Annotated in this window: 100 protein-coding genes, 1 tRNA gene and 1 pseudogene (1 of these 102 running past the window's edge); 34 read left to right on the plus strand and 68 right to left on the minus strand. The window is 71.2% G+C overall.

The window, feature by feature from the left end; all coding sequences use genetic code 11:
• Positions 1-144: the final stretch of a DNA alkylation repair protein gene (locus ACIBI4_RS17970; protein ID WP_399204883.1), read on the plus strand. It extends 549 nt beyond the left edge of the window; 144 of the gene's 693 nt are visible here — the last part of the coding sequence; its start codon lies beyond the left edge, outside the window; its stop codon occupies positions 142-144.
• A 61-nt stretch (positions 145-205) separates the two neighbouring features.
• On the opposite strand, the gene ACIBI4_RS17975 is transcribed toward ACIBI4_RS17970, so the two are convergent.
• Positions 206-1516: a PH domain-containing protein gene (locus tag ACIBI4_RS17975; protein WP_399204884.1), complete on the minus strand. Its 1311-nt coding sequence runs from the start codon at positions 1514-1516 to the stop codon at positions 206-208.
• Positions 1513-2025 carry a PH domain-containing protein gene (locus ACIBI4_RS17980; protein WP_399204885.1) on the minus strand — a complete coding sequence of 171 codons (513 nt, stop codon included), beginning with the start codon at positions 2023-2025 and terminating at the stop codon, positions 1513-1515. The genes ACIBI4_RS17975 and ACIBI4_RS17980 overlap by 4 nt, the downstream gene beginning before the upstream one ends.
• A 53-nt stretch (positions 2026-2078) precedes the next feature.
• Between ACIBI4_RS17980 and ACIBI4_RS17985 the strand changes: the two genes are divergently transcribed.
• Positions 2079-3230, plus strand: coding sequence for an NADH-quinone oxidoreductase subunit D (locus tag ACIBI4_RS17985; RefSeq protein ID WP_399204886.1), 1152 nt, complete (start codon positions 2079-2081; stop codon positions 3228-3230).
• Here the strand turns inward: ACIBI4_RS17985 and ACIBI4_RS17990 are convergent.
• The 9 genes from ACIBI4_RS17990 to ACIBI4_RS18030 form a co-directional block, all read right to left on the minus strand.
• Complete coding sequence (locus tag ACIBI4_RS17990; protein ID WP_399204887.1) at positions 3195-4205, minus strand: SAM-dependent methyltransferase; 1011 nt, start codon at positions 4203-4205, stop codon at positions 3195-3197. The two genes, ACIBI4_RS17985 and ACIBI4_RS17990, sit on opposite strands and share 36 nt — an antisense overlap.
• A 77-nt stretch (positions 4206-4282) precedes the next feature.
• Positions 4283-5341 (minus strand): hypothetical protein, encoded by a 1059-nt coding sequence (locus ACIBI4_RS17995; protein ID WP_399204888.1) that lies wholly within the window; start codon positions 5339-5341, stop codon positions 4283-4285.
• Between the two features lie 109 nt (positions 5342-5450).
• Positions 5451-6599 (minus strand): hypothetical protein, encoded by a 1149-nt coding sequence (locus ACIBI4_RS18000; RefSeq protein WP_399204889.1) that lies wholly within the window; start codon positions 6597-6599, stop codon positions 5451-5453.
• Between the two features lie 53 nt (positions 6600-6652).
• Entirely contained in the window at positions 6653-7273 is a 621-nt protein-coding gene (locus ACIBI4_RS18005; RefSeq protein WP_399204890.1) for a class I SAM-dependent methyltransferase, read from the minus strand.
• A gap of 235 nt (positions 7274-7508) precedes the next feature.
• Positions 7509-7994, minus strand: a complete 486-nt coding sequence (locus ACIBI4_RS18010) for a DUF3180 domain-containing protein (RefSeq protein ID WP_399205283.1) — start codon at positions 7992-7994, stop codon at positions 7509-7511.
• 89 nt (positions 7995-8083) lie between these two features.
• Positions 8084-8683 carry a 2-amino-4-hydroxy-6-hydroxymethyldihydropteridine diphosphokinase gene (folK, locus tag ACIBI4_RS18015; RefSeq protein ID WP_399204891.1) on the minus strand — a complete coding sequence of 200 codons (600 nt, stop codon included), beginning with the start codon at positions 8681-8683 and terminating at the stop codon, positions 8084-8086.
• Positions 8680-9039 carry a dihydroneopterin aldolase gene (gene folB / locus ACIBI4_RS18020; RefSeq protein ID WP_399204892.1) on the minus strand — a complete coding sequence of 120 codons (360 nt, stop codon included), beginning with the start codon at positions 9037-9039 and terminating at the stop codon, positions 8680-8682. Before folB ends, folK begins: the two co-directional genes overlap by 4 nt.
• A gap of 245 nt (positions 9040-9284) precedes the next feature.
• Complete coding sequence (locus tag ACIBI4_RS18025) at positions 9285-9785, minus strand: pyridoxamine 5'-phosphate oxidase family protein (RefSeq protein WP_399204893.1); 501 nt, start codon at positions 9783-9785, stop codon at positions 9285-9287.
• A 47-nt stretch (positions 9786-9832) separates the two neighbouring features.
• Positions 9833-11314: an MFS transporter gene (locus tag ACIBI4_RS18030; protein ID WP_399204894.1), complete on the minus strand. Its 1482-nt coding sequence runs from the start codon at positions 11312-11314 to the stop codon at positions 9833-9835.
• A 180-nt stretch (positions 11315-11494) separates the two neighbouring features.
• On the opposite strand from ACIBI4_RS18030, the gene ACIBI4_RS18035 reads away from it, so the two are divergent.
• Complete coding sequence (locus ACIBI4_RS18035) at positions 11495-12418, plus strand: LysR family transcriptional regulator (RefSeq protein ID WP_399204895.1); 924 nt, start codon at positions 11495-11497, stop codon at positions 12416-12418.
• Positions 12419-12449: 31 nt separating this feature from the next.
• On the opposite strand, the gene ACIBI4_RS18040 is transcribed toward ACIBI4_RS18035, so the two are convergent.
• Positions 12450-12902 carry a nuclear transport factor 2 family protein gene (locus ACIBI4_RS18040; RefSeq protein WP_399204896.1) on the minus strand — a complete coding sequence of 151 codons (453 nt, stop codon included), beginning with the start codon at positions 12900-12902 and terminating at the stop codon, positions 12450-12452.
• Positions 12903-12947: 45 nt separating this feature from the next.
• Positions 12948-13820: a dihydropteroate synthase gene (gene folP, locus ACIBI4_RS18045; protein WP_399204897.1), complete on the minus strand. Its 873-nt coding sequence runs from the start codon at positions 13818-13820 to the stop codon at positions 12948-12950.
• A 271-nt stretch (positions 13821-14091) separates the two neighbouring features.
• Here folP and ACIBI4_RS18050 point away from each other — a divergent pair, with 271 nt between their 5' ends.
• On the plus strand, positions 14092-15210 hold the full coding sequence (locus ACIBI4_RS18050; RefSeq protein WP_399204898.1) for an alpha/beta hydrolase: 1119 nt from the start codon (positions 14092-14094) through the stop codon (positions 15208-15210).
• A 7-nt stretch (positions 15211-15217) separates the two neighbouring features.
• Here the strand turns inward: ACIBI4_RS18050 and folE are convergent, their stop codons facing one another.
• The 6 genes from folE to dacB form a co-directional block, all read right to left on the minus strand.
• Positions 15218-15823 (minus strand): GTP cyclohydrolase I FolE, encoded by a 606-nt coding sequence (gene folE, locus ACIBI4_RS18055; protein WP_399204899.1) that lies wholly within the window; start codon positions 15821-15823, stop codon positions 15218-15220.
• A gap of 152 nt (positions 15824-15975) precedes the next feature.
• Positions 15976-18039 carry an ATP-dependent zinc metalloprotease FtsH gene (gene ftsH / locus ACIBI4_RS18060; RefSeq protein ID WP_399205284.1) on the minus strand — a complete coding sequence of 688 codons (2064 nt, stop codon included), beginning with the start codon at positions 18037-18039 and terminating at the stop codon, positions 15976-15978.
• 207 nt (positions 18040-18246) lie between these two features.
• Positions 18247-18807, minus strand: coding sequence for a hypoxanthine phosphoribosyltransferase (gene hpt, locus ACIBI4_RS18065; protein ID WP_199549649.1), 561 nt, complete (start codon positions 18805-18807; stop codon positions 18247-18249).
• Between the two features lie 69 nt (positions 18808-18876).
• Positions 18877-19893, minus strand: coding sequence for a tRNA lysidine(34) synthetase TilS (gene tilS, locus ACIBI4_RS18070; RefSeq protein WP_399204900.1), 1017 nt, complete (start codon positions 19891-19893; stop codon positions 18877-18879).
• Positions 19894-20056: 163 nt separating this feature from the next.
• Entirely contained in the window at positions 20057-21184 is a 1128-nt protein-coding gene (locus ACIBI4_RS18075) for a zinc-dependent metalloprotease (protein ID WP_399204901.1), read from the minus strand.
• A gap of 100 nt (positions 21185-21284) precedes the next feature.
• Positions 21285-22790 (minus strand): D-alanyl-D-alanine carboxypeptidase/D-alanyl-D-alanine-endopeptidase, encoded by a 1506-nt coding sequence (gene dacB / locus ACIBI4_RS18080; RefSeq protein WP_399205285.1) that lies wholly within the window; start codon positions 22788-22790, stop codon positions 21285-21287.
• Between the two features lie 94 nt (positions 22791-22884).
• On the opposite strand from dacB, the gene ACIBI4_RS18085 reads away from it, so the two are divergent.
• The 3 genes from ACIBI4_RS18085 to ACIBI4_RS18095 all read left to right on the plus strand — a co-directional run bounded on the left by ACIBI4_RS18085 (position 22885) and on the right by ACIBI4_RS18095 (position 26263).
• A complete protein-coding gene (locus ACIBI4_RS18085) occupies positions 22885-23373 on the plus strand; it encodes an inorganic diphosphatase (protein ID WP_399204902.1) in 489 nt (162 codons plus the stop codon).
• Between the two features lie 269 nt (positions 23374-23642).
• Positions 23643-24563 carry a calcium-binding protein gene (locus ACIBI4_RS18090; RefSeq protein ID WP_399204903.1) on the plus strand — a complete coding sequence of 307 codons (921 nt, stop codon included), beginning with the start codon at positions 23643-23645 and terminating at the stop codon, positions 24561-24563.
• Between the two features lie 71 nt (positions 24564-24634).
• Complete coding sequence (locus tag ACIBI4_RS18095; protein WP_399204904.1) at positions 24635-26263, plus strand: threonine/serine exporter ThrE family protein; 1629 nt, start codon at positions 24635-24637, stop codon at positions 26261-26263.
• A 27-nt stretch (positions 26264-26290) separates the two neighbouring features.
• On the opposite strand, the gene ACIBI4_RS18100 is transcribed toward ACIBI4_RS18095, so the two are convergent.
• Positions 26291-26983, minus strand: coding sequence for a DedA family protein (locus ACIBI4_RS18100; RefSeq protein WP_399205286.1), 693 nt, complete (start codon positions 26981-26983; stop codon positions 26291-26293).
• Positions 26984-27174: 191 nt separating this feature from the next.
• Between ACIBI4_RS18100 and ACIBI4_RS18105 the strand changes: the two genes are divergently transcribed.
• Positions 27175-27543 carry a YbjQ family protein gene (locus ACIBI4_RS18105; protein ID WP_399204905.1) on the plus strand — a complete coding sequence of 123 codons (369 nt, stop codon included), beginning with the start codon at positions 27175-27177 and terminating at the stop codon, positions 27541-27543.
• A 25-nt stretch (positions 27544-27568) separates the two neighbouring features.
• Here the strand turns inward: ACIBI4_RS18105 and ACIBI4_RS18110 are convergent, their stop codons facing one another.
• The 3 genes from ACIBI4_RS18110 to ACIBI4_RS18120 are packed head-to-tail and all read right to left on the minus strand — an operon-like array spanning position 27569 to position 30653.
• Positions 27569-28390 carry a carbohydrate ABC transporter permease gene (locus ACIBI4_RS18110; RefSeq protein WP_399204906.1) on the minus strand — a complete coding sequence of 274 codons (822 nt, stop codon included), beginning with the start codon at positions 28388-28390 and terminating at the stop codon, positions 27569-27571.
• Positions 28387-29307, minus strand: coding sequence for a carbohydrate ABC transporter permease (locus ACIBI4_RS18115; RefSeq protein ID WP_399204907.1), 921 nt, complete (start codon positions 29305-29307; stop codon positions 28387-28389). The genes ACIBI4_RS18110 and ACIBI4_RS18115 overlap by 4 nt, the downstream gene beginning before the upstream one ends.
• Entirely contained in the window at positions 29304-30653 is a 1350-nt protein-coding gene (locus ACIBI4_RS18120) for an extracellular solute-binding protein (RefSeq protein ID WP_399204908.1), read from the minus strand. Before ACIBI4_RS18120 ends, ACIBI4_RS18115 begins: the two co-directional genes overlap by 4 nt.
• Positions 30654-30767: 114 nt before the next feature.
• Between ACIBI4_RS18120 and ACIBI4_RS18125 the strand changes: the two genes are divergently transcribed.
• The gene (locus ACIBI4_RS18125) at positions 30768-31973 is read left to right on the plus strand and encodes a mandelate racemase/muconate lactonizing enzyme family protein (protein ID WP_399204909.1); all 1206 of its coding nucleotides are present in this window, start codon (positions 30768-30770) and stop codon (positions 31971-31973) included.
• Here the strand turns inward: ACIBI4_RS18125 and ACIBI4_RS18130 are convergent.
• The 4 genes from ACIBI4_RS18130 to ACIBI4_RS18145 all read right to left on the minus strand — a co-directional run bounded on the left by ACIBI4_RS18130 (position 31934) and on the right by ACIBI4_RS18145 (position 36612).
• Positions 31934-34111 carry a hypothetical protein gene (locus ACIBI4_RS18130; RefSeq protein WP_399204910.1) on the minus strand — a complete coding sequence of 726 codons (2178 nt, stop codon included), beginning with the start codon at positions 34109-34111 and terminating at the stop codon, positions 31934-31936. The genes ACIBI4_RS18125 and ACIBI4_RS18130 overlap by 40 nt on opposite strands.
• Positions 34104-34904, minus strand: coding sequence for an SDR family NAD(P)-dependent oxidoreductase (locus tag ACIBI4_RS18135; RefSeq protein ID WP_399204911.1), 801 nt, complete (start codon positions 34902-34904; stop codon positions 34104-34106). Before ACIBI4_RS18135 ends, ACIBI4_RS18130 begins: the two co-directional genes overlap by 8 nt.
• A gap of 71 nt (positions 34905-34975) precedes the next feature.
• Entirely contained in the window at positions 34976-35755 is a 780-nt protein-coding gene (locus ACIBI4_RS18140) for a FadR/GntR family transcriptional regulator (RefSeq protein WP_399204912.1), read from the minus strand.
• Positions 35756-35853: 98 nt separating this feature from the next.
• Complete coding sequence (locus tag ACIBI4_RS18145; protein ID WP_399204913.1) at positions 35854-36612, minus strand: MerR family transcriptional regulator; 759 nt, start codon at positions 36610-36612, stop codon at positions 35854-35856.
• A gap of 212 nt (positions 36613-36824) precedes the next feature.
• Here ACIBI4_RS18145 and ACIBI4_RS18150 point away from each other — a divergent pair, with 212 nt between their 5' ends.
• The gene (locus ACIBI4_RS18150) at positions 36825-38252 is read left to right on the plus strand and encodes a glutamate decarboxylase (protein ID WP_399204914.1); all 1428 of its coding nucleotides are present in this window, start codon (positions 36825-36827) and stop codon (positions 38250-38252) included.
• Positions 38253-38345: 93 nt separating this feature from the next.
• Here the strand turns inward: ACIBI4_RS18150 and ACIBI4_RS18155 are convergent, their stop codons facing one another.
• A complete protein-coding gene (locus ACIBI4_RS18155; protein ID WP_399204915.1) occupies positions 38346-39299 on the minus strand; it encodes an SGNH/GDSL hydrolase family protein in 954 nt (317 codons plus the stop codon).
• 118 nt (positions 39300-39417) lie between these two features.
• A complete protein-coding gene (locus ACIBI4_RS18160; RefSeq protein WP_399204916.1) occupies positions 39418-40647 on the minus strand; it encodes an exo-alpha-sialidase in 1230 nt (409 codons plus the stop codon).
• A gap of 343 nt (positions 40648-40990) precedes the next feature.
• Here ACIBI4_RS18160 and ACIBI4_RS18165 point away from each other — a divergent pair, with 343 nt between their 5' ends.
• From ACIBI4_RS18165 to ACIBI4_RS18175, 3 genes are all read left to right on the plus strand, one after another.
• Positions 40991-41578 (plus strand): sigma-70 family RNA polymerase sigma factor, encoded by a 588-nt coding sequence (locus tag ACIBI4_RS18165; RefSeq protein WP_399204917.1) that lies wholly within the window; start codon positions 40991-40993, stop codon positions 41576-41578.
• Positions 41575-42318, plus strand: a complete 744-nt coding sequence (locus tag ACIBI4_RS18170) for an anti-sigma factor domain-containing protein (protein WP_399204918.1) — start codon at positions 41575-41577, stop codon at positions 42316-42318. Before ACIBI4_RS18165 ends, ACIBI4_RS18170 begins: the two co-directional genes overlap by 4 nt.
• A gap of 294 nt (positions 42319-42612) precedes the next feature.
• Entirely contained in the window at positions 42613-44169 is a 1557-nt protein-coding gene (locus tag ACIBI4_RS18175; RefSeq protein ID WP_399205287.1) for a molybdopterin-dependent oxidoreductase, read from the plus strand.
• Positions 44170-44287: 118 nt separating this feature from the next.
• Here the strand turns inward: ACIBI4_RS18175 and ACIBI4_RS18180 are convergent, their stop codons facing one another.
• The 3 genes from ACIBI4_RS18180 to ACIBI4_RS18190 all read right to left on the minus strand — a co-directional run bounded on the left by ACIBI4_RS18180 (position 44288) and on the right by ACIBI4_RS18190 (position 46856).
• Positions 44288-45037 (minus strand): ABC transporter permease, encoded by a 750-nt coding sequence (locus tag ACIBI4_RS18180; protein WP_399205288.1) that lies wholly within the window; start codon positions 45035-45037, stop codon positions 44288-44290.
• Positions 45038-45114: 77 nt separating this feature from the next.
• Positions 45115-46098 carry an ATP-binding cassette domain-containing protein gene (locus ACIBI4_RS18185; RefSeq protein WP_399204919.1) on the minus strand — a complete coding sequence of 328 codons (984 nt, stop codon included), beginning with the start codon at positions 46096-46098 and terminating at the stop codon, positions 45115-45117.
• 107 nt (positions 46099-46205) lie between these two features.
• Positions 46206-46856: a PadR family transcriptional regulator gene (locus ACIBI4_RS18190; protein WP_399204920.1), complete on the minus strand. Its 651-nt coding sequence runs from the start codon at positions 46854-46856 to the stop codon at positions 46206-46208.
• Between the two features lie 49 nt (positions 46857-46905).
• On the opposite strand from ACIBI4_RS18190, the gene ACIBI4_RS18195 reads away from it, so the two are divergent.
• Positions 46906-47607: a bleomycin resistance protein gene (locus tag ACIBI4_RS18195; protein ID WP_399205289.1), complete on the plus strand. Its 702-nt coding sequence runs from the start codon at positions 46906-46908 to the stop codon at positions 47605-47607.
• Here ACIBI4_RS18195 and ACIBI4_RS18200 read toward each other — a convergent pair.
• From ACIBI4_RS18200 to ACIBI4_RS18210, 3 genes are all read right to left on the minus strand, one after another.
• The gene (locus ACIBI4_RS18200) at positions 47604-48149 is read right to left on the minus strand and encodes a DinB family protein (RefSeq protein ID WP_399204921.1); all 546 of its coding nucleotides are present in this window, start codon (positions 48147-48149) and stop codon (positions 47604-47606) included. The two genes, ACIBI4_RS18195 and ACIBI4_RS18200, sit on opposite strands and share 4 nt — an antisense overlap.
• Before the next feature lie 101 nt (positions 48150-48250).
• Positions 48251-49708: an aldehyde dehydrogenase family protein gene (locus ACIBI4_RS18205; RefSeq protein ID WP_399204922.1), complete on the minus strand. Its 1458-nt coding sequence runs from the start codon at positions 49706-49708 to the stop codon at positions 48251-48253.
• Positions 49709-49778: 70 nt separating this feature from the next.
• Positions 49779-50642, minus strand: a complete 864-nt coding sequence (locus ACIBI4_RS18210; protein ID WP_399204923.1) for a helix-turn-helix domain-containing protein — start codon at positions 50640-50642, stop codon at positions 49779-49781.
• Between the two features lie 275 nt (positions 50643-50917).
• Between ACIBI4_RS18210 and ACIBI4_RS18215 the strand changes: the two genes are divergently transcribed.
• The gene (locus ACIBI4_RS18215) at positions 50918-51409 is read left to right on the plus strand and encodes an ATP-binding protein (protein WP_399204924.1); all 492 of its coding nucleotides are present in this window, start codon (positions 50918-50920) and stop codon (positions 51407-51409) included.
• A gap of 57 nt (positions 51410-51466) precedes the next feature.
• Here the strand turns inward: ACIBI4_RS18215 and ACIBI4_RS18220 are convergent, their stop codons facing one another.
• From ACIBI4_RS18220 to ACIBI4_RS18235, 4 genes are all read right to left on the minus strand, one after another.
• The gene (locus ACIBI4_RS18220; RefSeq protein ID WP_399205290.1) at positions 51467-51688 is read right to left on the minus strand and encodes a DUF397 domain-containing protein; all 222 of its coding nucleotides are present in this window, start codon (positions 51686-51688) and stop codon (positions 51467-51469) included.
• Between the two features lie 181 nt (positions 51689-51869).
• Positions 51870-54014, minus strand: coding sequence for an FUSC family protein (locus ACIBI4_RS18225; protein ID WP_399204925.1), 2145 nt, complete (start codon positions 54012-54014; stop codon positions 51870-51872).
• A gap of 62 nt (positions 54015-54076) precedes the next feature.
• Positions 54077-55249 carry a DUF2786 domain-containing protein gene (locus ACIBI4_RS18230; RefSeq protein ID WP_399204926.1) on the minus strand — a complete coding sequence of 391 codons (1173 nt, stop codon included), beginning with the start codon at positions 55247-55249 and terminating at the stop codon, positions 54077-54079.
• The gene (locus ACIBI4_RS18235; RefSeq protein ID WP_399204927.1) at positions 55246-55719 is read right to left on the minus strand and encodes a winged helix-turn-helix transcriptional regulator; all 474 of its coding nucleotides are present in this window, start codon (positions 55717-55719) and stop codon (positions 55246-55248) included. Before ACIBI4_RS18235 ends, ACIBI4_RS18230 begins: the two co-directional genes overlap by 4 nt.
• 47 nt (positions 55720-55766) lie before the next feature.
• Here ACIBI4_RS18235 and ACIBI4_RS18240 point away from each other — a divergent pair, with 47 nt between their 5' ends.
• Positions 55767-56597: an NAD(P)H-binding protein gene (locus ACIBI4_RS18240; RefSeq protein WP_399204928.1), complete on the plus strand. Its 831-nt coding sequence runs from the start codon at positions 55767-55769 to the stop codon at positions 56595-56597.
• A gap of 25 nt (positions 56598-56622) precedes the next feature.
• Here the strand turns inward: ACIBI4_RS18240 and ACIBI4_RS18245 are convergent, their stop codons facing one another.
• The gene (locus ACIBI4_RS18245; RefSeq protein ID WP_399204929.1) at positions 56623-57462 is read right to left on the minus strand and encodes a nitrilase-related carbon-nitrogen hydrolase; all 840 of its coding nucleotides are present in this window, start codon (positions 57460-57462) and stop codon (positions 56623-56625) included.
• Positions 57463-57626: 164 nt separating this feature from the next.
• Between ACIBI4_RS18245 and ACIBI4_RS18250 the strand changes: the two genes are divergently transcribed.
• The gene (locus tag ACIBI4_RS18250) at positions 57627-59318 is read left to right on the plus strand and encodes a bifunctional 3'-5' exonuclease/DNA polymerase (RefSeq protein ID WP_399204930.1); all 1692 of its coding nucleotides are present in this window, start codon (positions 57627-57629) and stop codon (positions 59316-59318) included.
• Positions 59319-59339: 21 nt separating this feature from the next.
• On the opposite strand, the gene ACIBI4_RS18255 is transcribed toward ACIBI4_RS18250, so the two are convergent.
• Positions 59340-60695: a hypothetical protein gene (locus ACIBI4_RS18255; protein ID WP_399204931.1), complete on the minus strand. Its 1356-nt coding sequence runs from the start codon at positions 60693-60695 to the stop codon at positions 59340-59342.
• 112 nt (positions 60696-60807) lie between these two features.
• Positions 60808-61323 (minus strand): annotated as a pseudogene (locus ACIBI4_RS18260) (SigE family RNA polymerase sigma factor); the annotation flags it as partial.
• A gap of 115 nt (positions 61324-61438) precedes the next feature.
• Here ACIBI4_RS18260 and ACIBI4_RS18265 point away from each other — a divergent pair.
• The 4 genes from ACIBI4_RS18265 (at position 61439) to ACIBI4_RS18280 (ending at position 64360) form a co-directional block, all read left to right on the plus strand.
• Entirely contained in the window at positions 61439-62257 is an 819-nt protein-coding gene (locus ACIBI4_RS18265) for a hypothetical protein (RefSeq protein ID WP_399204932.1), read from the plus strand.
• On the plus strand, positions 62202-63437 hold the full coding sequence (locus ACIBI4_RS18270; protein ID WP_399204933.1) for a hypothetical protein: 1236 nt from the start codon (positions 62202-62204) through the stop codon (positions 63435-63437). The genes ACIBI4_RS18265 and ACIBI4_RS18270 overlap by 56 nt, the downstream gene beginning before the upstream one ends.
• Before the next feature lie 162 nt (positions 63438-63599).
• A tRNA-Thr gene (locus ACIBI4_RS18275) sits at positions 63600-63673 on the plus strand.
• A 168-nt stretch (positions 63674-63841) separates the two neighbouring features.
• Entirely contained in the window at positions 63842-64360 is a 519-nt protein-coding gene (locus tag ACIBI4_RS18280) for a pyridoxamine 5'-phosphate oxidase family protein (protein WP_399204934.1), read from the plus strand.
• Positions 64361-64448: 88 nt separating this feature from the next.
• Here ACIBI4_RS18280 and ACIBI4_RS18285 read toward each other — a convergent pair whose 3' ends face one another.
• Positions 64449-65180 (minus strand): SgcJ/EcaC family oxidoreductase, encoded by a 732-nt coding sequence (locus ACIBI4_RS18285; protein WP_399204935.1) that lies wholly within the window; start codon positions 65178-65180, stop codon positions 64449-64451.
• A gap of 92 nt (positions 65181-65272) precedes the next feature.
• Here ACIBI4_RS18285 and ACIBI4_RS18290 point away from each other — a divergent pair, with 92 nt between their 5' ends.
• Entirely contained in the window at positions 65273-65722 is a 450-nt protein-coding gene (locus ACIBI4_RS18290) for a MarR family winged helix-turn-helix transcriptional regulator (RefSeq protein WP_399204936.1), read from the plus strand.
• 15 nt (positions 65723-65737) lie between these two features.
• Here ACIBI4_RS18290 and ACIBI4_RS18295 read toward each other — a convergent pair whose 3' ends face one another.
• Positions 65738-67789 carry an ABC1 kinase family protein gene (locus ACIBI4_RS18295; protein ID WP_399204937.1) on the minus strand — a complete coding sequence of 684 codons (2052 nt, stop codon included), beginning with the start codon at positions 67787-67789 and terminating at the stop codon, positions 65738-65740.
• A gap of 171 nt (positions 67790-67960) precedes the next feature.
• A complete protein-coding gene (locus tag ACIBI4_RS18300) occupies positions 67961-68830 on the minus strand; it encodes an MHYT domain-containing protein (protein ID WP_399204938.1) in 870 nt (289 codons plus the stop codon).
• Between the two features lie 123 nt (positions 68831-68953).
• Between ACIBI4_RS18300 and ACIBI4_RS18305 the strand changes: the two genes are divergently transcribed.
• Together ACIBI4_RS18305 and ACIBI4_RS18310 are read left to right on the plus strand one after the other, a co-directional pair.
• Positions 68954-69394: a VOC family protein gene (locus ACIBI4_RS18305; RefSeq protein ID WP_399204939.1), complete on the plus strand. Its 441-nt coding sequence runs from the start codon at positions 68954-68956 to the stop codon at positions 69392-69394.
• 68 nt (positions 69395-69462) lie between these two features.
• Positions 69463-69858: a DUF3224 domain-containing protein gene (locus ACIBI4_RS18310; RefSeq protein ID WP_399204940.1), complete on the plus strand. Its 396-nt coding sequence runs from the start codon at positions 69463-69465 to the stop codon at positions 69856-69858.
• 82 nt (positions 69859-69940) lie between these two features.
• Here the strand turns inward: ACIBI4_RS18310 and ACIBI4_RS18315 are convergent, their stop codons facing one another.
• Positions 69941-71572, minus strand: coding sequence for a hypothetical protein (locus tag ACIBI4_RS18315; protein ID WP_399204941.1), 1632 nt, complete (start codon positions 71570-71572; stop codon positions 69941-69943).
• Between the two features lie 125 nt (positions 71573-71697).
• Between ACIBI4_RS18315 and ACIBI4_RS18320 the strand changes: the two genes are divergently transcribed.
• Positions 71698-72258: a DUF6817 domain-containing protein gene (locus ACIBI4_RS18320; RefSeq protein WP_399204942.1), complete on the plus strand. Its 561-nt coding sequence runs from the start codon at positions 71698-71700 to the stop codon at positions 72256-72258.
• Positions 72259-72317: 59 nt separating this feature from the next.
• Here ACIBI4_RS18320 and ACIBI4_RS18325 read toward each other — a convergent pair whose 3' ends face one another.
• From ACIBI4_RS18325 to ACIBI4_RS18360, 8 genes are all read right to left on the minus strand, one after another.
• Entirely contained in the window at positions 72318-73796 is a 1479-nt protein-coding gene (locus ACIBI4_RS18325) for an MFS transporter (RefSeq protein WP_399204943.1), read from the minus strand.
• A 117-nt stretch (positions 73797-73913) separates the two neighbouring features.
• Complete coding sequence (locus ACIBI4_RS18330; protein WP_399204944.1) at positions 73914-74534, minus strand: LysE family transporter; 621 nt, start codon at positions 74532-74534, stop codon at positions 73914-73916.
• Between the two features lie 188 nt (positions 74535-74722).
• A complete protein-coding gene (locus ACIBI4_RS18335; protein WP_399204945.1) occupies positions 74723-76261 on the minus strand; it encodes an alpha/beta hydrolase in 1539 nt (512 codons plus the stop codon).
• Between the two features lie 116 nt (positions 76262-76377).
• Positions 76378-77583 carry a DNA polymerase III subunit delta' gene (locus ACIBI4_RS18340; protein WP_399204946.1) on the minus strand — a complete coding sequence of 402 codons (1206 nt, stop codon included), beginning with the start codon at positions 77581-77583 and terminating at the stop codon, positions 76378-76380.
• Positions 77584-77679: 96 nt separating this feature from the next.
• Entirely contained in the window at positions 77680-80649 is a 2970-nt protein-coding gene (gene tmk / locus ACIBI4_RS18345) for a dTMP kinase (RefSeq protein ID WP_399204947.1), read from the minus strand.
• 146 nt (positions 80650-80795) lie between these two features.
• The gene (gene topA, locus ACIBI4_RS18350; protein WP_399204948.1) at positions 80796-83660 is read right to left on the minus strand and encodes a type I DNA topoisomerase; all 2865 of its coding nucleotides are present in this window, start codon (positions 83658-83660) and stop codon (positions 80796-80798) included.
• A 388-nt stretch (positions 83661-84048) separates the two neighbouring features.
• On the minus strand, positions 84049-84255 hold the full coding sequence (locus ACIBI4_RS18355) for a hypothetical protein (protein ID WP_399204949.1): 207 nt from the start codon (positions 84253-84255) through the stop codon (positions 84049-84051).
• 156 nt (positions 84256-84411) lie between these two features.
• Positions 84412-85863, minus strand: coding sequence for an MFS transporter (locus ACIBI4_RS18360; RefSeq protein WP_399204950.1), 1452 nt, complete (start codon positions 85861-85863; stop codon positions 84412-84414).
• Between the two features lie 176 nt (positions 85864-86039).
• On the opposite strand from ACIBI4_RS18360, the gene ACIBI4_RS18365 reads away from it, so the two are divergent.
• Positions 86040-86516: a MarR family winged helix-turn-helix transcriptional regulator gene (locus ACIBI4_RS18365; protein ID WP_399205291.1), complete on the plus strand. Its 477-nt coding sequence runs from the start codon at positions 86040-86042 to the stop codon at positions 86514-86516.
• A 54-nt stretch (positions 86517-86570) separates the two neighbouring features.
• Here ACIBI4_RS18365 and ACIBI4_RS18370 read toward each other — a convergent pair whose 3' ends face one another.
• The 5 genes from ACIBI4_RS18370 to bldG form a co-directional block, all read right to left on the minus strand.
• Positions 86571-88082 (minus strand): methyltransferase, encoded by a 1512-nt coding sequence (locus ACIBI4_RS18370; protein ID WP_399204951.1) that lies wholly within the window; start codon positions 88080-88082, stop codon positions 86571-86573.
• A 114-nt stretch (positions 88083-88196) separates the two neighbouring features.
• The gene (locus tag ACIBI4_RS18375) at positions 88197-88772 is read right to left on the minus strand and encodes a small secreted protein (protein WP_399204952.1); all 576 of its coding nucleotides are present in this window, start codon (positions 88770-88772) and stop codon (positions 88197-88199) included.
• Between the two features lie 197 nt (positions 88773-88969).
• The gene (locus ACIBI4_RS18380; protein WP_399204953.1) at positions 88970-91372 is read right to left on the minus strand and encodes a sodium-translocating pyrophosphatase; all 2403 of its coding nucleotides are present in this window, start codon (positions 91370-91372) and stop codon (positions 88970-88972) included.
• 282 nt (positions 91373-91654) lie between these two features.
• Positions 91655-92089 carry an ATP-binding protein gene (locus ACIBI4_RS18385; RefSeq protein WP_399204954.1) on the minus strand — a complete coding sequence of 145 codons (435 nt, stop codon included), beginning with the start codon at positions 92087-92089 and terminating at the stop codon, positions 91655-91657.
• Positions 92090-92209: 120 nt separating this feature from the next.
• Entirely contained in the window at positions 92210-92551 is a 342-nt protein-coding gene (gene bldG, locus ACIBI4_RS18390) for an anti-sigma factor antagonist BldG (RefSeq protein ID WP_003975386.1), read from the minus strand.
• Positions 92552-92630: 79 nt separating this feature from the next.
• Here bldG and ACIBI4_RS18395 point away from each other — a divergent pair, with 79 nt between their 5' ends.
• Positions 92631-95222, plus strand: coding sequence for a DEAD/DEAH box helicase (locus ACIBI4_RS18395; RefSeq protein ID WP_399204955.1), 2592 nt, complete (start codon positions 92631-92633; stop codon positions 95220-95222).
• A 29-nt stretch (positions 95223-95251) separates the two neighbouring features.
• On the opposite strand, the gene ACIBI4_RS18400 is transcribed toward ACIBI4_RS18395, so the two are convergent.
• The 7 genes from ACIBI4_RS18400 to ssd form a co-directional block, all read right to left on the minus strand.
• Entirely contained in the window at positions 95252-95869 is a 618-nt protein-coding gene (locus tag ACIBI4_RS18400; RefSeq protein ID WP_399204956.1) for an Rv3654c family TadE-like protein, read from the minus strand.
• Positions 95866-96231, minus strand: coding sequence for a TadE family type IV pilus minor pilin (locus tag ACIBI4_RS18405; RefSeq protein WP_399204957.1), 366 nt, complete (start codon positions 96229-96231; stop codon positions 95866-95868). The genes ACIBI4_RS18400 and ACIBI4_RS18405 overlap by 4 nt, the downstream gene beginning before the upstream one ends.
• The gene (locus ACIBI4_RS18410; protein ID WP_399204958.1) at positions 96218-96355 is read right to left on the minus strand and encodes a DUF4244 domain-containing protein; all 138 of its coding nucleotides are present in this window, start codon (positions 96353-96355) and stop codon (positions 96218-96220) included. Before ACIBI4_RS18410 ends, ACIBI4_RS18405 begins: the two co-directional genes overlap by 14 nt.
• A gap of 351 nt (positions 96356-96706) precedes the next feature.
• Complete coding sequence (locus ACIBI4_RS18415; protein WP_399204959.1) at positions 96707-97507, minus strand: type II secretion system F family protein; 801 nt, start codon at positions 97505-97507, stop codon at positions 96707-96709.
• Positions 97504-98391: a type II secretion system F family protein gene (locus tag ACIBI4_RS18420; protein ID WP_399205292.1), complete on the minus strand. Its 888-nt coding sequence runs from the start codon at positions 98389-98391 to the stop codon at positions 97504-97506. The genes ACIBI4_RS18415 and ACIBI4_RS18420 overlap by 4 nt, the downstream gene beginning before the upstream one ends.
• 14 nt (positions 98392-98405) lie before the next feature.
• A complete protein-coding gene (locus ACIBI4_RS18425; protein WP_399204960.1) occupies positions 98406-99551 on the minus strand; it encodes a TadA family conjugal transfer-associated ATPase in 1146 nt (381 codons plus the stop codon).
• Positions 99548-100630, minus strand: a complete 1083-nt coding sequence (gene ssd, locus ACIBI4_RS18430; protein WP_399204961.1) for a septum site-determining protein Ssd — start codon at positions 100628-100630, stop codon at positions 99548-99550. Before ssd ends, ACIBI4_RS18425 begins: the two co-directional genes overlap by 4 nt.
• A 500-nt stretch (positions 100631-101130) precedes the next feature.
• Between ssd and ACIBI4_RS18435 the strand changes: the two genes are divergently transcribed.
• The gene (locus ACIBI4_RS18435) at positions 101131-101976 is read left to right on the plus strand and encodes an HAD family hydrolase (RefSeq protein WP_399204962.1); all 846 of its coding nucleotides are present in this window, start codon (positions 101131-101133) and stop codon (positions 101974-101976) included.
• A 439-nt stretch (positions 101977-102415) separates the two neighbouring features.
• Here the strand turns inward: ACIBI4_RS18435 and ACIBI4_RS18440 are convergent, their stop codons facing one another.
• Positions 102416-103228 (minus strand): oxidoreductase, encoded by an 813-nt coding sequence (locus ACIBI4_RS18440; RefSeq protein ID WP_399204963.1) that lies wholly within the window; start codon positions 103226-103228, stop codon positions 102416-102418.
• Positions 103229-103329: 101 nt separating this feature from the next.
• On the opposite strand from ACIBI4_RS18440, the gene ACIBI4_RS18445 reads away from it, so the two are divergent.
• Positions 103330-104313: an ATP-binding protein gene (locus tag ACIBI4_RS18445; RefSeq protein WP_399204964.1), complete on the plus strand. Its 984-nt coding sequence runs from the start codon at positions 103330-103332 to the stop codon at positions 104311-104313.
• On the opposite strand, the gene ACIBI4_RS18450 is transcribed toward ACIBI4_RS18445, so the two are convergent.
• The gene (locus tag ACIBI4_RS18450) at positions 104302-105615 is read right to left on the minus strand and encodes a hypothetical protein (protein ID WP_399204965.1); all 1314 of its coding nucleotides are present in this window, start codon (positions 105613-105615) and stop codon (positions 104302-104304) included. The two genes, ACIBI4_RS18445 and ACIBI4_RS18450, sit on opposite strands and share 12 nt — an antisense overlap.
• A 300-nt stretch (positions 105616-105915) precedes the next feature.
• On the opposite strand from ACIBI4_RS18450, the gene ACIBI4_RS18455 reads away from it, so the two are divergent.
• From ACIBI4_RS18455 to ACIBI4_RS18475, 5 genes are all read left to right on the plus strand, one after another.
• Positions 105916-108210, plus strand: coding sequence for a bifunctional SulP family inorganic anion transporter/carbonic anhydrase (locus ACIBI4_RS18455; protein WP_399204966.1), 2295 nt, complete (start codon positions 105916-105918; stop codon positions 108208-108210).
• Between the two features lie 187 nt (positions 108211-108397).
• Positions 108398-110365: an acetate--CoA ligase gene (acs, locus tag ACIBI4_RS18460; RefSeq protein WP_399204967.1), complete on the plus strand. Its 1968-nt coding sequence runs from the start codon at positions 108398-108400 to the stop codon at positions 110363-110365.
• A gap of 211 nt (positions 110366-110576) precedes the next feature.
• A complete protein-coding gene (nhaA, locus tag ACIBI4_RS18465; protein ID WP_399204968.1) occupies positions 110577-111974 on the plus strand; it encodes a Na+/H+ antiporter NhaA in 1398 nt (465 codons plus the stop codon).
• Between the two features lie 59 nt (positions 111975-112033).
• A complete protein-coding gene (locus ACIBI4_RS18470) occupies positions 112034-112546 on the plus strand; it encodes a phage holin family protein (protein ID WP_399204969.1) in 513 nt (170 codons plus the stop codon).
• Complete coding sequence (locus ACIBI4_RS18475) at positions 112543-113469, plus strand: alpha/beta fold hydrolase (protein WP_399204970.1); 927 nt, start codon at positions 112543-112545, stop codon at positions 113467-113469. The genes ACIBI4_RS18470 and ACIBI4_RS18475 overlap by 4 nt, the downstream gene beginning before the upstream one ends.
• Position 113470 lies beyond the last annotated feature (1 nt).

Consider the following 113470-nt stretch of genomic DNA (forward strand, 5'->3'; position numbering starts at 1 on the left):
GAGCACCCCGGCCGGCGCGCCCGCGCGCTCGCGATCGGGGAGCGGCTCAAGGTCCTGGAGGACTATCCGACCTCGCCCGGCTGCACGTCCCCGTACGCGCCGGCGTGGATCAACGAGATGGTGCGCCGGCAGACGGCGTCGTAAGCCCCGTACACCGGCCACCGGCCACCGGCCACCGGCCACCGACAGGGCTCACACCCGCAGCTCACGCCCGCTGCTCCCCCGCCATCCACCGGTCGGGCACCGCCGTCCTGCGTCCCGTGCGGGACCGTTCGGCCTGGGATTCGAGGAGTTCGGCGGCCTCCGCGGACGGGCGCAGACGGGCGGCGACCGAGGTGTTCGCGCCGGTCTCCACATGGACGTCCGCCACACCGCGGCGCCGCATCCACGGCCCCTGGATCAGCCGGACGCTCTGCACCTTCGCGTGCGGGACCAGCGACAGCTTCCGCCGCAGCAGGCCGTGGCGGGCCGCGAACACCGTCTCGCTGACCGCGAGCCCGTATCCCCGCCACCACAGCGGTACGCACCACCGGGCCGAGGCGGGCGGCCGCGACAGGGCCGCGGGCACCACGACGCCCGGCAGGATCTGCTCGATCACCTCGGCGGCCACCTCACGCGGAGCGACCGGGACGAGGACGTCATTGGACGATCCGGCGACGTCCAGCTCGATCCGCACCCAGCCGCGACGCCGCCACATAAGCGGCTCGACGATGTGCACGGTCTGCACCCGGCCGGGCGGCACGGTCTCGTGCGCCTTGTCGAGCAGGCCGTGGTCGAGCCGCAGCCCGTCCGGGGACGCGCCCACCGTCCAGTCGTACTCCTTCACGAACCGCCCCACACTGCTCGCCCCCGCCGCGCCGAGCAGCGGCAGGGCCGTGCCGATGACCAGCGGGATCGACTGCGTGAGGAACCACAGCAGGACCGGAACCGTGATCCCGACGATCCCCCACGCCCACATCCCGCCGGAGAGCACCAGGGACATGGCGAGCATCTGCGGTGGTACGTGGAGCAGCACCGCGGCCGGTGCCTCGCCGACCGTGCGCGCGTGCTCGGGGGCGAAACCGGCCGCGCGGGCGAGGAGTTCGGCGCGCAGGGCGCGGGCGTCGGGCTCGCTGAGGTAGGCCAGCTCGTCCTTGCGGTCGGCGCCGATGACGTCCATCTTCAGCTTCGCGACGCCCAGGAAACGGGCGAGCAGCGGCTGGTTGAGGTCGACGGCCTGCAGCCGGTCGAGGCGGATGTGGGCGGTGCGGCGGAAGATCAGTCCGGTGCGGATGCGCAGCTCGGTGTCGGTGACCGAGAAGTGGGTGAACCACCAGCTCAGGAAGCCGTAGAGCGAGGCGATGAGCACCACCGCGGCGCCGACGAGAAGGATCGTCTCCGCGGCCAGTTCGGACACCCTGCGATACGCGCCGTCCGGATCGTGGAATGCCCACCCGGCACCGACCGCGACCGGCGCCCAGGCGCGGCGCAGGGGGGTGACGGGGTGGAGGCGCCGCTCGCCCGCCCCGGGGCTCACAGCCCCGCCGATCGTGCCTCGCCCAGCTCGGTCAGCCGGTCGCGCAGGCGCTCCGCCTCCGCCGGGTCGAGCCCGGGGATCGTGGCGTCCGTCGCGGCCGCCGCCGTGTGCAGCTGCAGCGAGGCGAGACCGAACTTGCGCTGCAGCGGACCCGACTCGACCTCCACGAGCTGCATCCGGCCGTACGGGACCACCGTCTCCTCGCGCCACATCACGCCGCGCTGGATCAGCAGGTCGTCGGCGCGCTCCGCGTACCGCCACGAGCGCCAGTTCCGCCCGAGCATCGGCCAGCCCCACACCAGGAAGAACCCGGGGATCAGCGCGAACAGGGCCCACCCGGGACCGGCGAACAGTCCGAGCAGCACCCCCGTCGCCACCGTGATCGGCCCGAGCCACAGCACGAGCAGCAGCCGCCGCAGCCTGAGCATCGCCGACGGCAGCCCCTGCCACTCCGGCTCCTGCCGTGCGGGCTGGCCCGCTGCCCTCGCCTCATCGGCCGAGCTCGTCATCCCCGCATCCCCTGCCTTCACAGGTACCACCCTACGTACGACAGACTGTCCGCATGAGTCCCAAGACGGAGACCATGATCGGTATTGGCGGCGCCGCCGAGAGCACCGACATGGTGCTCAACATCGGCCCCCAGCACCCGTCCACGCACGGCGTCCTGCGCCTGAAGCTGGTGCTCGACGGCGAACGGATCGTGCAGGCCGAGCCGGTGATCGGCTATATGCACCGCGGCGCCGAGAAGCTCTTCGAGGCGCGCGACTACCGGCAGATCGTGATGCTGGCCAACCGGCACGACTGGCTCTCCGCGTTCTCCAACGAGCTGGGCGTGGTCCTCGCGGTCGAGCGGATGCTCGGCATGGAGGTGCCCGAGCGCGCGGTGTGGACCCGCACGCTGCTCGCCGAGCTGAACCGTGTCCTCAACCACCTGATGTTCCTTGGTTCGTACCCGCTCGAACTGGGCGGAATCACCCCGGTCTTCCACGCCTTCCGGGAGCGCGAGGAACTGCAGGCGGTCATGGAGGAGGTCTCCGGCGGCCGGATGCACTACATGTTCAACCGGGTCGGCGGCCTCAAGGAGGACCTGCCCCTGGGGTGGACGCAGCGGGCCCGCGCGGCGGTTGCCTCGGTCCGCTCGCGGATGGACGTCTACGACAACCTGGTACTCGGCAACGAGATCTTCCGCGCCCGTACGCGCGGGGTCGGTGCGCTCACGCCCGCGGCCGTGCACGCGTACGGGGTCAGCGGCCCGATCGCGCGCGCCTCGGGTGTCGACTTCGACCTGCGCCGCGACGAGCCGTATCTCGCCTACGGCGAACTGCAGTCGACGCTCAAGGTGGTGACGCGCGAGGACGGCGACTGTCTGGCGCGCTTCGAGGTGCTCCTCGAGCAGACCCACAACGCGCTGGACCTCGCGGACGCGTGCCTGGACCGCATGGCCGGCCTGGCCCCCGGGCCGATCAACCAGCGGCTGCCGAAGGTGCTCAAGGCGCCGGAGGGCCACACGTACGCCTGGACGGAGAATCCGCTCGGGATCAACGGCTACTACCTGGTCTCCAAGGGCGAGAAGACCCCGTACCGGCTCAAGCTCCGCTCGGCCTCGTACAACAACATCCAGGCCCTGATCGAGCTGCTGCCCGGGACGCTGGTCGCGGACATGGTGGCGATCCTCGGGTCACTGTTCTTCGTCGTCGGCGACATCGACAAGTAGGGCCGCGGCTTCGGGGCCCACGGGCTGCAGGAGCCAGCCGAAGTCGCCGAGGCCACCGCGTGCGGTGAGCTCGGCGGCCTCGCCGGCGGCGGCGAGCGCGCGGACGTATCCGGCCGGATCGGTGGCGGCCTGCGCGAGCGGCGGCCGGCCCGCGGTCAGGCCCAGGGCCCGCAGGGCCTCCCGCTGCGTCAGGAGTACGGAGCCGGGGCCCGCGCAGGCGTCGAGCGCGACGTGTGCGGTGATGTCGCAGGAGCCGTCGGGAACGGGACGGCACTCGCGTCCGTCCCGGAAGCCGGTGAGGGTGCCGAACGGGGGGCGCGCCCCCTTGTCGTGCGCGTAGTCGACGGCGACGGCGAGCCCGCTGCGCACGGCGCGCACCGCCTCCGCCCAGGCCTCGTCCCGCGGACGGCCGATCTCGGCACGCGTGCCGGGCTCGTCCGCGAGCGGCCACCAGCGGGCGAGCCAGTCGTGGTCCGGCCCGTCCGTCAGCGGCTCGCCCAAGGTCTCGGTCCCGTCGTCCTCCAGGACCCGCACGAGCCGGACGACGCCGTCCTCATCGACCTCGACGACATCGAGCGCCACGTTGTCGAGCCATTCGTTGGCGAAGAGAAGTCCGTCGACCCCGTCGGGAACGGAGTGGGTCCACTCGACCCGCCCGTCCACGAACCCCTCGGGCCTCGCCGCCCGCTCCACGGCGTACGCCTTCGTCCGCGCGGCCACCTCGGGCGCCAGCGCATCGAGCACCCCCACGGTCAACTCCCCGCGCCCCGCCCCGACATCGACGAAGTCGAGGGTGGCAGGGTGGCCGAGGGCGCGGTCGACGCGGGTGAGGAGGGCCGCGACGGCGCGGGCGTAGAGGGGGGAGGCATGCACGGAGGTCCGGAAGTGGGCGGCGGGCCCGCCGTCGGCCTGCAGATAGAACCCGTTGGGGCCGTAGAGGGCCCGCTCGGTGGCATCACGCCAGGTGGTACTCACAACTAGCCCCTGCGGCGTTTGAGCAGATCCGGACGGAGTCCGGATGCAGGGATCCCGCATCCGGACGGACCCGAACCCTACGAGATCGCCGACCTCAGCTGAGCCACATCGATCTGCTCGGTCTCGTCGTGAGCCGTGAGGTCGATGACCTCACCCACCGCACGCTCGGCCCCGGCCCGCGGCTTGAACTCACCCTCGGCAGAAGCCTTGTGCACCGCGAGCGCCTCCGCCCCGACGACATCCGCGAGATCCTCGTTCTGGACCGCCTCGATCACCTCGGGCCGCCCCTCCGCCTTCGTGCCGAAGAAGTCGAACCCTCCGACGAGCGGCCGCCGCATGGGCGTGTACGGCACGACGGCCACGGCCGCGGCGGGCACCACGGCGGCGGCAGGCCGGACGACCGGGTGCAGACCGGTGGCGGCGGCATCGGCAGCGGCGACCGGGCGCTCATGGGCCACGGCCGCCTCGGCCTGCCCCTCGACGCCACCCGCGTCCGAAGCCGCATCGCCCGAGGCCGCATCGCCCGAAGAGCCTGGAGCCGAGCCGGTACCCGGGCCCGAGCCACGCGGCCCCGGCACCCGCCCCAACTTGTCCAGCGCCGCGTTGGCCCGCAGATACAGGGACACCGACCCGCGCGGACCGCCGTCCACCTCCGCCGGCGGCAGCGCCTTCGCGGGAGCGGCCGCCTCGATGGCCAGCTGACGCCGTCCTTCGAGGGCGCTGGCCCGCTCGGTCTCCGCCGTCGCGTACCGCCGCAGCAGCGCCGCGTGCTCGCCGCGCAGTGCCGCCAGCTCGCCGCGCTTGGACCGGAGCCTGGCCTCCAGCTTGCCGCGCAGCTCGCGCGATTCGTCGAGGTCCGTCTCCAGCTCGGCCAGCCGCTCCTCGTGCTTCCACTCGTCGCTCGCACGCGCCCGCGTCAGCTCGGCGACCCGCTTGCCGGCGAACCGGTCCCAGCGGCGCATCACGACGGCACCCGCCACGGCGGAGGCCGCCGCGGCGCCGGCGAGGAGACGCAGTACGAGGGTGTCGGGAACCAGCCAGGCGCTTGCCGCGGCGACGACGGACACGGAGGCGACCGTCGACGGGGGAAGCAGTCGGTGCAGTGGGGGGGAATGGCGGTGGCGTCCACGTGGCATGGCCAGAAATTTACCGCGCGTGTCCATCACTCGGACCCCCGCCCGCCAATCTGTTCCCTTCCGGTTACTCAACCGCGCGTACGGCAGTCCTCGCGCCGTAAATGCCGTCTCACCGCCTCAGTCGCCTGAACATCGAGGTCCCGGCAACCAGCAAGGTGAGCGAGGCGACCACCGCGGCCAGCACGATCCGCAGAACCGGGGCAAGGGTGTTGTTCTCCTCGTGCACGAAGTCGTACCAGGCCAGGACCGACTGCAGCAGCGCCACCACGGTGAACACGAAGAGCATTTGATTGCGGCGCTCGTCCCGCCGGGACTGGGCCATGGTGCGGTGGAACTCGAGCATGTCGCGCAATGACTGCGTCTGCACTTCCAGGGCGGCCTGCTCCTTGTTCATCGCCCATCGCTCCATCGCCGCTTCGAACACCACCCCGGCGGCATTGACCACGTACCGGCTCTCCTCCAGCCGCACGAGGTCACGCAATGCGAGGTCCTTGCTGAGCGCCAGCGCCGTCGTGAACTGCTCATCGATCTCCGAGAGATGCTCCCAGCGGCTCTCGCGGACATTGAGCAGCCTTTCGGAGACCAAGCGGTTCGCCTCGTCCATCGCGATCCACTCCTGCTGGGCTGCCATCAGCCCGCCGAGGACCTCACCAAGTCGGTGCTCGGGCAGGCCCTTCAGCACGGTGAAGCCGTCTCCGAAGCGGAGTATCGCCGTGTCGTGGATCCGGCGCTCCACCCCGTAGCAGCGGGTCGCGGCCGGCTCCTGCCCTTCCGGCGGATCCACGAGTATCCGGTGCCACCACAGCAGCCGGCCGATCTCCATGACCGGTCCGCCCGCCGCGCCCACCGCGCTGTTCGGGCCGCTCAGCATGGCGGCGGTGATCCGCTCGTTCCAGGATCTGACCAAGGGTGCCGCTGCCACCACCAGGGCCCTCTCCCGCGCATGCATGGTGTCGCGGTCGGGCACATCGACTTCCTGCATGAAGAATCCGGTGCCGGACGGGTCGAAGCGGACCCGGGCCCGGCCCGCGCCCGGCACCTCCACCGTCCCGGAAACCCGACGGCCGCCGAACCGCGATCCACCGGTGGACATGTGGTGATCGAACAGCATCTCGGAGTCCGGTCCACCGGTTCCGGGCTGGAACTCCGGGACAGCCTGCGCAACGGCATCTGCCAGGCGCTCGCCCACCGTCCCCTGGAACGTCCTGCTGTTCATCCTGAAACCCAGCAAGAACGGCGCCATCAGCACCACACGCATGTCGAGACTCCCCGCCCCGCCGGAATCCCGACGGACCGGCAGACTCCCCTACATCATTCGGTACGGGTGAGCAGCGTCCACTGGCCGAAGCCCGACAGCCCCGTACGCCCCGTCCAGCCAGAACCAAGCCGGTCGCCCATCTCCCCTGGCGACACATACAGCGGTGTCCCTTCGCGGAAGGATGTGCACCACAGCACCTGGCCACCGGGGACGATCACCCGTTCGATCTCCTCAGGATTAAACACACCATTGAGTGCCACCATCAAGGGAACAGAGCGATCGGCAAAGGGAAGTGACCTGACGTCAGCTGCGATCCAGACCACGCCATCCTGCGGCGCACCGGTGTCGCGCCCCCTGAGCATGGCGAGGTTGACGTCGCAGGCAACCACCTTGGTGAAGCGCGCCCGCACCTCGGAGGTGGCCTCCCCGGTGCCGCAGCACACCTCCACCGCCCAGGGTGCGTCCTTCACCTCGCGCAGCCCGTCCGCGACGGACTGCGCGTAGCCCGGCTGCAGTTGGGTCCAGTCGCGCCATTCGGGCGCCTGCTCGGCATAGATCGTACGAAGCCTCGACCAGCCCTCCTCCCCGCCCAACTGACCGTCGAGCACCTGACGTTGAGCGTGACGGCTCGGGTGGGTTTCGGCCTTGAGATCCGGCGGACCGTTATGCGTCATATTGCGGACTGTAGAGGCACGGGGAGCGTCTGAGAAGAAGCGCATTCCGTCGCGGCGGGCGCTCGAGGCGGACGGAAGGGGGCGTGAGGGGAGCGCATCCCTCCGCACCATCCTGCACACATGACCTCAACTACCGTTGCTCTCAACGGAGTTGAATCACCGGCCCATCAAGTCCGGGATTCCGCCCACGACTTTGCGTCACCCTGCGATCGGGACCGACTTCGCCGGAGTCTCCCTACGCCGGCGCGCCCTCCGTGTCGTCGTCCTCCGGCAACTTGCACACGCGCTCCAGGAACAGGGCCGCCGCGATCACCGCGATGCCCGCGACCACCGCGAGGGCCGCATAGATGGCCTGGTCGCGGCGGGCGGGGACGTCGAGGTGGGCGAGCAGGAAGATGCCGACGCCGCCGTAGACGCCGCTGACCAGGGCCGAGACCAGGGCGCTTGCCTGGCCGAAAACCACCGCGCGGGCCGCCATCATCGGCTCGACGCCCTTCGCGCCGGGGACACGGTCGCGCTGGGCGCGCAGCCGGGAGCGCAGGGAGAAGGCGGTGGCCGCGAGGGCCGCGGCGATGATGCCGAGGACGATGGGGGCGGCCAGCGGGACGCTGGGCAGCGTGCCGAGCGAGTCCCGCGCCACGAGCAGCTTGGACACGGCCCAGGACAGGAGTCCGGCGACCACGAAGAGGCTCGCCAGGGTCCTGATGCGCAGCTGCTTCACGAGTGCGTTCGCCTCCACCGACGGGGGCCTGCCCCGCCTTCGTACGGTCCGGTCGGGCCCCGGTTCCGGGGCCCGTTCGACCTTAACGATTACTCGGGCAGCCGCAGTTCCAGATCCACGCGCGGCGCCACGCCCTCTCGGGTCACGGCGGCGAGCAGCTGGGCCACCGGGCCGCGGCCGGGGACGACGGCCTCCGGGTCGACGTCGTGCCAGGGCGCGAGGACGAAGGCGCGCTCGTGGGCGCGCGGGTGCGGGAGCGTGAGGACCGGGTCGTCGGAGACGACGTCCTGGTACGCGACGATGTCGACGTCGATGGTGCGTGCGCCCCAGCGCTCGTCGCGTACGCGGTGGAAGGCCTCCTCGACGGCGTGCGCGCGCTCCAGGAGCGAGGACGGTGGCAGCGTTGTCCTGATGACGACGACCGCGTTGAAGTAGCTCGGCTGGGAGCCGGGCGCCACGCCCCAGGGCTCGGTCTCGTAGACCGGCGAGACGGCCTTCACGCGCAGACCGGGGGTGTCCTCCAGGGCGTCGACCGCGCCCTGCAGCGTCTCCAGGCGGTTGCCGAGGTTGGAGCCGAGGGCGACGACGGCGAATTTGGGGTTCTGCAGGGTGCTGTCGGCGGCGTCCACCTGTTCCACGACGGAGGCGGGAACGGGCTGGACCGTGGGGTCGCTCTGCACGTTGTTCATACTCGGCTCCGGGTGATCGTGATGGTGACGTCGTCGAACGGGACGGTGATCGGGGCGCCCGGCTTGTGCACGACCACCTCGACCTCCTGGACCGCTTCGTGCTTCAGGCAGGTCTCGGCGATGCGCTCGGCGAGCGTCTCGATGAGATCGACGGGCTCGCCCTCGACGACGGCCACGACCTCCTCGGCGACGACGCCGTAGTGCACCGTCTTCGCCAGATCGTCGTCAGCGGCGGCCGAGCGGGTGTCCAGGCTCATCACCAGGTCCACCACGAAGGTCTGGCCGTCCTCGCGCTCATGCGCGAAAACGCCGTGGTGACCACGGGCCCTGAGGCCGCGCAGCGCGACACGGTCCACGCGAATCACTCCTGCTCATCTCGGTTTCATCGGGCTGCAGCCGAGTGCGGTCGGCACACCAGTCCCCTTCGAATCTACCTTCGGGTGCCCGCGGGCCTCGCCCGCGGGGGCTATGGACAGGTGGGCCGGCTCCTGCTAACAGCAGCTGACTGCGGCCTGTACCCACTGGAGCGGGCGCCAACCCTTTTCGGGGTGGCGCCCACTCGTGCGGCGGATACGGGTCCGGTTTGCCCCGGGATGGCGTGTCAGGCGGCTGCGGGCTGCCGCTCCGGCTGCCAGATCGTGCTCCGCAGATCGGAGCCGCGGACGAGCTGGATCCGCCACGGGTCGATCCGGATCACGTGGTACTCGGGGTCCTCGGGCCCGCCCCGCCAGTAATGAACCGGGTCGTACCCCACTCCCGGCGGCCCGCCCTTCTTGTAGAGCTCCCAGGCGTGGAGTTTGTCGGCCGGGTCCTCGGCCCAGGTGGAGAGGGCGTCGACGTGGACGGTGTTCTGCCGGGGGTTCCAGTAGCTGTACGTGGTGTGCGGGCTGTGCGCGAGGTGCGCGGCCTTGACCGGCGTCCTGTACACGGCCAGCCAGCCGACGGGCCGGCCGTCGACGACCTCCCAGACGGGGAACAGGACCCGGGCGCGCGGACGGTTCTTCCGGTCGACCGTGATCATCGTGGCGTATTTGATGTCGCGGATGTAGGCGAAGAACGTGTCCTGGAGGTCGGCGAAGCTGTCGGCTTTGACAGTGGGCATCGGAAGGGCTCCTTGGTGAGTCGGGAGGGGAGACGGCCGGTCAGGGGTCAGCGGGCGGTGGGGAGTCCCGCCGTACGGTCGTCCGCCGCCGCGGCCCCGTCCGCCGCCTCGCCCGTACCGATCACCCGGCTGCCGGACGAGCGCCGGGACCGGATCCCCCAGGCGGCGACCGCGGTCGCGAGCAGGGCCGCGGCGAGGGGCACCCACAGGGCCGCCCGGTACCCGTCGAGCAGCGCGCCCGGTGAACTCGACGCGGTGGCGGCCACGTTCACGGCCGCGGCGGACGAGAGGCCGAGGGCCGCGCCGAACTGGAACGAGGTGTAGAGCAGCCCGCCGGCCAGACCCTGCTCCGCCTCCTCGACGCCTTCGGTGGCGACGATGGTGAGCGGCCCGTAGGTCAGCGCGAACGCGATGCCGAGCAGCAGCAGGCTCGGGAGCATGGTCAGGTACGTCCAGTCGGCGCCGACCGGCAGGAACAGGGCGTACGACGTGGAGGTGACGAGCAGGCCGGTGAGGATCAGCCGGGCGTTGCCGAAGCGGGTGACGAGGCGGGGCACGAGGGTCGGCGCGAGGATCGCGTCGATGCCGATGACGACCATCGCGAAGCTCGTCTCCAAGGTGGACCAGCCGCGCAGTTCCTGGAGGTAGAGGACGACGAGGAACTGGAAGCCGAAGAAGCCCGCGGCGAAGAGCAGCCCGGCGGCGTTGGCCCGTACGAGAGCGGCGTTGCGGAAGATGCCGAGGCGGACCAGGGGGGTTGTGGCGCGGCGTTCGGCTACGAGGAACGCGGCGAGGGCGGCGAGGCCCGCGCCGAGCGTGCCCGCGGTCCAGACGGCCGAGGTGTGGCTCGCGCGCTCGACGCCGAGCACCAGGAGCAGGATGGCCGCGGTGATGGAGAGGCCGCCGAGCAGGTCGAGGCTCTGTCCGGTGCGGTCGGGGCGCGGGGACTTGGGGACGTACACGAGCGCGGCGGCCAGGATCAGGGCCGAGAGCACCACGGGCGCGAAGAACACCCAGCGCCAGTCGGCCGAGGCGAGCAGTCCGCCGACGACCAGACCGATGGAGAAACCGCCCGCTCCGGTGCCGGAGTAGACGAGCAGCGCCTTGTTGCGCTGCGGGCCCTCGGCGAAGCCGGTGGTGATGATGGAGAGGCCGGCCGGGGTCATGAAGGCCGCGGCGACGCCGGTGACGAAGCGGGCCGTGATCAGCGTCCAGCCCTCGGTGGCGAAGCCGCCGAGCCCGGAGAAGAGCAGGAACACGGTCAGCCAGAACACGAACATCTGACGGCGTCCGAAGAGATCGGCCGCGCGTCCGCCGACCAGCATGAAGCCGCCGTAGCCGAGGACGTACGCGCTCATGACCCACTGCAGGGAGCCGGTGGACAGACCGAGGTCGGCGCGGATGGCGGGCAGGGCCACGTTGAGCATGGCCACGTCGATGCCCTCGAGGAAGATCGCGCCGCACAGCACGAGGAGCACACCCCACTCGCGGGCACTGAACGAGGCGGCAGCTGTCTTCTGCGCACTCATGGCAGGTCAACTCCTCACGGAGAAACGGTGGTTGAGAACGCAACCACTCTCCGTCGGGGCGCGGGGCGGGAACAACGGCGAAGAACTCGACGTTCGTTCAACCACGCTTACCGATCCGCGACCGATCCGCGGCCGACCCGCGAAAGGCCCCGGTCCGGCCCGGTTCACCTGGGGGAATCGATGGAACGCGACGAGATCGAGTGCTTCCTGCTGCTCGCCGATGAGCTGCACTTCGGCCGCACGGCCGACCGTATGCGCCTCTCACGGGCGCGGGTCAGCCAGCTGGTCCAGCGCCTGGAGCGGCGGGTCGGCGCGCCGCTGTTCGTACGGACCTCACGCCGCGTCGCCCTCACCTCACTGGGGCGTCAGCTGCGGGCCGACCTGGAACCGCACCACCGCGCCATGGACGCCGCGCTCGCCCGCGCCGTCGCCACCGCGCGCGGGATCGACGCGGTCCTGCACGTCGGGTTCTCCACGCCGCTGACCGGCGAGATCGTCCTCAAGGCGACGGAGACGCTGCGGGTCAGCCACCCGGGGCTCGCGGTGGAGATCTGCGAGGTGCCGCTGACGGATCCGTACGGGCAGCTGCGCCGCGGCGAGTTCGACGTCCAGCTGCAGGAACTTCCCGTACGCGAGGACGATCTCGGCGGCGGCCCCGCGCTGCTCGCCGAGGAGCGGGTGCTCGCGGTCGCCTCCTCGCACCCGCTCGCGGTACGGGACGCGGTCTCCATGGAGGACCTCGCGGACGTGGCGCTGCTCACGATCGACGGCGACGTGCCGGACCACTGGTCCGAGCAGCAGGCGCCGCCGCACACGCCCGGCGGGCGGCCGATCGCCCGCGGGCCCGGGGTGACCAACATGCAGGAGGCGCTGATGCTGGTCGCGGGCGGCCGGGGCGCGCTGCTCACGGCCGCGCACACGCGCACGTACTACGCGCGGCCGGGGATCGCGTACATCCCGTTCGTCGACGCGGATCCCGTCGGATACGGCCTGGTGTGGCGGGCCGGGAACCACACGGGGGCCCTGGAGGCCTTCGGCGCGGCGGCCCGTGCGGCCGCGCGGGAGGTGACGCAGGGGGATCCGCGGACGGCGCTGCCCGTCTGAGACCTTCCGTCCGGGTGCCGCGGCCTCGCGCTCAGCCCTCGCCCTCCTCCTCGTCCCGCTCCGCAAGGACCGGGGACGCGTGGTGCGACCACACGCGCCAGCCGTCGTCCGTGCGGTGGAAGAGGTTGGAGGCGACAACCAACTGGCCGACCAGCGGGCCGAGTTCACCGGCCTCCTCGGAGGGGGCGCCGCTGAGGATGTTCTCCGTGCAGGTGACCAGGGCCGTGTCCCCGTTCACCGCGATCTTGACGTCGGTCAGGAAGAACTGGATGTACTCCGTGTTCGCCATGATCAGGGCATACGAGCGGAGCACCTCGCCGCGGCCCGTGAGGACCGGCCAGCCGGGGTGGACGCAGCTGACGCCGTCGCCCTCGTCGCCGCCGAGCCACAGGTCGGACAGCGCTTCGAAGTCGCCGCGCTCCATCGCTTCGTAGAAGGCGGTGTTGGCCTGCTCGACGGCTTCGAGGTCCACGGGTGACGTCACTTGTCTCCTTCGGGAGTCGGATACGGGGCGCTACGGCGCCCTCGGCTACGGCTGCGGTGCGGCGCCCTCGACCGCGCGCGCCACCCGCACCGCGTCCGCCGTGGCCCGCACCTCGTGGACGCGGACCGCCCAGGCGCCCTCATGGGCGGCGATGGCCGAGACGGCCGCGGTCGCGGCGTCGCGTTCCCGGGCGGGCGGCGGGGCGGCCTCGGGGCCCGCGGCCAGGATGCGGCCGAGGAAACGTTTGCGGGAGGCGGCGACCAGGACCGGGTGCCCCAGGGCGCGCAGCTCGCGCATCCCGGCGACCAGGGCCAGGTCGTGCTCGGCGTTCTTCGCGAAGCCGAGGCCCGGGTCGACGACGATGCGGTCCTCGGCGATCCCGCCGGAGATCACCGCGTCAAGGCGGATACGGAGTTCGGCGACGACCTCGCCGACCACGTCCTCGTACACCGCGAGGCTGTTCATGTCCTCGCTGAAGCCGCGCCAGTGCATGACGACGAACGGCGCACCGGCCTCGGCGACGACCGGGATCATCGCCGGGTCGGCGAGACCGCCGCTGACGTCGTTCACCAGGAGCGCGCCGGCCGCCAGGGACTGCTCGGCGACGCGGGCGCGCATGGTGTCGACGGAGACGGTGACGCCCTCCGAGGCGAGACCCCGTACGACCGGGATGACGCGGCGCAGTTCCTCGTCCTCGTCGACGCGGGAGGCACCGGGGCGGGTGGACTCACCTCCGACATCGACCAGGTCGGCGCCCTGGGCGACCAGGTCGAGGCCGTGCTTGACGGCCGCGGTGGTGTCGAACCAGCGGCCGCCGTCGGAGAAGGAGTCCGGGGTCACATTGACCACGCCCATGACCGCGCAGCGGTCCCAGTCGGGGAGTCCGGCGACGTGTCCTCGGGGGTGCGGCTTGCTCATGAGGCAAGCGTAGGGCCCTCGCAGCGTGACGAAGCCCTCGGCCTTCCAGCGGCTGCGGGGTCGGGGAGCGCCGCGAATTCACTCCGATGGCGGATCAGGAGTGCCATGAGCAGCAGGTGCAGACGGCGCGGGCGGGGGAGGCGGCGCATTCTTGGAGGGCGAACCCCGGGAACCTTGTCCGTTTTTTCCGCATCTATCCACCTGGAGGGTTCGGTCGTATCCCCTCAGAACGCTACCGATCCACTCAAAACGCTACCGACGAGGCAATCCCATGGGTCTGACGAGCACCGCGGCGCTGGCGCTGGCCGTCGCAGTGGCCGTGCTCCTGTTCGTGGGCACGGTCTGGCTGTGGCCGCGGCTTGCGGGACGGAACTGGCGGGCCGTCCTCGGCCGCATCGTGCTGCTCGCGCTCACCCAGGCCATGGTGTTCGCCTCGGTCGGGCTCGCCGCCAACCGCGAATTCGGGTTCTACGCGTCGTGGGCCGACCTGTTCGGGCAGGAGCAGGATCCGGGCGTGGTCGTCGACCACGACACCTCGGGCGCGGCGAACGGCCCGGTCACGGTCACCGGCAAGCAGATGGTGAACGTGCCCGGCGGCGCGAAGCCCCGGGTCGGCGGGCAGATCCAGGAGGTGCGGATCGCCGGGGCGAAGTCGAAGCTGACAAGCCCCGCGTACGTCTATCTGCCGCCGGAGTACTTCCGTCCCGAGTACAAGGACCGTACGTTCCCGGCCTCCGTGGTGATCACCGGCTATCCGGGCACCGCCGAGAACCTCATCAAGGGCCTGCACTATCCGCAGACGGCCAACAAGCAGGCGCGCGACGGAAAGATGCAGCCGATGATCCTTGTCATGCTGCGGCCCTCGATCGTGCCCGGCCGGGACACGGAGTGCGTGAACATACCGGACGGCCCGCAGACCGAGACCTTCTTCGCCGAGGACCTGCCGACCGCGGTCGGCGCCACCTACCGCGTCGGTACGAAGCCGCAGAACTGGGGCGTGATCGGCAACTCCACCGGCGGCTACTGCGCGCTGAAGATCGCGATCAAGCACCCGGACCGCTTCGGCGCGGGCGCCGGCCTCTCCGCCAACTACATGGCACCGATCGACGACCAGACCGGCGACCTCTTCCAGGGCGACGAACGGACCAAGCGCGAATCCGACCTGATGTGGCTCCTCGACCACCGCCCGCCCCCGCCCGTCTCCCTGCTGGCGACGAGCAGCAAACAGGGCGAGGACAACTACGACGACACCCTGAAGTTCATCGACAAGGTCAAGGCACCGACCCGCGTCTCGTCGATCCTGCTGGATTCGGGCGGGCACAACTTCAATACGTGGCGGAGGGAGATTCCGGCGACGTTGGTGTGGATCAGCGGGCGGCTGAAGGCGTGAGTGCCGGCTATTTGGCCAGAATGAGGCTCATCGCCTCAGAACGCGTGGTCGCGTCCCGCAGTTGTCCGCGCACCGCTGACGTCGTGGTCTTCGCGCCCGGCTTACGGATGCCGCGCACCGACATGCACATGTGCTCGGCTTCGATCACGACGATGGCGCCACGAGCTTCGAGGATCCTCATCAGGGAATCCGCGATCTGCGTGGTGAGGCGTTCCTGGACCTGCGGACGTCGCGCGAAGACATCGACCAGCCGGGCCAGCTTCGACAGGCCGGTGATCTTGCCGGACTCCGCGGGGATGTAGCCGACGTGCGCCACGCCGTGGAACGGCAGCAGGTGATGCTCGCACAGGCTGACGATCTCGATGTCCTTGACCAGGACCATCTCGTCGTGGCCCAGGTCGAACGTCGTCGTGAGGACGTCCTCGGGCTGCTGCCGCAGGCCGGCGAGTATCTCGCGATACGCCCGCGCCACCCGCGCCGGCGTATCGAGCAGCCCCTCACGGTCCGGGTCCTCACCGACCGCGATGAGCAGCTCGCGTACGGCGTTCTCGGCGCGCTTCTCGTCGAACTCGCCGATCTTGGACTGCCCGTCCAGCGTCACCGGGTCGGTCATCTGTGCCTCGTTCCTCTGGTTCGCCCTCGGGGCTCTCGCACGCGCATACGGAAATGCCGCGCCCCCCAAGGCTAAAACCTGGGGGGCGCGGCATCCATTCCGGGCCTGCCGTGGCCGCCGGGACCTGGGTCCGGGCGGCCGGGCGGCAGGGGTTACGCCTCGGGGCGGTCCTCCGGGGCCGGCTCCGGGGACTTGCCCAGCTGCGGGGTGGTCGTCTCCGTGGCGGAGGCGGTGACGGCGGGCGCCGTGCCGTTGGCGCCGTTGGTCAGGGAGAGCTCGCGGGGCGAGAGCACCGGGGGTCGCGTCGAGGGCGTACGGCGAGCGGAGCCGGTCCACGCGGGGCGGGCCGGGCGCTTGACGATCGGCGCGAAGACTTCGGCGATCTGCTCCTTGTTGAGCGTCTCCTTCTCCAGGAGGGCGAGGACCAGGTTGTCGAGGACGTCACGGTTCTCGACGAGGATCTCCCAGGCCTCGTTGTGCGCGGTCTCGATGAGCTTCTTGACCTCTTCGTCGACCAGCGCCGCGACCTCTTCCGAGTAGTCGCGCTGGTGCGCCATCTCCCGGCCGAGGAACGGTTCGGTGTTGTCGCCGCCGAACTTGATGGCGCCGAGCCGCTCCGTCATGCCGTACTGCGTGACCATCGCGCGGGCCGTGGCAGTGGCCTTCTCGATGTCGTTGGCGGCACCCGTGGTCGGGTCGTGGAAGACGAGCTCCTCGGCCGCGCGCCCGCCCAGCATGTAGGCGAGCTGGTCGAGCATCTCGTTGCGCGTGGTCGAGTACTTGTCCTCGTCCGGGAGCACCATCGTGTAGCCGAGCGCGCGGCCGCGGCTGAGGATGGTGATCTTGTGGACGGGGTCGGAGTTCGGCGAAGCGGCCGCGACCAGGGCGTGTCCGCCCTCGTGGTACGCGGTGATCTTCTTCTCCTTGTCCGACATGATCCGGGTCCGCTTCTGCGGGCCCGCGACCACACGGTCGATCGCCTCGTCCAGCATGTGGTTGTCGATCAGCTTCTTGTCGCTGCGCGCCGTCAGGAGCGCCGCTTCGTTCAGCACGTTCGACAGGTCCGCACCGGTGAAGCCGGGCGTACGACGGGCGACCGCGCCCAGGTCGACGTCCGGGGCGACCGGCTTGCCCTTCTGGTGGACCTTGAGGATCTCCAGACGGCCCTGCATGTCCGGGCGGTCGACCGCGATCTGGCGGTCGAAGCGGCCGGGGCGCAGGAGGGCGGGGTCGAGGATGTCGGGCCGGTTCGTGGCGGCGATCAGGATGACGCCGCCCTTCACGTCGAAGCCGTCCATCTCGACGAGGAGCTGGTTGAGGGTCTGCTCGCGCTCGTCGTGACCGCCGCCGAGGCCGGCGCCGCGGTGGCGGCCGACCGCGTCGATCTCGTCGACGAAGACGATCGCCGGGGCGTTCGCCTTCGCCTGCTCGAACAGGTCACGGACTCGGGAGGCACCGACACCGACGAACATCTCGACGAAGTCGGAGCCGGAGATCGAGTAGAAGGGGACCCCGGCCTCACCGGCGACGGCGCGCGCGAGGAGCGTCTTGCCGGTTCCGGGCGGGCCGTAGAGCAGCACGCCCTTCGGGATCTTGGCGCCGACGGCCTGGAACTTGGCCGGCTCCTGCAGGAACTCCTTGATCTCGTGGAGCTCCTCGACGGCCTCGTCCGACCCGGCCACGTCGGCGAAGGTCGTCTTCGGGGTGTCCTTGGTGATCAGCTTCGCCTTGGACTTCCCGAACTGCATGACGCGCGAGCCGCCGCCCTGCATCTGGTTCATCAGGAAGAGGAAGACGACGACGATCAGGACGAAGGGCAGCAGCGAGAGCAGGATGCTGACGAACGGGTTCTGCTTGGACGGCGAGACGGTGTAGCCGTCCTTGAGGTCGCCGTTGGCGACGTCGTCCTGCAGCGTGTTGGCGATGGCCACACCCTGGTCGCCGATGTAGCTGGCCTGGATCTTGTCGCTGCCGCCGTACTTGTCCTTGTCGGCGTCGCTGATGCCGTCCTTCAGCTCGACCTTGATGAGCTGCTCGTCACCGGTGGTGAGCTTGGCGCTCTGGACCTGCTTGTCCTTGATGGCCTGGTAGACCTCGCCGGTGTCCACCGTCTTGTAGCCGCCGGACGAGCCGACGACCTGCATCAACACGACCACGGCGAGGACGGCCAGCACGATCCACATGACCGGCCCACGGAAGTATCGCTTCACGTCCATCCATACGGAGCGGCTGAGCCGCTCCGTCCCTCCTGCCATAGTGAGTTTGATAGGGCTTGTTCAAGCTTGTGTAAGCGGAAAAAAGCTGTTCTTCGGACGGTACCCCAGCATTGCCACCCGGCGCGGCAGGGGACGGCTGGAAACCCGCCTTCCCATGCTCCAACGCGGGGAATCGGGTGAGGGTTCCCGCTCGCGGAGTGCGCCGGGTCAGCCGCCGTAGACGTGCGGGGCGAGGGTGCCGACGAACGGCAGGTTGCGGTACTTCTCGGCGAAGTCCAGGCCGTAGCCCACGACGAACTCGTTGGGGATGTCGAAGCCGACCCACTCGACGTCGATGGCGACCTTGGCGGCCTCGGGCTTGCGCAGGAGGGTGCAGACCTTGAGGGACTCGGGCTCGCGCGAGCCGAGGTTGGAAAGCAGCCACGAGAGGGTGAGGCCGGAGTCGATGATGTCCTCGACGATCAGGACGTGCTTGCCCTTGATGTCGGTGTCGAGGTCCTTGAGGATGCGGACCACGCCAGAGGACTGGGTCCCGGCGCCGTAGGACGACACCGCCATCCAGTCCATCGTGACGGGGGTGGACAGCGCGCGCGCCAGGTCCGCCATCACCATGACGGCGCCCTTGAGGACACCCACGATGAGCAGGTCCTTGCCCGCGTACTCCGCATCGATCTTCGCGGCCAGCTCGGCCAGCTTCGCGTCGATCTCTTCCTTGGTGATGAGCACCTTCTCGAGGTCGGTGCCCATGTCGTTCGCGTCCACCCGCATCACTTTCGTCGTCCGAGGTGCCGGCCGCATCACCGGCGGCTTGCGAGCCGCCCGCATCAGGAGTCTGCGTCAGCCCTGCCGGATGACCAGTCTGCCACCCTGCCGCTGGGCCACGACCCGGCCGGGCAGATTGATGGCCTTCTGGCCGCGCCAGCCGGTGATGAGGCGGTCGATCTCCTCGATGTGGCGCGCGAACAGCGAACCTGCGGGCGAGCCCGCGTCGATGGCCGCGCGGCGCAGGATGCGGCGGCGCACGGCGGGCGGCAGCGCGAAGAGCTTCGCGCATTCGAGGAGCCCGGTGTCGTCCCGTACGGTCGCGTCGGCCTGTGTGGCCCAGGAGTCGAGGGCGTCGGCGTCGTCGCGGGAGAGCTGCGCGGTGCGGGCGAGGGCCTCCACCACGCCTTTGCCGAGAGCCTTCTCCAGGGCGGGCAGGCCTTCGTGCCGCAGCCGGGAGCGCGTGTAGGCGGGGTCGGCGTTGTGCGGGTCGTCCCAGACGGGCAGCGACTGGACCATGCAGGCCTTGCGGGCGGTCTGCCGGTCGACCTGGAGGAAGGGGCGACGGTAGCGGCCCGCGGTGCCCGAGGTCTCGGCCATGCCGGACAGGGAGCGGATCCCGGAACCGCGGGCGAGGCCGAGGAGCACGGTCTCGGCCTGGTCGTCGCGGGTGTGGCCGAGCAGGACGGCGGCGGCGCCGAGGCGGCGGGCGGCTTCGTCGAGTGCGGCATAGCGGGCGTCGCGGGCGGCCGCCTCGGGGCCGCCTTCGCGGCCGACGGTGACGGCGAGCGATTCGACGGGGCCGAGGCCGAGGGCCGTCATACGGACGACGACTTCGGCGGCGCGCAGATCGGAGCCGGGCTGCAGACCGTGGTCGACGGTGACGGCGCCGGCGCGGATGCCGAGCTTGGGGGCCTCGAAGGCGAGGGCGGAGGCGAGCGCCATGGAGTCGGCGCCGCCGGAGCAGGCGACGAGCACCAGGGGGGCGGGGGCGTCAGGGGCGTCGGAAGCAGCAGGGGCGTCGGTGAGGACGTCGTGGAGAACACGGCGGACTGCCAGGCGTATCGCCGCGACCGCAGGATGGGGACCCATGGTCCGGTTCCCTTCGGGGAGCTGTGGAAGGTGTGGTCACTCAGAGTGCATCGATGGTGACAGAGACGAGTCGCTCCCTGAGCATTGCACGCCTTCCGCAGGCCCACGGTCCCCCGGAAGGGTGATGACGAAGGCTTGATTCTGCCGGGAGGTGGCGCGGAGCTCAGGATTCTGCTTTACGGTGCACCCTCGCGACCCAGTCGGCGGGTTTGGCGATCTCCGCCTTGGTGGGCAGCGTGTTGGGTGAGGTCCAGACGCGGTTGAAGCCGTCCATTCCGACCTCGTCAACGACTGCGCGCACAAAACGTTCGCCATCGCGGTACTGCCGGAGCTTCGCGTCGAGGCCGAGGAGCTTGCGCAGCGCCATATCCAGCCGCGAGGCGCCCTTCGCGCGGCGCTCCTTGAACTTCTCGCGGATCTCGCCGACCGACGGCACGACGCCGGGTCCGACTCCGTCCATCACGTAGTCCGCATGCCCTTCGAGCAGGGACATCACCGCGGTGAGGCGGCCGAGGATCTCCCGCTGGGCGGGGGTCTGCACGATCTCGACGAGGGAGGGCGCGTCGTCGTCGGCGCCTTCCGTCTTGTTGCCGGCGAGCGCCGAGGCCGCCTCGCGGAAGCGTTCGAGGACGGTCATCGGGTCGACCTCGGTCTCGCCGAGGAATGACTGGATCTCGCCCTCCAGGTGGTCGCGCAGCCAGGGCACGCCGGTGAACTGGGTGCGGTGAGTCTCCTCGTGGAGGCAGACCCAGAGCCTGAAGTCGTGCGGGTCCACGTCCAGTTCGCGCTCGACGTGCACGATGTTCGGCGCGACGAGGAGCAGACGGCCGCCGCCGTTGCTGGAACCGGGGAGGTCCTTGGTGGGCGGGGCGAAGGTCTCGTACTGCCCGAGGACGCGGGAGGCGAGGAAGCTGAGCAGCATGCCGAGCTCGACGCCGGTGACCTTGCCGCCGACCGCGCCGAGCACCGCGCCGCCGGGGCCGCCGCCGCGGCGCTCGTGCATCTTCTCCAGGAGCGGCTTGAGGACGGCGCGGAAGCCGGCGACGTTGGCTCGCACCCAGCCGGGCCGGTCGACGACCATGACGGGGGTGTCGTGCTCGGCGTCGGTGGCCATCCGGGTGAAGGAACGGACGTGCTCCTCCGAGGACTTGGCGTGCCGGCGCAGCTCCGCGACGATGGCGCGCGCCTCGTCCCGGCTGACCTCGGGGCCTGGGCGCACCAGGCGGGTCGCGGTCGCGACCGCGAGATTCCAGTCGACCATCCCTTGCGCGGCACCGCCGATGCTCGTCATGCGTCAACCGTACGTGCTCGGGGGGCCGGGCGGTGAGGGTTCGGGACGGGGTGGGGTGAATGGGAGGGTTCGCCCCTAGGGGCGGTGGGTGCGGTCCTGGTCAGCGGCAGCCGCAGTTCGCCACGGTCGCCGCGAGGCGGTCCAGGGTCGCCTGGGCGGACTGCGGGGCCGTGGTGCCCGAGGCCGTGAAGGCGAAGAGGAGCAGGCGGCCGTCCGCGTCGACCACGGAGCCCGCGAGGGTGTTGATGCCGGTGAGCGTGCCCGTCTTGGCGCGGACCAGGCCGGTGCCGGGGGCGGCGCCGTCCGAGTCGTAGCGGTTCTTGAGCGTGCCCGTGAAGCCCGCGACGGGGAGGCCGGTGAGCGCGGAGCGCAGTTCGGGGCGGGCCGGGTCGGCGGCCTTGGCGAGCAGCGCGGTCAGCAGGCGGGCGGTCACGCGGTCGGCGCGGTCGAGGCCGCTGCCGTCGGCGAACTTCGTGCCGTCCAGCGGGAGTTGGAGTTCCTTGAGGCGCTTGTCGACGGCCTTGGCGGCGCCGTCGAAGCTCGCCGGTTCGCCGGAGGCGAGGGCCGTCTGGCGGACGAGGGCCTCGGCGATGTCGTTGTCGCTGTGGGTCAGCATCCGCTCGACGAGGGCGGACAGCGGGGCGGACGAGGTGGAGCCCAGTTGCACCGCGTCGGCGCCCGCCTTGCCGGGCCGCGGTGCCCCGTCGAGCCGTACGCCTTCTTCGCGCAGGATCTCCGCGAAGCGCTGCGCTGCCGCGGCGGCCGGGTCGGCGGAGCGGGGGGCGGGGCCGCTGGTGGAGTCGTCGAGGCGGCCCTCGTTGAGCATCAGGGCGCTGACCGGGGCGATGTTCTCGTTCGGTCCGATGGGGTGCAGGGCCGGGCCCGAGTACAGGGAGGTGTCGTACGACAGCTTGACCTTGCCCTCGCGCGGGTCGTCGTGGAGGGACTTGGCGGTGGCCTTCGCGAGGTCGCGCAGGGCGTCGGTGTCGAGGGTGGGGTCGCCGGCGCCGACGAGGACGACCTCGTTCGCGCCGGGGTCCGCGACGGTGGTGGTGGCGATGCGGTGGTCGGGGCCGAGGGCGGTGAGCGCGGCGACCGCCGTGGCGATCTTCGTGGTCGAGGCCGGTGTGACCGGCTCGCCCTGCCGAGCCCCGTAGAGCTCCTCGCCGGTGACCGCGTCGACGACCGAGGCGGTGCGCAGGGTGCCGAGGGACGGGTCCTTGAGGAGCGGGGCGAGTACGTCGGCGAGTTCGCTCTTCGTCGGGGCGGGTGCGGAGCCCTGCGGGGCGCCGAGGGCGGACAGGACGTCCGGGGCGGGTGGGGCGGGCTGCGGCTTCTGCCGCTTGCCGCGGCCGTGATCTGCGCCACCGTCGGCTTCCCACGATGCGGCGCGGGCCCGCTCGGCCGTACGCTGACCTGAGTCCCAGGGGCCTGCCGCGGCCACCACCCCGGCAGTGAGCACCAGGCCGAGCGTGGCGGCGGCTGCCGTGTACTGCCAGGTCGTCAGCGGTCCCCGCCGCCGAGCAGGCAGCTGCGGCTCGGGCAGCCTCGACGGCTCCGGAAGCTCGGCATCCTCTGCGAGCCCCGGGTCCTTGAGCTCGGGCACCACGGACCAGCCCCTTTCGCGATCACACACCTGCGTGAGGGACACTTAATCACTGCGCATTAACAAGTATGTGTTGATCATGGAGGAGTCACCGGTGGAGTTCGACGTCACGATCGAGATCCCGAAGGGTTCGCGTAACAAGTACGAGGTGGACCACGAGACCGGTCGTATCCGTCTGGACCGTCGTCTGTTCACCTCGACCAGCTACCCGGCGGACTACGGCTTCGTCGAGGACACCCTGGGCGAGGACGGCGACCCGCTGGACGCGCTCGTCATCCTGGACGAGCCGACCTTCCCCGGCTGCCTCATCAAGTGCCGCGCGATCGGCATGTTCCGGATGACCGACGAGGCGGGCGGCGACGACAAGCTGCTCTGCGTCCCGGCCTCGGACCCGCGCGTGGAGCACCTGCGCGACATCCACCACGTCTCCGAGTTCGACCGCCTGGAGATCCAGCACTTCTTCGAGGTCTACAAGGACCTGGAGCCCGGCAAGTCCGTCGAGGGCGCCGACTGGGTCGGCCGCACCGAGGCCGAGGCCGAGATCGTGCGGTCGTACGAGCGCTTCAAGACCTCGGGTCACTGACCCCCAGGTCGCCGAACGACGCAGCGGGCCCTGTGCCTCCCGGATCTCCGGGACGCGCAGGGCCCGTTCTGCATGGTGGGGCGCTCCGGCGACGGTGGCAGTGGCAGTGGCGGCGGTGACGTACCTCACGTGCCTCGTCGGCCCCTCGCGTACAACCCTTTCGCTCCGTCGTCGATCAATGCGGTGCGGCCGTTGCGGCCGTGCGTGATCAGGGTCCGCCCGTCTGCGGCCTGTGTCCGCCCGTCGATTGCAGCGATACGGAGCCCCCCATGTCCCAGCACGCCCGCAAGAAACTGACGCCCGGCAAGAAGGTGACGCTGGGTGTCGGCGCACTGGCCGCCTCCGGTCTCGCCGTCGGCCTGCTCGTCACGCCGTCCGCTTCGGCGGGACAGACCGGTGCGGCGGAGGCGCTTGAGCAGAGCAGGGCCGCGGCCGCCGACGCTGCCGAGGCGAAGGACGCGGCGCCGCGGGCCCGCGCGATGGCCGCCGCCGAAACCACCGTCTCCGGCATCTCCGTCAACGGCGGCAGCAGCGCCCGCGTCGGGACGACGAACACGCAGACGATCACTGTGAAGTGGACGATCAACGGCGGGACGAAGCTCTACGGCAGCCACGCTTCGATCTGGCGCGGCACCGACCAGGAAAGCGGACTGAAGCGGTTCATCAACTCCGAGGAGTTCGACGCGGACACCGACCCCTGCGTTCAGTCCGGGGACACCACGTTCAGCTGCGCGGCCACCTTCAAGCTCGACCCCCGCAGCGACCTCACCAACGAGGACGCCGGAGCCTGGAAGATCAACCTCTCCGCGACCACCGACGTGGGCGCCCAGGTGCGCCTCGAAAACGCCAAGTCCTGGAACCTCCAGCGCTGGTCCCGCCTCAGCAACAACGCCGCCCCCGAGCCCATCGCCAAGGGCAGGACCATCACGATCACCGGCAAGCTGGAGCGCGCCAACTGGGACACCCACAAGTACGCGGGTTACACCAAGCAGACGGTCCGTCTCCAGGAGCGTTCGCTGACCGGCTCGTACGCCACCACGAGCAGCCACAGCACCGGCACCGGCAGCCTGGCGGGCGTCGAGAAGCAGACGCGCAAGGCCACCACCGACCGCTGCTACCGCTACAAGTTCGAGGGCACCACCACCACGCCGGCGGTCACCGCCACCGGTGACTGCGTGGACGTGCGCTGAGTCCGCGGCCGCTCGTCCCCCGTGCGGGGGGCGGGCGGCCCGTTCGCGTGGCACGGCTCATACTGAGGGGCGTGACCGAATCCGAGGCGGAGGACCGCAAACCGCAGTCCGACGAGGCGCGCAGTGCCTTTGCCCCGGTGGGTGGCATCGAGCCGGCTCCCGCGCCCGAGGTCGAACAGCCGACCTCGGAGTTCACCGTCCCGGAGGGCCTGCGGATCCCGCCCGCCCCGGAGGCCGACGGTTCGGCGTTCTCGACCCCGCAGACGTATCACCACGGAGCGTTCACGCCGCCCGAGGGCATCCCGAAGGTGCGGCTCACCAAGGACGCGCCCTGGCAGGACCGGATGCGCACGATGCTGCGCACCCCGGTGACGGACCGGCCCGCGCCCGAGGCCACGCAGAAGGCGGAGGACGAGGGGCCCGCGGTACCGCGCGTGCTCGACCTGACGCTGCGTATCGGTGAGCTGCTGCTCGCCGGCGGCGAGGGGGCCGAGGACGTGGAGGCCGCGATGTTCGCGGTCTGCCGTTCGTACGGGCTCGACCGCTGCGAACCGAACGTCACGTTCACCCTGCTGTCGATCTCGTACCAGCCCTCGCTGGTGGACGATCCGGTGACGGCTTCAAGGACGGTACGGCGCCGGGGCACCGACTACACGCGGCTGCAGGCCGTCTACCACCTGGTCGACGACATCAGCGCCGAGGAGATCGACGTCTCCCTGGAGGAGGCGTACCGCACGCTCGCGCAGATCCGCCGCAACCGGCACCCGTACCCCGGCTGGGCGCTGACCCTGGCCAGCGGGCTGCTCGCGGGCGCGGCGTCCGTGCTGGTCGGCGGTGACGTCGCGGTGTTCGTCGCCGCGATGATCGGTGCGATGCTCGGCGACCGGCTCGCGTGGCTGTGCGCCGGGCGCGGGCTGCCGGAGTTCTACCAGTTCGTGGTGGCCGCGATGCCGCCGGCGGCGATGGGTGTGGCGTTCACGCTCAGCCATACGGCGAACCTCAGCGGATCCGCGGTGATCACCGGCGGGCTCTTCGCGCTGCTGCCCGGGCGGGCCCTCGTCGCGGGCGTGCAGGACGGTCTGACCGGCTACTACATCACCGCGTCCGCCCGGCTCCTGGAGGTCATGTACTTCTTCGTGGCCATCGTGGTCGGGGTGCTGTCCGTGCTCTATCTGGGCGTGCAGCTGGGCGCGAAGCTCGATCCGGACGTGGCGCTGCGGATCACCGAGCGGCCGGTGATCCAGATCCTGGCGTCGATGGCGCTCTGTCTGACGTTCGCGGTGCTGCTGCAGCAGGAGCGGGCGTCGGTGCTTGTCGTGACGCTCAACGGTGGTGTCGCCTGGGCGATCTACGGGGCACTGCACTACGCGGGGAACATCTCGCCGGTGGCGTCCACGGCGGTCGCGGCCGGGGTCGTGGGGCTGTTCGGCCAGCTGTTCTCGCGCTACCGGTTTTCGTCCGCGCTGCCCTACATCACGGCGGCGATCGGGCCGCTGCTGCCGGGCTCGTCCACGTACTTCGGTGTGCTCTCGATCGCGCAGAACGATGTGCAGGGCGGCCTCGGGGCGCTCACCCGGGCCGCCGCGACGGCGATGGCCATCGCGATCGGCGTGAACCTCGGAAGCGAGATCTCCCGGCTGCTCCTGCGGGTGCCGGGGGCTGCGGGGCGGCGGGCGGCGAAGCGGACGCGTGGCTTCTGACCTGCGGCGTCCGCCCCGCCACGGGGTTCAGCGCTTGGCGTGGCGGCCGCGCTGCGGGCTCACCGGGGAGCCGTCGTGGCCGCCCGCGGCGGCCTCCTTCTTGGACTTCGAGCGGGCGCGCAGGAACTCGATGACGATCGGCAGGACCGAGATCAGGACGATCAGGATCAGGATCGACTCGATGTGCTCGTGCACGAAGTCGACCTGGCCGAGCGCCGCGCCGAGCAGCGTCACACCGACGCCCCAGAGGATGCCGCCGATGATGTTGTACGTGATGAACGAGCGGTAGTTCATCCGGCTCACGCCCGCGATGATCGGCGTGAAGGTGCGCACGATCGGCACGAAGCGGGCCAGGACCAGGGACTTCGCGCCGTACTTCTCGAAGAATTCATGCGCCTTCGTCACGTTCTCCTGCTTGAACAGCTTGGAGTCCGGACGGTTGAAGAGCGAGGGGCCGACCTTGCGGCCGAAGAGGTAGCCCACCTGGTCGCCGACGATCGCGGCGATGGCGATCAGGACGCAGGCCAGCCACAGCGGGGTGTCCAGCTTGTCCGTGACGATCAGCAGGCCGGTGGTGAACAGGAGCGAGTCGCCCGGCAGGAAGAAGCCGATCAGGAGGCCCGACTCGGCGAAGACGATCAGCAGCAGGCCGTACAGCCCGAACTCGTTCAGCAGAAAGTCCGGATCGAGCCAGCTCGGTCCGAGCGCAAGCGTCGTCATCACGGGTCCGGGCTCCAGGGGGGTGTCGTGGGCATGAAAGCTCGCGGCGGGAGGTGGGCCGCCTAAAGCTATCAACGCAACGGGGCAGGGCCAGGTTCCACCGGGTGGTCCTCCAGGATGCACCTGCGGCGAAATGGGGCAAAGCTCTGCAGGTGAGGGGTGGTGTGACCGGAGCGGCGGAAGGCGGACCGATGGGGATCGAGGAGTACGGCGGCGGGCAGGTGCCGCAGTCGGACGTGCTGGTCGTGACGACCAATGACGTGCCGGGGTACCAGGTGCAGCAGGTGATCGGCGAGGTCTTCGGGCTGACCGTGCGCTCGCGGCATCTCGGCAGCCAGATCGGGGCCGGGCTGAAGTCGATGATCGGCGGTGAGCTCAAGGGCCTGACCAAGACCCTGGTCGAGACCCGCAACCAGGCGATGGACCGGCTCGTCGAGCAGGCCAGGGCGCGCGGGGCGAACGCGGTCCTGATGTTCCGCTTCGACGTGACCGAGGCGGCGGATGTCGGCACGGAAGTGTGCGCATACGGGACGGCCGTGGTGATCACCCGGACGGCCTGAGCGGGCGGTCGGTCCGGGGTGGCGGTCACCCCTTGACCGCGCCCTGGAGCATGCCGCGGATCACGTGCCGCTGCAGGAACAGGTAGACGATCACGACCGGCAGGGTGACGATCAGCGCTCCGGCCGAGAGCCCGGCGACGTCGGTGGTGCGCTGGCCGACGAACAGACCGAGCCCGGCGGGTGCGGTCCGTACGTCGGGGTCCTGCAGCAGGACGAGGGAGAGCAGGAACTCGTTCCAGCTCCAGACGAAGAACAGCACCATGAGCGTGGTGACCGCCGGGCGGGCCACGGGCAGCAGGATGCGGAACAGGATGGTGAACGAATTGGCCCCGTCGACGCGGGCCGCCTCGATCAGCTCGCGCGGTGTGGACAGGAAGTAGGCGCGCATCCAGAACGTGCCGAAGGACACCGAGAGGCCGATCTCGGGGAGCATCAGGCCCAGGTAGTTGTCGGTCAGGCCGACCTCGCGCAGGTCGTAGTAGAGCGGTACGACCGTGGCCTCGTACGGCATGACGATGCCGATCAGCATCACGTAGAAGAGCGGGGTGCTGCCGCGGAAGCGCATCGTGCCGAAGGCGTAGCCGGTCATGACCGACAGGAGTGTGGCGACCGGGACCACCACGACCGCGACGATCACGCTGGAGAGGATCAGGTCGCCGAACGAGCCGGTGGTCCAGGCCCGCGTGAAGTTGCCCCACTGCGGGTCGTCGGGCCAGCTCAGGCCGGTGACCGGCGCGCCCTGGGGCTGCAGGGCGACCGAGAGGATGCTGAACAGGGGGAGCAGCGCGGCGACGGCGAACAGACAGAGGACGGAGTAGGCACCGAGCCGTTCGAGCCGGGCGCTCACAGCTTCTCCCGCAGCAGTCTGGTGATCAGCAGGACCACGGTGAAGATGAGCGCGGTGAGCATGACCGCCACCGCGCAGGCCTCGCCTACGGCGCCCTGGCGGAAGGCCAGCTTGTAGATCTCGAAGCCGGGGACGTTGGTGGAGTTGCCCGGGCCGCCGCCCGTGGTGACGTAGATCAGGTCGAAGGAGCGCAGCGCCGCGATCGTGGTGAGCGTGAGGCCCACGGCGATCTCCTGTTTGAGGCCGGGCAGCGTCACGACGAAGAACTCCCTGACCGGCCCGGCCCCGTCCACGCGCGCGGCCTCGTACAGGCTGGTGTCGATCTTGCTGATGCCGGCCAGGAACAGGACCATGCAGAGCCCGGACATCACCCAGGTGCCGACCAGGCCGAGCGCCGGCAGCGCCCAGGTGAAGTCGCCGAGCCAGGCGCGGGCCAGGCCGTCGAGCCCGACAGCCCGCAGGATCTGGTTGACGGTGCCCTCGTCCGCGTACATCCAGCGCCAGGCGACCCCGACCACCACGGCCGTGATCACCTGCGGCAGGAAAATCACGGTGCGGAAGAAGCCGAGGCCGCGCAGGCGGAAGCGGGACAGCGCCGAGGCGAGGACGAGGCCGAGGCCGACGGGCAGTGCCGCGAAGAAGACAAGGAAGACGAGGGAGTGGCTGAACGCGGTCCTGACGTCGGGATCGCTCAGCTGGTCGGCGTAGTTGCCGAGTCCCGTCCAGGTGCCGAGGGTGACGCCGTCCCAGTCGTAGAAGGAGAGCCAGACGGTGTGGCCGAGCGGCACCAGGACGAACAGCGCGAAGACGAGGAAGCCCGGGAGGATGTAGAGGTAGGCGACCTTGGAGTTGCCGGTCGCGTAGCCCGCCGGTCTGCGCGGGGCGCCACCCGGACCGTTCGTCGTGTCGCGCTTCATTTCGCCCCGGTGAACGCCGCCCAGTCCTTCTGCACCGCGGAGATGAGGTCCTGCGGTGTCCCTTCACCGGCGATCAGTTCCTGGCCCGCGGGGAAGAGGGTGTCGCCCATCGACGGGGTCGCCCAGTCGAGATAGAGCGTCAGACCGTCGGCGGCGAGCACGTCCTTCCAGGTCTTGACCAGGCCTTCCTGCGCGCTGCCCGGCGCGGGCGTCCCCGCGTCGCGTTCGGCGACGGGGAGGTAGCCGCCCTGGAAGAGGGTGGGCGCGTTCTCCGGGCTGGTCATGAAGTCGATGAAGTGGGCCGCCACATCGGGGTACTTGGTCTTGGACGAGATGCCGAACGGCGACGTCGTCGCGCCCGTCGCCCGGACCGGGTCGCCGGCCTTGACCGGCGGCATCGCCATGAAGCCTGCCTTGCCCTTCATGTTCTCGTCGATGCGCGCGCTGTTCCAGCTGCCGGAGATCATGAAGACCCCCTCGCCCTTCATGAACTTGCCGACACCGTCGCTCTCGGCGGTGCCGTTGGCGGAGGAGTCGATGTAGCCGGCCTTCGCCCAGTCGGCGACGGTCTGCGCGGCCTTCTGCACCCCGGGGCTGTCGAACGAGGCGCCCTTGCGGCCGTAGACCCAGTCGCGGGCGCTCTGCAGCGGTTCGTGCTGGGCGATGAGGTCCGAGATGACGTGGTTGCCGGGCCAGGCCTCCAGGTTGCCGAGCTGGATCGGCGTCTCGCCCTCCGCCTTCGCCTCGGCCAGTGCCTTCCGGAACGCGGCCTGGTCGGCGATGGGCGCCTTGATGCCGAGCTCTTCGAGCTTGTCCCGGTTGTAGTAGACGCCGACGAGGTTGCCGCCGAGCGCCAGGCCGTAGAGGTCGCCCTTGCCGAACTCCTTGGCGCCCTTGGTGAAGCGGGACTGGTCGAGCAGCCCGGACTTGAAGCGGTCGCCCCAGCCGTACAGCTTCGCGTAGTCGTCGAGCGGACGCATCAACCCGGCCTCCACCAGCGGCCCTTGGTGCGTGTACGCCTGTCCGGCCTGGACGATGTCGGGTGCCGAGTCCGAGGACATGCGGAGCTTGATGTTCTTGCCGTAGTCGACGAAGGACGTCTGGGTCACCTTGATGGTGATGTTGGGGTGCAGCTCCTTGTACTTGTCGACCAGTTCGCCGATCGCCTCGCCCTGCCCGCCCTCCTCGAAATGGCTGAGGGTGAGGGTGATCTTCTCCTTGGGCAGGGTGCTGGAGACCGGCTTGTCCGAGTCGGTGTTCTTGGCGGGTTCGGAGCCGGGGGTGCAGGCCGTGAGAACGGCTGCGGCCAGCGCGAGGCCGGCGATCGTACGGTTCGTCAACGACATCGCACTCCCCTTAGCGATTCCCTGCGGACGTACCGGTCTGACCACGATCCCGGGGACATGACGAGGCGTCAAGACCTGTTGCGGTCAGACCAGTTAGACCGTTATCTAGAACGCATGAGCATCCAAGGCATCGAGACCCTCGTCGTCGCGGAACTGCCCAACCTCTTACTCGTACAGGTGCATCTCTCGTCGGGCACGATCGGGCTCGGCGAGACGTACTACGGCGTCTCGGCGGTCGAGGCGCACCTCCACGACACCCTGGCTCCCGCGCTGGTCGGACGCCCTGCGCCACGGTCCGCTGAGGAACTCATCGCGCTGCGCGCGGAGTTGACGGGATACGTCGGCTACCTCGGCAGCGGCGCGGAGGTCCGTGCGCTGTCGGCGCTCGACATCGCGCTGTGGGACGCGATGGGCCACGAGGCCGGCGCCCCGCTGACCGAGCTGTTCGGCGGTGCGGTACGGGACGGCGTGCCGGTCTACAACACCTGCGCGGGACCGCAGTACATGCGCACGCCCAGCGGGCAGAAGTCGGCCAACTGGGGTCTGAACGGGAAGGGCCGGTACGAGGACCTGTACGGGTTCCTCCACCATGCCGACCGGCTGGCCGAGGACCTTCTGTCCGAGGGCGTCTCCGCCATGAAGATCTGGCCCCTTGATGTGTACGCGGAGAAGTCAGCCGGGCGCGAGATCGACCCCGCGTCGCTCGCGGCCGGCCTCGAACCGCTGCGCAAGATCCGGGCCGCGGCCGGCGACGACATGCGGGTGCTCGTCGAACTGCACGCGCTGTGGGAACCGGAACCGGTCCGCACCATCCTCGAAGCGCTCGCCGAGTTCGAGCCGCTGTGGGTCGAGGACCCCCTCCGCCCCGACCGGTACGCCGAGCTGGCGGCGCTGCGGGCCGTGAGCCCGGTGCCGATCGCGGCGGGCGAGACCCTGGGCGGCGTCACGGCCGCGGCCCCGCTGCTCGACGGGCCCGGCGTGGACGTCCTGATCGCGGACATCGGCTGGTGCGGCGGGATCAGCGAGGTGCTCGCCCTGTCCGAGCGCACCCAGGCCGCCGGGATCCCGCTCACCCTGCACGACTGCAGCGGTCCCGTGGTGCTCGCGGCCTCCGGGCAGCTGGCGATGCATCTGCCGCAGGTGTTCATCCAGGAGACGACACGGGCGTACTACGCGGGCTGGTATCCACAGCTCGTGACCGGGCTGCCGCGGATCGCCGAGGGGCGGCTGAGCGTGGGGGCGGCGCCGGGGCACGGGCTGCGGCTGCGCCCCGACCTCGATCAGACGGCCACGGTGCGGCGGCGGATCACGACGCTCTGAGTCCCTTCGCCCAACTGCCAGTCTCCGTCGGGGAGATGCAGTACGCAGCGTCGTGGTCCGTGGCCGTCGACCGTCAGGTCGATCACCCGGCCGGCGACCCGGAGCGTGACGGTGCCGAAGCGGGTGGGCGTCCGGTCGATCAGCAGCGGACCGGCCGCCAGCCACGCCTCCGGCACGCCGGGCAGCAGGTGGAGCTCGTCGCCGGTCTCGAAGACGGCCAGGTGCCGGACGAGCCGGATCAGTTCCGCCGAGGCCCAGTTGTGGGGCATGTCGCCCCAGATCTGGTCGTTCCCGCCGGCGGCCAGGGACTGCTCCTCGCGCCATACGCGGGTGGGTGCCGCGTGGTTGCACATCGCGTGGAGCAGGTCGACCGCGCGCTGCGGCCTGCCCGCGTAGAGCTGGGCGTGGGCGGCGAACGACGCGTAGTACGTCCATACGGCGCGGTAGGGCAGCCAGCCCGTCGCCGCGGGGAGGCCCTGCTCCTCGCACGCGTCGACCAGGCGCAGGTAGTCGGTCACGATGCGGTCGTCCGGCGCGAAGATCTCGCCGGGCCAGATCGTCTGGGCGAGCGCCCAGGTCGCGGACTGCGGCCGCAGACAGTGGTCGGGCGTCGGGTCCGGCACGCCAGGACGCGCATGGTGGAGGCCGCTGCCCGGCAGCACCATCGGCAGGTGGTCCGGGTGTTCGTCGGCGACCCGGGTGAGGTCCTTGCGCAGCTCCGCGGCCATCGCCTCGATCCCGGCGAGCTCGCCCGGGAAGTGCCGGCGCGCGGCGCGTGCGGCGTGGGTGAGGCCCGCGAGGGTCCACAGGGCGGTGGTGAGTTCGGGGCGGACCCCGGCGGCGCCGCCGTCGGCGAACGCGGGCGGCATGAGGCCGTCCGCGTCCGGCCGCGCCCGCAGGTGCGCGATGTGCCGGATGCCGCCGCGCACCACCGGCCACACCTCGTGCAGCCAGGCGTCGTCCCCGGTCAGCTCCCACTGGCGTACCAGCGTGGCGAGCGCGATACCGGTCTCCTTGGTGTGCGGGGCCTCCGCCTCGTCGGCGACGTCGGCGAGCGCGTTGACGGAGCCGTCGGGGCGGACCTTGCCGAGCAGCGCGTCCACCCCGAGCCGCGCCTCGTCGTCGAGATGGAGGTAGCGCGCCGCCTCCAGGAGGAAGTGACCGTCCGCGATCCACATCCCGCGGTAGACGGCCGGGCCGACCTGGAGGACCGTCTCCCGCGCCTGGAGGATGTTCCGGGCGCTCGCCACCAGCATGTCCTGCACGGCGGGTTCGGCCACCCGGATCGGCAGGTCGAGGGCGGCAAGCTCTCGCCAGTACGCCCGCTCGGCGGTCAACGCGGCCTCGGCGTCGACCTGTTCGGCGGGTCCGCCGTCCAGCGGGACGATCAGGGCTCCCGAGACCGTCTCGCCGCCGCGCACCACGGCCGGGACCGTCCGGAACCCCGACGCGGGCCGGAAGCCCGTGGGGAACGCGGGGACCAGCGGCTGCGGACCGGAGACCAGCAGGGGCGGGCCCGGCGGCGCTGCGGTGGGTTCGGCGCGCTCGTCGAGGAACAGCGGGTACGCGGGGTACGCCGCGGTCGGCACGGTGAAGACCCTGCGGTCGGGCGCGGTGTCCGCGCCCGCGTGGCGTACGGCTCCGCGTTCGGAGATGTCGAGGTGGAGGCCGGTGAGCAGCTCGTCCACGTCATCGGCGACGCGCAGCGACCAGGTGACCACGTCGTAGCGGTGCCCGTCTTCGGCGAGGTGACCCACGGCACGCAGTTCGAGGCGGCAGGCGGGGTAGTCGATCGTGGTGACCACGACCGGGGTCCGCGCGTCCTCGGTGCGCTGGGCCACCGCCACCGGATCGTGCGCGGTCTGCGCGCGCAGCTCGACCGTGAGGCGGAAGGAGCCCGCTCCGGGGTGGATCGGCTCGTAGCCGTAGAGCAGCGCGCCGTCCTGCCGTACGAGGGTCTTGTGGGGGTCGTCGGGGCGGCAGATGAGGGTCCAGGACGTGGTGGGGGCGTGGCGGAAGTCGATGGTTCGCTGCGGGGGTTCGGCGCTCGTCGGGGTGTCGGCTTCCGGCGGAGTGCCGGGTACCGGCGGAGTGCCGGGTACCGGCGGAGTGCCGGTCGTCCTCGGGGAGTCAGTCATCCTCGTCCATCGGGTAGAGGCTCGCGCCGCCGTCCACGACGAGGGTCGAACCCGTCATGTACGAGGCCATCGGCGAGCACAGGAACAGGACGGCGTGGGCCACCGACTCGGCCGGCTGGAGCCGGCCGAGCGGGATCGCCCGGGACGCGCGGCGGCGGTAGTCGGGCTCGGTGTCCCACTGGTGGCGGGCCATCCCGGCGTCGACGATGCCCGGCGCCACGACGTTGGCGCGGATGCCGTGGGGCGCGAGCTCGCGGGCGAAGCTGCGCGCGAGCGAGCGGAGCGCGGCCTTGCTGGCGGCGTACGGTGCGATGCCGGGCCACGGCACGTCCTGCACCCAGGAGCCCGTGAAGATCAGATGCCCCGGCACACCCGCGGCCATCCAGCGCCGCGACGCCTCCCGCGCGAGCGCGTACGCCGCCCGCGCGTTGAGCCGCATGACGTCGTCGTAGTCGGCGAGCGAGTGCTCCGGCAGCGGGGCGCTGCGGGCGAGCCCGGCGTGGGCGCAGACCGTGCCGGGCAGGCCCCAGCGGTCCGTGACGGTGTCCAGGATCAGGCCCGCGGTGGCATCGGCGGTGAGATCGCAGTCGACGAAGAGCAGCCGGTCGTCGGTGAACAGCCGCTCATCGGCGCCCAGTTGCCCGTCCGTGAGCGGCGGTGCCTTCTGGTCCGCGACGGCGACGCGGGCCCCGTGCCGGAGCAGGGTTTCGATGATCGGTGTCCCCAGCGCACCGGAACCCCCGGTGAGAACGACGGTGTGATCGCGAAGGTCGAGCAGGTCGAGCGGGCTCATGGCGGTCCCCTCCCGGTTCGGCTCCCAGGGTCCGGTGTGGGGGCGGGGCAGCGCTAGGGGGCGGGGCAGCCCTAGGGGGCGAGCACGTCGCCTGCGCGGCGGAGGAGTGCCGAGACCTCCGGCTGGTCGACCGCCCGGTCGTAGAGGATCTCGTGCAGCGGGCGGTCGATGTCCGGACCGTAGAGGTCCTCCGAGAGGCGCAGGTGGTGCAGCATCGCCTCGCGTGCCCCGGCGGCGTTCCGCGCCACGATGGCGTCCAGGATGTCGTGGTGGACCGGCGCTCCCATGCGGCGGATCTCCCGGTCGGTCAGGCTGCGCAGCACCATGCCCTTGATGAGGGGGCGGATCGCGCCGAACATGATCTGCAGGACCGTGTTCCGCGAGGCGATCGCGATGGCCTCGTGGAAGGCGATGTCCAGCTCCACGCCGGAGGCGATGTCCCGGCTGGCGTCGAATGCCTCAAGGAGCGCCCGCAACTGCGTGGCGTCGGCGTCCGTGTGCTGCTCGGCGGCGAGGGAGGAGGTCTCGGCCTCCAGCATCTGGCGCGCGGTCACCAGCTCACGGACCGTCACTTCACCGCGCCGCACGAGGAATTCGAGCGAGGTACGGCCTTCGGTCGGCTGCAGCCGGCGGACGAAACTGCCGCGGCCCGGCTGGACCACGATGAGCCCGCGCTCCTGCAGCCGCCGCAGCACCTCGCGGACGACCGGTCTGCTGACCCCGTACTGCTCGGCCAGCTGCCGCTCCGACGCCAGCCGCTCGCCGGGCACCAGGCGCTGGGTGACGATGGCTTCCTCGATCAGCTCGATGAGAGCCTGCGGGGTGATCGGCACATCGGTCGGACCAGCCATACCGTGACTGTAAGGCCAACGGGCCCGATTCATGCATGACTTGCGGGCGTACGCCGACGGGCGCACGGCTTCCGTCACGGAGCCGTACGCCTCGCCGGTCACATGTGCCGCAGCGCGTTCGCGATGATCGCCTCGCTCATGAACGCGGCCAGACCCGGCTTCGCCTTGTCGATGTTGTCGGTGAAGCGCTGGTCCGCGACGAACATCTCGCCGAGACAGCTGTGGATCTCGTGCGTGCACGTGTAGTGGTAGCGGCAGATCTGCTCACGGTGCTCCTCGGCCATGTCCATCGCGGCCTCGGAGGTCGGCTCGGCGCCCGAGTCGATCACCGCGATCATCCGGCGGGTCCAGTCGTCGGCCTCCGCGCGGATCCGCAGCCAGTCGTCCTTCGTGTACGCGGCGGTCTTGCGCTTGGACTCGGCCCAGGCATCGGTGTTGCCCCACCGCTGCTCGGCCTCCTCCTCGTACTGCGCCGGATCCTCGTCGCCGAAGACCTCGAACCGCTCCTCGGGCGTGAGGTTGATGCCCATCTTCTTCGCCTCCATGGCTCGTTCGACGGCCGTGGCCATCTTCTGCAGCTGCTCGATCCGGTCGGCGAGCAGCTCGTGCTGGCGCCGCAGGTGCTCCTGCGGGTCCACACCGGGGTCGTCGAGCAGGACCTTCACCTCGTCGAGCGGGAAGCCGAGCTCCCGGTAGAAGAGGATCTGCTGCAGCCGGTCGAGGTCCTCGTCGTTGTAGCGGCGGTGACCCGCGTGGCTGCGCTCGCTCGGGGCGAGCAGCCCGATCTCGTCGTAGTGGTGCAGGGTGCGCACGGTGATGCCCGCCAGGCCTGCGACCTGTCCGACGGCGTAGCTCATGGCCGCCGCTCCTTTCTGGTCCCGACCGGCTCCCGTCCCGGCCGGCGGTGGTCCTGTCCGGCCGGTGCTCCCCGGTACGTCTTCACCTTGAGGCCTCACGTGGCGTGAGGTGCAAGCCGGACGCACGGGCGGAGTCCCGGGGCGACCTCTCGGGCTGATACATCCCGTATGCCCGTTTAGTGTGGCGAGGGGGTCCACCCGAGGAGTCGAGCATGTCCCTGCACCGCGGCGCAGCCCCGCACCACGGCGACGAGAACGAGCTGCGCAGGCTCGCCATGAACCCTTTCCTCGGCGAGGCCGACCCGCTGGGCGGGATGACCGAGGCCCCGCCCCGGCACCGGATGCCCGCCGGGCCGCTGCCACCGGCCACCGCGTACCAGCTGGTCCACGACGAGCTGATGCTCGACGGCAACGCGCGGCTCAACCTCGCCACCTTCGTCACCACCTGGATGGAGCCGCAGGCCGGGGTCCTGATGGCGGAGTGCCGGGACAAGAACATGATCGACAAGGACGAGTACCCGCGGACCGCCGAGCTTGAGCGGCGGTGCGTGGCGATGCTCGCCGATCTGTGGCACGCGCCGGACCCGCAGGCCGCCGTCGGCTGCTCGACCACCGGGTCGAGCGAGGCCTGCATGCTCGCCGGGATGGCGATGAAGCGGCGCTGGGCGCAGAAGAACGCCGACCGGTACCCCTCGCGCGAGGCGCGGCCCAATCTGGTGATGGGCGCGAACGTGCAGGTGTGCTGGGAGAAGTTCTGCACCTTCTGGGAGGTCGAGGCGCGGCTCGTACCGATGGACGGGTCCCGGTTCCACATGGACGCGGCCTCGGCGGTGGAGCTCTGCGACGAGAACACCATCGGCGTGGTGGCCGTGCTCGGCTCCACCTTCGACGGCTCCTACGAACCCGTCGCGGACATCTGCGCCGCGCTCGACGCCCTGCAGGACGGGACCGGGCTCGACATCCCCGTGCATGTGGACGGCGCCTCGGGCGGGATGATCGCGCCGTTTCTCGACGAGGACCTGATGTGGGACTTCCGGCTGCCGCGGGTCGCGTCCATCAACACCTCAGGGCACAAGTACGGACTCGTGTATCCGGGGGTGGGCTGGGCGCTGTGGCGCTCGGCCGAGCAGCTGCCCGAGGAACTTGTCTTCCGCGTGAACTACCTGGGCGGCGACATGCCGACCTTCGCCCTCAACTTCTCGCGGCCGGGCGCCCAGGTCGTCGCGCAGTACTACACCTTCCTTCGGCTCGGCCGCGAGGGCTACCGGGCCGTCCAGCAGGCCGCGCGGGACGTGGCGCGCGGTCTCGCCGAACGGATCGAGGCCATGGGCGACTTCCGGCTGCTGACTCGCGGCGACCAGCTGCCGGTCTTCGCCTTCACGACCGCGCCCGACGTGACGGCATTCGACGTCTTCGACGTGTCGCGGCGGCTGCGGGAACGGGGCTGGCTGGTGCCCGCCTATACGTTCCCTGCGAACCGGGAGGACCTGTCGGTGCTGCGCATCGTCTGCCGCAACGGCTTCTCGGCGGACCTGGCCGCACTCCTCGTCGAGGACCTGAACCGCCTCCTGCCCGAACTCCGCAACCAGCCGCATCCGCTGGGCACGGACGAGTCGAAGGCGACGGCATTTCATCACTGAGGGTGGGGGGCCGGACCCGGCCTCGGGTGGGGCCTGGGCCGGGTCCGGTGCTCGGGTGGTCCGGTGCTCGGGTGGGTCCGGTGCTCGGGTGGGTCAGCGGCCTCCGTGTCCGTGGTGATGGCCGTGGTGGTGGCCGTGGTGATGGCCGTGGTGGCGGACCGTGTTGACCACGGCTCCCGCCATCGCCGCCTCCCCCTTCGCGTTGGGGTGGAAGGGCGCGGCGGGACTGGTCGGGACCAGCGGCTCGACCCAGCGGGTGTCGGGGGCCTGGCAGACGTCGTGGCCGATGGTCGGGGTGTACGTGTCCACGAAGCGCGCGCGGTTGTCGCGCGCCGTGTCGCGGAGCATCGCATTGAGCCGCTTGCCGGTGTCGCGCAGATACGGGACATCGCCCTCGGCCATCTGCACGTTCGGCCAGCAGCCCTTGCCGCTGTCCGCGACGATCACCGGATAGCCGACGACATACACCCGCGCGCGGGGCGCCCGGTCATGGATCGCGTCGACCACCTTCTCGATCTTCGCCGCCGTGTCGGCGATCCGCTGCGCCAACTGGTCGGTGCCGCCTGCTGTGTAGTGCTTCTGGCACGGATTGCCCGTGGGGTCGCCGAAGCTGAGCTGCGTACAGGTCCCCACGATCTCGCCGAAGCCGATGTCATTGCCGCCTATGCCCACCGTGACCAGCGTGGTCTTGCGGTCGAGCGCATCGAGCTGCGGCGGGTTGGTGCCCTGCTGCTGCCACATGTGGGCGGTGGTCGCACCGCCACAGCTGGCGTCCTTGAACGAGCCCACCTTGAGCGCCCAGGCCGCCACGGACGGGTAATTGCGGTTGGACCGCCCGCAGTTGGCATCGACCTGATCCGGGATCCCGGGCCCCGAGGTGTACGAGTCCCCGAGCGCGACATAGCGCTCCTTGTGCGCAGGCCGCGCCTCGGCCGGTGTGGCCGTGGCCGCGACGAGCAGCGCTGCCGCCCCGCCCGCGGCGAGGGCGCCGAGGGCCGCCCGCCGGCTTCTGCCGCCCCGTACCGTGGTCTCCGAGTGCTCCGCCACGCTTGCCTCCCGCTCCGCTGCCGCCAGGGGTACTGACCGGTCGGTAGCGTCGGGGTGGCGCGAGGCCCTGTCAATGGATCCGGCAGGAATGGGGCGGCGGACTCCGCAACTTCGCCCGCTAAGAGCCGAGTTGGAAGCTGTGCCAGCGCACCCCGTCCGTCGATATGCGATACGTGCCCTGCCCGTAGGAGCTGGTCCACAGCCAGCCGATCGGCGTTTCCCGAACCGAGCCCGCGATGCCGGTCGGGCCCTCGCCCCGGTGGAAGGTGCGGCCGCCCGTGTCGCTGGTCCACACCCCGTTCTCCCCGTACACCGTCAGCGTCATGTCGCCGGCGGAGACCGCGCCCAGGGTGGAGCGGGGTTCGACGCCCGGCTTGAACGCCCAGACGCGGGTCCACGTCAGACCGGAACCGTCCATGCGGTGAATCGTCAGCAGCCCGTTCTTCACGCCCTCCTCCTCGGGCAGCATGCCGTGCTGCAGCGCGAAGGTGCCCGCGCGGCCCGAGACGATCGAGAACGTGCCGTGCGGCTCGGCCGAAGCGCCCGTCATCTGCGTCTCCTTCCAGCTGCGCCCCCGGTCCCAGCTGACCATCAGCGCGAACCCGTCACCGCTTCCCGCCTTCCCCTGCGCATACAGATCCGGCTCGGCCCCCTCCACCGGGAACACCTCGCCCTTCAGCGGAGGCTGATGGGCCAGCGCCCGGTACTCGCCCGTGTCCGGCATGATCACCGCGAGGCGGGAGCGGGCGCACCCGTTGCCCTCGTCGTCCACCCGCGTGCACACCGAGGTCAGCCGGGCGCCCTCCGGGGCGGCGGCGATGGTGCGGCGCGCGCTCGTGGTGCCCGCACGCCACGTACGGCCCCCGTCGCGGGTGAACCACGTGCGGTCCCCCACCAGTTGACTGCCCTCCCTGATCAGCGCCCGGTCCTTGCCGAGCGCCAGAAGATCGGCCGTGACGCCGTCATCGGGCGCCGTCTCCCGTAACGGGGAGGACGGCGTGAGCCGCCAGGCGTCCGCCCCCGGCCGGAGCACGGCGACGCGCTGCACGCAGCCGCGCGTGCTCCCCTCGTCCTGCGGGCACTCGGCGAGCAGCGCGAACCCGGAGCCGTCCGCCGCGAACCCCGGCGCATGGGACCACCCCGGCAGCCCTTTCGCCGAAGGGATCCGCGGCGGCTCCGGCCCGGCCCGCCCGGGTGTCCCGGGCGGCTGCGCCCGCGACACCCGCTCCCCCGGCGGCTTCCCCCCGCCCTCGCTCTCCCCGCCCGCCGATCCGCTGCAGCCCGCGACGAGCAGGGCCGCCGCGCTCAGCACCGCCACCAACGCTCGTTGCCCGTACACCCAGTTCATGGCACCCCCGGCCACCGGCGCCGACCGCATCGGGCGGACGGCGTGTACTTCTGATACACCGGCCGCCGCGCCGAGGTTCCACTCCGCCCGACGCCACTTTTCGTGGTCTTCTCATGACCATCGCCATCGCCATCGCCATCGCCATCGCCGGTCGCCGGTCGCCGGTCGCCGGTCGCCGGCCACCAGGTCACGGCGACCGGCCACCGGCCACCGGCCACCGGCCAACCGTCGCCAATCGCCACATCACCACCGCCGTGCCCGACCGCCGACACAATCTCCTCCCCCGACCAATCCGAACGCCGCCCGGCTCCGAAGAATCCGTGAGGAAGGGAGTGCTGTGAGGGTGCCTGACAGCAACAGCGAGGCCGCGCCGCCCCCGCCGCGGGGGACGGATCTGGAGGCATGTCTGACCCGGACCGCGCGCGGCGACCAGGAGGCGTTCGCGCAGGTCTACGACCGGGTCAGCGCTCCGGTGCTCGGCCTGGTGCGCAGCGTGCTGCGTGATCCGGCCCAGTCCGAGGAGGTCGCCCAGGAGGTCCTGGTCGAGGTGTGGCGTACGGCTGCGAAGTTCCGGCCGGAGAAGGGCAGTGCCATGGCCTGGGTGATGACGATGGCGCACCGGCGGTCGGTGGACCGGGTGCGGTCGGTGCAGGCGGCGACCGCGCGCGAGCACAAGGCCGCGCTCCTGGAGCGGACCCCGGCGTACGACGAAGTGGCCGAGCAGGTCGAGACCCGCCTGGAGCAGCAGCGCGTACGGCGCTGTCTGGGCGCCCTGACCAAGGTGCAGCGCGAAGCGGTGACCCTCGCGTACTACCGCGGGCTCACGTATCGCGAGGTCGCCCAGCTCCTCACCCTGCCGCTCGGCACCGTGAAGACCCGGCTGCGGGACGGTCTGATCCGGCTGCGCGACTGCCTGGGGGTGAGCGTATGACCACCGCCGAACTCCACATGGCGACCGGCGCCTACGTCCTGCACGCGCTGTCGCCCGCGGAGCGCACCGAGTTCGAACGGCATCTGGCGGCCTGCGGGGCCTGCGAGCAGGAGGTGGCCGAACTCGCCGCCACCGCCGCGCGCCTCGGCCTGGCCGTCGCGGTCGCGGCGCCGGAGCGGATGCGGGACGACGTGCTGCGGCGGATCACGACCGTGCGGCAGGACCCGCCCCAGGTGCCCGTACGCACGAAGGTCCGCGGCTGGACGCGCACCGCGCCCCGGTGGGCGCTGGCCGCCTGTCTGGCCGTCGCCGCCGCGTTCGGCGGGGTCGCCGTCTGGCAGTACCAGGCCGGGCGGGACGCGATGACGACCGCGCGCGAGGCCGAGGCGCGCGCCGCCGAACTGGCGGAGGTGCTGGCCGCGCCCGACGCGAAGGTGGCCGTCGGCAGCCTCGGGGACGGCGCGCGCGGCACGGTGATCGTGTCGCGCGAACGGGACCGTGCGGCGTTCATCGCCGCCGGGCTGCCGAAGCCGCCGGACGGCAAGGTGTACCAGCTGTGGTTCGACGACGGGGACGCGATGCGCCCGGCGGGCCTGCTCAGCGGCCAGGGTTCGGACCGCACCGTGCTCCTCGACGGGAAGATCGGCGGGGCGACCGGCATGGGCATCACCGTCGAACCGGCGGGCGGTTCGCCCCAGCCGACGACTGATCCGGTGGGGCTGATGAAGTTCCCGGCGTAGGCCGCGTCCGGTCCTGTCCTCGCATCCCCTCGTCGCCCGAAGGGCGCCCAGCCGCGCGGGAGCCGCCGTCACAGCGGCACGTACTGGGCGTCGCGGTGCTCGGCCGGCCTCGGCGAATGCGCTCTGACGTGCACCTTTCGAGTGAACGGCCAATCCGGGCGGGGGTGAGGCGCCGAATGAAGGAGCGTGAGGAGAAACAGACCGACCGACCCCGCCGACCCGACAGACCCGACTGACCCGGCTGACCCGGCTGACCCGGCTGGATCCACCGTCCGGCGCAGGCGCTTCCCGCCCATCCGCCCCCTCCCCTCCCTCGCGGCCGCGGCGACCGGTGCGCTCGCCGGTCTCGTGGCCGCCTATGGCGCGCTCGCCGTCGCCGAGTTGGCCGCTGCGGCCGTACGGCCCGAGGCGGGGCCCGTCACGGCGGTCGGCGGCGCGGCCATCGACCGGACGCCGTCCGGGGTGAAGGACTGGGCGATCCGGCAGTTCGGCACCGCCGACAAGCTGGTGCTGCAGCTGGGGATCGTCGCGGTGCTCGCCCTGTTCGCGGCCGCGCTCGGGGTGCTGGCGCTGCGCGGGCGGCGCATCGCGTCGGCCGGGGTGCTGCTCTTCGGCGTGGTCGGCGCGCTGGCGGCGGCCACCCGGCCCGACTCCACGAGCGCACTCGACGCGCTGCCGTCGCTGGCCGGCGCGGTGGCGGGTGCCGGGGCGCTGTACGTCCTCTCCGGGTACGCGGGGGACGCCGTACGGGGTGGGGCCGGCCCCGAACGCCGCCGCTTCCTCCTCGCCACCGCCGGAGCCGCCGTGGCGGCCACCGGTGCGGGCCTCGCAGGACGGAGTCTGAACGCGACCTCCGCCGCCGAGGCCGAGGCCTCGCGCGGTGCCGTCCGGCTGCCCACGCCCGCCTCGCCGGCGCCCCCGCTCCCGCGTGGGGTGGATCTGAAGATCCGTGGAGTCGCCCCGTACACCACACCGAACGACGACTTCTACCGCGTGGACACCGCCCTCACCGTGCCCCGCGTGGACGCGGACCGGTGGCGGCTCCGGGTGCGCGGCGAGGGAGTCGACGACCCGCGCGTCCACTCGTTCGACGACTTGCTCCGCCGTGCGGTCATCGAGCGCGACATCACCCTGACCTGCGTTTCCAACGAGGTCGGCGGCCCGTACATCAGCTCCGCGCGCTGGCTCGGCGTCCGTCTGAAGGATCTGCTCGCCGAGGCCGGGGTGCGGCCGCCGTCCAAGGGCGGGCCCGCCGACCAGCTGGTCGCGCGGTCCGTGGACGGGATGACGCTCGGCACCCCGGTGGAGGCCGTGATGGACGGCCGCGACGCGATGCTCGCGTTCGGCATGAACGGCGAACCGCTGCCCTTCGACCACGGTTTCCCGGTCCGGATGCTGGTCCCCGGGCTCTACGGCTATGTGTCCGCCTGCAAGTGGATCGAGGACATCGAACTGACCACTTTCGACGCGTACGACCCGTACTGGGTGAAGCGCGACTGGGCACGCGAGGCGCCGGTCAAGACGCAGTCGCGGATCGACACCCCGAAGCCGTTCAGCCGTCCCCCGGCCGGAAGGGTCACCGTCGCCGGGGTGGCCTGGGCCCAGCACACCGGTATCGACCGGGTCGAGGTCCGCGTGGACGACGGCCCCTGGCAGGACGCGCGGCTGGCCGCCGAGGGACCGCTCGACACCTGGCGGCAGTGGAGCTGGGAGTGGCCCGCCACCGCCGGTTCGCACACCCTCCAGGTCCGCGCCACCGACCGCACGGGCACGACGCAGACCTCCGAGCGCACGGGAACGATCCCGGACGGCGCCTCCGGATGGCACTCGGTGGTGGTCAACGTGAGCTGACCGTACGACCGTTGCGGAGGCGAGCTGCGCGCCGGGCCGACACCCCGCGAGCCGCACACGCAGCGGTACGGCCGAGGGGCCGGTCCGCACCGGACCGGCCCCCACTCCTTCGTCACGCCTACTTGCTGAGCCGCGCGAACCTCCGTACCGCCAGCGGGAAGAACACCGCGACAAGGACCACCGGCCACACGACCGCGAGCGGCATCGCGTGCTCGGAGGCCCAGGAGGACGACGGGATCCCGCCGTCGTTGCCGAACAGCTCACGGGTCGCGGTGGCCGTCGCCGACATCGGGTTCCACTCGACGACCGTGCCCAGCCAGCCCGGCATGGAGTCCGGTGTCGCGAACGCGTTGGACAGGAAACCGACCGGCCAGACAAGGATCTGCACAGCCATCACCAGCTCCGGCCTGCCCGCGATCATCGCGAGGTGGATGCCCATCCACAGCATCGCGAAGCGCAGCAGGAGCAGCAGGCCCATCGCACCGAGCACCGCCGCGAACGAGCCGTGCCAGCGCCAGCCGACCGCGAGTCCCACGCCCATCAGGAGAACGAGCGAGAGCAGGGACTGGAGCATGTCGGCGGCCGAACGGCCCACCAGGACGGCCCCATTGGTCATCGGCATGGACCGGAAGCGGTCCACCACACCCTTGTTGAGGTCCTGGGTGACCGCGACCATCGTGGCGTCCAGGCCGAAGGCCATGGTCAGGGCGAACATGCCGGGCACCAGGTACTCGCGGTAGTTGCCCTCGATGCCGAGGCCGCCGCCCATCAGGAAGCCGAACATCAGGAGCAGCATCACCGGGAACGCGAGGCCCACGACGACCTGCACCGGCTGCCGTGTCCAGTGCAGCAGCTCGCGGCGGGTCATGGTCCAGGAGTCGGTGAGGGCCCAGCCCGCCTTGGAGCCCTTCGCGCCCGCCGCCCTCACGTCGATCGCCGTCGTACTCACGCGTCCTCCTTCACTTCGGTGCCGCGCCTGTCGGACCCGAGGCCGTCCGGCGGCTCGGTGCCGGGCCCGGTGAGGTCGAGGAAGACCTCGTCCAGGGTCGGCCGGCGCAGTGCGATGTCCTCGGCCTCGATCCCGGCCTCCTCCAGGGCCCGTACGACCCGGGTGAGCGCCGCCATCCGGTCCGCGACCGGGGCGCTGACCAGACGGCGGTCCGCGTCGACCGTGGCCTCGCCCGGCAGCAGGGCCGCGGCGCGGGCGAGCTGGGACTCCTGGTGCAGGACCACGTCGATCCGGTCGCCGCCCGTCTTCGCCTTGAGCTCGTCGGAGGTGCCGTCCGCGATGACCCGCCCCTGGTCGATCACGGAGATCCGGTGCGCCAGCTGGTCCGCCTCCTCCAGGTACTGGGTCGTGAGCAGCACGGTCGTCCCGCCGCCGACCAGCGAGCGGACCGCGCTCCAGACCTCACCGCGCGCCCGCGGGTCGAGGCCGGTGGTCGGCTCGTCGAGGAAGAGCACCTCGGGGTCGGTGATCAGCGAGGCGGCGAGGTCGAGCCGGCGGCGCATCCCGCCGCTGTACTGCTTGACGGCCTTGCCGCCGGTGTCGGCGAGCCCGAACCGTTCGAGGAGCTCGCCCGCGCGGGCCCGCGAGCGGCGGGCGCCCAGGTGGTGGAGCCGGGCGAACATCTCCAGGTTCTGCAGCCCGCTGAGCTCCTCGTCGACGGCGGCGTGCTGGCCGAGCAGCCCGATGCGGCGCCGTACGTCATCGGCGTGCGTACGGACGTCGTATCCGGCGACCCGGACCTCTCCCTCGTCGTGCCGCAGCAGGGTCGCGGCGATCCGGACGGCCGTGGTCTTGCCCGCCCCGTTCGGGCCGAGCACCGCGTGCACGGTGCCGCGGGCGACGGTCAGATCGAGCCCGTCGAGCGCCGCCTTCTTCCCGTAGGCCTTCCGTACGCCTTCGATGCTGATCGCGTCGGTCATGGGCCCCCTTCAACCTTGAGACATTAATCAAACTTGACTACCGGAGTACGAAAGTAACGCGCCCGACCCGGTTAGTCAAACTTGATTAATGCGCGGCCCGCGGCCCGCTACTCCGCGTCCCCGGGATGCGGCTCCCCCGTCGCGTACGGGTTCTCCTGCTCCTCGGCGAGGATCCCGACGAACGGCTCGCCCTCGCCGGAGAACGTGTACGCGCCGCCCTCGATCCGCTCGATCAGGCCGCGCGTCCACTCCGCGCCCGCGTCCGCCGAGTGGATCCAGAGGTGCATGATCTCGCCGATGTGGCCGAGCTGCTCCGGCCCGTCCTCGGGGATGTAGTGCGCGGTGACGCCCGCGCGCCAGGCCTCGATCGCCTCGATGCGCCGCTTCAGGAGCGAGACGGCCTCCTCGCGGGGCAGGTCGACGATGAAGCCGACCGCCGAGGAGAGCACGTCCATCTTCTGGTCGTACGCGACCAGGGACTCCTTGAGCAGCGCGAAGTACTCCGCCGTGCCCTTCTCCGTCACCTCGTACTCGGTGCGCGGCGGCCCGCCGGCCGTGGACGGCGCGATCTCGTGCGCGAGCAGCAGACCTTGCTTCGCCATCTGCTTGAGCGCGTGGTAGATCGAGCCCGGCTTGGCGTTGGACCACTCGTCGGCGCCCCAGAACTCCAGGTCGTTGCGGACCTGGTAGCCGTGCGCGCGGCCGTGCTGACGGACGGCGCCGAGGACGAGCAGACGGATCGCGGAAGGGCCGGACATCCAGGATTCCTTTCTATTCAACTTTGACTAGGCTACCCGTATGACCCATATGGCCACCAGAACGATCCCCATCCTCCCGTGCCGCACCCTCCCGCCCGTACTCGACTTCTACGAGGCACTCGGCTTCGAGGTCACCTTCCTGCAGAAGAGCCCCAATCCGTACGCCGTCGTCGCGTACGGCGACATCGAGCTGCAGTTCTTCGGCCTGAAGGCCTACGACCCCGAGCAGTCGATCAGCACCTGCTACGTCCTCACCGACGAGGTCGACGCCCTGCACACGGCCTTCCGGGCGGGGCTCAAGGCGGCGTACGGCAAGATCCCCACCCGCGGGCTGCCGCGGATCGGCCCGCTCAAGGACATGTCGTACGGCGTGCGGCAGTTCCTGATGACGGATCCGGGCGGGAACTGCATCCGGATCGGCCGCAAGACCAGCGAGGACCAGCATCACCGGCCCGCCCCCGAGGAGACCTTCGCGCGGGCGCTGCACCACGCGTCCCTGTTCGCCGACTCCAAGGAGGATCCGGCCGGCGCGGCGAAGATCCTCGACCGGGTTCTGTCCCTCACGGACGAGCAGCCCACCGCCGTGCAGCTCCTGAAGCTGCTGGTCCTGCGGGCGGATGTGGCGCTGCGGCTCGGGGACGAGGAGACGGCCGCCACGGCGACGCAAAGGGCCGCCGCGGTCCAACTCTCCGCCGAGGAACGGGAGTCGGTCCGCGACGCCCTCGAACGCCTGGAGGAACTGGGCGGCTAGCCCTCGTCCGGCCCCCGCTCCTCCGCCACCAGATCCCACGCCGACTTGCCGTCCAGGGACTCGCGGATGATGTCCGCGTGCCCCGCGTGCCGGTTGATCTCACGGATGAGGTGCAGTCCGACCCAGCGCAGCGAGACCTCCTCCTTCGGGAACCAGGGGGCCTCCGGCAGCGGAAAGGTCACATCGAGGTCGGGGGCCGAGCCGAGGAACTCCTCGGTCTCGTCGGCGACTTGCTTCCAGTACGCGAGCTGCGAGGCCACCGTCTCGTCGCGGACGAGCGTGAAGCACTCGTGCCAGTTGGACTCGTCGCGCTGCACCCGCTCCGGCTCGCCCTTCGCGCGGGCGATCCAGCCCTGCTCGACCTCGGCGACATGCTTGATCAGGCCGGCCAGCGAGAGCTCGCTCGCGCTGGGCTTCGACGAGGCCTGCTCGTCGCTCAGACCGAGCACCGTACGACGGATACCGCCCCGGGCCTCGTCGATGAACGCGAGCAGTGCCGTGCGCTCGTCGCTCTGCGCCTGTGCCGATACGTGGGTGACCATGATCCGTCCGCCTTTCGCAGCCTCTGTCCCTGCCGACAGAAACCACGCTACGGACCCTTGCGGTCAGCCGCTGTCCTAATGCCGGACGGCAGACCCGGCGGCTACAGCGGGAACTCGCTCCGCCCGTGCTGCACCGAGATCCACTTCTGTGTGGTGAAGGCCTCGACGGTCGCGTCCCCGTTGAGGCGCCCGAGCCCGGAGTGCTTCTCACCGCCGAACGCGACGAACGGCTCGTCGTGCACCGTTCCGTCGTTGACGTGCATCATCCCGGTCTCGATGCGCTTGGCGAAGCGCACCCCGCGCTCGACGTCGCCCGTGTGCACCGCGCCGCTCAGGCCGTACGGAGTGTCGTTGGCGAGCCGCACCGCGTGCTCCTCGCCGTCGAACGGCACGAGGAGCGCCACCGGGCCGAAGATCTCCTGGCGCAGGATCGGCGAGTCGGCGGGCAGTCCGGTCAGGACGGTCGGCTCCACCAGATTGCCGACGGTACGGCCCTGGACGAGCGCCGTGGCGCCCTCGTCGAGCGCCTCCTTGACGAGGGCCGCGAGCGCGTCCGCCTGGAACTCGTTGATCACGGGACCGAGCTGGGTCTCGGGGTCCCGCGGGTCGCCCGTCCTCAACTCCCGTACACGGGCGAGGAACTTGGGCGTGAACTCGTCCCACAGCGAGCGGTCCACCAGGATGCGGTTGGCGGCCATGCAGACCTGGCCCTGGTAGATGAAGCGGCTGAAGACCGCCGCGTCCACCGCGTAGTCCACATCGGCGTCGTCGAGGACCACCAGGGCGCTGTTGCCGCTGAGTTCGAGGATGGCCTTCTTGAAGTGGGCGGCCGTGACGGCGCCGACATGGCGGCCGACGCGGTCCGAGCCCGCAAAGGAGATCACCTTCGGGACGGGGTGCTCGATCAGCGCGTCACCGATCTCGGCGATGTCCGTGACCAGCACGTTCAGCAGACCGGGCGGCAGGCCCGCGTCCTCGAAGATCTTGGCTATCAGACCGCCGCCGACCACCGGGGTGTTCTGGTTCGGCTTGATGACCACGCCGTTGCCGAGCGCGAGCGCCGGCGCCACGGACTTGAGGGTCACCAGGAACGGGAAGTTGAACGGGCTGATCACCCCGACCACCCCGACGGGGTTGCGGTAGAGCCGGTTCTCCTTGCCGGGCGTCGGCGAGGCGATGATGCGGCCCTCGGGGATCAGCGCGAGCTGGATCGCCTCGCGCAGGAACTCCTTGGCGAGGTGGACCTCGTAGCGCGCCTTCAGACGGGTGCCGCCGAGCTCGTCGATGATCGCCTCGACGATCTCGTCCTCGAGCTCCTCGGTGACGGCAAGCGCCCGCTCGATGACCGTCCTGCGGTCGTACGGAGAGGTGGCGGCCCACTCCTTCTGGACCCGCTCGGCCGCGCGGTAGGCCTCGTCGACCTCGAAGCGCGAGGCCACGGTGATGGCGGTGAGCTTCTCCCCGTTGTACGGGTTGAAGTCGATGATGTCCCACGAGCCGTTGCCCGTACGCCACTCACCGTCGATGTACTGCCGTCCCAGGTCGGTGAAGAAGGACATGCGACCCCTTACCGCGTCACCGCGATCCCCGTTACGACAGCTTCTGACAAGACGTCATCGTACTTGTGTTTCAAGACAGTTGGAGCAGACCACGGAGCAGATCGCGGGTCTGGTCCGGATTCGGACTGTCCTTCTGGAGGCGCTCCATGGCCTTCTCGTACTGCGCGACCTCCTCGCGCTTGTCCAGGTACAGGGCGCTGGTCAGCTGTTCCAGGTAGACAACGTCGGAAAGGTCCGATTCGGGGAAGCGCAGCAGAGCGAAAGCGCCCGACTCCCCTGAGTGGCCGCCGAAGCTGAACGGCATCACCTGAAGGGTCACATTCGGCCGTTCGGAGACCTCGATCAAATGCTCCAACTGACCGCGCATGACCGATCGGTCACCGTATGGGCGGCGCAGGGCCGCTTCATCGAGTACGCAGTGCAGCCGCGGACCGCGCTCGTCGACGAGAAGTTTCTGGCGCTCAAGGCGCAGCGCGACCCGGCGCTCGATCTCCGCGTGCGCGATGTTCTCCGCATTGCGCGTGACGACCGCGTGCGCGTACGCCTCGGTCTGCAACAGGCCGTGCACGAACTGCACTTCGTACGCGCGGATGAGGGAGGCGGCGCCTTCGAGCCCGACGTACGTCTGGAACCAGCCGGGCAGGACGTCCGAGTAACTGTGCCACCAGCCCGCCACATTGGCCTCGCGCGCGAGGTCCAGCAGAGGGCCGCGCTCGGCCTCGGCCGTGACGCCGTACAGCGTCAGGAGATCCTCGACGTCCCTCGCCTTGAAGCTCACCCGTCCCAACTCCATGCGGCTGATCTTCGATTCGGAGGCACGGATCGAGTAGCCGGCCTGCTCACGGGTGATCCCACGCGACTCCCTCAGACGCCGCAGCTGTGATCCCAGGAGGATCCGCCGCACCACCGAGCCGCTCGACTCCCCAGCCGTCACTGACTTCAACCCTCCCCAGCCCCCTCGGGCCCCTGCAGATGCCGAAGTCTGCCATTAAACGCTCCGGCGCGTACTCATTCGGTTACGGAAACAGGTCCCTCACAGAACGACTACGAAAGAATACGCAGGAAGAAATAAGCAACAACTGGTACTTGAAGGTCCAACTCCGGCACGTGCACGTGCATCTGCCCTTGCATCCGCCGTACGCATTCGGAACGATGGGCCGCGCGCACCACCGCAACATCGCTACGGCCGCGGAACCGGGAGTGCCTCGCATGGGGACGAATGGATCGACCATGCTCGAGCCGTTACGGCAGGGGCTTCCCCCCATCGACCCCTCAGCGGTGTCGAGTGCGGCCTCCTGCGCCTTGCCCGCCCGCTATGAAGCGGTGCGCGGAGCACGGCAGTTCACCCGAAGAACCCTCACCGAGTGGCAGCTCGACGACCGTTTCGACGACGTCGCGCTCGTCGTCTCGGAACTCGTCACCAACGCCCTGCGCCACGCGCTGCCCGCCGACACGGCCCGGGCCGACGACGCGCCCGTGCGGCTGCATCTGATGCGCTGGTCCTCGCGGCTGGTGTGCGCGGTGCGCGACCCCAGCCAGACCAGTCCCGTCTCGCGCGACGAGGAGGCGTTCGAGGACTTCTCGGCCGAGTGCGGCCGCGGCCTCTTCCTCGTGGACTCCTTCGCCGACAGCTGGGGCTGGCATCCCCTGGCCGGGACGCTGGGCGGGAAGGTCGTCTGGGCGCTGTTCCAACTGCCGTAGCAGTGCAGTGCGTTCGGGCCGGGGCCGGCTCCGGCCCGGGCGCTCGGGCCCCTCCTGTCAGGCCCCGGCTATCAGGTGGTCGAACTCGCCGTCCTTGATGCCGAGCAGCATCGCCTCTATCTCCGCGCGCGTGTAGACCAGCGCGGGCCCGTCGGGGAAGTTCGAGTTGCGGACGGCCACCCGGCCCTCCGACAGCCTGGCGAACTCCACGCAGGCACCCTGCGAGTTGCTGTGCCTGCTCTTCTGCCAGACCACCCCGTCGAGCTCTGTGGCCGCCATACCGTTGTACGCGTGATCCACAAGTTGCTCCCGTTGGCACTGTGACTGATGATGCGGTGCGGTCAACTGTCCCGGATCATAGCCGTGTTCACCTGCATATGCATGGGCAGATGCACGTGCACGCGGGGTGCGCACCTGGTTACAGGCCCGCACGCGCCCCCGTCGCTCTACCGGGTAGACGTCAGCGGGGCGGTGAAGGTTCGAGCGCGTCGGACAACTCGTCGAGCCCGTCGAGCAGCAGCCGCGCGCCGCGCAGCACCACCCGGTCGGGTACCCCGTCGCCGTCCCAGCGCTCCAGGCATTCCCGTACGGGCTTCCAGTCGGGCACCTTCCGCTCCCGTACGGCCTTCGCGCCTTGCTCCGTCGCCTCCCGCAGCGCGTCCGCGAGCCGGGCCGCGGCGGGTACGGGCGTCGCGCCGCGCTCGGGCAGATGCGCCTCCATGAGCATGCCGATCCTGGCGATCTGCGCGAGCGCCTCACCTGCGTCGTCGGCGGCGGAGCGGGAGAGTCCGCGATGGCGTACGGGCTCGTTGGCGGCCCGCGCCTTGGCCTCCCGCCAGGCGATCCGCGCGGCCCGTGCGTCGAGCAGCGCCTGGCGCACATCCGGGCAGGCGTGCCCGGCCGGCTCGGCGTAGTGGTGGACCACGGCGGCCGCGTACCGGCCGTCCGCGATCAGCCAGTCGGCGAGGCGGGTGCGCAGCCGCGGTGTCTCCCAGGCCGGGTACACCGCGTACGACAGCATCGCGAGCAGTCCGCCGAGCAGAGTGAGCAGGACGCGCTCGTACACCGTCTGGTTCACATCGGCGCCGATCGTGCCGAGCAGGAAGACGATGTACGCCGCGATCATGACCTGGCCGACGACATAGCCCGTACGCAGCAGCAGGTACATCAGGCCCGCGCAGATGATCGCCAGCGTGATCGACAGCGGGACGCCGGGGTCGGTGACGACCACGATCGCCGAGGCTACGGAGACACCGACGATGGTGCCGCCGAAGCGGGCGACCGCGCGGCCGTACGTCTGCGAGAAGTCCGGGCGCATCACCATCACGGAGGCGAGCGGCGCCCAGTAGCCGTGCCCGAACGGCAGGAACTCCCCGAGGACATAACCGATGACGACCACGGCGGTGACCCGGATCGCGTGCCGCAGATAGGGCGAGCTGCCCTGCCGCAGCTCCTTCTTGAGCGCCCGGGCCGCCTTGGGTCCGAGGGCGGGAACGCTGGGGCGGATGAGAGGGATGGGGCGGGTGTCCGAATGGGTGGGCGTCTGTTGCTGCGGCGCGGGAGCGCGCCGGAAGACCACGGCCAGACGGGTCAGGAAGGTGCGCGGCGGCGCGGCGGCCGTGCCCGGGGCGGCCGTCTCGACGACGTCGTCGAGGAGCGCGCCGAGCCGGGTGGCGGCGCGACGCGGCGGCCCGGCGAGGATCGCGCCCGTGTCGGGTGTGCGCAGCGCCGCGACGGCGGCGGGCGGCAGCGCGACGGGTTCGCCGTGCCGGATCGCGCGGGCCGCCGCGTCCAGGATCTCCCCGGCGGCCGCGAGCAGTTCCCGCACCCGGTCGCGCTCGGGGCCCTCGGCCGCGGCGCCGACCGCCGGGTCGGCGAGGGAGGCGAGGACCGGGCGGATGCGTTCGGCGAGGCCGCGGGCGCCGTGCAGTTCGGCGGGGCGGGTGCGGGCCTGGCGCGCGGTGACGACGGCCGCCTCGCGTGCCGCCATCAGCGGCGCGGGGTCGAAGGGGGCGGTCGGGTCGTGGCGCAGCCGGCGCGCGTAGTCCGCCTCGGCGGCCAGCGCGTCCGCGAGCGCGTCGCGCTGGGCGCCCCAGCGGCGGATCGGGAAGAGCACGATCAGCGCGGCCTGCACGAAGCCGCCCAGGAAGATCACGCCCGCGTGCCCGGCCGCCTCGGGGATGGTGGTGGGCAGGGTGACGGTGACCAGGACCATGGCCACGTTCGACGAGGCGATCACCCCGACGGTCGGGCCGAGCGCCCAGCTCAGACCGGCCACGAAGGTCCATACGGCGAGCAGGCTCAGGAAGATCAGCAGATGGGCGCCCGCGAGATAGCCGAGGAAGGTGGTGATCGCGAGCGTCGTACCCGAGGCGAGCGCGAGCACCGGGCGCGGGCGCCAGCTGCGCTGGAACGTGGCGATCGCCGCCTGGAACGCGCCGAAGGCCGAGCTGACGGCGGCCTCGGGGCCCGCGAGCAGGAAGGTGCTGATCACCACCAGGGCGAGGCCCGCGGTGGCGCGGAGGGCGAAGAGCGGTTCGAGACGGTTGCGCTCGACCTTCAGGCCCGAGCGCGTGGTCTCCTTCAGCGCTCTGAGCCAGCTCACCGTCTCAGGGTACGTCCCGTTTGTACGTGTATGGGGCTTCGCCCCTTGCCCCCTATCGCGCCTTAAGGGCGCTTGTCCTCAAACGCCGGACGGGCTGCGGTTGCCGGATGGGCCGAGGTGGCCGGACGGGCTGCGTGTGCCCGGTCCGCCGCGGCGCGGCCCTGTTCCCACCCCGCCGCGTCGTCCACACCGCGTACCCGCGTGCGCTGCGTCGACGGGAACATCGCGTCCGCCGCCCCCGTCACCGCGACGTCGCGGGCCGCCAGGACCGGCAGGAGCGAGGTGTCCTCGGCGGCGACCTGGCCGGAGGCCTCGGCGAGACGTTCGCCGGCCCGGTGCGCGTAGGCCATCAGGAACGACTGCCGGAAGGTCTTCGTCCGCTTGCGGCCGCCCGAGCGCTGGGCGGCCTCCGCCGTGGTCATCGCCGCCGTGCCCTGCACCAGGAGCGAGGTGTAGAGCAGCTCGGCCAGCTCCAGGTCCGGTGCGAAACCGACCACCGTCGAGAAGCCGAAGGACTCGTTCCACACCGCACGGCAGTGGTTCGCGGTGGCCACGGCGTCCAGCAGGATCGCCTTCGCCGTCTCGTACGGGGCATCGACCCCGATCCGGCACGCGACCGGAGTCTCTGCGGAGTGCTCGCGGTGCGCGAGCAGCGCCTCGTCGATGCTGTGCCGGGCCATCAGCTCCTGGGCCTTGGCGCTGAGCGCCTCCGCCTCCTCGGGGAAGTCGGTCGCCTCGGCCTTGGCGAGCAGGGCGCGGATCCGGGTCAGCATGCGCGGTTCGTGCGCGGTCACCGGCGGCAGATGGGCCGGGGCGCCCGGGACCGGGCCCACCGGTTCGATCGCCGGGAGCCGCAGCAGCAGCCGGAACAGTTCGAGCAGTGCGGTGGCCTGCAGGAACCGGTCCGCGGGCGCGCCCCGTGCGGGCAGCTCCGCGAGCTGCGCGTCCCAGCGGGCCGGCAGCCCGGACTCGTACCGCCGTGTCTCGTCGAGGATCAGCCCGGCCGCCAGCCGCGCGTGCTCCTCGGACAGCTCGCGCCGCACCATCCGTACGACATCGGCGGGCTGCCACCCGCGCTGCCAGGCCCGCGTGACGAACTCCGTGCCGCGCGCCCGCGCCTCCCGTACATGCGCGAGATCGGCCGCGAGGACGGCGGCGCCCGTGTCGAGCGAGGCGTCGTCGGACGCGTAGAGGGCGGCCTCGAAGGCGCGGGCCACCGGGTCGGGGTGGCTCACGGGTGGCTCTCGTCGTAGGCGCGGCGGGCGTCGGCGATGGCGGGGCGGTGGGCCACCGACCAGTCGGACAGGGACTTGAGGAGGTGGCTCATGGAGCGGCCCATGGCGGTCAGTTCGTACTCGACCTGCGGCGGGACCGTCGGATACACGGTCCGCTTCAGCAGGCCGTCGCGCTCCAGGCGGCGCACGGTCAGGGTGAGCATGCGCTGCGAGACGTCGCCGTGGATGCGGCGCTGGAGCTCCTTGAACCGGAGCGTTCCCGCGGTGAGTTCGACCAGGACGTACACCGACCACTTGTCGCCGAGCCGGTCGAGGACATCCCGCACCCCGCACTCGTCCTGCGGCGTCTCACAGACGATCACCGGGTCGCCGTCCTCGGTGACGTGCGCGCCCTCGGTGACCTGCACGTCCTCGGTGACCTGCACGTCCTCGGTGACCTGCACGGTTACATGGGTGTGCCCTGGTGACATGAAAGTGCCTCCTTACGCGGCCGGCCGACCCTCGCCACGATAAGTCCATGCTTCTGATCACCGGCGCCACGGGCGCTCTCGGCCGTCTCGTCACCTCGTCCCCGCTGCTCGCGGACCGCACCGACGTCGTCGTCGGCACCCGCAACCCGGGCCCCGGACAGCGGCGGATCGACTTCGACGATCCCTCCTCCCTCGACCTCACCTCCGTCCACACCCTGTTGATGATCTCGGCGGGCGCCGCCGAGGACGACGTGGTGACCGCCCGGCACGAGGCCGTCATCTCCGCCGCCGAGAAGGCGGGCGTGCGCCACCTCGTCTACACGAGCCTCAGCGGCGACGGCGACCACCTCACGTACGCCCTGGCCCACCGCTGGACCGAACGCCGCCTGCGCTCCTCGTCCCTCGGCTGGACGGTGCTGCGCAACGGCCTCTACGCGGAGTTCCTCGCCGCCGTCGCCGCACCCGGCCCTGACGGCACGATCGCGGCACCGCTGGGCGAGGGGAAGCTCGCGGCGGTGGCCCGCGAGGACCTGGCGGAGGCGGCGGTACGGGTCGCGCTGACCGCCGGGGAGCACGTGGGGCGGACGTACGAGCTGGTGGGCGAGGTCCCGCTCGGCGGCGCCGAACTGGCGGCCGCGGTGGGCGGCTCGTACGAACCGGGCACCCTGGAGGCGACCCGCGCCGCGATCACCGAGGCCGGACAGGCTCTCCCGTTCCAGGTCCCGATGCTGCTCAGCACGTACTCGGCGATCCGGGGCGGCTTCCTCGACGGGAGCGGGGTGCGGGGCGGCTCGGGCGACCTGCGGACGCTGCTCGGGCGGGAGCCGCGCGTGGCGCTGGATGTGTACGCGCGGGCGGCGGCGGACCTGTCCGGCTAACTGTCGCCGGCCGGCCGTCCGTCGGTCAGCTGTCGCCGCCCTCGTCGATGAGGCGGCGCACCTCGCGTCCGACCATCCCGAGCCGGGCCTCCGCGACCAGCGGGACCGCGCGGCGCTGACGGCGGGCCTCGTGGACGTCGATGTCGACGGTGACGAGCCCCGGCTCCCACTTCGGTGCCTGCGCGACGACGGTGCCGCGCGGGTCGACCACCCGCGAGCCGCCCCAGAAGGTGGCGCCGTTCTCGTTGCCGACCCGGTTCACGAACACGACCCAGCACTGCAGCATCCGGGCCGTGTACGAGAGCAGCGTGTCCCAGTACAGACCGGTGTCCATGGCCTCCGGGTCGAGGCTCGCGGCGCTGTTCGTGGGCACGATGATGACCTCGGCCCCGTCCTGCACGGCCAGCCACGGCAGCACCGGCTGCCACGCGTCGTTGCAGACGAGCGTGGCCGCGCGGCCGATCCCGCGGGGCAGGTCGTAGGCGCGCATGTTCTGTCCGGGGCTGACGTGCTTGCGCTCCTCCCAGGCCAGGTAGTTCGGGAGATAGAGCTTGCGGTGCGCGTGCAGGAGGCTGCCCTCGGTGTAGTACGCCGAGGTGTTGTACGCGCGCAGGCTGGTGTGCTCGTGCATCCCGACCATGACGTCGGCCCCGAGCGTGCTCAGCTCGAGGACCCGCGGATCCTGCGCGGCGATGGACTCGTCCCGCTTGAGCCCGCCCAGGTGATAGCCGTGCAGGCTGAGCTCGGGAAACACGACGAGATTCGCCCCCTGTGCCACGGCCTGCTCGATCTGCTCCCGCGCGATGGCCAGGTTCTTCTCGACATCCCCGAGCTCACAGTCGGTCTGGGCGAGGGCCACGCGCATGGGGAGGGCTCCTTGGGGGCGGTTCCTGGATCACGCACGGAACGGATCACTCCGCTCCCGCTTCCGTACGGACAAATCCTCGCAGAGGTGACGGGGTGGCGCTTGTGGCGGCGGGAGCTCGGGGTGACCCTCGATTGTCAGACCCGCCTGCCACCATCGAAGCCATGACCCGGTGGGCCCTGCAGGCGACAGACGGCGGCGGCGCCCGCCTCGCCCCGCTGACCCCGGAGGGCCGCGCCGCCGGGGCCGTTCTGCACGAGCCCGATCTCGCCGAGGCGGTCCGCAGCCGTCCGGAGGTCACCCGCTGGGTCTGGCGCAGCACCTTCGGGATCTATCCGCGGCTGCTCGCCGCCGGTGTGCGGGTCGAGCGGTGTTACGACATCGAGGACGCCGAAGCGCTGCTGCTCGGCCACGAGGGTCGCCTCGGGGAGCCGCACTCCGCGGCCGCGGCCCTCGCCCGGCTGCGCAACGGGCCGGTGCCGCCCGACCCGCCGCAGCGCTCGGCCGAGCCCGGCTCGCAGTCCTCTCTGTTCGAGCCCGGCCCCGTCCCCGTATCCCTGGAAGAGCTGATCGAGGTGTACGCGGAGCAGCTCAGGCGGCATGACGCGGCCGAGCATCCCGGCCGGATGCGGCTGCTCACCGCGGCCGAGTCGGCGGGCATGCTGATCGCCTGCGAGATGAACCGGGCGGGGCTGCCGTGGAGCGCCGAGGTGCACCGCGAGGTGCTCACCGAACTGCTCGGCGAGCGCTACGCGGGCGGCGGCGAGCCACGGCGGCTCGCGGAGCTGGCGGACGAGGTGTCGACGGCGTTCGGCCGACGGGTGCGCCCGGATCTTCCGGCCGACGTGGTGAAGGCCTTCTCGCAGGCCGGACTGCGCGTGAAGTCGACCCGCCGCTGGGAGATCGAGTCCCTCGACCACCCGGCGGTCGCCCCGCTCATCGCGTACAAGAAGCTCTACCGGATCTGGGTCGCCCACGGCTGGTCCTGGCTGCAGGACTGGGTGCGCGAGGGCCGATTCCGCCCCGAGTACCTGCCGGGCGGCACGGTCACCGGCCGCTGGGTGACCAACGGCGGTGGCGCCCTGCAGATTCCGAAGGTCATCCGGCGCGCGGTCGTGGCGGACCCGGGCTGGAAACTCGTCGTCGCCGACGCCGACCAGATGGAGCCGCGGGTGCTCGCCGCGATCTCCCGCGACCCGGGCCTGATGGAGGTCGCGGGACGCCCCGGCGATCTCTACCAGGCCGTCTCCGACAAGGCCTTCTCCGGCGACCGCGACATGGCGAAGATCGCAGTGCTCGGCGCGGTCTACGGACAGACCTCCGGCGACGGCCTCAAGAACCTGGCCCTGCTCCGCCGCCGCTTCCCCCGCGCGGTCGCGTACGTGGACGAGGCGGCGCGCGCGGGCGAGGAGGGCCGTCTCGTACGGACCTGGCTGGGCCGCACCTGCCCGCCGGCCGCGGGCTCCGGCGACCAGGAGGAGGCGGGCATCCCGCAGGACGCCCCGGACCTCACCCCGGAGAGCGACGACGGCTGGGTCCCCGGATACGCCTCCACCGACTCCCGCGCCCGCGGCCGCTTCACCCGCAACTTCGTCGTCCAGGGCAGCGCGGCGGACTGGGCGCTGCTGATGATGGCGGCCCTGCGCCGGTCGATGTCCGCGGCCGGTCTCGCCGCCGAGCTGGTCTTCTTCCAGCACGACGAGGTGATCGTGCACTGCCCGGAAGCGGAGGCACCGGCGGTCGTCGAGGCGATCCGGGAGGCAGCCCGGACGGCCAACGAGATCGCGTTCGGCGAGACGCCGGTGCGGTTTCCGTTCACTACGGCGGTGGTGTCCTGCTACGCGGACGCGAAGTAGCCGCGCCCTACGCGCCGTTGCTCACCCCTGCGGCACCTCCGCCCACTTCTTGTCCGTGGCAAGGGACTTGAGCTGCTCCTGGCTGAGAGCAGGCTTCGCCCGGCTCGGGGCATCGCTCTGCCTGCCCGCGTTGAAGGCACTGACGACGACCCGCAGCCCGTCCATCCGTATGGTGTCGGCCGTCCACATCACACTGCCCTCGACGCCCTTGTCGCCCCCGCTCTCGCGCCCCTTGTAGAGGACACCGCCGGGCAGCTCCTCCGCCCCCGCGAACAGCTCGCCGCGCACGTCGTCCATCCCCGGCTGCACATTGATCTGCACGAGGCTCGCGCCCTTGCCGTCATCGACGACGACGTACGCGTACTCGCCTTCGCCTCCCTGCCCGATGACCTTCAGGCCCTTGGGCAGCAGCGCTATCAGCGTCGAGCGGACGGCCTGGGACTCTGCGGTGGGCGGGGCGTCACTGTCGGGGGCCTCGTCCTTGCCGGAGCCCTCCTTGGAGGAGTCCTCCTCGGAGGAGCCGCCGGCGGCCGGGGTGGTCGCGGCGCCGGGGTTCTTGGGCCGCTCGTCGAGCGGAGCCTCGAAGACCGGATCCCACTTGGCGGACCTGACGACCGCCGTCAACTGCCGGGTGGAGAGCGGTGGTTCCGCCCGCGTGACCGGCGAACCCGCCTCCGCACGCGAGTTGAACTCACCCGCGTCGATGACGCGCCCGTCCGGCCGGGCATACACGACCTGCCAGAACTTCGTGCCGCCCTTGTCGCTCCCGTGCTTGTAGCCCCTGTGGACCATGAGCCGCGAACCGTCCGCCTCCGTGCTGACCTCGCAGAAGTCGTACGGAACCCTCTGCCGGTCGGGACACGTGGTCATCACCTTCGCGTGCGCTAGCTCGGAAGGACCGAGCCGCGTGAACGCGATCTGCACCGCGGCCTTCCCCTTGCCGTCGTCGAAGGCGACCGCCGCATACGGTCCGGCCGCTTCGTCGTCCGTGCCGAGGCCGTTCTCCTCGCTGAACTTCCCCGCGGGCAGCAGCGACTTGAGCGTGGCGATCAGCTCTTCCCGGCTCACATGCCCGCCCGCCGCCGCACCCCCCTCCCTGGCCTTGGGGCTCTCCGTGGCGGCCCCGTCCATGGGCCCTTTCGTGCTCGCCACCGGCGCCGCGGACTCCCCCCGCTCCCCGCCCATCGCGGGCAGCACCACCGCGCTCGTGACCCCAAGCGCCACGACCGTGACGGCCCCGCCGAACACCGCGGCCCGCCGCCTGCGCGCCATCCGCCGGCCACGCGCGTGCCCGGCCTCGATCAGCACCGTCTGATCCGTGCTGAACCCCTCGCCGGCCCGCCGCAGCGCCTCGCCCAGCTCATCCTCGTACGACATCCGCATCCCCTCGAAACTCCCCGCACCGCGCCTGCTGCCCTTGCTTCTCTTGCGGCCTTCGCTGTCCTTGCTGTCCTTGTTGTCCTTGCTGCGGGCGGTCCCCACACCGCCCGTACTCGCCGAACTCCTCGATCCCGCCCCCGCCGAGCACCTCCCGCAGCCGCGCGAGCGCACGCACCGAGCGGGTGCGCACCGCGGAGGAGCTGACGTGCATCACATCCGCGGTGTCCTCGATGGACCGGTCCTCCCAGTACCGCAGCACCACCACGGCCCGGTCCTTCGCGGACAACTGCCGCAGCGCGTCCAGCAGCGTCAGCCGCAGCACCGCGTCCGCCTCCGGACGCCCCGGTGCGTCCGGCAGCTCGGCCGCCGGCCGCTCACCGCTGCTGCGCCGCCGCGCGTGCGCGAGATAGCTGCGCACGAGAACGGTCTGCGCATACCCCGCCGGGTTGCCGACCCGCGCTATCCGCCCCCACACCAGATACATCCGGCCCAGGGTCTCCTGGACCAGATCCTCCGCGAGATGCGTATCCCCGCCGGTCAGCAGACAGGCCGACCGATACAACTGCCGCGATCTGGCCCTCGCGAACTCGAGATACGCCTGTTCCCACTCCCCCGCCCGCCGCATGCTCTCCCCGTCCCGCTGTGACGTCCCTACTTATGTGATGCAGCGGCGCCGGGAAATGTTTCAGCGAGATGCCTCGGCGCATCGAAGGGCCATGGGACTCCGGCAGGATGGCCACATGCCCGATACCTCCATAGGCTCCGCGCAGCCCGCCGCCACCTTCAACGAGAACCTGATCTCCGCCGCCCTGAACGGTTTCATCGAAGGCGCCGGGAACTGGCGCCCCGGCACACTCGCCGGATTCACCGAGGTCGGCGCCTACCTCACCGGGCAGGGCACGGAGGTCCCCGTCCGGTGGCGGGGCTGGAACTGGCATCAATTCATCGGCGGCATCGGGGCGGTGGCGCTGCACGCCACCGCCTTCCATGTGCCCGACGACCTGCGCGCGGTCCAACTGGCCACGCTGGACGTCTGGTCCGCGACGCCCTTCGCCGATCCGGGGGCACGGGCCCGGATGCGTACGGGCACCATCGTGCTCGCCGACAAGGACACCTATGCCGCGCGGGACGCACACGGTGCCGTGTTCTCGCCGCACGGGCTCGGGGCTGGCCAGGAGGCGCAGCGCTTCATCGAACTGCGCACCGGCGAGGCCGAACCGCCCTCACCCGGACGGATCCTGACCGCCGAGCCCGTGCGCGGCGAGCTGGGAGACCCCGCAGCGGCTGCGGCGGCTCGTCCACCTCGTACGGGAGAAGGGCCCCGCGCCCTGGGACCGTACGGCGGCCGCGCGCCTGGCCGAGGCGACGGGCCTGAGCCGGGCCGGCGCGGCGCTGCTGCTCGCCGGGCTGCCCGGTGTGGCGTACGGATACCGAAGCCTGAGCGCCGAGGCACGCAAGACGATGGGCCTGAAGCAGGCGGAAGCGGCCGCAGGAGAACGGGAGTTGGCATCCCTTCGCGTGCCCGACCGCCTCGCCCTGCTGGCCGACGTACTGCCTGACGACCCCGAGCAGTTGTGGCAGGAGGGTGGCCAACTCGCCCTCGCCGAACGGATCGCGCAGGCTTGGCAGGAACAGCAGGGCGTGCGTCCCGCCATCCCGGAGGCGACGCTCGCCGTGGCCGCCGAGCACAACGACGTACGGATGGCCCCGGCCGCCCTCTGCGCGGTCCTCGCCGACCCCGCCCGCGAGCCGCGCCTCACCCACACACCCGACACCCGGCTGCGGATCAACAGCATCAGCCACGGCGGCTGGGAGGGCGACGAGGGCTACCGGTTCAGGGAGCTGCTGGTCGTGCTCTGCGACGCCATCGACTGGGTCTACGCGGATCTCCCGGAAGGAGATCCCGTACGAGGAGGGGTCCCCGAAGCCGTACAACTGCTGCGGGAACGCCTGGCCGACCCGCAGCTGCTGCTCGCGGCCCGCGGGCGCAGCCTGCGCGGCCGCGACGTGGCGGGTCTCCTGGACACCTGCCCCGGCGCCGGCCCCTACCTGGACGCCTTCGAGCCGCTGGAGCACCCCACGCTCGACGACGGTCTGGTCGTGATCTCCGAGGCCGGGTACGACCGGCGCGGAGAGCGCGAGGCACCCTGCGTGCACTTCCGGCCGGCCCGGTACGGAGCGGACGCGCGCTCGCAGCGCCTGGAGAGCGTGATCGACACGGAGGGCTCACACCTGGCGCAGGTCCGCTGGCTGCGCGGCCCCGAGTGCGAGCGGATCGTACGGCGCATCGCGGACGGGTCGCTGCCGCCCGGCGGCTACGAGTCCGACCCGCGGCTGTCCGCCCCGGACGTGGTCGAGGAGGCGGCCACCACGACCGGCCTCGACGAGCACGCCGCGACCCTCTACCTCCAGCTGCTCGCCCTCCCCGTACCCACCGACCGCCGCATCCGCCGCTACAACCGCTGGACCCCCGCCCACCACAAGACGGTGACGGCCACCCTCGTCGAGGCGGGCCTCGTGACCGCCGACCGCAGGGCCAGGGCCGGGCGCGGGGTCTTCCTGCCCGGCGACTGGGCACGCGGTGACACCTTCCGCCCGCCGATGGAGACGTGGAAGGCACGGTTGCTGGGCGTCCAGGTCATCGGCGACCGGACGTACTCGGTACCGGTCGCCGGTCCGCTGCCCGAGTTGTTCGCCCGGGCGTGGCGGGGGCGGCCGACGGGATCCGCCTCCCCTTGACACCCCTCCCGTCCGGGGCCGGGCCTACAGCCCTGCCCCGGACGGGGTCAGGCCCTGGTCGGAGGCACCCGGATTAACCCTGTAGACTTGGCGTCGCTGCTGATGCGAACCTCTTCCCACGGGGAGAGGTTCTCGTACGACCTCGTACACATCACCCGCGGTGCCGCCTTAGCTCAGATGGCCAGAGCAACGCACTCGTAATGCGTAGGTCTCGGGTTCGAATCCCGAAGGCGGCTCAGTTGAAACCCCAGGTCACATCACCCGTGACCTGGGGTTTTTGCATGTCCGGGCGCACCCGCGGAGCATCGAACCCCCAGCGCCGACCGTGACCCGCACAGAGCAACCTCACCGCCGCTTCATCAATGACGACAGAAGATGGCGGGTTTACCGCCGACGATCGACGTATGCGCGAAACCTCAGAAGAACTCGACAAGCTCCAGGCCCTCCTCGACTCCTCCCTCTCCGGCTCGACCGCACACCTCCGCTCGATCGTCGAGGGCCGCACCATCTCGGCGGCGCAGCTCACCGGGGTCCTCACCGGCATGTGCACGCTCGCCCTCTCCACCGTGACCGCGAAGGGCGAACCGCGGATCAGCGGCGCCGACGGGCACTTCCTGCACGGCCGGTGGTACTTCGGCACGGCGCGCAACGCCGCCAAGGCCCGTCACCTCGCGGCCCGTCCGGCCGCCAGCGTCGCGCACATGCGCGGCGAGGATCTCGGCGTGTTCACCCACGGCACGGTGGAGGAGATGAACCCCGTGGACGCCGAGCCGACGGCCGACTGGGAGGAACTCCTCGCCTACTTGAAGGACTTCTACGGCGACGACAGCTTCGACTGGAACCGCGAGGTCGTGTACTACCGGCTGAACCCGCACTGGATGACCGTCTACGCTCCCGACCTCGACAAGCTCGGCGGCGCGTGATGTCGGACCTCGTCGGCGAGGGCCTGCATCCGCGTACGTGAGTACGTCAGCACCGTCTGCGTCAGGCGGGATGTGCAGTGTGGGCGCGCTACTTCTCCGCAGCCGGCTTGCTCTCCGGGTCGAAGATGAACGAGAAGCGCTCCATCACATTGCTGCGCTCCGTGTTGTGGAACGCGGCGATCCGCCAGGCTCCGTCGGCGTCGCCGCTGCCGCTGCCACTGCCGCTGCCACTGCCACTGCCGCGGACCAGGGTGAACGTCGTGATCTTCGTCAGGTCGTCCGTGTCCGGCTTGTCGCCGGTGTAATCCGCGCCGCGGCTCGTGAGGACGGCGACGTCCTTGGTGAGGAAGCGCATGTCGAGGTAGCGGGCGGCGAGTTTGCTGTCCTTGAGGAAGCCGTTGAAGAGCGCGCGGTGGCTCTCGGTGATGTCGGCGCGGCCCTCGTAGTGGCTTCCGATGTACGTGGTGTACGTGCCGTCCTCGGTGAACTGGCGGCCGTACGCCTCCGCGTCCCCGCGTTCCCACGCGTCGGCGAGCGCGTCGAGGGTGCCGCAGACGGCCTCGCCGTCGCGGCGGTCGGCGTCGGCGGGGATGACCTCGCCGCAGGTTTCGGCGCCGACGCGCTGGACGTCGGAGGTGGCGTCGAGCCAGAAGTAGCCGCCGGCGGCTACGACCGCGAGGCCGAGCACGGTGGCGCCCAGTGCCCGCTTGAGGGTGCGGCGGCGGTTCCGCGGGCGCGGCTGGGTGGGGGCGGGCCCATCCGCGGAGGTGGCGGGCTCCTCGCCGGAGGTCGCGTTCTCGCTGGTCACGGTGCTGGTCATGGCCGTACCCTTCCCATAGAATCTTCTCCAGAGAGCTTTCTTCGTCGAAGAAGTCTCTTCCTTAGAGAAGAGACTAGGGAGTGGGTGAGGCAGTGTCAACGCCGGCCGAGGCATCGCGTATCTATCGCCGGTATCTGAGCGCGGTGATGGTGCACGGGCACGCAAGCGCCAAGTCATGCGGACTGGGCGCCACCGACCTGTACGCGCTCAACACCCTGGAGCTGACCGGCCCTCTGACACCCGGCGAGCTCGGCGCTCGCACCGGGCTGACCACCGGGCCCACCACCCGGCTGATCGACCGGCTCGAACAGGCCGGCTACGTCCGCCGTGCCGCCGACCCCACCGACCGCCGCAAGGTGATCGTCGAGCCCGTCGGCCAGCCCGCCGACCTCGACGAGGTGATGGCTCCCGCCCGCGAGGAGATCGCCCGGATCCTCCGCGGCTACAGCCCTGACAAGCTGAACATCCTGTTCGACTACTTCAACCGGGCGGCGGACGCGTACGAGCGCACGGCGGAGCAGGTGCGTACAGCGCGGACCTAGTGCCCGCCGGCCGCATCAGGGTGCCGCCCCGCCCCCGGCCCGCCGGAACCCCCCGACCAACACCTTCAACATCATGATCACGCTCAGCACGAGCAGGTTGTAGCCGAAGACCTCGTAGAGGCGGAGTTCGTCCGAGACGCGGGGACCGCCCGTGCTCGACAGGAGGACGACCGACATGAGGCCGGTGGTCGCGGCCAGGACCGCCGTGAGGGCCTGGTGGAGGAGGGTGGAGAGGACGCGCTGGTCCGCGGGGTGGGCGAACATGCGGGTGTTGACGGTGAAGGCGCCGCGTTCCAGGTCCGCCGTGATGCGGTCCACGCGGCGCGGGATGCGGCGCAGGAGCGGGAGCAGGGAGACGAGTTCGTCGCGGGCGACCTCGCGCAGGGAGTCCGGGCGCAGTTGGGCGGTGATCTCGCGGTCGGCGAAGGCGCGGGACTCGTTGACGATGTTGAAGCCCGGCGCGAGATGGGCGAGCGTGCCCTCCAGAGTGGCCAACGCACGGAAGACCGCGGCCACTTCGGCCGGGACGGCGACGCCGTGCGCGGAGACGATGCGGAAGAGGTCCGTGAACATCTCGACGTCGGGCGTCAGGCCCGGGCCGAGGTGGCGGGCCATGAAGCGGCCGAGGGAGCGTTCGAGGGCCTCGCCGTCCACCGCGTCCGAGCGGTCCATGATCTCGATGAACGCGTCGCGGACGCCCGCGGGGTCGCGCTGGTCGATGCCGACGAGGAGGCGCTGCAGCGAGCCCTGGAGCAGGGTGTCCAGGCGGCCGACCGAGCCGAAGTCGATCAGGGCGAGGGTGTCGTCGGGCAGCAGGAGGATGTTGCCGGGGTGCGGGTCGGCGTGGAAGACGCCGTCGACCATGATCTGGCGGAGCAGGGTCTCCAGGAGCGTACGGGCAAGGGCCTCGCGGTCGGTGCCGCGGTCGGCCAGGACCTTGTCGGCGCTGCCCAGGGGGATGCCGTCGAGTGCCTCCATCACCAGGACGCGGGTCGTCGTCAGTTCCGTGTGCACCTGCGGGAGCCGGACCGGCGAGTGGCCGGCGCCGGCGGCGGCGATCGTGGCGAGGTTGCGGGCCTCGATGCGGAAGTCGAGCTCCTCGCGGAGCGAGTCCGCGAAGCCCTCGGCCAGGTCGGCGGCGCCGATGCTGCGGGCCCAGGCGAAGCGGCGCTCCAACGTGCGGGCCACCCGCCGCACGATGTCGAGGTCGCGGTCGACGATGCGGACGATCCCGGGGCGCTGCACCTTCACCACGACCGGGCCCCCGTCGGGCAGGGTCGCCCGGTGGACCTGTGCGATGGAGGCGGCTGCGAGCGGGGTGGGGTCGAAGTCCGCGAAGAACTCCTCGGGGGCCGCGCCGAGTTCGGTGCGCAGCTGCTCACGGACCTGGTCCGCCGGGGAGGGCGGGACCTCGTTCTGCAGCTTGCTCAGCTCGTCGATGAACTCGGGCGGCAGCAAGTCGCGCCGCGTGGAGAGCAGTTGGCCGAGCTTCACGAAGGTGACGCCGCTCTCCTCCAGCGTACGGCGCAGGGCGGCGGCGAAGGCGGCGTTGCGTTCGGGGCCGTTGCGGCTGGGGCGGTCGGCGGCGAAGCGGGGCAGTCCGGATCGGGTGGAGATGGTGCTGACCTGGGCGTAGCGGCGTGCGCGCAGGAGGCGGCCGTAGAGCTCCTTGGCCAGACCGACCGGGCCGACGCCGTGCGGGACGAAGGCTTCGAGGAGGAGCAGGAACAGCATGGTGAGGGCGAGCGTGACACCCCAGAAGACGGTCGCCAGCGACCACTCGTCGCCCTGCCCCATGGTCCGTCCCACGGTGGAACCGCTGATGGTGATGGCCACGAGGATGCAGAACGCGACCCGGAACACCCCGGACCGCAGGTTCAGCAGCCGCCGGGCGAGCAGCGCCGGGACGAAGGTGAAGAGGAACCCCAGGACGAAGGAGGGGACCATGAACCCGGTGTCCGGTGGGCCGGCCGCAATGGGGTGGGTGAGCAGGTCGGGCAGGGCTGACAGCGTGTGCGCGGCGTTGGCGTCGGACAAGGCGGACGCGGCGAACAGGGCGGGGCTCATCGATCCATCGAACGCGAGGAGATCAGCACGGCAGCCGCCGACACGCTGCAGGGCACCGCTTGCGTACCGCCCCGCCTGACACCTGTGATCATGGCTCCACCCCACTAGTTGACATGTGTCTACTAGTGGCACCGTACGGGCAACCCGGCGCTCAGCGCCACCAGTTGGGGGTCAGCCGACCCGCACCCGTTCCCGCTCACGCCCCTGCTCCCGCTCCCGCTCCCGCTCCCGCCCGCCACTCTGCGACGCGAGCGACGGAAGGTCCACGGACAGGCGGCGCGGGGCAGTGGCCCCGTGCGCGTCCGGGGCGGAGATCATCAGGGGGTCGATCATGACGACCGCTCCCGCGAGGGCGAGGAAGGCGAGAGGGCCGATGAGCATCGGGACGAGCATGTCGAAGGAGGACGTGCCGTACGCCGAGATGTCGGCCGTGGAGTGGATGTGGACCTTGACCGCCGCCATGCCCGTGTAGTGCATGCCCGTCACCGCGACGCCCATGATGAGGGCCGCACCCAGGCTCCACAGCAGGCCCTTGACCTGGACCGACGCCCACAGCGCGGCCGTCGCCGCCACGACGGCGATCAGGGCGGAGAGGGCGACCGTGCCCGTGTCGTAGCGGAGCGAGGCGCCGTCCATCCGCATCGCGGCCATGCCCATGTAGTGCATCGTCGCCACGCCGAGGCCGGTGATGACGCCTCCGGTCAGGAGCGCAAAGACGGTCGCCTTGCGGTAGCCGACGATGAAGACGCCGATGCTCACCATCACGATCGCAACGGCCAGACTGCCGTACGTCATCGGCCAGTTGTAGCCGACCGGGACCTCCTGGACACTGAAGCCCAGCATCGCGATGAAGTGCATGCTCCAGATCCCGGAGCCGATGGCGCCGGCGCCCAGCGCCAGCCAGCCGGGGCGCAGCGATTTCGTGAACAAGAGGGAGCGTGTGGTGCAGCGGAGCCCTAGGGCGCTGCCGAAACACGCCATGATGTAACCGGCGACGGGAGTCACCGCCCCATAGCTGAACCCGTCGATCGTGCCGTTCATGTGGGGGGTGGCGCCTTCCTGTTCCTGCGTGGTCGGCGACTCACGCTACCGGCGGGTAATTTGCAGACGATCACAGGTCGAGCACAAGTTGGCCACATTCACGGAGGACCGGAGGAGCGTCGGATGGCTGTTCAGCGGATGGACAACGTCGGCATCGTCGTCGAGGACATGGAGGCCGCCATCGCGTACTTCGAGGAGCTCGGGATGGAGCTGGAGGGCCGGATGGAAATGTCCGGGCCCGTGGCCGACCAGTGCACCGGGCTCGACGGCGTGCGCTGTGACATCGCGATGGTGCGGACGCCGGACGGGCAGGGCCGGCTCGAGCTGTCGAAGTACCACGAGCCCGCCGTGATCACCGAGGGCCCGCGCAACAAGCCGCACAACATCCTCGGCACGCATCGCGTCATGTTCGCCGTCGACGACCTCCATGACACCGTGGCCCGCCTCGCACCGCACGGCGGTGAGGTGATCGGCGAGATCGCGCGGTACGAGGACAGCTATCTGCTCTGTTACGTACGGGGCCCTGAGGGCGTCATCGTCGGCCTCGCCCAGTCGCTGGGCTGAGCCACCGCGCCCGGACGGATCCGGTGGCCCGGCTGCGTCCGGGTGGCGAGCGATCTAACCTGCTCGGCATGAGTGATCAACTGCGCACCGTCGAGGCCAAGTTCGAGATCGTCGACATGAAGGAGGACGTGTACGAGGAGCCCGGTGACGGACCCAAGCGGACCCGGGTCGTCCTGCGGAAGCGGTACGACGGCGTGATCGTCGGGGACGGGGTGGCCGAGGTGCTGACCGTGCAGGGCGGCGCCGGCGGTGGATACGTCGCGTCGGAACGGATCACCGGGACGCTCGACGGCCGTGCGGGAACGTTCGTGATCCTGCACAGCGGGCTCGCGGACGGTGCGGTCCAGAGCAGCGAGGGCAAGATCGTGCCCGGCTCGGGGACGGGCGCGCTCGCGGGGATCTCCGGGCAGGCGTACGAGCGGGAGTTCCAGGTCCTGACGCTCGTGTACGGGCACGAGGAGTGAGCGCTCCCGGGAGACCGTAGCGGCAGCCGGCCGGAGACGGGGACGGCTGCCGCCGCGGTCGCGGAGGCGTGGGGCTCGCGGGTCAGACTGCCGCGTGCTCGCCGGACTTCGGGGTGTTGGGGGAGGGTGGGCTGTCCGGGTCGGGGGCGGGCTCAGGGTTCGGTTCGGTGTCCGGCTCGGGCTTGGTGTCAGCGACAGGCTCGGGTTCGGCGGCGGGCTCGGGCTCGGTCTCCGCCTCCGCGTCCGCCTCGGTCTCCGGCGTCATGTCCTGCTCGGCGTCCGGCTCCTCAGCCGACGACACCTCCGGTGTCGCCGCTTCAGCCGCAGCCTCGGGCTCAGGCTCGGCGCCCTCCGCCTCCGTCTTCGCCAGGGAAACCTTCTCCGACTCGGGCGCGGAGTCGGGCTCGCCCTCAGGCTCGGGCTCCACCACGGGCGCGGACGCCGACTCGTTCGCCGCCTCCTCCGGCTCCGTCCCCTCCCCCGGCTCCGTCTCCTTTGCGGCCCCCGCAGCCCCTGCAGCCCCCGCCGCCTCACTCGCCCCGGCCTCACCACTCACAGCGGCAGCCACCGGACCGACCGGACTCACAGGCCCACCCAGCCCACCAGGCCCAACCGGCTCACCGTTCACCCCCGGATCAACCCCCCGCAGCCCGACCCGTACCGCGAGCGTCGCCACGAGGCCGGCCAGGAAGCCGAAGGTCAGTGCCGCCGGGAGGCGTTCGCCGAGCGCGGCCGAGAGGTTGAGCCACACGCCGTCCTCGCCGCGGCCCAGCTGCGTGAGCGCCCGGACCAGCTGCGAGACGAGCAGACCGAGCACGGTCGCGCCGATCGCACCGACCGTCATCGCCACCAGCGTGGCGCGAGTCAGCAGCCCGGGCAGGATCCGCAGCACCCACCACACCACCGCGAGCAGCGCCACGTCCGCGAGCCGCAGCAGCAGCCAGGTGCCGATGTCGCCGTCGCCGGGCGCCGCCCACAGGCCGAGCAGCAGCAGACGGCGCAGCAGCTCGCCGGCCTCCGCCTCCGCGCCGCGCTCCTGGATCTCGATGACGACCTTGTCGTACGAGAGGCCGACGACGGAGACCGCGACGACCAGCGTGCCGAGCGCGGCGGCCCAGCGGGCGGCCCGGGCGGGCACGACGTTCTGCGCGACCGGCCGCTGCGCGGCGATGGCGCCGATGACCACGGTGACCAGGGCGACGGCGATGCCCGCGACGATGACGATCTGCAGACCGTTCCCGATCGAGCCCGCCAGCTGCGGCAGGAAGCGGTAACTCCCGTTGCCGTACGAGGCGATCAGCCAGGGCGCCGAGGCCGCGGAGGCGAACACACCGGCCACCGCGCACCAGGCCCACACCAGGAAGTACGACGCCCAGAACCGGCGCCCGTCCGCCGGCGGCAGCCTGCGCATCAGGACCAGGGCACCCACGACGAACGCGGCGAACACCGCGCCGTACCGGATCTGCATACCGGTCTCGTACAGGCCGCGGTAGCGCTCGGCGTCCGAGGTCGCACCGTACTGTCCGATGCGCTCGGGCACTTCGTACGCCCACGGCGCGAGCCATTCCTGCAGCCGCGCCATGCCGCGGGGGCCGAACAGTTCGGTACCGCCGGGCAGATGGAGCGCCTGCGCGCTCGCCCCCGCCCACCACAACAGCGCCGCCAGGACGAGCCCTCCGGTCAGCGCCGGAACCACCGCACGTCTGTACGTCACAACAACCGCTCCCCACCCCTGGATCACAACGGTCAGGGAGAGTACGGGGTCAGAGTCACGGCGCGATCACGAACTGCGAGGATGGGGCGGACCGATGACCGGACGCAAGGGAAGCGAGACCGCCAATGCAGCCCCACCCTCCGCACATCACACCCGACGCTGGTCCTGCCCTCCGCCTCCTCCGCGAGCATGGAGCCACCGCCATGGACCATCCGGGCGGCACGCTCCTGGCCCATCTCCAGCGCGTACAAAGACAGTTGGCGGACTGGGGAGCGAGACCCGATCTCCAACTGGCGGGCCTGTGCCACGCGTTCTACGGCACCGACGGCTTCGCGCAGGCGCTGCTTCCGCTGGAGCGGCGGGCGGAGCTGGTGGCCGCGATCGGCACGGAGGCCGAAGAGCTCGTGCACTTCTACGCGGCGTGCGACCGCAAGGTCGCGTACGGCTCGACGGGGACGTACCGCGACCGCTTCACGGACGAGACCCGCACCCCCACCGCCCAGGAGCGCCGGGACTTCGCGGAGCTGACCGCCGCCAACGAACTCGACCTCGCGGTCATCGACGAGGATTTCCGCCGGCGCCACGGGGCCGGCCTCCTCGACCTGTTCACCTCGATGAGGCCCGACCTGAGCGAGGCCGCCTGGCGGAGCTGCGTCGAGATCCTCGGCGAGCGCGCTGAGCCGTAGGCGCGGAGGCGGGGGTGGCAGCGGCCAGGCGGCCTCGCTGAGGAGGCGGGGCGGTCACCTCACCTGCGGGTCTTCAGGAACAGACCCGCGAGGACCGAACCCGCAAGGACCAGCAGCGAGTTGACGAGGATCGCGAAGGTGACGCCGGACAGGACCGCCTCCGAGCCGGTCGCGCCACCCATCCGTGCGGTCGCGAGGGCGCTCATCACGGGGATGCCGAGCGTGATGCCGACCTGCTGGGTCATCGTGGCGAGGCCGGTGGCCAGGCCCTGCTCCTCGTCCGGGAGGCCCGAGGTCGCGGTGACCATGAAGCCGACGATCACCAGCATGTTGCCGACGCCGCCCACGAAGGTCGCCGCGAGCAGCAGCCAGATCCAGCCGCCCGACGCCCCGAGCGCGACCAGCGCCGCGGTCGCAGCGGCCTGCACGAGACCGCCGGCGACGATGGTGCGCCGGTTGCCGTGGCGGCCGACCACGCGGCCGCCGAGTGCACCGCCGAGCACGGTGCCGACGCCGAGGACGCCGAAGGCGAGGCCGGTGGCCAGGGCGGAGTAGCCGAGGACTTCCTGCAGGTAGAGCGTGAGCAGGAAGACCAGCGAGGTCTCGGTGACGAAGGCGATCAGCCCCGCGGTGTTGCCCCAGATGACGCTGCGCCGCTTGAGGATGCGGACGGGCACGAGCGGCGCCGTGGCCCGCTTCTCGACGAACCAGAAGCCGATGAGCAGCGCGAGTCCCGCGCCGAGCGCGAGCAGCGTGGCGGGCTCGGTCCAGCCGGTCTCGCCCGCCTGCGTCAGGCCATAGACGAGGGAGAGAAGTCCGCCGGTGACGGCGACGGCGCCGGACACGTCGAGGCGCGGGCGTGCGGCCAGGGGGGTCCCCCCTGTTCGAGCGGAGCCGAGAGCTCGGGGGCGGGACTCGGTGATCACGGACGGGGCGAGGACGAGGACCAGCAGGGCGACGGGGACGTTGACGAAGAACGCCCAGCGCCACGAGAGCAGTTCGGTGAGCAGTCCGCCGAGGATCGCGCCGGCGGTGAAGCCGGCCGACATCAGAGCGCCGTTGAGCCCCAGGGCCCGCTCCCTGAGCGGGCCTTCCTTGAAGGTGGTGGTCAGGAGCGAGAGCCCGGCCGGGGTGACCGCCGCGGTCGCGAGCCCCTGCAGCACACGGGCGGTCAGGAGCACCTCGGGCGAGGTGGCGAAGCCGCCGAGGGCGGAGGAGGCGCCGAGCAGGGCCATGCCGCCGAGGAAGAGCCGCTTGCGGCCGAAGAGGTCCGCGAGCCGCCCGAAGAGCAGGGTGAAGCCGGCGGCGGCGAGCGCGAAGGACGTGGCGATCCACTGCAGATGCGCCAGCGAGAAGCCGAGGCCCTCGCCGACGACGGGCAGCGCGACGTTCAGGATCGAGAAGTCCACGGCGATCATGAACTGCGCGCCGAGGAGCAGCGTGAGGACGAGCTTCTGCCGTCCTGTCATACGCAGTTGAGGCGCGGGAATCGAGGAGGTCCCCGGCGCGGCGGCCGGGGACTCGGTGAGTGCGGACATGATGGGCTCCCCCAAACGGTTCATGTGTTCCGTTAAGCGATGCCGGAACCGTAGCAGAGGATGGCGCACTAATGGAACCGTGGATCCTTTTATGGTCTCCCGGAGAGGCCGGGCGCGTCAGGTCACCATCGCCACCGCCAGCCCCGCGATCAGCGCACTCGACCCGACGGCCGTCAGAAGCCGCCCCCGCCGCCCCGTCAACAGCCGCCCGAGCAGCGCGCCCCCGCCCGCGAGCAGCAGCTGCCAGCTCGCGGACGCGGCGAACGCGGCCAGGACGAACACCGCCCGCTCGGCGGCCCCGGAGGGCGCACCGGCGCCCGAACCGAGGACGAGCGCGGTGAAGTAGACGATCGTGACGGGGTTGAGCAGCGTGATGCCCAGGAGGCTCAAGTACGCGCGGACCGGCCCGAGTTCGCGTACGGCGCGGCTCGCGGACGTCGCGCCCCGGTACTGACGGACCGCGGTGAGAACACCCCGTACCGCCAGAGCGAGCAGGGCGGCGGCCGAGGTCCACAGGAGCGGGATCGTCACGGAGACCAGGAGCGGGGCGAGTGCGGTGCCGCCGAGGGTGGCGGCCAGGGCGTAGAGGCCGTCGGCGCTGGCCACGCCGAGCGCGGCGAAGGCGCCGGTGCGCAGCGAGGTGCGGGCGGTGAGTGAGACGAGATAGGTCGCGACGGCGCCGACGGGGAGGGCGATCCCGTATCCGGCGAGCAGCCCGGCGACCAGGGCCGCGGTCACGCGAGCGGCGGTGCGGGCCTCCGTGGACGGCCGGGCTGCTGCTGCGCGCGCACCGGAAGGGCGGCGGCGGTCAGCGGCAGGGCGGCGGTGTACGAGGTCATCATGCGGCGATCGTGGCGGGCGGGCGGCGGACGGGGCAATCGAATTACGCCCCGCCCGCCGCGGCCCTCAGGCCGGCCGGGAGCCCGTCAGCACTTCTTCCCGTCCTGCGGCGTCTTCCCGTCGAGGAGATAGCGGTTGACCGCCGAGTCGATGCAGTCACTGCCCCGCCCGTAAGCGGTGTGCCCGTCGCCGTCGTACGTGAGAAGCGTGCCGGTCGCGAGCTGGCCGGCCAGCGACTCCGCCCACTTGTACGGGGTCGCGGGGTCCCGGGTCGTACCGACGACCAGGAGCGGCGCCGCGCCCTCCGCCTCGATGCGGTGGGCCGAACCGGTGGCCTTCTCCGGCCAGTACGCGCAGGTCAGACCGGCCCAGCCGAGGCCCTTGCCGAAGACGGGCGAGGCTTTGTCGAAGTCGGGCAGCGCCTTCTCGGCGTCCTCCGGGGTGGCGAAAGCGGGCGGCAGGTCGAGGCAGTTGACCGCCGCGTTGGCGAACATGATGTTGCCGTACTTCCCGTCGGGGCCGCGCTCGTAGTAACTGTCGGAGAGCATCAGGAGCCCCGAGCCGTCGTTGTCCTGCATCGCCGCGGCGAGCCCGTCGCGCGCCTGCGGCCAGGCCCCCTCGTCGTACATCGCGGCGATGACGCCGGTCGTCGCGAGGGACTCCCCCAGCTTGCGGGTGTCGTCCCCGGCCGGGATCGGCTTCTTGTCGAGCTCCAGGAAGAACGCCGAGAGCCGGCGCCCCGCGTCCTCGGCGCTCTCGGTGCCGAGCGGGCAGTCGGGCTGCTTGATGCAGTCCTCGGCGAAGGCCTTGAACGCGGTCTCGAAGCCCGCGGTCTGGTCCAGGTTCAGCTGCTCGGCGGGCAGCGACGGGTCCATCGCGCCATCGAGCACGAGCCGGCCGGTCCGGTCCGGGTAGAGCTCCGCGTAGGTCGCACCGAGGAAGGTGCCGTACGAGGCACCGACGTAGTACAGCTTCTCGTCGCCGAGCACCGCGCGCAGCAGATCCATGTCGCGGGCGGCCTCGACGGTCGAGACATGCGGCAGCACCTTCGCCGAACGCTCCTCGCAGCCCGCCGAGAACTCCTTGTACGCCGCGACGAGCCGGTCCTGCTCGCGGTCGTCGTCGGGCGTGACATCCGTCTGCGTGTACGCGTCCATCGCCTTGTCGCCGAGACACTCGACAGGCTCGCTGCGGGCCACGCCGCGCGGGTCGACCGCGACCATGTCGTAGCGGGCGCGCACCGGGGCGGGGTAGGCGAGGCCCGCGTACGCCTGGAGGTACTCGATCGCTGAGCCGCCGGGGCCGCCGGGATTGACCTGCAGCGAACCGATGCGCTTGCCCGGCCCGGTGGCCTTCTTGCGCGAGACGGCCAGCTTGATCGTGCCGCCGTCCGGCTTCTCGTAGTCGAGCGGCGCCCGGAGTGTGCTGCACTCGAAGCCCGGGACACCGCACTCGCGCCACTTCAACTTCTGCGTGGCGAACGGCTTGAGGGCCTCCTGCGCCGCGGAGTCGAGCGAGGAGCGGGCGGAGGGATCGGGCGAACTGCCGTCGGTACAGCCGGAGATGAGCAGCCCGGCCGCGAGCAGGGCGGCGGCGGTACGGGCGAGGGGGGCCTTGGTGCGCATCACCCGAGCGTAACGGTGCGGTCGCGCTGTGCAGTTGCGCCACCTCGTACGAGTGACGTCGCCTCGTGTACGTACGGGAGAGCCGTCCGTAGGGGAGAAGGCCCGCCGGTTCGCGCTCAGCCCGCCCGCAGCGCCATCGTCATCGCCTCCACCGCGAGCAGTGGTGCCACATTGCTCTCCAGGGCCTCACGGCACGCGGAGATCGCCTCGATGCGGCGGAGTGTCGACTCGGGTGAGGAGCCCCGGGCCAGGCGCTCCAGACTGTCGCGCTGGTCGAGGTTGGCGAGGGCCACCTGGGAGCCCAGCTGCAGGGCGAGCACATCGCGGTAGAAACCGGTGAGGTCGGTGAGCGCGAGGTCGAGGGTGTCGCGCTGCGTACGGGTGCGCCGCCGCTTCTGCTTGTCCTCCAGGTCCTTCATCACGCCCGCGGTGCCGCGTGGCATCCGGCCGCCCTGCGCCGCGCCGAGCGCCGCCTTGAGCTCCTCGGTCTCCTTGGTGTCGACCTCCTCGGCGAGCTGCTTGGCGTCCTCGGCCGCGGAGTCGATCAGCTCCTGGGCCGCCTTGAGGCAGCCGCCGATGTCCTCGACCCGCAGCGGCAGCTTGAGCACGGCGGCCCTGCGCTGCCGCGCCCGCTCATCCGTCGCGAGGCGGCGCGCACGGCCGATGTGCCCCTGCGTGGCCTGGGCCGCGGCCGCCGCGACGGGCGGCTCGATGCCATCACGCCGTACGAGGATGTCGGCGACCGCGGACACCGGCGGGGTGCGCAGCGTGAGGTGGCGGCAGCGGGAGCGGATCGTGGGCAGCACGTCCTCGAGCGAAGGCGCGCAGAGCAGCCAGACCGTGCGCGGCGCGGGCTCCTCGACGGCCTTGAGCAGGACATTGCCCGCGCCTTCGGTGAGCCGGTCGGCGTCCTCCAGGACGATCACCTGCCAGCGGCCGCCCGCCGGGGACAGCTGGGCGCGGCGCACGAGGTCGCGGGTCTCCTTGACGCCGATGCTCAGGACGTCGGTGCGGACCACCTCCACATCCGCGTGCGTCCCGACGAGTGCCGTATGACAGCCGTCGCAGAAGCCGCAGCCGGGTGCGCCGCCCAGCGCCCGGTCCGGGCTCACGCACTGCAGCGCGGCGGCGAAGGCGCGCGCGGCGGTGGAGCGGCCGGAGCCGGGCGGCCCGGTGAACAGCCACGCGTGTGTCATCTTCGAACTCGACGGCAGCTCACCGCCGTCGGCCGCGACCGTCACATAGGCGTCGGCATCCCTGGCGGCAGCGTCCAGCTGCGCGGTGACCCGGTCCTGACCCACCAGGTCGTCCCATACGGGCATGGGGGCGCCGCCTCTCTCTCGCCTGGGCTACCCGTCCATTGTGGACCGCCGGACTGACAACCCGGTCCGCGTCCCCGTGCCCCCGGGGCGGCGCTCCTACCGCCGCCCCCGCCCGTCCTCGTCCCGATCCCCCAGCAACTCGTCCGCGAGGGACGGCAGATCGTCGAGCGGGGTCTCCTCCGCCCAGTCCGAGCGGGCCCGCCGCGGCGTGCCCGACTCGTCGACCTGCGGCAGCTCCCGCGTACGGTCCTCGCCGCCGGACTGCCGCTCGTCGCGGAACAGGCCCGGCGGTACGCGGTCGGCGGGGTCGTCCTGCCGTGCGGGAGCGGGCTTCGGTGCGGGAGCGGGCTCCTGGCGGCGTATGTCCTCCTCGCGCACCGGCGGAAGCACCGCCGTCTCCTCGGCGGGCGACGCCGGGGGCGGAGTCACGATCGGCGTGGTGACCGTGGTCTCCTCGGAGTCCCGCACCACCGGCGTCGGCACCGTGATCTCGGACTCCGACTCCGCGTGCGCCGCCGCGGCGGCCGCCGCGCGCCGTGCCTCCTCGGCCCGGACCAGCGCCTCCTCGGCCTTGCGCTGCTTGTCGACGCGCCGCTCCTCGGCCTCGGCCCGCAGCCGCGACTCCTCCGCGGCCTGCCGGCGCCGGCGCTCCTCCTCGGCGGCCCGCAGCTGCTCCTCGGCCTCGCGCCGGCGGCGCTCCTCCTCGGCGAGCCGGCGGGCCTCCTCGGCACGCTGCCGCGCCTCCTCGGCCTGCCGCTCCTCCTCGATGCGCCGCGCCTCCTCCAGCTCGCGGCGCTTGCGCTCCTCCTCCTCGGCGCGCAGCCGGGCCAGCTGCTCCTGGCGCTCGCGCTCCAGGCGCTCCTCCTCGGCCTTGCGCGCGGCCTCTTCCTCCGCGCGCCGCCGCGCCTCCTCCTCGGCCGCCTTGCGCGCGTCGTCCTGCGCCTGCTTCTCGGCGTCGGAGAGCGGCAGCATCTGGTCGAGCCGGTGGCGTACGACGGTGGTGACGGCCTCGGGGTCCTGCCCCGCGTCGACCACGAGGTAACGCCCGGGGTCGGCGGAGGCGAGCGTGAGGAATCCGGCGCGCACCCGCGCGTGGAACTCCGCGGGCTCCGACTCGAGACGGTCCGGCGCCTCGGTGAACCGCTCGCGGGCCGTCTCGGGCGCGACGTCGAGCAGCACGGTCAGATGCGGTACGAGACCGTCGGTCGCCCAGCGCGAGATGCGGGCGATCTCGGTCGGCGAGAGGTCACGGCCCGCGCCCTGGTAGGCGACGGACGAGTCGATGTAGCGGTCGGTGATGACGACGGCGCCGCGTTCGAGCGCCGGGCGCACCACCGTGTCGACGTGCTCGGCCCGGTCCGCCGCGTACAGCAGGGCCTCGGCGCGGTGGGACAGACCCGCGGACGAGACGTCGAGCAGGATCGAGCGCAGCCGCTTGCCGACCGGCGTCGCACCGGGCTCGCGGGTCAGCACGACCTCGTGGCCCTTGGCGCGGATCCACTCGGCGAGCGCGTCGGCCTGCGTGGACTTGCCGGCGCCGTCGCCGCCCTCCAGGGCGATGAAGAAGCCGGTGGCGGCGGGCGCCTGCGCGGGCTCGGCGCCGCGCAGCGCGTCGGTCAGGTCGCGGCGCAGCGGGACCCCGGAGCGGTCGTCGGTCTTGGCGAGCACCAGCGCGGCGACCGGGAGCAGCAGCGCACCGGCGAGCATCAGCAGGAAGGCGGCGCCGCCGTGCGCGAACACGAACTTGCCGTTCTCCAGGCGGTGCTCCCCGATCAGCCCGGCGAGCACCGGCGCGACGATCACGGCGAGCGCGACGGCGACGCGGACTGCGGCGTGCAGATGCTCGGTCGTACGCGTGCGCCGGAAGTCCTCGACCTCCAGGTCGAGCAGCGCGTGCCCGGTGTTCGCGGCGACGCCCGCGGCCACGCCCGCGAGGGCGAGCAGCAGCAGGACGGTGGTCTGGTCCGGTACGAGACCGGCGGCGAGCAGCGCGATCCCGGCGACGGCGACGGCGAGGGAGAGCAGCCGGCGGCGCGAGAAGGCGGGCAGCACCGAGGGGGCGACGCGGATGCCGAGCACGGTGCCGGCCGTCAGCGCGGTCACGAAGATCCCGAAGAGCACGGGACCGCCGCCCAGGTCCCTCGCGTGCAGCACGGCGACGGCGACGGCCGCCGCGATCCCCGCGGCCACCGAGGCGCAGGCGAAGACGAGCAGCGGGATGGCGCCCGTACGGCCCTTGTCCACGCCGTTGCCGGTCTTCGGCCTCCGCAGCCCTTCGAGCGGCGAACGGGCACGCGGGGTCTGGGCGTCGGGCAGCTCGAGGAAGTACACGACGGACAGCGAAGCGGCGAAGAGCCCGGCCGCGATGTACGAGGCGAGCGCGCCCTGGTGCTGCTCGAACCAGAGCACACCGGCACCGATGAGGTTGCCGACCAGCGCGGCGGCGATCAGCACCAGGGCGCCGATGGGCAGCGCGATGAAGCCCGTACGCAGCGACAGGCGCCGCAACGCGTCGGTGTGGTCGGGCAGCGGGCGGACCGTCGCGCCCTCCAGCGGGGGCGCGGGCAGCAGCGCGGGGGCTGCGCTCTCGCGGGCGACGGTCCAGAAGCGCTCGGCGACGCCGAGCACGAAACCGGTCACGAGCAGCACGGCGAACGCGTTGTCCGGGGTCCAGTCGATCCACAGCGGCGCGATGATCAGCAGCACGGCCCGCAGACCGTCCGCCACGATCATGGTCCAGCGCCGGTCGAGCGGGCCGCCGGCCGCGGTGAGCGAGGTCAGCGGTCCGAGCAGGACGGCACCGAACAGCAAGGTGGCGAGGATACGGACCCCGAACACCGCGGCGACGGCGAACGCGACACCGCGGTAACCGCCCCCGAAGACCTGCTCGCCATACGCGGCCTCGACCGTGATCCAGACGAGCACGAACAGCGCGAGGGCGTCGCCGATCCCGCCCACGAACTGCGCGCTCCACAGCCGCTTCAGCGGGGGATGGCGCAGCAGCGCACGCACAGCACGCTCTCGGGAGTCGGCGACCAGGGCGGCGTCGGAGTCGTCTCGGGTCATCCAGCCAGCCTATCCGGATGTAAACCGTCCACGGACCGCGTCCCCGAACATAGGTCCGCCCCCTCACCGTCGTACGGGGAGGGGGCGGACCCTTTGTGCACGTTGACCCGTTGCATTCCGGAACTCAGTCCTCTACCGGAGCCGAGTCAGTCCTCGACCGGAGCCGAAGCAGAAGCCTTCTTCGCCGCCGCGGCCGCCGTCGAGGCCGTCTTCTTCGCCGGCGCCTTCTTGGCAGCGGTCTTCTTCGCCGCCGAGGCCGTCGTCTTCTTGGCAGCGGTCTTCTTCGCTGCCGTCTTCTTGGCAGCGGTCTTCTTCGCGGGCGCCTTCTTCGCGGCCTTCTTGGCCGTCTTCTTCGCCGGCCCCTTCGCCCGCTTCTCGGCAAGCAGCTCGTACCCGCGCTCGGGTGTGATCTCCTCGACCGAGTCCGCCGCGCGCAGCGTCGCGTTGGTCTCGCCGTCCGTCACGTACGGACCGAAGCGACCGTCCTTGACGACCACCGGCTTCCCGGAGACCGGGTCCTCGCCCAGCTCCTTGAGCGGCGGCTTCGCGGCGGCCCGCCCGCGCACCTTCGGCTGGGCGTAGATCGCCAGCGCCTCGTCGAGGGTGATCGAGAAGAGCTGGTCCTCGTTCTCCAGGGACCTGGAGTCCGTGCCCTTCTTCAGATACGGGCCGTAGCGCCCGTTCTGCGCGGTGATCTCGACGCCTTCGGCATCGGCGCCGACCACGCGCGGCAGTGACATCAGCATCAGGGCGTCGTCGAGCGTGACGGTGTCCAGGGACATCGACTTGAACAGCGACGCGGTCCGCGGCTTCACCGCGTTCTTGCCGGTCTTCGGCGTGCCCTCGGGCAGGATCTCGGTGACGTAGGGCCCGTACCGTCCGTCCTTGGCGACGATCTCGCGGCCCGTGTTGGGGTCGGTGCCGAGCGCGAAGTCCCCGCTCGGCTTGGCGAGCAGCTCCTCCGCGTACTCGACGGTCAGCTCGTCGGGTGCCAGGTCGTCGGGCACGTCCGCCCGCTGGTGTCCCTCGGCGTCCTTCTCACCGCGCTCGATGTACGGGCCATAGCGCCCGACGCGCAGCTTGATGTCGTTGCCGACGGGGAACGAGGAGATCTCGCGGGCGTCGATCGCGCCCAGGTCGGTGACGAGTTCCTTCAGACCGCCGAGGTGGTCCCCGTCGCCGTTGCCGGCGTCGGAGGCCGAACCGGCGGCGTCGCCCTCGCCGAAGTAGAAGCGCCGCAGCCACGGCACGGCCTGCGCCTCACCGCGTGCGATGCGGTCGAGGTCGTCCTCCATCTTGGCGGTGAAGTCGTAGTCGACGAGCCGCCCGAAGTGCTTCTCCAGGAGGTTGACCACGGCGAAGCTCAGGAAGGAGGGGACGAGCGCCGTGCCCTTCTTGAACACATAACCGCGGTCGAGGATCGTGCCGATGATCGACGCGTACGTCGACGGGCGGCCGATCTCTCGCTCCTCCAGCTCCTTGACCAGCGATGCCTCGGTGTAGCGGGCCGGCGGCTTGGTCGCGTGGCCGTCCACGGAGATCTCGTCGGCGGAGAGCGCGTCGCCCTGCGCGACCTGGGGGAGGCGGCGCTCGCGGTCGTCGAGCTCGGCGTTCGGGTCGTCCGCGCCCTCGACGTACGCCTTGAGGAAGCCGTGGAACGTGATCGTCTTGCCGGACGCGCTGAACTCGGCGTCGCGCCCGTCGGAGGCGGTGCCGGCGATCTTCACGGTGACCGAGTTACCGGTCGCGTCCTTCATCTGCGAGGCGACGGTGCGCTTCCAGATCAGCTCGTAGAGCCGGAACTGGTCGCCCGTCAGGCCCGTCTCGGCCGGCGTGCGGAAGCGGTCGCCGGAGGGGCGGATCGCCTCGTGCGCCTCCTGCGCGTTCTTCACCTTGCCCGCGTAGGAGCGCGGCTTGTCGGGCAGGTAGTCGGCCCCGTACAGCTGCGTGACCTGGGTGCGCGCGGCCGTGATCGCGGTGTCGGAGAGCGTCGTGGAGTCCGTACGCATGTAGGTGATGAAGCCGTTCTCGTACAGCTTCTGTGCCACCTGCATCGTCGCCTTCGCGCCGAAGCCCAGCTTGCGCGAGGCCTCCTGCTGCAGCGTCGTGGTGCGGAACGGCGCGTACGGCGAGCGGCGGTACGGCTTGGACTCGACGGAGCGCACGGCGAACTGCGCGTCGGCCAGCGCGGCGGCGAGCGCCCGCGCGTTCGCCTCGTCGAGGTGGAGCGTGTTGGCGCCCTTGAGCCGGCCGACCGAGTCGAAGTCGCGGCCCTGCGCCACGCGCTTGCCGTCCACGGTGGTCAGCCGGGCGATCAGCTGCGAGGGGTCCGATGCGTCCCCGCTGCGGCCGGTGCCGAACGTGCCGGTCAGGTCCCAGTACTCGGCGGAGCGGAACGCGATGCGCTCCCGCTCGCGCTCGACGACGAGCCGGGTCGCGACGGACTGCACGCGGCCCGCCGAGAGCTTCGGCATGACCTTCTTCCACAGGACCGGCGAGACCTCGTAGCCGTAGAGGCGGTCGAGGATGCGGCGGGTCTCCTGGGCATCGACCATCCGCTTGTTGAGCTCGCGCGGGGTGGCGACGGCCTCCTGGATCGCGGCCTTGGTGATCTCGTGGAACACCATGCGCTTGACCGGGACCTTGGGCTTCAGGACCTCGAGGAGGTGCCACGCGATGGCTTCGCCCTCGCGGTCCTCATCGGTGGCGAGGAAGAGTTCGTCGGAGTCCTTGAGGAGGTCCTTGAGCTTCTTGACCTGGGCCTTCTTGTCGGCGTTGACGACATAGATCGGCTCGAAGTCGTTGTTCACGTCGACGCCGAGGCGGCGCACCTCGCCGGTGTACTTCTCCGGCACCTCGGCGGCACCGCTCGGCAGGTCGCGGATGTGCCCGACGCTCGCCTCGACGACATATCCGGGGCCGAGATAGCCCTTGATCGTCTTCGCCTTGGCAGGGGACTCGACGATGACGAGTCGGCGGCCGCCCTGTGCGGTCTCGCTGGTCGGGGACAACTTCGCTCTTCTCTCCGGTCGACGCTCTCACTGCTGGCAGGTGCGCGGTCCGGATGGCTGCAAGCCGCCGGACACACGGCGTTCCGTATGTCTTCATACGGCGGTCCCGCGCACTTTTCCACAGCGGCGCCCTATGCGGTCATACGGTGACGCTGCGGAGTGTGACGGTACAGCCCGCCCCCGTGTCAAACGGGAAAAGCCCGCAGCGGCCACTCGAACGGTAACCCGACTCCCGCCCTTCCTGCCGCCCGGACTGCCGACCTGCCCCTTCACGGGAACCGGAGGGATCTCTCCCGGATCGGCCGTTCCGCTCCCTTCCGAGGAGCATGTACCGAGCCGGTATGCGTAGGACGGCTACGCAGGTCAGCTACAGATCCGGGCGGTGCGCTCAGCCGCGCAGGAAGCACCAGAGGCCGAGCAGCAGCGCGCCGGCGCCGACGAGCGTGGTGAGCGTGGCCGAAGTCACCGGCCGCGCGTCGTGGGCGACGGGCCTGCGGTGGGCGACGCGCGCCACGGTCCAGGCCAGCAGGGCCGCACCGAACAGGGCGAACACCGTGCCCGCGAAGAACGCCGGTCCGCTCTCCATGCTCTCCATGGCTCCCGCCTCCTCCCCGCCGCCGCGCCTGGGGCGGCCGGGGACTCGCAGGCTGGCAGGCGCGGGGAACGTACGGGCGGCGGCGCGGCGAACCGGGGGTGAACGCCACACGCGAGGCTCAGGCGTGACGGGCCCGGCAGCTCGGCGCGGTGAGGCTCAGGCGCGGACCTCGGCGGCCGCCTCGGCGGTCTCCTCGTCCTGCGCGGCGTTCCCGGCGGCACGCGGTCCGGGGATGGCGCACGCGACGAGCGCGGACAGCAGGGCGACGGCGCAGCCGATGAGGAGGCCCACCCGGAACCCGCTCTCGGAGGCGAGCTCCCGCCCGCCGACGGAGACGGTGAGCTGCGCGAGCACCACACCGATCACGGCGGCGCCGATGGTGGTGCCGAGCGAGCGCATCAGCGCGTTGAAGCCGTTCGCGGCGGCCGTCTCGGACAGCGGCACCGCGCTCATGATCAGAGCGGGCATCGCCCCGTACGCCAGCGCGACACCGCTGCTGATGACGATGCCGACGATCATCAGACCCACGGCGGACCCCATCAGCGCCTGCGCGAGCCCGTACCCGGCGCTGAGCACCAGCGCGCCCGCGATCAGCGCGAACCTGGGCCCGCGCGAGTTGATCAGCTTTCCGCCGAGCGGCGAGATCAGCATCATCATCACGCCGCCGGGCGCGAGGTACAGACCGGCCGCGAGCATCGACTGGCCCAGGCCGTACCCGGTGGCCTCGGGGAACTGCAGGAGCTGCGGCGCGATCAACATGAACGAGTACATGCCGACGCCGACGAGCACCGAGGAGAGGTTGGTCAGGAGCACCCGGGGCCGTGCCGTCGTCCGCAGGTCGATCAGCGGATCGCGGGTGCGCAGCTCCCACCAGCCCCAGGTCAGCAGGGCGACGGCGGACAGCGCGAACAGTCCGAGCGTCAGGCCCGAACCCCAGCCCCAGTCCGCGCCCTTGGAGGCCGCGAGCAGCAGCGACACGAGCCCGATGGCGAGCCCGACCGCCCCGGCGAGATCGAACCGCTGCCCCTTCGCGCCGGCCGGGACGTCGGGCACCATCACGTGGATCAGTACGCCGATGAGCAGGGCGAGCACGGCCGAACCCCAGAACAGCGCACGCCAGTCGGCGTACTGCGCGACGGCCGCGGCGATCGGCAGCCCGATCGCACCGCCGATCCCCATCGAAGCGCTCACCAGGGCGATCGACCCGCTGAGCTTCTGCGCCGGTACGACGTCGCGCAGCAGCGCGATCCCCAGCGGCACCATGCCCATCCCCATGCCCTGCAGGCCGCGCCCGACGATCATCGGCAGCACGGTCGAGGACAGCGCGCAGACCACGGAGCCGAGGACGAGCGGCACGGCGCACACGAGGAGCATCCGCCGCTTGCCCACGAGGTCACCGAGGCGGCCCGAGACCGGGACGCAGACGGCGGCCACGAGCAGCGTCACCGTGACCACCCAGGCGGCGTTCGACGGGCTGGTGTCCAGGAGCTGCGGCAGTTCGGCGATCAGTGGCGTGACCAGCGTCTGCATCACGGCGGCCACGGTGCCGGCGAGCGCGAGAGTGGCGACGACACCGCCGGACCTGGTCCGGGCTTCGGGGTTCTCCATGGGCACTCCTGCCCTCACTTCCGCATGGCGCACGCTCACTGGTCATGTGCATCGTACACACGATATGCATGATGCACATCAACGCCCGCTTCTGCGATACGGTCACTCCGGGAGGACGTACGCATATGGACAAGCCGGCCACGGAATCGCCGTCCACGGACGGGGAGAAGCCGCCCATGGACGGGAACACGCCGACCACGGACGGGGACAAGCCGTCGCACCTGGTCGAGTTCGAGCACATGGTGCTCGGGCGGCATCAGCTCAGCAGCGCCAAGGAGCGCAAGGAGCAGGGCCGCCTGGAGCGCAGCGCGTACATCATGCTCAGCCGGATCCGGATGCAGGGACCCATGACGATCGGCGAGCTCAGCGAGGCCTTCCGCCTCGACACCTCCACGGTCAACCGCCAGACCGCCCACGCCGTACGGGCCGGTCTGCTGCACCGGATCGCGGACCCCGAGGGCGGCATGGCCCGCCGCTTCCGCCTCACGCCGGAGGGCGAGCGCGAGGTGGACAGCGAGCGCGAGATCCGCGTCCGCGACCTGGACCAGGTCTTCGAGGACTGGCCGCCGGCGGAGGTGGAGGCCTTCGCCCACTACCTCCAGCGCTTCAACACCAGCGTGGAACGCCTCAGCGGCCAGCCCTGGCCCAGGTAGACGCCCCCTGGCTCAGGTAGACGCCCCTGGCTCAGGTGGACGCCCCTGGACCACCTACCGCGGTTCCAGGAACCCCTGCTCGACAAGCAGCCGGATCTGGGCCGGCGTCCTGTCGCGCAGCAACACGGGGTCCTCACCCACCAACTGGGCGATCGCGTCCAGGATCCGCCCGGCACTCATGCTGCCGTCGCATACCCCGGCGAAGCCCGCGCCGATCGTGTCCACCTTCGTGGCCCGGCGCATCCCGCGGTGCTGGCGGAGGACGACATGCTCCGGATCCTCGGCGCCCGGCAGCCCGACCTGCTCCTGGACCACGCCCTCGGCCAGCACGAAGTGCCCGGCGAGCAGGGCCGCGTCGTCGTGTGCCCGCAGATGGTCGAGCCGCGCGAAGTGCGCCTCGACCACCTCGCCCAGCGGCTGCTCGACGGGGTGCGGCCACTCCTCGACGGTGATGGACGGCTCTCCCTGCACGGCGGCCTCGGACTTGCGCAGGGTGATCCACCCGAAGCCGATCGCCTTGGTCCCGAGCGCATCGAACTCATCCAGCCACGCGTCGTACCGCGCCGCGTACTGAGCCGGATCGCTCTGGTGATCCCCGGCGTCGCGCAGCCACAACTCCGCGTACTGCGTGATGTCCTGCACCTCGCGCTGCACGATCCACGCATCGCAGCCGCGCGGCACCCAGGAGCGCACCCGCTCCTGCCAGTCCTCCCCCTCGACGTGCTGCCAGTTGGCCAGGAACTGCGCATACCCCCCGTCGTTCAGCCGCTCCCCCGCCCCTTGAACGAGCGAGCGGCACAGATCGTCCCCGCCCATCCCGCCGTCCCGGTACGTCAGCCGCGCGCCCGGCGAGATGACGAAGGGCGGGTTCGAGACGATCAGGTCGTACGTCTCGTCCGCGACGGGCTCGAAGAGCGAGCCCTCCCGCAGATCCGCCTCGGGGGCGTCCGAGAGCGCCAGGGTGAGCGCGGTGATGCGCAGCGCCCGGGGGTTGAGGTCGGTCGCGGTGACCCGCGTGGCGTGCTGGGCGGCGTGCAGCGCCTGGATCCCGGACCCTGTGCCGACGTCGAGCGCGCTCGCGACGGGCCGGCGCACGGTGATCCCGGCGAGCGTCGTGGACGCCCCGCCGACCCCGAGCACGACGCCCTCGTCCTTACTGCCGATCCCGCCCGCACCGCCGACCGCGCACCCGAGGTCGGACACGATGAACCAGTCCTCGCCGTCGGGTCCTCCGTACGGCCGTACGTCGACGGTGGCCCGCACCTGCTCGCCGTCGTCGGTCAACCAGCCCTGCGCGACGGCCTGTTCGAGCGACAGGGCCTTGGCGACACGGGCGTGCGGCAGGGCGTCCTGGAGCAGGAAGAGGCGGACGAACGTCTCCAGGGCGCCGTCGCCGCGGGTCGCCCGCACCGCGGGCACGGTCTCGCTGCGGGCGAGCGCCGCGTACGCGGGCGCGCCGAGCAGGTCGAGCAGTCCGTCGGCCGTGAAGTCGGCGGCGAGCAGGGCGGCGCGCAGTTCGGCTGCGCCGGCGCGGTCGGTCGAGGGCAGGGGCTTCGTCGTACTCACCCGTCCATTGTCACCACACCGGCGCGCTGCGGCCCGCCGCGAACCCGGGCGAGCCGCCGCCCACGCGAAACGGCCCGGCACGCACCACGCGTACCGGGCCGTCCGACGCAACCGTCAGCTGGACGGAGAAGCCGACTCGACCTTGCAGTCGGGCTGCTTGGCGATGGCCTCGCCGACCTCACCCTCCGTCAGGGACTCGAGCGCGTCGGCGCCTTCGTCCTGGATCTTGCCGAGCTCGTCCGCGATCTTCTTGAGGTCGTCGGAGAACTTCTTGACGCCCTCGGGGGAGTCGTCCTTGGCGTCCATCTTGTCGCTCTGCTTCTTCAGGTCCTCGTATGCCTTCGAGGCCTTCTCGAGCTCCTTGACGGTGTCCGTCTGGATCTTCTCGCCGTCGTCGACCGGCGGCGGGCCCGCCTTCTCCAGGGCGGCGGCAATCGCGGTGTACGCGTCCGAGCTGGCCTGGAAGGAGGCCGAGTCGACCTTCTTGATCTCTTCCCGGTTGCCGTCCGCGGCCGTGGAGATGATGGCCTGCTGCGCCTTGACGCTCTTCTCGAGCTGCGGCTTGATCTGACCGCAGAGCGACTTGGCCCAGGCGTCGAGCTCCTTGTTGCCGTCGTCACTGCTGCAGCCCGACAGCGCCATTACCAGTACCGCACCGCCGGACAGCGCGGCTGCGAGCTTCTTGTTCACCGGATTGGTCCCTTCCATGGCTCTCGGCCCCGGAACTTACACGCCTACCGGGCGGCACACCTTCGCCGTGGGTCCCGTATATCCGCTATTGCAGCCATTTGCACCAAGGGAGATGAGGGTCACTGAAACAAAAATGGGGCGGACGGCGCATCAAAATGCGCCGTCCGCCCGCCTGTTGAGCAGGGACAACCCTGCGGTCAGGAAACCACCGCCGGGTCCACCGACTTGGCCATGTGGCCGGAGTCGTCTTCGTCACCCACGGCGATGCCCCGCCGCTTGGAGACATAGACCGCGCCGACGATGACCAGGATCGCCGCCACCGCGATGCCCGCCCGGATGCCCGGGCTGGCGTCGTCGCCGTAGCTGAACTGGATGACCGCGGGCGCGATGAGCAGCGCGACGAGGTTCATCACCTTCAGGAGCGGGTTGATCGCGGGGCCCGCCGTGTCCTTGAACGGGTCGCCCACGGTGTCGCCGATGACGGTCGCGGCATGGGCCTCGGAGCCCTTGCCGCCGTGGTGGCCGTCCTCGACGAGCTTCTTGGCGTTGTCCCACGCGCCACCGGAGTTGGCGAGGAAGACCGCCATCAGGGTGCCGGTGCCGATGGCACCCGCGAGGAACGAGCCGAGCGCGCCCACCCCGAGCGTGAACCCGACCGCGATCGGGGTCAGTACGGCGAGCAGACCGGGCGTGGTCAGCTCGCGCAGCGCGTCCTTGGTGCAGATGTCGACGACACGCCCGTACTCGGGCTTCTCCGTGTAGTCCATGATCCCGGGGTGCTCGCGGAACTGCCGCCGCACCTCGTAGACCACGGCGCCCGCGCTGCGCGAGACAGCGTTGATCGCGAGACCGGAGAAGAGGAAGACGACCGCCGCGCCGAGGATCAGGCCCACCAGGTTGTTGGGCTGCGAGATGTCCATGACCAGGTTCATCGGCGCGCCGTCGCCGAGCTTCTCGCCGACGTCCGCGACCGCGGTCGCGATGGCGTCGCGATACGAGCCGAAGAGCGCGGCCGCCGCGAGGACGGCCGTGGCGATGGCGATGCCCTTGGTGATGGCCTTGGTGGTGTTGCCCACCGCGTCCAGGTCGGTGAGGACCTGGGCGCCGGCACCCTCGACGTCACCGGACATCTCGGCGATGCCCTGCGCGTTGTCGGAGACCGGACCGAAGGTGTCCATCGCCACGATCACTCCGACCGTGGTGAGCAGACCGGTACCGGCCAGCGCCACCGCGAACAGGGCGAGCATGATCGACGTACCGCCGAGCAGGAACGCCCCGTACACGCCGAGCCCGATCAACAGCGCGGTGTAGACGGCGGATTCCAGACCGATCGAGATACCGGCGAGTACGACGGTGGCCGGGCCGGTCAGCGAGGTCTTTCCGATGTCCCGTACGGGTCGCCGGTTGGTCTCGGTGAAGTAGCCGGTGAGCTGCTGGATGACGGCGGCCAGCAGGATGCCGATGCCGACCGCGACGATCGCGAGGATCCGCGGGTCGCCGCTCTTGGCGCTGATCGCCTCGTCGGTGACGCCCTTCAACTCCGCGTACGTGGCGGGCAGATAGGCGAACGCGGCCACGGCGACCAGGCCGAGCGAGATCACCGCGGAGATGAAGAAGCCGCGGTTGATCGCCGACATACCGCTGCGGTCGGAGCGCCGGGGCGCCACCGCGAAGATTCCGATCATCGCCGTGAGCACACCGATCGCCGGGACGATCAGCGGGAACGCGAGGCCCGAGTCGCCGAACGCCGCCATGCCGAGGATCAGCGCGGCGACCAGCGTCACCGCGTACGACTCGAACAGGTCGGCGGCCATACCCGCGCAGTCGCCGACGTTGTCGCCCACGTTGTCCGCGATGGTCGCGGCGTTGCGCGGGTCGTCCTCGGGAATGCCCTGCTCGACCTTGCCGACGAGGTCGGCGCCGACGTCGGCGGCCTTGGTGAAGATGCCGCCGCCGACACGCATGAACATCGCGATCAGCGCGGCACCCAGGCCGAAGCCTTCGAGCACCTTGGGTGCGTCCGCCGCGTAGACAAGAACCACACATGCCGCGCCGAGGAGACCGAGCCCCACAGTGAACATGCCGACGACGCCGCCCGTACGGAAAGCGATCTTCATGGCCTTGTGCGAGACCGCCGTGAGGTCCTTGGCCGGTTCGCCTTCTCCTGGCGTCGCCTCACGGGCGGCCGCGGCCACCCGCACATTGCTGCGTACGGCCAGCCACATGCCGATATAGCCGGTGGCGGCGGAGAAGAGCGCGCCGATCAGGAAGAACACGGAACGACCGGCGCGCTGATTCCAGTCGTCCGCGGGCAGCAGCATGAGCAGGAAGAAAACGATCACGGCGAAAATGCCGAGCGTCCGCAACTGCCGTGCCAGATAGGCGTTGGCGCCTTCCTGGACCGCGGCTGCGATCTCCTTCATGCGGTCGGTGCCCTCGCCTGCCGCGAGAACTTGGCGTACGAGTACGCCTGCCACGACGAGCGCCGCGAGCGCGACGACCCCGATGACCATGACGATCATTCGGTTGTCGTCGGTCAGTACTGCGGCTGCGAAGGTTGTGGGCTGATCAAACTGATGAGGGGTAGAAAGCCCCGCCATTCGTCCTCCTTGACGCCTGTGCTGAGCTCAAGATGTGGACGGATTGTAGGGAGCGGATCCTGATCAAAACAGTGGGCGACAAACGGAATTGGCCTTCACTTGCTCCTCAGCAAATGATCGCGCCACAGGATTGGCATCGAAAGAGGTAATGCCTCAAAAGCGTTGACCCTTGATCGACAAGGGGGCGGCGACCCGGAAATGCGATCAACGGGGATCAAGGAATTCATCTGGAAATACCGAAGGGCCCTGCTCAGCAGGGCCCTTCGGGGAAGTCGACAGCGATCAGTTGAGCGCCGGCGCGACGCTGATCGGCCAGCTCATCCGGATCTGACCGCCGGACTCGCCGGTGGTCACCTCGACGTCGTCGACGAGGCCGCTGATCACCGCGAGCCCCATCTCGTCCTCGGCTTCGGAATCGGCCTCGGCACCCGGGGCACCGGCCGCGGGCGCATCGGACGCCACCGCGTGCGGCGCCTCGTCACCCACCTCGATGGAGAACTGCTTCTCCTCCTCGACGAGCACCACCCGCACCGGCGCCGCGATCTCATGCGCCTGATGCAGTCCTACGGCACGGGTGCAGGCCTCGCCGACCGCGAGCCGCACTTCGTCGAGCACGGCCTCGTCGACCCCGGCCCTGCGCGCGACCGCGGCCGCCACCAGGCGGGCGGTCCTGACGTGCTCGGGCAGCGCGCTGAAGCGGAGTTCAACGGTGGCCATCAATCCCCCTCCGTACGTTCATACGTGCTGTCGGGGGCCGGGCCCGGGCCGACCCGGTGCCCTGGCTCCCTGTCCGCCGGCTTCCTGTGCGCCGGGCCCGGCAGGCCCGGCGCGCAGTCGTCAGTCGGTGGCAGCCACCGCTTCCTCGACCGAGGTGTGAATGGGGAACACCTTGGTCAGACCGGTGATACGGAAGATCTTCAGGATGCGCTCCTGGTTGCACACCAGGCGCAGCGAACCCTCATGGGCACGCACTCGCTTCAGACCACCCACCAGCACGCCGAGTCCGGTGGAGTCGAGGAAGTCCACGCCCTCCATGTCGACGACAAGGTGGAAACTGCCGTCATTCACCAGCTCGACCAGCTGCTCGCGCAGCTTGGGCGCGGTATACACATCGATTTCGCCACCGACCTCGACGACCGTACGATCGCCGACGGTACGGGTCGACAGGGACAGGTCCACGGATCCTCCAGCACCTTGCTATCGGGCGGTCGCCCCCTGGTCTCCTGACTGGCAGGACTGGGGCGTGACGCCGGCCGCGATGGCATTCAATCACTTACGGGCAGGCGAGCACGACGCCTTGGGAGCATTGTCCGTCACGCCAGTGACACACTCGGTGCCGATGGCCATGAATCACCGCCCCGACCGGCGCTTCGACGACCGCCAGGAGCAGCCCGGAACGGGCTCCTCCGGGCGGCGTTCTCCGCGCGCGGTGCTCGACCGGCTCGCCTCGGGGGAGAGCCGGTCGGCGCGTCTCACCCATACGGAGCACTTGCCCCCACGTGAGGGCCGCCATGCCCTCTGGCCTGATCGCGTCCGTCCGGAGGTCATCGCGGCGCTGAACTCGGCCGGAATCGAGCACCCCTGGGCCCACCAGGCACTCGCCGCGGAGCACGCCCTGGACGGCGAGTCCGTCGTCGTCGCCACCGGCACGGCCTCCGGCAAGTCCCTCGCGTACCTGATGCCGACCCTGTCCGCGCTCCTCGACGGCTCCGAGGCACCCAACGGCCGCGGCGCGACGGCCCTGTACCTCGCCCCGACGAAGGCCCTGGCCGCCGACCAGTGCCGCGCGGTCAAGGAGCTCGCGGCCCCGCTCGGCCACGCGATCCGGCCCGCGGTCTACGACGGGGACACCCCCGTCGAGGAACGCGAATGGGTACGTCAGTACGCCAACTACGCCCTCACCAACCCGGACATGCTGCACCGCGGGATCCTCCCGTCCCACCCCCGCTGGTCCTCCTTCCTGCGCGCGCTGCGCTATGTCGTCATCGACGAATGCCACACCTACCGCGGCGTCTTCGGCTCCCATGTCGCCCAGGTCCTGCGCCGGCTGCGCCGCCTGTGCGCGCGCTACGGCTCCGACCCCGTGTTCCTCCTCGCCTCCGCCACGGCCGCGGACCCGTCCATAGCTGCCGAACGCCTCACCGGCCTCCCCGTGAAGGAGGTCTCCGACGACGCCTCCCCGCGCGGCGAACTGGTCTTCGCCCTGTGGGAGCCCCCGCTCACCGAACTCCACGGCGAGAAGGGCGCACCCGTCCGCCGCACGGCCACCGCCGAGACCGCCGACCTCCTCACCGACCTCACGCTCCAGCGGCAGCGCTCGATCGCCTTCGTACGCTCCCGGCGCGGCGCCGAGCTCATCTCGGTCATCGCCCAGGAACGCCTCGCCGAGGTCGACCGCTCCCTGGTCGGCCGGGTCGCGGCCTACCGCGGCGGCTATCTCCCGCACGAGCGCCGCGCATTGGAACGCTCCCTCCACTCCGGCGAGCTCCTCGGCCTCGCCGCCACCACCGCCCTCGAACTCGGCATCGACATCTCAGGACTGGACGCCGTCGTGATCGCCGGCTACCCGGGCACGCGCGCCTCGCTGTGGCAGCAGGCGGGCCGGGCAGGCCGCTCGGGCCAGGGCGCCCTGGCCGTCCTGGTCGCCCGCGACGATCCCCTGGACACCTTCCTCGTCCACCACCCCGACGCGCTGTTCCGGCAGCCGGTCGAGTCGACGGTCCTCGACCCCGACAACCCGTACGTCCTCGCTCCTCACCTCTGCGCGGCGGCCGCCGAACTCCCGCTGACGGACGACGACTTCACTCTCTTCGGCCCGACGGTCCCCGAACTTCTCCCGCAGTTGGAGTCGGCCGGCCTGCTGCGCCGCCGTACGAAGGCGTGGCACTGGACGCGCCGCGAGCGCGCCGCCGACCTCACCGACATCCGCGGCGAAGGCGGCTCACCGGTCCAGGTCGTCGAGGCCGGCACCGGGCGGCTGCTCGGCACGGTCGACGCCTCGGCCTCCCACACCGCCGTCCACCAAGGCGCGGTCCACCTCCACCAGGGCCGTACGTACCTGGTGAAGGAGCTCGACCTGGAGGACTCGGTCGCCTTCGTCGAAGAGGCCAACCCCTCCTACTCGACCACCGCGCGCGACACCACCTCCATCTCCGTCCTGGACACCGACATCTCGGTGCCGTGGGGCGACGGCCGCCTCTGCTACGGCTCCGTCGAAGTCACCAACCAGGTCGTCTCCTTCCTCCGCCGCCGGCTCATCACCGGCGAGGTACTCGGCGAGCAGAAGCTGGACCTTCCGCCGCGCACCCTGCGTACGCGTGCCGTGTGGTGGACGGTCACCGAGGACCAGCTCGACGCCGCCCGCATCAACCCCGAGATCCTCGGCGGCGCTTTGCACGCCGCCGAGCACGCCTCGATCGGCATGCTGCCGCTCTTCGCCACCTGCGACCGCTGGGACATCGGCGGCGTCTCCATCCCCCTCCACCCGGACACGCTGCTGCCGACCGTCTTCGTCTACGACGGCCACCCGGGCGGCGCCGGCTTCGCGGAACGCGCCTTCCACACGGCCCGCGAGTGGCTGACGGCCACCCGCGCCGCCATCGCCTCCTGCGAGTGCGAGGCAGGCTGCCCCTCCTGCGTCCAGTCCCCCAAGTGCGGCAACGGCAACGACCCGTTGCACAAGCGGGGGGCGGTGCGGTTGCTGACAGAGCTTTTGAAGGGGGCTCCGGGGGCGGAGACGGCCTTGGAGCCGGAGGGTGCTTCGGACGCGGAGAGCCTGCTGGAAGTGAAGGACGCCCCGGCCGGGGAGAGCCCTTGTGACACGAAGGGCGCTTCGGACACCGAGAGCTGAGCCCGACCCGCTCCCGCAGGACCGCCGCGCTAGCCGGCGACCGGGACCTGCACCGCGGCGGGCCCGGGAGGCCCAGCGGGCCCGGCAGGCCCAGCGGGCCCGGCAGGCCCAGCGGGCCCGGCAGGCCCAGCGGGCCCGGCAGGCCCGGCAGGCCCGGCGCGCGAGCGCACCGTCGACTCCAAGGGGCCCGTCCCCGCCCGAACCGTCACCTCCGCGATCTCCCCCTGCACCGCGCACCGGACCACCGCCGTCTCCTGCGCCCGCGCCACCCGCGATGCCTGCGTGCACGCGTCCTCCGCCCCGCGTAGAGCGTGATCGGCCGCGGCCAGCGCCGCCAGGTCGGCTGCGGCTCCCGCCCGATGCCGGTCCACGACAGCCTGTGCGGCCAGCAAGAGCCCGGCCACGACCAGACCCAGCGCCGCGATCAGCGCGACCACCCAGACGGTCGCCGAGCCTCGGTCACCGGCCACCCGCTGCCCGTGCTCGCCGGCCACCCGCCCTCCGTGCTCACCGGACGCCGAACGCCCCCGCTCACCGCACGCCACCCACCTCCGCCCGCAACGCGCCCACGACGCATGCCACGCACGCCACGCCCAGCCGCTCCACGTCGCTCCCCACCTTGCTCGCCGCCACGCTCGCCGCCTCACTCCTCCACCCCCACCGTCTCCTCGGCCAGCGCCACCGCGGACGCCCGCAGCGACAGCGACATCGCGTCCGGACCGGGGGACGTGGCCGTGACCGTGACCCGTACGAGGTCGCCCTCCCTGCTGACGGCGACCTCCGCTCCGTCCGGCGCGGCCTCACGGGCGACCCGTACCGTCGCGCCCGCCGGCTCCTGACGGGCCGCTGCCCTGGCGCCCGCCCTCGCGGCATCCACGCACTGGATCTGGGCGGCAGCGCTCATCAGCGCCCAGAGCAGCGCGACTCCGACGAGCAGGAGCACGGGCAGGGTGCAGGCCGCCTCGGCCGTCACGAACCCGGCGTCGCGGCGCCGCTCAGAACTGGCCACCGAGCGCCTTCTCGATGATCCCTTCGAGCAGGTCCTTGACCGCGCCCGAGGTCACCACCCGGTAGAGCACCGCGGCGAACGCACAGGCCGCCACGGTGCCCAGCGCGTACTCCGACGTGGTCATCCCGGCATCCGCACGCCGCATCCGGACGAGCCGCGCACGCCAGGCCCGACGCACCGCACCCCACAGCGACCCTCCGCTGCGAGCGGACCTTCCCCACCTGACCGACCCACAGAACTGCATGACAACTCCCCGTAGAAACAGGCCTCCCGGCCCACTGACTTCCGACAGCCACTGACCCCAGCGGCCCCGCCAACCGCTGACCCCAGCGGCCTCCTGATCTCCGACGCCCGCCACTCCACAGCGACGTCCCTGCCCGCATGGCCCGCCACCCCACAGCGACGCCCCAGCTCCAACACCCGCCAACCCGCAGCGACCTCCCAGCCCCCAACGCCCGCCTGGCCACAGCCCCCTTCACACCCCCCGCAAGATCTCTCCCGCAAGCCCCACCACCACAGGCACGACCCCCAGCACCAGGAACGCGGGCAGGAAACACAGCCCCACAGGAGCTGTCACCGCGACGGCCGCGCGGTGTGCCCGTGTCACGGATGCCCGAGCCGCGCGGTCGCGGCAGTCCGATGCCACCCGTGCCACCTGTTCGGCCGCCGGGGCTCCGGAGTTCCAGGCCCGCTGCAGACAGCGGGCCAGCGCTCCCGCCTCGGGTATCGAGGCCAACCGCCCCCAACAACGCTCGGGTTCACCCCCGAGCCTCAACTCGGTGGCCACCCCGGCCAGCCGCTCCCCGACCGGCCCGCCGATCGACTCCCCCACCGCTCCGGCCGCCTCAGCCGGCCCCGCACCGGCGGCGATGCACGCCGCCAACAGATCGGCTGCGAGCGGCAACTGGCGCCGCGCCTCCTCGCCCCCGTCCTCGGCCTCCACAGAACCCACACCCGTACCCGGAGCGGCCCGCCGATGCCCCCACCACCACACACCGCCCGCTGCCACGACGCCGGCCACCAGCCCACCCACGCCCCCGACGACGGCATACGCGAGACACGCAGCGCAGGCCACCGGTCCCCACCGCCTGACCGCCGCCTTGCGCGCAGGGTCAAGCGCCGCACGCCGCCGGACCCGTGGCTCGGTCTTCAGCAGCAGGCCGGCCCGTTTCCGCAGGGCTCGTTCACGCCGCCCGGCCAGTTCCGTGCTGACCACCACCGCGAGGAGCGCCACGCACAGCACCACCCCCAGCCTGTGGACAACTTCCCCGCTCACCGGTCCCCCTCCTTCGCCTTTCCGTGCGTCGCCCCTTCGGCCCGCCGCACAATGCGTCCCGTCCACCACAGCCCGGCCGTTTCGAGCGCCCCGCCCACGACCAGGCAGCCGATCCCGGCCGGTGTGTGCAGCAGTACGCCCAGCGGGTCGGCGCCCAGTGCGGTGCCCATCAGGAGGCCCAGCACCGGCAGGACCGCGAGCATCACCGCGGTCGCCCGCGCGGGTGCCAACTTGGTCTGCAGGTCGGCCTGTTGGTCACGCCGCGCCCGCAGCGCTCCCTCCAGCCGGTCGAGCCCTTCGGCCAGCCCCGCCCCGCTGTCGACGGCGACCTGCCAGCAGGCCGCGAGCCCACCGAGCCCCTCGGAACCGGGCGCACGCGCCACCTCCCGCAGGGAACCCGGCACATCCCCTCCGAAGCGCGCGGCCGCCAGGACCGCCGCGTCGGCCGCCCCGGCCCCGAGCCCGCCGGTGTCCCGAGCCGCCATGGCGAGGGCATCCGCGGGCTGCCGCCCGGCCCGCACCTCCGACCCCAGCGCCGCACAGAACGCGATCACCTGCTCGGCCCGCGCCGCCCGCTCCTTCGCCGCCTGTCGTCGCCGCAGTACACGCGCGACGACCGGCACCGCCAACCCGCCGAGCACCAACGGCAGTACGGACCTCCCGGCCAGCCCCACCGCCGCCCCCGCGGCCACGCACCACCACTCGGGCCGAGCCCGCACCCGCACCCAGGCCCACCACCGCTCCCACGGAGGCATCACCACGGGCTCCAGTGCCCCGACCGCGACCAGCCCTCGGGCCCGCCGCAGTCCGCTCTCCTGCGCCGCCGCCAGCCACACCGCTGCCCCCGCACAGAACGCCGCCGCATACGCGGGCGTCCCCCACATCACCGGCACCTCGCTCACGGCTCACCGCCGATCAGCGCCCGCAGCCGCTCCCAGCCCTGGTCGTAGACGAACGCCCGCTCGCCCCACCGCAGCGCCGGCACCGTCCGCACCAGCCCCGCCGCGTCCCGCTCCAGGACGTGTACCTCCGCGATCCGGCGCCGCCCGCCCCGGTCCCGTACGAGATGGAGCACTACGGACAAGGCCGCAGCGAGCTGACTATGGAGTGCCGCCCGATCGAGCCCCGCCGCCGTGCCGAGCGCTTCGAGGCGCGCGGGCACATCGGCGGCCGCGTTGGCATGGACGGTCCCGCACCCCGCGTGTCCGGTGTTGAGCGCGGCGAGCAGGTGCACGACCTCCGCCCCGCGCACCTCACCCACCACGAGCCGGTCGGGACGCATCCGCAGCGCCTGCCGCACCAGGTCCTCCAGGGTGACCCGGCCCGCGCCTTCCTGGTTCGCGACCCGGCACTCCAGCCGTACGACATGGGGGTGATCGGGCCTCAACTCGGCCGAATCCTCCGCCAGCACGATCCGCTCCCCCGGCCCCGGCAGCCCGAGCAACGCGGCCAGGAGCGTCGTCTTGCCGGAGCCAGTCCCGCCGCTGATCAGGAACGACGCCCGCGCCTCGATCAGCGCCCGCAGCACCCGGTCGCCCCCGGGCGGCACCGTCCCGGCGGCCGCCAGTTCGGTGAGCGAGAACGCCCTGGCCCGCACCACGCGCAGCGACAGGCAGGCCGACCCGACGGCCACCGGTGGCAGAACGGCATGCAGCCGTGTGCCGTCGGGGAGCCGCGCGTCCACCCAGGGCCGCGCATCGTCCAACCGCCGCCCCGCCACCGCGGCAAGCCGCTGGGCGAGCTGCCGTACGGCCTGCGCGTCGGTGAACGTCACCGGCGTGAGCTCCAGTCCGCTGCCGCGGTCCACCCACACCCGGTCGGGCGCGGAGACCAGCACATCCGTCACCCGCGGGTCCGCGAGCAGCGGCTCCAAGGGCCCGGCGCCCACCAGCTGGGAGCGCAGTTCGCCCACGACACCGAGCAGTTCGCTGTCGCCGAGTACCTTCCCCTGCTCGCGCAGCGCCTGCGCGACACGCGCCGGGGTCGCCTCCGCCCCCGATTCGGCGAGCCATTGCCGTACGCCGTCGAGCAGCGCCCCGCTCATGACGCCCCCTCCACGGGTACGCGCTCCCAGAAGGAGGAGCAGAACCGTGCCAACGGTTCCTTCGGCTCGGCCGCCGGTGTGCCGCCGTTCACCACATGAGCGTCCAGCGGCAGTTCGCCGACCAGCGGAAGGTCGAGCATCCGCGCCATCTCCTCCGCGCCGAGCCCGCCGGTGAACGGCCCGCGGACCACCGCCCGGAGGTCCTTGAGGACCATGCGTGCGGCCGACGCCACCCGTTCCGCCGCGGCCAGCGCCCGCAGCTCGGCCGGCACGACCATGAGCCCGAGATCCAACTGCTGCAGCGCCTCGGCCACGCCCTCGTCGACGCGCCGCGGCAGATCGACGACGACCACGCCGCCCCGTCTGCGCGCCGCCGCGAGCACCGCGCGCATCGCCTCGGGCGGGATCCGCAGCATGTCGCCGCGGTCCCAGCTGAGGACACGTAAGGAACTGAGCTCCGGCAGCGACTCCTCCAGCGCCGCGCTCCCCAGCCGCCCCCGCGACTGCGCGAACGCGGGCCAGCGCAGACCCTGCGCCGATTCGCCTCCGAGCAGCACATCGAGCCCGCCGCCCAGTGGATCACCGTCGATCAGCATGGTGCGCCGCCCCGCCCGCGCCGCGGACACCGCCAGAGCGCACGCCAAAGTAGAGGCACCGGCCCCACCGCGGCCGCCCATCACCCCGACGGTCAGCGCGGGGCGCCCCACTCCTTCGACGACATCGGCGATCCGGTCGACGATCCACTGCTCGGCATCGGGCAGCCGCAGCACATGGTCGGCGCCGATCTCCACAGCCCGCTGCCACACCCCGGGATCGTCCTGATCCCGGCCCACCAGACAGACGCCCCGCCTCCGCGTGGCACCGCGCACCCGGCGGGCCGCGTCGTCCCCCACCAATACAAGGGGAGCGCTCTCCCAGCTGTCCCTGCGCTCGGGCACACCGTGATGCACCTCGGCGCGCGCGCCCGCCGCGGCGCACAGCCGCAGCAGGTCGTCGAGCAGCTGGGCGTCCTCCGTCACGATCAAAGGCCCGCGCCGCTTCCCTTCGGCCGGCCTGCCTTCCGCAATGGCTTCCGCCATGTCCCCACCTCTTCCGTCCGTCGTGCCCCACGGGACGTCCGACGTCGAACGTCCGTATGCGCTGCGAACAACGTGAATGGCCGCGAAGTTCGCAAGCAGGAATCACGATGAGCCGAGCCGGAAAATGATGTGGATCTTGGTCGAAATCTGTGGACAACCGAAGCGTTGTGAATAACTCCATCACCCGAAGCGGTGAGTTCTCCACGACTTCCGCAGCGCAGCGCAACCGCTACGCACCGTCACGAGTCTCACCGTGCGGAGGAAGGCGCCGGCTCGGCGCGGGAAGGGGTCGCGCGGCGCGAGAAGACAAAGAAAAAGGGGCCCGAACCGGGCCCGGACATGCGACGACCCCCGCCGGGGGGGAGAGCGGGGGTCGTCCCCACGGCCGACTCGGGGGGGGAGGAGCCGGACCGGGTTAGCACGGTCGCGAACGATCCGTGACTTCCATGGTGTACCCGAGAGCCTTCTCAGGCAAACCCACGCGCCCCAGCTTACGCCGAATGGTGGGCGCCTATGCTCGACCCGTGGATAACCACTCGCTGCCCCGCACAGCCGCCTTCTTCGACCTGGACAAGACGGTCATTGCGAAGTCGAGCACGCTCACGTTCAGCAAGTCCTTCTACCAGGGCGGGCTGATCAACCGCCGAGCGGTGCTGAGGACTGCGTATACCCAGTTCATCTTCCTCGCGGGCGGCGCCGACCACGACCAGATGGAGCGCATGCGCGAGTACCTCTCCGCGCTGTGCAAGGGCTGGAACCAGCAGCAGGTCAAGGAGATCGTCGCCGAGACGCTGCACGATCTGATCGACCCGATCATCTACGACGAGGCCGCCTCGCTCATCGAGGAGCACCACCTCGCCGGGCGCGACGTCGTCATCGTGTCCACGTCGGGCGCCGAGGTCGTCGAGCCGATCGGCGAGATGCTCGGCGCGGACCGTGTGGTGGCGACGCGGATGGTGGTCGGCGACGACGGCTGCTTCACCGGCGAGATCGAGTACTACGCGTACGGGCCGACGAAGGCGGAGGCCGTACGCGAGCTCGCCGCGTCCGAGGGGTACGACCTCGAACGGTGCTACGCGTACAGCGACTCGGCCACCGATCTGCCGATGCTCGAATCGGTCGGCCACCCTTACGCGGTCAACCCCGACCGCGCCCTGCGGCGCGAAGCGCTCGCGCGCGACTGGCCGATTCTCGACTTCCACCGGCCCGTCCGGCTCAAGCAGCGCGTGGGTCGGCTGACCGTTCCGCCGCGCCCGGCGCTCGTCGCGGCGGCCGCGGTCGGTGCGGCGGCGGCCACCGCGGGGCTCGTCTGGTACGCGAGCAAGCGCCGCGCCCTCGCCACTTGAGCCCGGGCTGACCTGCACCGTCGTCACACAGCACACAGGCGCCCGTTTCGCACCTGTTTGAACCTAAAAGTAAAGAAGTGCGCTCAGGGGTTCCGCTTCCCCCGGTACAGGAGTACAAAGGACTCAACGGCCCGCGAGACCAAGGACATCCGAGAGGATCACCTTTAACGCAACCAAGGCCCCACGGACCGAGCATGGAAGCCGAGCACCCACGCGACGTCGACCCGTCGATTACGGGCCAGCCGCACCAGGCAACGGGCAAAGTTCCCCGACCTGATGGGCAAATATCGAGGACGCTTGGTAACTGGGCGGACATGCCAGCGGCGGTACCGATTCCGGTACCGCCGCAACCCTGTTCAGGGGACTTTCAAGCCGGCCCGGGCGCCGAAACCCCAGCCCTGAGGCTCAGGCCACCGCGACCCTCAGGCCACGCCGCCCCTCAGGCCGCCCCCCGCTGAAGCGCCTCGCACACCGCGGTCGACTCGCGCGCACCCAGCCCAACCGCCTTGGCGCAGTGCCCGATCCAGGCCGCCATCCCCTCCGGCGTCCCCGACACGTACCCCTCGAGCGCTGCCACGTACGCGGCCCGCCCCAGCTCCGCGTGTCCCACCTCGGCCGGGCAGACCGACTTCGGGTCGAGCCCGCTGCCGATCAGTACGATCCGCTCCGCCGCCCGCGCCACCAGACCGTTGTGTGCGCCGAACGGACGCAGCGCCAGGAGCTCGCCGTGCACGACGGCCGCCGTGACGATCGCCGGCGCCGAACTGCCCTTGATGATCAGCTGCGCCAGACCGTCGAGCCGGCCGGCCACCTCGTCCGCATCGGGCAGCGGGAGTTCGACGAGCGACTCGTCGACCGGCTCGCCCTTCTGGCGCGGACGCCCGACCGTCTCATCCTGCACACCCGCGGCCACCAGGTGCAGCCGGGCCAGGACGCGCAGCGGTGACTGGCGCCAGATGGAGAGGAGTTGACCCGCCTCGGCCGTCAGCCGCAGCGCCGCGCCGACCGCACGCGCCTCGTCGTCGCCGCTGAAGTCGCTGCGCCGCCGGACCTCCTCGAGCGCCCAGTCCGCACCGGCCAGCGCGGCCGAACCGCGCGCACCGCGCAGCGCCGCCTCGGAGGTGATCTCGGTGCTGCGCCGGCGCATGACCCGGTGCCCGTAGACCTGGTCCACGGCCTTGCGTACGGAGGCCACGGAGTCGGCGACGGTGGGCAGGTCGCCGAGGGTGGCGAGCGGATCGGCAGTACTCATGAGTAAGACAGTACGCAGCAAAGCCCCGCACTCCACGAAGGAGTGGTCTTCTTCACGCGACACCAATGCGCAGTGCATTCATCCGACTACGCTTGGTGAACATGAAAATTGCTTTCGTTGGGAAGGGCGGCAGCGGGAAGACCACGCTGTCCTCTCTCTTCATCCGCCATCTCGCCACCACCGGCGCCCCGGTCATCGCCGTCGACGCCGACATCAACCAGCACCTCGCCGCCGCGCTGGGGCTCGACGAGGACACGGCCGCCGCGCTGCCCGCGATGGGCGCGCAGCTGCCGCTCATCAAGGACTATCTGCGCGGCAGCAACCCGCGGATCGCCTCGGCCGAGACGATGATCAAGACGACGCCGCCCGGTGAGGGCTCGCGTCTGCTGCGGATCCGCGAGGACAACCCGGTCTACGAAAACTGCTCGCGCGAGCTGGAACTCGACGGCGGAGCGGTCCGTTTGATGGTCACAGGGCCTTTCACCGAATCCGATCTCGGCGTCGCCTGCTACCACTCGAAGGTCGGGGCGGTGGAGCTCTGTCTCAACCATCTCGTCGACGCCCGCGACGAGTTCCTGGTCGTCGACATGACGGCCGGTTCCGACTCCTTCGCCTCCGGCATGTTCACCCGCTTCGACATGACGTTCCTGATCGCGGAGCCCACCCGCAAGGGCATCTCGGTCTACCGGCAGTACAAGGAGTACGCCCGCGACTTCGACGTCGCCCTCAAGGTCGTGGGCAACAAGGTGCAGGGACAGGACGACATCGATTTTCTACGGGAGGAAGTTGGCGACGACCTATTGGTGACCGTGGGCCACTCGGACTGGGTGCGCGCGATGGAGAAGGGCCGGCCGCCCCGGTTCGAGCTCCTCGAAGCACCCAACCGGGAGGCGCTCGAGACGATGCGCACGGTCGCCGACGCTGCGTACGAGCGTCGGGACTGGGCGCGGCACATGCGCCAGATGGTGCACTTCCACCGCAAGAACGCGGCGAGTTGGGGCAATGCGAAAGCCGGGGCCGACCTGGCGGACCAGATCGACCCCGGCTTCGTCCTCGACGAGCGGGCCGTGCTGTCAGTGAGCTGAGCCGTGGTCCTGCGCCGGCTTCGCCGCCGGCGCGCCCGGCACGCCCTTCGGGGCCGGGGCGGGCTGCTGTCCGGACAGGAAGGCCGCCCAGCCCTGCGCCGGCGCCTGGCCCACCTTCAGTTTCGTCATCTTCTGCAGGACCTTCGGGTCCTGTGCGTCCAGCCAGTCCGCCAACTGACGGAAGGAGACACAGCGGACATCGCGCTTCGTGCAGACGCTCTCGATCGTCTCCTCGATGGCGCGCATGTAGGCGCCGCCGTTCCAGGATTCGAAGTGGTTGCCGATGATCAGCGGCGCCCGGTTGCCGTTGTACGCGCGGTCGAAGCCCGCCAGCAGACCGTCACGCATCTGGTCGCCCCAGTACTCGTGCTTGGACGGGTCGCCCTGCGTGGTCGTGCCGGACTGGTTGACCATGAAGTTGTAGTCCATGGTCAGCGTCTCGAAGGCGCGGCCGGGTACGGGGACCAGCTGCATCGACAGGTCCCACAGGCCCTGCTTCTTCTTGGGCCAGACCTGGTCGTTGACGCCGCTGGTGTCATAGCGGAAGCCGAGCTCGCGTGCCGCGCGGGTGAAGTTCTTCTGCCCTTCCAGGCAGGGGGTGCGGGCGCCGATCAGCTCCTTGTCGTAGTCGAACGGGAGCGGGGAGGCCTTCGTGGCACCGGAGTTGGTCTTCCACGCCTTCACGAAGGACTTGGCCTCCGCGATCTCGTGCTTCCACTCCTCGACCGACCACTCGCCGACACCGCCGCCCTTGCCGCAGAAGTGACCGTTGAAGTGGGTGCCGATCTCGTTGCCCTCGAGCCAGGCGCCGCGCAGCTGCTCCACGGTGTCCTTGATCCCCTGGGCGTCACCGAAGCCGATGTCCGAGCGGCCTGCCGCGTGCTGCGGCGGCTCGTACAGCTCCTTCTTTTCCTCCGGGAGGAGATACACGCCGCTGAGGAAGTAGGTCATGGTGGCGTCGTTGGCCTTGGCGACCTTGCGGAAGTGCGAGAAGAGCTTCTGGCTGTCCTCGCCCGCGCCGTCCCAGGAGAAGACCACGAACTGCGGGGGCTTCTGGCCCGGCTTGAGGCGCTTCGGCTTGGGCAGGTGCGGCTGGCTTCCGGTGTACGCGGTCGAGCCGTCGCCGATCAGGCGGTTGACGCTGCCCGGGGCGGGGACCTTCGGGGCGTTCTGCGCGCCCGCGGCCCCCTTCTTCTTCGCGCCTTCGCCGGTGCCGGACTCTCCGCTCGAGCAGCCGGCCAGCGCCACGACGAGTGCCGTGGTCGCGGCCAGACCCGCGGCGAGCCTCTTGGTGGCGGCCATGCGCCCACCTCTTCCTTCGGATCTCGGGGTGATCGGGGTTGGGGCGCGGCCAAGGTCGCATGCAGATTGCTCCGTTTTGGTACGACAAGCCGATGAATCACACCATTCACTGAAGAGAGTTAAGGATTAGCCCATTTGCACCGAAAGTACGGTCGAACCCTTTACTCTCCATTACGATCCGTTTACCGAGAGTTGAGAGAAGTCCCGCCGCAGTACGCCGTGACCCACGGCCGCGCCCGCCCCCGCTCCATGCACCGGGGGTTCCCAGCGACCGCGTAGCCCCGGAGGAGACGGGAATCCATGCCTGCCGACGTCCCCAGCCGCCCCCACGGCGCCCGCCGCCGTTTCCACCTCGCGGGCGCCGATGTGTCCGCCTCGATCTCCGTCTTCCTGATCGCGCTGCCACTGTCCCTGGGCATCGCACTCGCCACCGGCGCCCCGCTCCAGGCGGGTCTGGTGGCCGCCGCCATCGGCGGTCTCGTGGCCGGCCGCTTCGGCGGCTCGCCCCTGCAGGTGTCCGGTCCTGCCGCCGGACTCACCGTGGTCACCGCCGACTTGATCCAGCAGTACGGCTGGCGCACCACCTGCGCCATCACCGTGATGGCCGGTCTGGCGCAGCTGGGCCTGGCGTATCTGCGCGTGGCCCGGTCGGCGCTGGCCGTCAGCCCCGCGATCGTGCACGGCATGCTGGCCGGTATCGGCATCACCATCGCCGTGGCCCAGCTGCACATCGTGCTCGGCGGGTCGCCGCACAGTTCCGTGGTCGACAACGTACGAGACCTGCCGCGGCAGTTGGCCGATCTGCATCCGGCGGCGCTGTCCATGAGCGCGATCACGCTCGTGGTCCTGATCGCCTGGCCGCGGATCCCCACGCGGGCCGGTGAGCTGCTCCGCAAGGTGCCCGCCGCGCTGGCCGCCGTCGCGGCCGCGACCGCCGTGGCCGCGTTCGCCGGGCTCAGCCTGCCGCGGGTCGATCTGCCCTCGTGGAGCAATCACGCGCTCGTCGGACTGCCCGAAGGGCCCGTGCTCGGGCTGATCGCCGCCGTCCTGACGATCACGCTCGTCGGCAGCGTCGAGTCGCTGCTCTCCGCGGTCGCCACCGACAAGCTGGCCTCCTCGCGGCGGGACGCGATGCCGGTGCCGCGGGCCGACCTCGACAAGGAGCTGCGCGGGCAGGGCCTGGCGAACATCGCCTCCGGCGCGCTCGGCGGGCTGCCCGTCACCGGCGTCGCGGTGCGCAGCACGGCGAACGTGCGGGCGGGCGCGGTGAGCCGCAACTCCGCGATGCTGCACGGGCTCTGGGTGATCATCGCGGCGCTGCTGCTCGTGCCCGTGCTCGATCTGATCCCGCTGGCCGCGCTCGCCGCGCTGGTGATGGCGATCGGGGTGCAGATGGTCTCGATCAACCACATCCGCACGGTCACCCGGCATCGCGAGGTGCTGGTGTACGCGGTGACGACGGTCGGGGTCGTCTTCCTCGGGGTGCTCGAAGGGGTGGCCATCGGCGTCGCGGTCGCCGTCGGCGTCGCGCTGCACCGGCTGGCCCGTACGAGGATCACGCACGAGGAGCGGGAAGGCGTCCATCATGTGCGGGTGCGCGGGCAGTTGACGTTCCTCGCCGTGCCGCGCCTGAGCCGTGCGCTGCACCAGGTGCCGCACGGGACGGACGCCGTGGTCGAGCTGGACGGCTCGTTCATGGACCACGCCGCGTACGAGACCCTGCAGGACTGGCAGGACTCGCACACCGCGCGCGGCGGGAAGTCCGAGCTGACGGGGCGTTCCGGGCCGCTGACCGCGCCCACGCACGGCAAGGGGAAGCGGGGCGTGGCCGAGGAGCACTCGTGCTGCGGGCCCTGGACCCCGTGGCGCAACCACAGCTGCGCCCCGGAGCGGACCGAGCTGCAGGGCACGCGTCAACTGGCCAGCGGGATCAGCGCGTTCCAGCGCAATACGGCGCCGCTGGTGCGCAGTGAGCTGGCGCGGCTCGCACGGGAGGGGCAGCGGCCCCAGCAGCTCTTCCTGACCTGCGCGGACTCCCGGCTCGTCACGTCGATGATCACGTCGAGCGGCCCGGGCGACCTCTTCGTCGTACGGAACGTGGGCAATCTCGTGCCGCTGCCCGGCGCCGAGAGCGGGGACGACTCGGTGGCGGCGGCGATCGAGTACGCCGTGGACGTACTGGAGGTGCAGTCGATCACCGTGTGCGGGCACTCCGGCTGCGGGGCGATGCAGGCGCTGCTCAACGCGCCGCCCGGTCCGGCCGATTCACCGCTGCGGCGCTGGCTGCGGCACGGGCGGCCGAGTCTGGAGCGGATGGCGGGCGCCGAGCACGCCTGGGCGCGGCTCGCGGGGCGGCAGCCGGCCGACGCGGTGGAGCAGCTGTGCCTGACCAATGTGGTGCAGCAGCTGGCGCATCTGCGGGAGCATCCGGCGGTGGCCCGCGGGATCGCCGAGGGCCGCCTGGAGCTGCACGGCATGTACTTCCACGTGGGTGAGGCGCAGGCCTATCTGCTCGCCGAGCCCGAGCGGCTCTTCGACCGCGTGGCGGCCGTCGAGGCGCCATCGCCGCAGGCCGTGCCCACGACGGCCGGGTGAACCGAATCCCTCCCCTGTCCGTGCGAAGGTGTGGCTCCTCCGCGTAGCCGTGCGAGGAGCCGCCCTCCGCGCCACACCCTCAACAGGTCTAAACCAATCAGCCGTAGGCCCTTGTCACCGGCAGGGTCCGTCTGATGAGCTGTGGCCTGGGACACAACGGACACCCACCCTGGGAAAGGGAGCTGTCGTGAGCAACGAATCCTTGGCCAACCTGCTCAAGGAAGAGCGCAGGTTCGCGCCGCCCGCCGACCTGGCCGCGCACGCCAACGTCACCGCGGAGGCGTACGAGCGGGCCAAGGCCGACCGGCTCGGTTTCTGGGCCGAGCAGGCCCGTCGGCTGACCTGGGCGAACGAGCCCACCGAGACGCTCGACTGGTCGAACCCGCCCTTCGCGAAGTGGTTCGCGGACGGCAGCCTGAACGTGGCGTACAACTGCGTGGACCGGCACGTCGAGGCGGGCAACGGCGACCGCGTCGCCATCCACTTCGAGGGCGAGCCGGGCGACAGCCGCGCGATCACCTACGCCGAGCTCAAGGACGAGGTCTCCCAGGCCGCCAACGCGCTGACGTCCCTCGGCGTCCGGGCCGGCGACCGCGTCGCCATCTACATGCCGATGATCCCGGAGACCGCCGTCGCGATGCTGGCCTGTGCCCGCGTCGGCGCCGCGCACTCGGTGGTCTTCGGCGGTTTCTCGGCCGACGCGCTCGCGACCCGGATCCAGGACGCGGACGCCAAGGTCGTCATCACCTCCGACGGCGGCTACCGCCGTGGCAAGCCCTCCGCGCTGAAGCCGGCGGTGGACGCGGCCATCGAGAAGCTGCCCGACACGGCCAACGTCGAGCACGTCCTCGTCGTGCGCCGCACCGGCCAGGAGGACATCGCCTGGACCGAGGGCCGTGACGTGTGGTGGCACGAGCTGGTCGGCGGCCAGTCCACCGAGCACACCCCCGAGGCCTTCGACGCCGAGCACCCGCTGTTCATCCTCTACACCTCGGGGACGACGGGGAAGCCGAAGGGCATCCTGCACACCTCCGGCGGCTACCTCACGCAGGCCGCGTACACGCATCACGCGGTCTTCGACCTCAAGCCCGAGACCGACGTCTACTGGTGCACCGCCGACGTCGGCTGGGTGACCGGCCACTCGTACATCGTCTACGGGCCGCTCGCGAACGGCGCCACGCAGGTCATGTACGAGGGCACCCCGGACACCCCCCACCAGGGCCGCTTCTGGGAGATCGTGCAGAAGTACGGCGTCACGATCCTCTACACCGCGCCGACCGCGATCCGGACGTTCATGAAGTGGGGCGACGACATCCCCGCGAAGTTCGATCTGAGCTCGCTGCGGATCCTCGGTTCGGTCGGTGAGCCGATCAACCCCGAGGCCTGGATCTGGTACCGCAAGCACATCGGCGGCGACAACTGCCCGATCGTGGACACCTGGTGGCAGACCGAGACCGGCGCCATGATGATCTCGCCGCTGCCGGGCGTCACCGAGACCAAGCCGGGCTCCGCGCAGACCCCACTGCCGGGCATCTCGGCGACCGTCGTGGACGACGAGGCGGGCGAGGTCCCGAACGGCGGTGGCGGCTACCTGGTCCTGACCGAACCGTGGCCGTCGATGCTGCGCACCATCTGGGGCGACGACCAGCGCTTCATCGACACGTACTGGTCGCGTTTCGAGGGCAAGTACTTCGCCGGTGACGGTGCCAAGAAGGACGACGACGGCGACATCTGGCTGCTCGGCCGGGTCGACGACGTGATGCTGGTGTCCGGGCACAACATCTCCACCACCGAGGTCGAGTCCGCGCTCGTCTCGCACCCGTCGGTCGCCGAGGCTGCCGTCGTGGGCGCGGCCGACGAGACCACCGGACAGGCGATCGTGGCCTTCGTGATCCTGCGCGGCGGCGCGGCGGAGAGCGCCGACCTGGTCGGCGAGCTGCGAAACCACGTGGGTGCCACGCTCGGTCCGATCGCCAAGCCCCAGCGGATCCTGCCGGTGGCCGAGCTGCCGAAGACCCGCTCCGGCAAGATCATGCGCCGCCTCCTGCGGGACGTCGCGGAGAACCGGGCCGTCGGTGACGTCACGACGCTGGCCGACTCCTCGGTCATGTCGCTGATCCAGTCCAAGCTGCCCTCGGCGGGTTCGGAGGACTGACCCCGTTCCCGTACGCACGAGAGGGGCACCTGGCAGCGCGCCGGGTGCCTTTTTCGTGCGTAAAGTAACGATCACCAGATTTGTCCTTGCGGCCGCCCTGTAACGTAGAGACCGCGTAAAGAGCGCGATAAGAACACAGGGTGTGCCGGGAAGTCTGGTCGGCGACTGCTTCAGCGATCCGTCGTTGCCGTACCGACCAGGAGGTCCTCCCGTGGCCGCGCCCAGCAAGAACAACCCGAAGGCCCTCGGCCGGCTCTCCCTGCCCGAGCGCTCCTTCGTAGCGGACGCACTGCGGACCGAGACCGTCGGCGGCGTGCTGCTGCTGGTCGCCGCGATCGTGGCGCTGATCTGGGCGAACACCCCGCTGAGCGACAGTTACGCCTCCGTGCGCGACTTCCACATCGGCCCCTCCGCGCTCGGCCTCGACCTCTCCATCCAGCACTGGGCGGCCGACGGACTGCTCGCCGTCTTCTTCTTCGTCGCCGGTGTCGAGCTCAAGCGCGAACTGGTCGCCGGTGATCTGCGCGATCCGAAGGCCGCGATCCTGCCGGTCGTCGCCGCGCTCTGCGGCATGGCGGTGCCCGCGCTCGTCTACGTCCTGACGAATGTCGTCGGGGACGGTTCGGCCAAGGGCTGGGCGGTGCCGACCGCCACGGACATCGCGTTCGCACTCGCCGTGCTCGCCGTGATCGGCACCTCGCTGCCGTCCGCGCTGCGCGCGTTCCTGCTCACGCTCGCCGTGGTCGACGACCTCTTCGCGATCATGATCATCGCGGTCTTCTTCACCGACAGCCTCAACTTCGCGGCCCTCGGCGGCGCCGTCGTCGGCCTCGTCATCTTCTGGCTGCTGCTGCGCAAGGGGGTGCGCGGCTGGTACATCTACGTGCCGCTCGCCCTGGTGATCTGGGGCCTGATGTACAACAGCGGCGTGCACGCCACCATCGCCGGTGTCGCGATGGGCCTGATGCTGCGCTGCACCCGCAAGGACGACGAGCAGCACTCCCCCGGCGAGCACATCGAGCACCTCGTACGACCCGTGTCGGCCGGACTCGCCGTCCCGCTGTTCGCCCTGTTCAGCGCGGGAGTCTCGGTCTCCGGCAAGGCGATCACGGATGTGTTCACGCAGCCCGAGACGCTCGGTGTGGTGCTCGGTCTTGTGGTCGGCAAGACCGTCGGCATCTTCGGCGGTACGTGGCTCGCGGCGCGCTTCACCCGGGCGGAACTCAGCGAGGACCTGTCCTGGCCCGATGTGTTCGCGGTGGCCTCGCTCGCCGGCATCGGCTTCACCGTCTCGCTCCTGATCGGCGAACTCGCCTTCAAGGGCGACACCGTCATGACCGACGAGATCAAGGCGGCCGTGCTGCTCGGCTCGCTGATCGCGGCGGTCATCGCGACCGTCCTGCTGAAGATCCGCAACGCCAAGTACCGCAGGATGGTCGAGGACGAGGAGCGCGACGACGACCTCGACGGCATCCCCGACATCTACGAGCAGGACAACCCCGCGTACCACCTCCGTATGGCCGCGATCTACGAGAAGAAGGCCGCCGAGCACCGCCGTCTCGCCGAACTGAGCCCCGCCGGAAGCGGTGAGGACGAGAGTCCGGCATGATCTGACATGGCCGTAACCGACAAGTAACGCCACGCCAGATCTGAAGAGGGAGACCCGCGATGAGCGCAGCCGATGGCGGCGACCGCAGCCTGGGGCAGTTGGTCGCCTCGGCTACCAGCGAGATGTCCGCGCTGATCCACGATGAGATCGCGCTGGCCAAGGCGCAGTTGAGCAGGGACGTCAAGCGGGTCTCGCTGGGCAGCCTGATCATCGGTGCCGGGGCGGTCGTCCTGATCTTCTCGCTGCCCATGCTGAGCTTCGCGCTCGCGTACGGGTTCAACAGCTGGACCGGCGGCTTCAACGGCCAGGGCGGCTGGAACCTCGCCTGGTGCTTCCTGCTCTCCTTCACGGTCAGCGCGATTCTGTTCGGACTGCTTGCCTTCGTGGGCGTGATCCTCTTCAAGAAGGCCAAGAAGGACGAGGGCCGCAAGGAGATCGCCGCCTCCGCCAAGGAGACCGCCTCCGTCCTCGGCAACGTCAAGCCGCATCCGCGCGCCGTCGACGCCGCGGCCAGGGGCGAGCTGACCCGTGCCATCGAGGACGCCAAGCCTGTGGCACGCTCGTCTTCATGACGGACCCCGCGACTTCAACCTCCGTAGTACGCCTCGACGGCCCCTGGACGCACCGGGACGTCGCGGCGAACGGGGCCCGTTTCCATATCGCCGAGATGGGCGACGGCCCGCTCGTGCTGCTCCTGCACGGCTTTCCGCAGTACTGGTGGACCTGGCGGCACCAACTGCCCGCGCTCGCCGAGGCCGGTTTCCGCGCGGTCGCGATGGATCTGCGCGGCGTCGGCGGCAGCGACCGCACGCCGCGCGGTTACGACCCGGCGAACCTCGCGCTCGACATCACCGGCGTCGTACGGTCCCTCGGCGAGCCGGACGCCGCGCTGGTCGGGCACGACCTGGGCGGCTACCTCGCGTGGACCGCGGCCGTGATGCGCCCCAAGCTGGTGCGCCGGCTCGTGGTCTCCTCGATGCCGCATCCGCGGCGCTGGCGTTCGGCGATGCTCGGTGACGTGCGGCAGACCCGGGCCGGCTCGTACATCTGGGGCTTCCAGCGGCCGTGGATCCCGGAGCGTCAACTGGTCGCCGACGACGGCGCCTTGGTGGGCGAGCTGATCCGCGACTGGTCGGGGCCGCGCCTTCCGGACGACGAGGCGGTGGCCACGTACCGCAGCGCGATGTGCATTCCGTCGACGGCGCACTGCTCGATCGAGCCGTACCGCTGGATGGTGCGCTCCCTGGCGCGACCGGACGGCATCCAGTTCTACCGGCGGATGAAGCGGCCGGTGCAGGTGCCGACGCTGCATCTGCACGGCTCGCTCGACCCGGTGATGCGGACGCGGAGTGCGGCGGGGTCGGGCGAGTACGTCGAAGCGCCCTACCGCTGGCGGCAGTTCGACGGGCTCGGGCACTTTCCGCACGAAGAGGATCCGGCCGCGTTCTCGACCGAGCTGGTCAACTGGCTGAGGGATGCCGAGCCGGACCGGTAGA

It is taken from the genome of Streptomyces sp. NPDC050418 (genome assembly GCF_044458745.1).
Taxonomy (GTDB): domain Bacteria; phylum Actinomycetota; class Actinomycetes; order Streptomycetales; family Streptomycetaceae; genus Streptomyces.

Bases quoted from the DNA above. Each gene is read 5' to 3' on its own strand.
- ACIBI4_RS17980 (WP_399204885.1), bottom strand. From the start codon at position 2,025: ATGACGAGCTCGGCCGATGAGGCGAGGGCAGCGGGCCAGCCCGCACGG.
- ACIBI4_RS17985 (WP_399204886.1), top strand. From the start codon at position 2,079: ATGAGTCCCAAGACGGAGACCATGATCGGTATTGGCGGCGCCGCCGAG.
- ACIBI4_RS17995 (WP_399204888.1), bottom strand. From the start codon at position 5,341: ATGCCACGTGGACGCCACCGCCATTCCCCCCCACTGCACCGACTGCTT.
- ACIBI4_RS18000 (WP_399204889.1), bottom strand. From the start codon at position 6,599: ATGCGTGTGGTGCTGATGGCGCCGTTCTTGCTGGGTTTCAGGATGAAC.
- ACIBI4_RS18005 (WP_399204890.1), bottom strand. From the start codon at position 7,273: ATGACGCATAACGGTCCGCCGGATCTCAAGGCCGAAACCCACCCGAGC.
- folK (WP_399204891.1), bottom strand. From the start codon at position 8,683: ATGAACAACGTGCAGAGCGACCCCACGGTCCAGCCCGTTCCCGCCTCC.
- ACIBI4_RS18025 (WP_399204893.1), bottom strand. From the start codon at position 9,785: ATGCCCACTGTCAAAGCCGACAGCTTCGCCGACCTCCAGGACACGTTC.
- ACIBI4_RS18030 (WP_399204894.1), bottom strand. From the start codon at position 11,314: ATGAGTGCGCAGAAGACAGCTGCCGCCTCGTTCAGTGCCCGCGAGTGG.
- ACIBI4_RS18035 (WP_399204895.1), top strand. From the start codon at position 11,495: ATGGAACGCGACGAGATCGAGTGCTTCCTGCTGCTCGCCGATGAGCTG.
- folP (WP_399204897.1), bottom strand. From the start codon at position 13,820: ATGAGCAAGCCGCACCCCCGAGGACACGTCGCCGGACTCCCCGACTGG.
- ACIBI4_RS18050 (WP_399204898.1), top strand. From the start codon at position 14,092: ATGGGTCTGACGAGCACCGCGGCGCTGGCGCTGGCCGTCGCAGTGGCC.
- folE (WP_399204899.1), bottom strand. From the start codon at position 15,823: ATGACCGACCCGGTGACGCTGGACGGGCAGTCCAAGATCGGCGAGTTC.
- ftsH (WP_399205284.1), bottom strand. From the start codon at position 18,039: ATGGACGTGAAGCGATACTTCCGTGGGCCGGTCATGTGGATCGTGCTG.
- hpt (WP_199549649.1), bottom strand. From the start codon at position 18,807: ATGCGGGTGGACGCGAACGACATGGGCACCGACCTCGAGAAGGTGCTC.
- tilS (WP_399204900.1), bottom strand. From the start codon at position 19,893: ATGGGTCCCCATCCTGCGGTCGCGGCGATACGCCTGGCAGTCCGCCGT.
- ACIBI4_RS18075 (WP_399204901.1), bottom strand. From the start codon at position 21,184: ATGACGAGCATCGGCGGTGCCGCGCAAGGGATGGTCGACTGGAATCTC.
- ACIBI4_RS18090 (WP_399204903.1), top strand. From the start codon at position 23,643: ATGTCCCAGCACGCCCGCAAGAAACTGACGCCCGGCAAGAAGGTGACG.
- ACIBI4_RS18100 (WP_399205286.1), bottom strand. From the start codon at position 26,983: ATGACGACGCTTGCGCTCGGACCGAGCTGGCTCGATCCGGACTTTCTG.
- ACIBI4_RS18105 (WP_399204905.1), top strand. From the start codon at position 27,175: ATGGGGATCGAGGAGTACGGCGGCGGGCAGGTGCCGCAGTCGGACGTG.
- ACIBI4_RS18115 (WP_399204907.1), bottom strand. From the start codon at position 29,307: ATGAAGCGCGACACGACGAACGGTCCGGGTGGCGCCCCGCGCAGACCG.
- ACIBI4_RS18120 (WP_399204908.1), bottom strand. From the start codon at position 30,653: ATGTCGTTGACGAACCGTACGATCGCCGGCCTCGCGCTGGCCGCAGCC.
- ACIBI4_RS18125 (WP_399204909.1), top strand. From the start codon at position 30,768: ATGAGCATCCAAGGCATCGAGACCCTCGTCGTCGCGGAACTGCCCAAC.
- ACIBI4_RS18130 (WP_399204910.1), bottom strand. From the start codon at position 34,111: ATGACTGACTCCCCGAGGACGACCGGCACTCCGCCGGTACCCGGCACT.
- ACIBI4_RS18135 (WP_399204911.1), bottom strand. From the start codon at position 34,904: ATGAGCCCGCTCGACCTGCTCGACCTTCGCGATCACACCGTCGTTCTC.
- ACIBI4_RS18140 (WP_399204912.1), bottom strand. From the start codon at position 35,755: ATGGCTGGTCCGACCGATGTGCCGATCACCCCGCAGGCTCTCATCGAG.
- ACIBI4_RS18145 (WP_399204913.1), bottom strand. From the start codon at position 36,612: ATGAGCTACGCCGTCGGACAGGTCGCAGGCCTGGCGGGCATCACCGTG.
- ACIBI4_RS18150 (WP_399204914.1), top strand. From the start codon at position 36,825: ATGTCCCTGCACCGCGGCGCAGCCCCGCACCACGGCGACGAGAACGAG.
- ACIBI4_RS18160 (WP_399204916.1), bottom strand. From the start codon at position 40,647: ATGAACTGGGTGTACGGGCAACGAGCGTTGGTGGCGGTGCTGAGCGCG.
- ACIBI4_RS18170 (WP_399204918.1), top strand. From the start codon at position 41,575: ATGACCACCGCCGAACTCCACATGGCGACCGGCGCCTACGTCCTGCAC.
- ACIBI4_RS18180 (WP_399205288.1), bottom strand. From the start codon at position 45,037: ATGACCCGCCGCGAGCTGCTGCACTGGACACGGCAGCCGGTGCAGGTC.
- ACIBI4_RS18185 (WP_399204919.1), bottom strand. From the start codon at position 46,098: ATGACCGACGCGATCAGCATCGAAGGCGTACGGAAGGCCTACGGGAAG.
- ACIBI4_RS18190 (WP_399204920.1), bottom strand. From the start codon at position 46,856: ATGTCCGGCCCTTCCGCGATCCGTCTGCTCGTCCTCGGCGCCGTCCGT.
- ACIBI4_RS18195 (WP_399205289.1), top strand. From the start codon at position 46,906: ATGGCCACCAGAACGATCCCCATCCTCCCGTGCCGCACCCTCCCGCCC.
- ACIBI4_RS18200 (WP_399204921.1), bottom strand. From the start codon at position 48,149: ATGGTCACCCACGTATCGGCACAGGCGCAGAGCGACGAGCGCACGGCA.
- ACIBI4_RS18205 (WP_399204922.1), bottom strand. From the start codon at position 49,708: ATGTCCTTCTTCACCGACCTGGGACGGCAGTACATCGACGGTGAGTGG.
- ACIBI4_RS18215 (WP_399204924.1), top strand. From the start codon at position 50,918: ATGGGGACGAATGGATCGACCATGCTCGAGCCGTTACGGCAGGGGCTT.
- ACIBI4_RS18220 (WP_399205290.1), bottom strand. From the start codon at position 51,688: ATGGCGGCCACAGAGCTCGACGGGGTGGTCTGGCAGAAGAGCAGGCAC.
- ACIBI4_RS18235 (WP_399204927.1), bottom strand. From the start codon at position 55,719: ATGTCACCAGGGCACACCCATGTAACCGTGCAGGTCACCGAGGACGTG.
- ACIBI4_RS18240 (WP_399204928.1), top strand. From the start codon at position 55,767: ATGCTTCTGATCACCGGCGCCACGGGCGCTCTCGGCCGTCTCGTCACC.
- ACIBI4_RS18245 (WP_399204929.1), bottom strand. From the start codon at position 57,462: ATGCGCGTGGCCCTCGCCCAGACCGACTGTGAGCTCGGGGATGTCGAG.
- ACIBI4_RS18250 (WP_399204930.1), top strand. From the start codon at position 57,627: ATGACCCGGTGGGCCCTGCAGGCGACAGACGGCGGCGGCGCCCGCCTC.
- ACIBI4_RS18255 (WP_399204931.1), bottom strand. From the start codon at position 60,695: ATGTCGTACGAGGATGAGCTGGGCGAGGCGCTGCGGCGGGCCGGCGAG.
- ACIBI4_RS18265 (WP_399204932.1), top strand. From the start codon at position 61,439: ATGCCCGATACCTCCATAGGCTCCGCGCAGCCCGCCGCCACCTTCAAC.
- ACIBI4_RS18280 (WP_399204934.1), top strand. From the start codon at position 63,842: ATGCGCGAAACCTCAGAAGAACTCGACAAGCTCCAGGCCCTCCTCGAC.
- ACIBI4_RS18285 (WP_399204935.1), bottom strand. From the start codon at position 65,180: ATGACCAGCACCGTGACCAGCGAGAACGCGACCTCCGGCGAGGAGCCC.
- ACIBI4_RS18295 (WP_399204937.1), bottom strand. From the start codon at position 67,789: ATGAGCCCCGCCCTGTTCGCCGCGTCCGCCTTGTCCGACGCCAACGCC.
- ACIBI4_RS18300 (WP_399204938.1), bottom strand. From the start codon at position 68,830: ATGAACGGCACGATCGACGGGTTCAGCTATGGGGCGGTGACTCCCGTC.
- ACIBI4_RS18305 (WP_399204939.1), top strand. From the start codon at position 68,954: ATGGCTGTTCAGCGGATGGACAACGTCGGCATCGTCGTCGAGGACATG.
- ACIBI4_RS18310 (WP_399204940.1), top strand. From the start codon at position 69,463: ATGAGTGATCAACTGCGCACCGTCGAGGCCAAGTTCGAGATCGTCGAC.
- ACIBI4_RS18320 (WP_399204942.1), top strand. From the start codon at position 71,698: ATGCAGCCCCACCCTCCGCACATCACACCCGACGCTGGTCCTGCCCTC.
- ACIBI4_RS18325 (WP_399204943.1), bottom strand. From the start codon at position 73,796: ATGTCCGCACTCACCGAGTCCCCGGCCGCCGCGCCGGGGACCTCCTCG.
- ACIBI4_RS18335 (WP_399204945.1), bottom strand. From the start codon at position 76,261: ATGCGCACCAAGGCCCCCCTCGCCCGTACCGCCGCCGCCCTGCTCGCG.
- ACIBI4_RS18340 (WP_399204946.1), bottom strand. From the start codon at position 77,583: ATGCCCGTATGGGACGACCTGGTGGGTCAGGACCGGGTCACCGCGCAG.
- tmk (WP_399204947.1), bottom strand. From the start codon at position 80,649: ATGACCCGAGACGACTCCGACGCCGCCCTGGTCGCCGACTCCCGAGAG.
- ACIBI4_RS18355 (WP_399204949.1), bottom strand. From the start codon at position 84,255: ATGGAGAGCATGGAGAGCGGACCGGCGTTCTTCGCGGGCACGGTGTTC.
- ACIBI4_RS18360 (WP_399204950.1), bottom strand. From the start codon at position 85,863: ATGGAGAACCCCGAAGCCCGGACCAGGTCCGGCGGTGTCGTCGCCACT.
- ACIBI4_RS18365 (WP_399205291.1), top strand. From the start codon at position 86,040: ATGGACGGGAACACGCCGACCACGGACGGGGACAAGCCGTCGCACCTG.
- ACIBI4_RS18380 (WP_399204953.1), bottom strand. From the start codon at position 91,372: ATGGCGGGGCTTTCTACCCCTCATCAGTTTGATCAGCCCACAACCTTC.
- ACIBI4_RS18385 (WP_399204954.1), bottom strand. From the start codon at position 92,089: ATGGCCACCGTTGAACTCCGCTTCAGCGCGCTGCCCGAGCACGTCAGG.
- ACIBI4_RS18395 (WP_399204955.1), top strand. From the start codon at position 92,631: ATGGCATTCAATCACTTACGGGCAGGCGAGCACGACGCCTTGGGAGCA.
- ACIBI4_RS18410 (WP_399204958.1), bottom strand. From the start codon at position 96,355: ATGACCACGTCGGAGTACGCGCTGGGCACCGTGGCGGCCTGTGCGTTC.
- ACIBI4_RS18420 (WP_399205292.1), bottom strand. From the start codon at position 98,391: ATGTGGGGGACGCCCGCGTATGCGGCGGCGTTCTGTGCGGGGGCAGCG.
- ACIBI4_RS18425 (WP_399204960.1), bottom strand. From the start codon at position 99,551: ATGAGCGGGGCGCTGCTCGACGGCGTACGGCAATGGCTCGCCGAATCG.
- ssd (WP_399204961.1), bottom strand. From the start codon at position 100,630: ATGGCGGAAGCCATTGCGGAAGGCAGGCCGGCCGAAGGGAAGCGGCGC.
- ACIBI4_RS18435 (WP_399204962.1), top strand. From the start codon at position 101,131: ATGGTGGGCGCCTATGCTCGACCCGTGGATAACCACTCGCTGCCCCGC.
- ACIBI4_RS18440 (WP_399204963.1), bottom strand. From the start codon at position 103,228: ATGAGTACTGCCGATCCGCTCGCCACCCTCGGCGACCTGCCCACCGTC.
- ACIBI4_RS18445 (WP_399204964.1), top strand. From the start codon at position 103,330: ATGAAAATTGCTTTCGTTGGGAAGGGCGGCAGCGGGAAGACCACGCTG.
- ACIBI4_RS18450 (WP_399204965.1), bottom strand. From the start codon at position 105,615: ATGGCCGCCACCAAGAGGCTCGCCGCGGGTCTGGCCGCGACCACGGCA.
- ACIBI4_RS18455 (WP_399204966.1), top strand. From the start codon at position 105,916: ATGCCTGCCGACGTCCCCAGCCGCCCCCACGGCGCCCGCCGCCGTTTC.
- ACIBI4_RS18470 (WP_399204969.1), top strand. From the start codon at position 112,034: ATGAGCGCAGCCGATGGCGGCGACCGCAGCCTGGGGCAGTTGGTCGCC.
- ACIBI4_RS18475 (WP_399204970.1), top strand. From the start codon at position 112,543: ATGACGGACCCCGCGACTTCAACCTCCGTAGTACGCCTCGACGGCCCC.